Here is a 114075-nt window from a genome sequence, read left to right as displayed (position 1 = left end):
GGCGGATGGCGAGCGTCACGACCATGATGACGAAGGTCAGCACCACGCCATAGGTCGGGAAATAGACGAGGCCGATCTGCTCGGCGAGGCCGATCAGCAGCGCGCCGATCGCCGCGCCCGGGATCGAGCCCATGCCGCCGACGATCACGACGACCAGCGAGGCGAGCAGGTAGCGCACATCCTCGCCGGGCGCGATCGAGAGCGCCGAGCCGCCGACGACACCGGCAAAGCCCGCAAGGCCGGCGCCGATCGCGAACACGATGGCGAAGACCATATGCACATTGACGCCCGACGCCGACAGCATGGCGCGATCATCGACGCCGGCGCGGATCATCATGCCGACGCGGGTGCGGTTCAGCATCAGCCAGAGCGCGACGCCGATCACAATCGCGCCGGCGAGGACGACGAGGCGATAGAGCGGAAAGGTGAGGAACACGGCGGCGCCGTTCGAGCGCGTCGCGGTGATGATGGGCAGCGTCACGGCGCCGTCGAGCCATTCGGGCGTCGCGAGCTGATAGGTCTGGCCACCCCACACGGCGAGCATCAGGTCCGCCGCCACGATCGAGATGCCGATCGTCACCAGCGTCTGGCGGAGATCGTCCCCCTCCAGCCGCCGGAACACGATGACCTGCATGAGAATGCCGATGAGCGCCAGCGCCAGGAAGCCGGCGGCGACGCCGACCAGCCAGTAGCCGGTCCACTGCGTGACCGAATAGCCGATATAGGCGCCGAGCAGATAGAGCGAGCCATGCGCGAGATTGACGTTGCGCATCAGGCCGAAGACCAGCGTGAAGCCGCTCGCGACCAGGAAATAGAGACCGGCCAGCGTGATGCCGTTCATGATGGCGCTGACGAAGGCCTTCTTCGAGATGAGCACGGCATTCAGCCAGGCCGGCCAGGGCGCGAAGATCGGCAGCGCGACGAGCGCGGCGACCAGCAGCCACAGCAGCAGGAATCCCTGCCGCCGGCTGAGGCCGTTGCTCTCGATCGCGCTTTTCGGCTGATCGGCGAGGCTCACGATGGTCTCCCCGTCAGGCCGAGAGCCGGCGGCGCTGCTCGTTGAGCCGCGGTGCCTTGTGGAACTTGCCGTCCTTCATGATCGCGAGCAGGCGGTTCCGGTCCTGCAGGATGCGCACGTCGGAAATCGGGTCGCCGTCGACCAGGATGATATCGGCCAGATAGCCTTCCTTGATCAGGCCGAGCTCGTCGGCCATGTTCATGATGTGGCCGCCATATTTCGTCGCGGCCTGGATCGCCTCCATGGGCGAGAAGCCGAGCATGGTGACGAAGGTCTCGATGTCCTTGGCGTTGGTGCCCTGCGGCGTCCAGGCGAAGCCATAGTCGCCGCCGATGCAGATGCGGATGCCGCGGCGATGCATCTTCTTCATCGTCTCGATGCACATCTCGAGCTCGCGCTCATATTCGATCGTGACCCGCGAGCCGGGCTTGATGCCCCATTCGGCCGCATAGCGCGCCGTATTGATCAGCCAGGCGATGCCGGGCGCCACGATGTGGCGGTCCTTGGCCGCCTCAAGCATGTCGAGCGCTTCTTCGTCGGCAAAGGACGCGTGGTAGATGTTCTGGATGCCGTGACGGATGCACTGCTTCACCGAGCCGGAGGAGCGGGCATGGGCCGACAGCACCTTGTTGCGGCAGCGCGCCTCGCTGGCCGCCATGGCGACCTCTTCCTCCGACATCGGCGTCTCTTCGGCGCCCATGCCGGTCAGGGATTCGCCGGAGAGGTTGAGCTTGATCGAATCGACGCCGTATTTGATCAGCGTGCGGACCGTGCGGCGCACCTCCTCGGGCCCGGAGATGACGAGGCCGAGATTGAGCCCCTCATGCGGGATATGCGAGGGCGCGGCGTCGCCGAGGCCGCCGACCGTAGTGATCTCGGGCCCGGCCGCGAGATAGCGCGGACCCGGGAAGCGGCCCTGATTGATGAACTTCTTCGCGACCACGTCGAGACGCGGCTTGGCCGAGGCCGCCCCGCGGCCGCCCGTGAAGCCGGCATCGATGACGAGCTTCGCCATCTCCATGGTGACGAGCATGTGCTCCTCGACCTCCATCATCTGGATGGGGTCGATGCCGGGCGCATTGTTCCAGGAGAGATGCAGATGCGCATCGATCATGCCGGGCATGAGCGTCGCGCCCATGCCGTCGATGACGGTGGTGCCGCCATAGGTCGACGACGACGTCCCGAAGCGGGACGAGCCGCGCGTCACCTGCTTGATGCGGTTGCCCTGGACGAGCACTTCGCCGGTATAGGGATACTCTCCCGTCGCATCGAGGATGCGCACATTGGTGAAGAGCGTGCTCCCATTGCCGTTCCAGTCGTCTGCCATGCCTTCCTCCCGTTGGCATTCAGCGCGTTGGTCTCAGATCGTCATGAGGCTCCGACGCGGTGCAGAAAATCGGCCATCCTCCTGGCGACTTCCCGCGGGGCTTCAATGGTGGCCCAATGGCCGACCCGATCGATCGAGGCGAAGGACGCCCCCTTGATCGAATCCGCCAGGGCCTGGGCGACGCTCGGCGGATTGACCGCATCCGCGTCGCCGGTGAGAAGCAGGGCCGGCGCCGCGATCCGGCGCGGATCCACAGCCTGTGCTGCCGCCAGCGCCTCGCATGTCAGGGCATAGGATTCGGGATCCTGCCGCGTGATGCTCTCGCGCACGAAAGCGACGGCGGCCGGCGAATTCTCGCGGGTATGCGCCGAGATGGCGCCCGCGATGATCTGATCGCCGATATCCGAAATCCCGCCGCTCCGCGCGAGCCGCGCGCGGCCGGCAAGACCCTTGCGGGTCGCCTCGCCCGGCTCGGCCAGCGCGCCGAGCAGGATCAAGGATCCGACCAGCGCGGCATGGTTGGCGGCGATCCACTGGCAGGTGATCGTACCCATGGAATGACCGACGAAGTGCGCCCGCGTCACGCCGAGCGCACCGAGCGCCGTCACGACGGCGCGGCCGATGCCTTCCATGGAGAGAGGCTCCACCGGGCGCGGCGAGCGGCCGGAGCCGGGCATGTCGAGCCGGATCACGCGATGCCCGGCGAGCGCCTGCATCTGCGGCTGGAACATGTTGGACGTGCCGCCGAGCCCGTGGATCATCACGACGGCCGGGCCTTCGCCCTCGACCTCGGCAACGATCGGACCGACCTGCGCGGTGGTCATGCCGCACGCTCCGCAAAGCGGTTCTCGATCGCGCCGATGCCGTCGATCTCGACGCGGACCACATCGCCGGCCTTCAGATATTTCGGCGGATCGAAGCCGATGCCGACGCCGACCGGCGTGCCCGTGGCGATGATGTCGCCCGGTTTCAGCGTGATGCCCTGCGACAGGGTCGAGATGATGGTGGGGATGTCGAAGATCAGCATGGAGACCTTCGCGTTCTGGCGCATGTCGCCATTGACGAAGCAGCGCACCGCCGCCGTCTCGATGTCGAACGCGTCCTTCGTGACCGCCCAGGGTCCCATGGGACAGAATGTATCCTGCGACTTGCCGATCAGCCATTGGCTGTGACGGCCCTGCAGGTCGCGCGCCGTCACGTCGTTGACGATGGTGTAGCCCCAGACGTGATCATAGGCATCCTCCTTGGCGATGCCGCGGCCGCCCTTGCCGATGATCACGGCGAGCTCGGCCTCATAGTCGATCGCGGTGGAGACCGCGGGATCGATGACCACCGGCTCGCCGGTCGCGATCACCGATTCCGGAACCTTGGAGAAGATGATCGGGTGCTTGGGGACCGTTCCAGCCGCCGCGCTCGAATCGAAGCCGCTCTTGGCGAACTCGCTCGCATGCTCGAAATAATTCTTGCCGACGCAGAAGATGTTGCGGCTCGGCACCGGAATCGGCGCCTCCAGCGTCACCGCGCCAAGGGGGATCGGCGAAAGCGTGCGCGGCAGACCGGCGCCGTTGCGCTCGATCAGGGCGACGACGCCGCGGGCGGCTTCAGAGGCGCTGAGGTCGAACGGCGCAACCGTGCGCGCATCGGCGTCGACGACACCGACCCGGCGCTCCCCTGCGACCGAGAATGACGCGAGCTTCATGCATTCCCTCCGTGATCCAATTGTGAACCAATTGGCTTGATTTTGGATCACGCTAACAGCGATTGGTTCAGGGCGCAAGCGGTACAGATCGATGCGGCAGTGCGCAAAAATTGCTGCTCTGCGAGATAGTTGCGCCAATCCTGACAAGAGCGCCCACGCGGGCCCTGCTGGACGCCGTGCAGGACCGCTGTTACAAAAGGATCATTATTGGTACACGACTTCGCCGCAGGCCGCCCCATGCCCAAGCTGATGGCTGATGACATCGCGACCGCTCTCAAGCGACGGATCGCCGCCGGCGACTGGAGCCCCGAAGGACGCATTCCGCCCGAGCGCGATCTCGCGGTGGAATTCGGGGTGGCGCGCAACACGGTGCGCAAGGCCTTCGACGCGCTGGAACGCGACGGCACCATCGTGCGGCAGGTCGGGCGGGGAACCTTCATCACGGCGCGCGACGCCGATACGCTCGCCGCGACCGTGGCGCGCATGGAGGACACCAGCCCGGCCGACATGATGGAGATCCGCCTGCTGCTGGAGCCGGCGGCGGCCGCCTTCGCCGCGACCAATGCCAGCGCCTCGGAGCTCGCCGCGGTCCGCGAGGCGCACCAGGCGGCCGTCGAGGCCCGCGAGATGCCGGAATTCGAGCATCTCGACGCCGAGTTTCACCACCGCATCTTCGCCTGCTGCCGCAACGAGTTCCTGAAGGAGATCCACAATCTGATGCGGATCCTCCGCAACCAGGCACCGTGGTTCGACATGAAGCGGCGCTCCTTCTCCGAGGAGCGGCGCCATCTTTATTGCGACGAGCACCAGGCGATCGTCGACGCGCTGGTCGCGCGCGATCCCGATCGCGCCCGCAGCGCCATGGCGGCTCATCTGCGGACGGTCGAACGCAACCTGCTCGGGCGGAACGGCCCCGATCTATGACGGGATTTCGTGGATCCGCACGCCCGGATGAACCTGGCGCGCGAGATCGCAGAGATGCCGGTGGTGGGTGAGATAGATCACCTGGCCAGACCCGGCCATGCGTACGAACAGACGCAAGACCTCTTCCGATCGCGGCTCGTCGAAGGTTTCCATGATGTCGTCGGTGATGAACGGCACCGACGGCCGCACAGCCGCGAACTCCTCATAGCCCGCGACGCGGAGCGCGAGATAGAGCTGGAAGCGCGTGCCCTTCGACATGTCGGAAGCGAGCTTCGAGCCGCCGCCCTGCGCGAGGCCGATCAGCGTTTCGCGGTCCTTGTCCTGCCTTGTGGCGAGACCTGAATAGGCCCCCCGCGTGATCAGGCGAAAGGCCTCAGAGGCGCGATTCATCATCGCGCTCCGATGTCGTTCCCGATAAGCGCGGAGCGCCTGCGAGGCCATCAGCGCGCCTGTCTTGAGGCGCAAATAGGTGAGCGCGAGATCCTCGATGTCGAGCAGCAGCGTCCGCCGCTCCGCCTCGATGCGCGCCACAGCATCGTCGCCGCCGATTGCGATCAGCTTGTTTTCAGCGGTCGTGCGGGCGGCGAAGAGTTCCCGGGCCCGCTCGTCGAGATTCTCGATCCCGATGGCGCGTTCGTTGAGCTCGCGGCTCGCCGCGTCCCGGTCCAGCCCACCCAGCCGGCCGAGCGCCTCCTCGATCGATCCGGCCTGCATCTGGGCGGCGATGCGCGTTGCGAGCTTTCGCCGATCGGCCTCCAACCGGTCGCGCGTGACGCACTGGTCGAGAGCCTGACTGGCGGCGAGGAGATCGGGCACGTCGAGGAAGGTCAGGATCTCGACCTTCCGTGCCGCATGCAGCGCCCTCTCCTCGCCGAGCTTCCGGCGCTGTTCGACCAGCCCCTCGCGCTCGACCTCCTTGGCTTTCCGGCGCTCCCAATCCGCCATCGCCTGTCGGTAGCGCTGCGCCAGCGCCTCCGCGGTCGGCAGGACGGCGCCGGCGTCGAGCGTCTCGCCGAGCACGGCCAGGAGCGCGGCGAGCTCGTCCGCGAAGGCGCCGCGGTCACGCTCCATGGCCTCGGCCCGATGCCGCAACTCGGCCCGCTTATCAAGGACGGCGGCGAGTTCGCCGAGCGCGTCGAGAATGCCCCTGACGGCAGCGGGATCCTCCCGGCGATCGGCGAACCAGGTCCCGGCAAGCGCTGCCTCCCAGGATGCGCGCCAGGTATCGAGGTCGGCCCGCGCCCGTTCGGCCTTGTGCCGGCGCGTCGCCAGCTCGTCCGCGCGTTCGCGCAGCGCCGCCTCGGCGGCTTCCAGCGCCTTAATGCGTTCGGTGGCGCCCGCAAGCGCCGCGTCCGCCATCTCGACAAGCGCGTCCAAGGGCAGATCGTCGATCGCTACGCCGGGCGCCGACAGCAACTGCGCGAGGCGCGCCCGCTCCTGTGACACCTCCTGCCGGATAGTCGCTGCCTCATCCTGCGCCGCGCGGAGCCCCTCCTGCGCCGCCAAAGCCTTCTCGCGCAGCGCGCTCCAGCGCTCGATGCGGGCCAGCTGTCGGGCCAGCGGCACGTCGCCGAGAATAGCGAGCGTCGGCGGAACCGCATCGCGCACCGCCGTCTCCATCGCCTGCCATTGGGCCTCGGTCTGGGCAAGTTGCGCCTGCTGCCGCTCGATGGCCGACCGCGTCACGGAAAGCGTCGCCGCAAGGCCGCGCATTTCCGCCAGTTCGCTCGCCCGCGCCAGACGGAGACCGCCGAGCGCATCGTCGGCGCGCATCCTCGCCTCGAACGCCGCAGCGGTCTCCTTGTCCATCGCGGCGCGGTGTCGATCCCATGCGGCATCGCGTTCGGCACGGAGATCGCCCGCGCTCGCGTCGTCGATCCCGCCGGCCTCGCCGCGCAGCGCAGCGAGGCGCGCCGCCTGCTCGTGCTCCTGCTCGGCCAGTTCGCGCAGCCGCTGCGTTTCGGCGGCCTTGCGGCTTTCGAGCAGGGGCAGCGCACGGCGCCATTCCTCCAGCCGTGCCGCATCCGGCATGACGAGCGCCTTGAGGAGAGCCGCATCGCCCGTCCAGGGAGAAAGCGCTGCGAAAGCCTCATCGGCGGCGCGTTGCAGCCGCGGCAGTTCCCGCTCGGCGAGGCGCAGCCGGGCGGACAGATCGCCCTGACGAAGCCGACCGAGGATGGCGCGTAGTGATGCGAGGCGTGGTGCATCGTCCGACGACGCACGTCCGGCCAGCCGGTCGCGGTTCTCCCGCGCGCGCTCGAGCGCCATGGTGGCGGTGGCGAGTTCCTCGGACGCCGATGCATCCGAACCGACGATGCCGGAGCGGCGCTCGATCAGGTCGCGCAGCGAGCCGATCACGGCAGCGGGCACCAGCAGGCGCTCCGCCTCCGACTCGTCGGGGCGTCCGAGCGCCCGCAGCAGCACGCCGGTCCGCGCCTCGACGTCGTCAAGCGACGCGCGGCGCTTAGGCAGATCGTCCTCGGCGCCGCGATAGCGCCCCGCGGCATCGCCGAGCCGCTCGAGCCGATCGCCCAGCGACAGGATCGTCTCATCCACGGCGATCGCGGCGACGTCGGTGTCGAGCGCGTCGATCCGGCCGTCGAGATCCATCAGCCGGGTCTGCAGCCGCGTGTCGTCGGCCATGAGGTGTGGCAGGTCTGCGGCCCAGTGCGTCGGCGGGCGCGGCAGATCCTGCAATTGCGCCAGTTCCTCGTCGAGACCGGCATATTCATCGGCGAGCGGCGCGGCGTCGATCAGCCGGCCGATTTCGGCGTGACGCGCCTTCGCAGCGCCGAGCGCGGCCAGCGCCTCCTCATAGGCCGCTCCCGCTTGCCGGAGTTCAGCGACCAGCCGCGCATGCGCCGAGGCCTGGACGTCGATCCGCTCGCGCTCCGCCTTCTTTTCGTCAAGGCTGCGCTTGAGTTCCGCGATCCGCGTCTTGCTGGCGCGCTTGCGGAAGATCGCATCCGCCTGGGCGTCAATCGCTTCGAGCGTCCGGCTGAGATCCGCGAGGCCCGCGCTCGCCGAAAACAGCAATTCGCCGAGGTCGCCCTTGCTTTCGAGGATGGCCTCGCCGCCCTTTTCCAGCGTCTCGTCGTCGAGCGAGAACATCATGCGGTAGGCGTCGCGCGTGAGACCGGCGAGCGGCGTGCCCAGCAGCGCCTCGTTCACCGGCTGTCCCCCGGCATCCCGCAGCGCATTGGTGCGTTGCTTCACGCGCCGCAGCTCGTGCACGTCCCCGCCGAATTCGAGCGCAGCGCCGATTTCCATCGTCGCATAGGGGTGCAGGAAGCCATAGCGCGTCTGCTGCTCGATGCCGAAGAGCAGGTCGAGATAGGCCGAGAGCGCCGTCGTTTTGCCGGCTTCGTTCAGGCCATAGACGATGTGCAGGTCCGGCTGGCCTTCGATGCGGGCGCCAAAATCGATCGAATAATCGGTGAACTTGCCGTAGCGGATGAGGTCGAGACGGCTGATGCGCATCATGCGGCCTCGCCCTCGCCGGACTTCAGCCGCGCGACGACGTCCTCGCGGCCTTCGTCGATCAGCCGGTCGAGAAAGGCTTCGAAGCTCGCCACATCGTCGCCGCTGAAATGACGGGCATCGGCCGGCAGATCATCGCGCACCGTCTCGACCAGCTCGCGCAGGGCCTCGCGCGTGCCGTGACGGCCGGCAATCTCGGCGCGCATCAGCTCGTCGAGTTCGAGGACCGGGTCGGCGGAAGGCGCGTCACCGGCAGGCGCCTCGGCGCGCGTCGCCAGTTCGATCTTGTCGATCCAGGTCTGGCCGACGCGCTCGGCGCGCTGCTCGATTTCCGTGAGCAGGAGGTCGCGGTCGCGCCGGAGCCGGAAGGCGAGCGGCGTGGCGCCGACGAGGATCACCCGGCCGACCAGATGCGGCGCGGCGACCCGCGCGCGCTCCGCCATCAGCGCCTGCTCGATCGTGCCGACGGCCTCGCGCCAGCTCAAGGCCGAGGAGAGATCGACCGCGATGCGTTCGAACTGGGCGACGCTGGTCTGCCGTTCCTCGATCTCGATGCGCCGATCGTCGAAGACGGTGACCAGCGACACCGATTTCGGGCCGGATTCGTTGATGTCGCGGCCCTGCGGGATGCCGGGCATGATCACGGCGCGGGCGCCCGCATGCTCCGCGCGGGCATGGATATGGCCGAGCGCCCAATAATCGAAACCCCAGCCATGCAGGTCGGCGACGCTGCAGGGCGCATAGACGTCGTGGCCCGGCGCGCCGGCAAGGCTCGTATGCATGATGCCGATATTGACCGCGTCGGCCGTGGCCCGGCGGAACTTCGGCAGCAGGCTCTCGGGTGCCTGGGGCCGGGCGAAGCTCAGCCCGTGAAGGACGATATCGAGGCCGCCGCGGCGGATCTCGACGGCCTCGGCGCGCCCGCCGAACACCTTGACCGTATCGGGCAGGATCAATTCGTTGGTGATCTTCGACAGCGCGTCATGATTGCCGCGCACCACGAAGGTCGGGATGCCCGCCGCGTGCAGGCGTTCCATCTGCCCGGCGAGGAAACGGGCCGTCTTCATCGAGGTCTGGTCGCCGTCATAGAGGTCGCCGGCAATCACCAGCGCGTCGACCTGCTCCTCGAGGCAGAGATCCACCAGCGCCAGGAAGGCCGCCCGCGTCGCATCGCCGATCAGCTCGGCAAGCGCGGGATTGCGCAGCGCGAGTGAGCGCAGCGGCGAATCGAGATGGATGTCGGCGGTGTGGACGAAGCGGAACGGCATGGCCACACGCTATCCGATCAGAAAAGACGGCGCTGCCAAAAACGGCCCCGGCATCTTGGGACAGTTTCTCGTCGTCATCGCTCCGCACCGATCGAGCGCAGCAGCGTCTCGCGCGCCGTGGTCAGATGACGGATCGCCGCCGCCTGCGCGTTGGCGGCATCGCGTGAACGCAGCGCGGCGATATAGTCGAGATGCTCGTGGATCGCGGTCTCGTTGCGCGGCTTCTCGTCCTTCTTGTTCCATTGATAATGGTAGTTGAAGACGAGCGAGATGACGCTCTGGAACGAGCGGGCGAAGCGATTGCTCGCGACCTCGTTGATCGTCGCGTGGAAGCGCTCGTCGAGCTTCGAGAAGTCGTGGAACCTCGTGTCGATCTCCGCCAGCAGCGCGCGGTGGCCGGCCTCCATCTCGTCCAGTTGCGGCCAGATCGGATGAGCATCCGGGAGCGCGCAGAGCTTGCGCACCGCATCGAGCTCGAGCACGAGACGGAAATCCGACAATTCGCCGGCATAGTCGCGGTTGAAGCCGCGCGTGATCCAGCCGCGCGTGCCATGGCGCTCGATCAGGCCGAACTGCGCGACGGTTCTGAGCACATCCGTCATGCCGCTCGGGCTGACGGCAAAACGGCGGGCCAGGGCGCTGACATTGAGCGGGGTATCGGGCGGAACGTCGCTGCGCAGCATCCATTCGAAGAACTGGCCTTCGAGCCGCTCCGACATGGTCGACAATTCCGTCTCGTCGAAGCGATCCCAGCGCCCGGGCGCGCGCAGCACGATCTTGCGCCGGCCGCGCCAATCGACGATTTCCGCGCTCTTCAGCCGCGTCAGCACCGCGCGGACGGTGGTCCGGCTGGTGTCGAGGCGCGCGGCCAGGACGGGCTCGGACGGCAGCTCACGCCCCACGCCGATGGCGCGGCAGATCTCCAGCGCCTCGTTATAGGCCCGTTTGAAGCGGGAATTGTTCCTTGCCATATTCCGTACCGTTCGCGCCCTATGTGCTTGATCTTCATGACATCGGCGGACATTGTTCGGAACCGATAAAAAACAATTGACGGCGGCGTCCTGCAACCGGCTTAATTCATCATACGAAGCAGCCGACAAGCAGAACGTCGGATCACCGATCGCAGGGAGTGCAAGACGCCACCCGATGCTCGCTATCGTCGTCAACCAGCCTGGATCGATCGCGCTTGACGATCGGCCCGTGCCGCCCGAACCCGAGGCAGGATGGGTCGCCATCGACATTGCCTATGCGGGGCTGTGCGGCACCGACTATCACATCTACGAGGGCAAGCATCCGTATCTGCGCTATCCGCGCGTGATCGGACATGAACTCAGCGGCCTGGTCGCGGTCGACGCCGCCGGCTGGCGGCGCGGGCAGAGCGTCATCATCAATCCCTATATCGCCTGCGGCATTTGCCATGCCTGCCAGCGCGGCAAGCCCAATTGCTGCATGAATATCGGCGTGCTCGGCGTCCACCGCGACGGTGGATTGTGCGCGCGCATCAACGTGCCGGCTGCCAATCTGATCAGCGCGGAGGGGCTCGCGCAGGACGAGGCGGCCACGGTCGAGTTTCTCGCGATCGGCGCCCATGCGGTGCGCCGCGCCGCGCCGGGATCGTCCGACCGGGTGCTTGTCGTCGGCGCCGGTCCGATCGGGCTCGGCACGGCCTTGTTCGCGCGCCTCCGCGGCGCCGAGGTGCATCTGCTCGACGCCAGCGCCGAGCGGCTCGCCATGGTCGCCGACCGGTTCGGTTTCGAGCATGCCCATACCGTCGCCGAGGGAACGGCCGCCCTGATGGCAGCGACCGGCGGCGACGGTTTCGATGTCGTCCTCGACGCGACCGGCAGCCCGCGCGCCATGGCGGCGAGCTTCCGTCTCGTGGCGCATGGCGGCACGCTCGTCTTCGTCGGCGTGGTGCCGGACGACATCACCTTCAACGATGCCGAATTCCACAAGCGGGAAATGAGCCTGCTCGGCAGCCGCAACGCCACCAGCGAGGACTTCGCGACCGTCGTCGCGGCGCTGGCGAGCCGCAAGATCGATTATCAGAGCCTGATCACGCACCGGACCGGCATCGAGGGACTGCCGGACAAGATGGCCGAATGGGCCGCAGACCGGAGCCAGCTGATCAAGGCGATGGTGAGCGTGGGACACTGAACCGGCGCGCTGTTCGCAGCGGACGCAACAACGATCGGAACCGACGAGAGGCTCTACGACCCACTGAAAATCATAGCGCGTGAAAGCGACAGCCAACGAGGGAGGAGTTGTTGGCGTTACTCGAACTGCACAATGTCCGAAAGGATTTCGGCGCCATCCGTGCGCTGAATGACGTGTCATTCTCGATCGAGCCGGGAGAAATCGTCGGCCTGATGGGGGATAACGGCGCCGGCAAGTCGACGCTGGTCAAGATCATATCGGGGATCTACCAGCCGAGCGCCGGCGATGTCAGCTTCGGCGGCGAGGCGGCCCACATCCATTCGCCGGGCGAAGCACGGCGCCTCGGCATCGAGACCGTCTATCAGGACCTCGCTCTCGCCGACAATCTGACCGCTTCGGCCAACATCTTCCTCGGGCGCGAGCTCAAATATAACCTCGGGCCGCTCCGCCTGCTGCGGCACCGCGCCATGAATGCGCGCGCCGCCGAGCTCTTCGCCGAACTCAAATCCGAGACGCGCGCCGATGACCTCGTGCGGCTGATGTCGGGCGGCCAGCGCCAGGCGGTGGCGATCGCCCGCACCCGCCTTTCGGACGCAAGGCTGATCCTGATGGACGAGCCGACCGCGGCGATTTCCGTGCGTCAGGTCGCCGAGGTTCTCGGGCTGATCAACCGCCTCCGGGACGCCGGCATCGCCGTGATCCTGATCTCGCACCGCATGCCCGACGTGTTCGCCGTCTGCGAGCGCGTGATCGTCATGCGGCGCGGCACCAAGGTCGCGGACAAGCCGATCGCGAACACGTCGCCGGAAGAGGTGACGGCGCTCATCACCGGCGCGCTGGAGGTGGCATGATGGCCGAGACCGTGCAGAATTTCTCCAATGTGCGCCGCACCCGCTTCTGGCAGCGCGGCTTCCTGGCCAGCCAGACGGCCTATGTCGGCCTCGCGCTCATCGTGCTGATCGTTGTGATGAGCTTCGCCTCGCCCAATTTCCTTTCCGCGGGCAACATCTCGAACATCACCCGCAACTTCTCCTTCATCGCCATCGCGACGCTCGGCATTACGCTCGTCATCATCACCGGCGGCATCGACCTCTCGGTCGGCTCGACCATGGCGCTGACGGCGACGACGACGTCGCTGACCATGGTGACGCTGAACAATGCCGGGTTCTATCCCTTCCCCGGCTCGGCGCTGATCATCTCGCTTCTCGCCGGCCTTGCGACCGCGGGCATCATCGGCTTCGCCAATGGCTTCGCCATCGCCAAGCTGAAGCTGTCGCCCTTCGTGACGACGCTCGGCACGCTCTCGATCGTGCGCGGCCTGACCTATGTCGCCACCTTCGGCCGCGGCACCGCGCCGGCCGGGCCCGACAAGGAGCTGTTCCTCGCGCTCACCTCGGGCAAGCTCGCCGGCATGCCGATCAGCTTCGTCTATCTGATCATCGCCGCCTTCGCGATGTGGGTGGCGCTGAACCACACGGCCTGGGGTCGGCACGTCTATGCGATCGGCGGCAACGAGGCGGCCGGCAAGCTCACGGGCGTCGCCGTCGACCGGGTGAAGATCCAAGTCTACGTCATCTGCGCGCTCGCGGCCGGCTTCAACGGCATCATCATCTCCGGCTGGCTCGGCTCCGCGCCGGCCAACCTCGCCACCGCCTATGAGCTGACGATCATCGCGGCGGCCGTCATCGGTGGCGCGAACCTCGCCGGCGGCATAGGCGGCGCTTCGGGCGCCATCATCGGCTGCATCCTGATCGAAGTCATCCGCAACGGGCTCGTGCTCGCCCGCGTCGACCCTTACTGGCAGCAGACACTCGTCGGTTGCATCATCGTCGCAGCGGTCCTCGTCGACCGCTTCAGATCTCTCCGCAGCGGCTAGAAGACCGGCAAGCGGAGCGAGCGGGCGGCCGCCGGCCGCCCGGAGCAAGCGTGTCCGGACAACGATCCGGACGAAGACGAAACGTGGAGGAGAAACATGAAGATATTGAAGGTTCTGACCGTCGCCGCCCTGGCCTCGGTCGGCTTTGCCGGCGCCAGCCATGCCGCCGACAGCTACAAGTTCGCGGTCGTGCCGAAGGCGATGAACAATCCCTTCTTCGACCTCACGCGCGACGGCTGCATGGCCGAGGCGAAGAAGCTCGGCAATGTCACCTGCATCTATCAGGGACCGGTCGAGCATGAGCCGGCGACGCAGGCGCAGATCATCGACGACCTGATCACGCAGGGCGTCGACGGCCTCGCGATCTCCGTCTCCGACGCCGCCGCGGCCACGACGCTGATCAACAAGGCGGTGGATGCCGGCATTGCCGTCATCACCTTCGATTCCGACGCAGCGGATTCGAAGCGCGCCGCCTATGTCGGCACCAACAACAAGGAATTCGGCAAGGCGCTCGGCGAAGAGCTGCTGAAGCTGAAGCCCGAAGGCGGCACCTACGGCATGATCTCGGGCGGCGCCGCCGCGCCGAACCTTGCCGAGCGCGTCGACGGCGTGCGCGAGGCCCTCAAGGGCTCGAAGTGGACGGAAGTTCCCGGCTCGCCGACCTTCTGCAACGACGACGTGACGCTCGCCGTGCAGCAGGCCGGCGATCTCAAGACCGCCAATCCCGACATCGCGGCGATCGTGCCGGTCGGCGGCTGGCCGATGTTCGCGCCCGACGGCTGGAAGAACTTCGTCGAGCCGTTCAAGGCCGACGTCGAGTCGAAGAAGGTGGCGCTCGTCGTCGCCGACACGCTGCCGGTCCAGCTGCAGCTGCTGAAGGACGGCTACGCCAATGCGCTCGTGGGCCAGCGTCCCTACGAGATGGGCGAGGTCGCGATCCAGACCCTGCTCAAGCTGAAGAAGGGCGAGAAGGTCGAGAAGATCATCTATACGGGTCTCGACCGCGTCACGGCCGCCAATGTCGGTGAATTCCTGAAGTAATTCTCCCGCACGAAATACGGCGCCGCGCGGTTCTACCGGGCGGCGCCGTTTCTTTTGACTGCACGGGCTCCATCGTGTTGCGGCGCGGCGTGCAGTGGCGTCGAGGCCATGCTAGGCTTTTTCGAAGGTTCCGCGGTCCCGATCGGCCACGTGACGGCTGAAATTCGCGGTCGGCTCTCCGGGGGGAAGATGAGACCGTCGCGACGCGACTTCATCAAGCTGACGGCGGCAAGCGGCATCGCCCTCACCGTGGCGCCGCTCATGGCGGCAGAGCAGCCGCCGTTTCTGGCGCGCGAGACGCTGCCGGGACGCGGCGTCCGCCGGCCTCCGCTCGGCCGCGTCGACGGCGTCGCCAAGGTCACCGGGGCGAAGCTCTATGCGTCGGATTTCCGCGCGGCGGACCTGCCCGGCTGGCCGGCGGATACCGCCCACGCGCTGCTCGTGCGCACCCCGCATGCCGACCGGCTCTACGAGGGGCTGGACATCGACCGCCTGGCCTCGATTGCGAAGCCGGCCGTCGTGCTGACATCGGCCGGGATTGCCGCCGCCGGCATCCACGCACCGCCCTTCTATGCCGGCAACCTCTTCTCGCCCGTGGGGCAGACTCCCGCCTATCTCGGCGAGCCCGTCGCGCTGCTCGTCTTCGAGCACTTCGACGATTTCGACCGGGCGCGCCTCGCGCTCAGGGACGGCGATTTCCTGCGCTTCGGCGACAAGACCGGGCCGCTCCAGAAGCCGAACTACGGCGCCTTCCGCTTCACCCGCATCGCCGGCCCGACACCCGATTCGCCCGATGTCTATTCGCCCCTTCAGGAAGGCTGGATCAGTCCCGGATTCACCGACGATTCGGGACGGCCGATCTGGCGCCCGCTCCCGGTTCCCGAGGGCGGTCAATATGTGACGGGGGCGCAGCATGGCGAGGCCGTGCGGGCGCTGCTCGCCGGCAGCGATCCGGACCTGCTCGTGCTCGAGCGGGACTTCGAGACCCAATCGGTCGATCCGATGTTCCTCGAGCCGGAGGCCGGGCTGTCCTGGTTCGATCCCGCAAGCGGCCGGCTCAGTCTTGTCCTCGGCGTCCAATCGCCGCTCGAAGCCGCCGAAGCCATCGCCTTTCTGCTCAGCAAGGCCGATGTCCAGCACCGGCCGGCCGCCATCGACACGAACTTCGCCTATGTCGGCGGCGGGTTCGGCGGCCGCGATCACACGCCGTTTCCGCTCTATGTCGCGCTCGCGGCGATGTTCTTTCCCGGAAAGGCCGTCCGCCTCGCCCATGATCGCTTCCAGCAGTTCCAGGGCGGCATCAAGCGGCATCCCTTCAAGATGACGACCCGGATCGGCGTCGATCGGGCGAGCGGCCTGATGGCCGCGTTCGCCGCCGATCATGAACTCGATGGCGGCGGGCTCGCCAATTATTCGCCCAGCGTCGCGGTCGTCGGGGCAACCGGCGCGCTCGGCATCTATGACGTGCCGAAGGTGGACGTCACCACGGTCGCGCGGCATTCGCGCGGTGTCACGGCCGGCTCGATGCGCGGCTATGGCGCGCTGCAGACCATGACGGCGCTCGAGGTTCTGGTCGACGAACTGGCCGCGGCGCTGCCAATGGACCCGATCGAGCTGCGCCGCCGCAATGCGCTGAAGACCGGCGGGCGCACCATGACCGGCAATCCCTATTCGGTGTCGGTGCGCACGCCCGAAATCCTCGACAAGCTCGAACAGCACCCGATCTGGCGCCAGCGCGCCGCGGAGAAGGAAGCGGCACGCCCCGGCTTCCTGGTCGGGACCGGCGTCGCCTGCGCGACCAAGGATTTCGGCACCGGCGCCGATTGCGCGCTCGGGACGGTCGCGATCGACCCGGAGGGCCGTGTCTCGATCCATGCCGATGCGGTCGAGATGGGCAATGGCATCGGGACGGCCCTTGCCAACCGGGTCGCGATGCATGTCGGCCGCGTCGCCGACGAGGTCACCGTGGCGCAGGTCGACGTGTTCGATGCGCTCGCTCTGGTGACCTCCGGCGATCCCTACAGCATCACGCAGGCGGCGCAGGACGAGGCGGCGCGCGATCCGCGCTGGGTGCCGGAAATCAGTTCGGCGACGAGCGCCTCGATCGGCGCCCATGTCGGGACGCAGGCGAGTGCCGAGGCCGCGCGCGTGATCTTCCGCTTCGGCCTCTGGCCGGCCGCGCTCGACCTCTGGGGCATCGCGCCGTCCGATCCGCGCTCGAAACAATGGGCCGAGGCGTTCTGGCAGGACGAGCATCTGCTGATGTCCGGCCTTTCGCCGCTGCCGCTGCCCAAGATCGCCGCGCGGGCGCATGCGATGGGCGGCGTGACCGGCGCCATGACGCATGCCTTTTCGCGCTGGGCCTGGTCGCAGGCGAGCTTCGCCATCGACGGCAACGAATGGACCGCCGACATCGATGCGCTGGCGCTTCGCCGCGGCTCCGGCCCGTTCGAACGGCTCGAGCGGACGGCCGTCGCCTTCCCGCCGACGGATTATAACCGCATCGGAACGGCCTTCACCTCGCTCTGCGGCACGCTGGTTCGCATCGAGATCGAGCGCGCCACGGGAGCGCTGAGGATCGCGAAGGCCTATAGCGTGCTCGAATGCGGGCCGATGCTGGCGCCGGAGGTCGTGCTCGGCCAGGCGCATGGCGGCTTCGCCATGGGCGTCGGCTATGCGCTGCTGGAGACCCTGCCGCCTTATGAGGACGGGCCCGGCAACGGGCAATGGAATCTCGGCCGCTATGTGGTCGCCCGCGGATCGGATCTGCCGCTGCATGATTTCGACGTCGAGGTGCTGCCGCCGATCTCGCCGAAGGAAGCGCCGAAGGGCATGGCCGAGGTGGTGATGATCCCGGTCGTCCCCGCGCTCCTCAACGCGATCAGCGATGCCACCGGTCATCGCTTCCAGTCGCTGCCGGTGACGGCCGACATGCTGAAGGGCGTTCTCGCATGACGAAGCTCGCGGTCCGGATCAATGGTCACGACCACGGCCCGATGGACGTGCGCGACGACCTCACCATGAATGATTTCCTGCGCGAATATCTCGGCTTCACCGGCACCAAATTCGGCTGCGGCGCGGCGCAGTGCCTCAGCTGTGCGGTGATCATCGACCAGGCCGACGGGACCAGCCATACCAGCCCGACCTGCGTGGTACCGGCCGTGAATTTCGACGGCAAGGCGATCCGCACGGTCGAGGGGCATGCGCGGGACGGCGCGCTCTCGCCGCTCCAGACGAGCTTCGTCGAGCACTTCGCCTTCCAGTGCGGCTATTGCACCCCCGGCTTCCTGAATGAGGGACAGGTGCTGCTCGAAAGGCTGGAGCGCAGCAAGGTCGCCCGCGCCGATCTCGAACGCGTCATCACCGAGGCGCTCGACGGGCACCTGTGCCGCTGCACCGGCTATGTCAAATATCATCAGGCGGTCCGCGCGGTGATCCTCGCCGATCCCACGCGCTATCTCGATCCTGCGGACGCGACGGGAGATGCCGGATGAAGCCGATCCCGGGCATCGCGCTCGTCGCCGCGGCCGTTATTGCAACGAACGCGCTCGCTTTCGCCGCCACCGGCCTGGCGGTCTCGTCCGCGGCGCCCGGCGATCTCGCCGATCCCGCGAGCTTCGCCGCGATCGCGGATCCGCAGCAGCGTTCGGCCGCCTATTTCACCGAGCTCGGCAAGGTCCTGACCAATCCGCGCTGCGTCAACTGCCATCCCGCCGGCAATCGTCCGCGTCAGGGTGACGAGGGACGCCCGCACCAGCCGCCCGTCTTTCGCGGCGCCGACGGTTTCGGGCTCGAAAGCATGCGCTGCTCGACCTGCCATCAGGGCGCCAACTTCGAACCCGGACGCATTCCCGGCCACCCGGCCTGGCATCTGGCGCCGGCCTCGATGGCCTGGGAAGGCAAGTCGCTCCACGAGATCTGCGTCCAGATCAAGGATCCCGCGCGCAATGGCGGCCGTTCGCTCGACGATCTGATCGAGCATATCGGCGAGGATACGCTGGTCGGCTGGGCCTGGGCGCCCGGCTATGGCCGCACGCCCGCCCCCGGCACACAGAAGAAGGCCGGCGCGCTCGTCACCGCCTGGGCGCAATCGGGCGCCGCCTGCCCCTGAGGGATCAGGCCAGCTCCGGCAGACGGTAGACGCGCTGCGCATTGGCCGCGAACAACGCGTGCTGCTCGTCGGGCGTGAAATCGGCGACGATCGTGCGGAACGCGTCATAGATGTCGGCGAAGGACGCGTTCAGCGCCACGACGGGATAGTCGCTGGCGAACATGGCCCGCTCCGTCCCGAACGCCTCGATGCAGCCGAGCACGACGGGTCGCAGGCTCTCGACCGTCCAGTCCGCGTCATAGGCGACGGGGTCGGAGATCTTCACCGCGACATTGGGCGCCGCCGCCAGGGTGGAGAGCCCGTCTCGCCAGCGCGCGAGGCCCTCGACGTCGCGATCCATCGGGCTGCCGCAATGATTGAGGACGAACAGCGTATCCGGAAAATCGGCGGCGAGGCGGACGGCGAGATCGGCCTGCCAGGGCGTGATCATCAGGTCGAAGGAAAGACCTTCCGCCGCGAGACGGGCGAAGCCGCGGCGCCAGGCCGGATCCGCCATCCGGTCGCGCGTCTCGACGAAACGGCGGGCCCGGTCGGGATGCCAGCTCAGAATCTCGCGGATGCCGACCACGTCGGGGTGCGCGCCATAGCGCTCGAGCAGGGCCGGCACCGCCGGGTCCGCCAGCGCCGCACCGGCGACATAGCGCGCCGCCATGCCGCCGCTGCGATCGAGACCATCCAGCCAGGCGATCTCGCCATAGGGATCGCCGGCATCCCAGTTCGCCTCGACATGAACGGTCGCCACGACGTTCTGCCCCGCGGCAGCTTGCCAATAGTCCGCCGGCATCTGGTCGCGGACGAGCGGGGCTTCGCTAGCACCGTCCAGCCATGCGTGGCGCTTGAGCGCGCGATCCCACAGATGGATGTGCGGATCGACGATCGGCCCGTCATAGAGGCGCGCGGCCATCGTCAGGTGCCCATGTAGCGGCGGCGGGTGATGCGGTCGGCGAGGCTGAGCCAGCGCCGCGCGACATCGTCATCGCCCGAGCGCGCGCCCTCCAGCGCCTCGCCCGCCAGCGCCTTCAGCCGGGTCTCGGGCAGTTCGGCCTGGGCGTCCGTTTCCTCCGCGATCGCGATGAACCGATCGGCGGCAGCGCGCCCGCCCAGGAGCGGGGCGACATCCGCGTCGAGGAAGGTCTCCCAGTCGAGCGCGGGATCATAGCCGAAGCGGCCGAAGGCGAGATAGCTGAGCTCGGTCGGGGCATTATAGGGCGAGGCCTCGCCCCAGACGGTCAGGCCTTCGACGCCGGTCGCCGCCGCCTTCCGGCACATATCCGAGAACACCCGGCCGTTGAACGCATAGCGCTCGGTACGGCGGTCGCCGTTCCACTGGCTCGCAAACTGGCAGCGGAAGATGTTGGTTTTGGTCGGCAGCCGCGCGACATAGTCCCGCGACAGCGTGGCCTCGAGACGGTTCCAGTAGCTGCGGTTCAGCGTGTGCTGGTAGATGCCGCCCTCCGGCATGCCCGCCAGCGCGCCATGGGCGTTCGGATCGAGCAGATTGTCCCATTGCAGCTCGCAATAGAGCCAGAGATCGTCGCGCTTGGCGCGCGCGGCGTCCATGAGACGTGGGAAATTATCGGCCATGTCGGCATAGGACCAGGATTCGAGGTCGCCGGCGCGGCGGCTGCCATCCTCGCGCTCGCCGCGCCGCGCCCGGCAGCGGGCGCAGCCGCAGACGCCATAATCGCCGCTCTCGATATTAATGCCGCCGATCGCGAAGGTCTCGGCGAGCCAGGAGACGGCCTCCGTCATCCAGGCCATCGTCTCCGGCCGCGAGGGACAGGCGGCGACGGTATAGTCGGAGCGCGGGAAGGAGAGCGGGAAATCGAGATCGGCGATCTGGAAGCCGACGCCCTTCTCCAGCGCCGAGCCGATATCGGGATGGCCGCGCAGCCAGGTCGAGAGATTGTAGCGGTGCTCGCCTTCCCAATAGACGCCGCCATAGGCGCCGACGGCGATGCCCGGCATGATGCGCACGCCGCGCTCATTGGCGTAGTGGCAGAGCTCCTGCGCGGCAGCGATGCCGCCATGCGAATCGCGCAGGAAGCCATAGATGATGATCGCGGCGATGCGGTTGCGGCTCGCGAAATCGACGGCGCGCTTGTAGTCGGCCAGGAAGCCGGCGGGCGGCTTGCCATAGGGATTGAAAACGCCGATCTCCTGATGCCCGATCTGCGAGAGTTCCCAGTTCGTCGAATGATCCCAGGTCCACCAGGCGCGATAGGCAAGACCCGGCGATCCGGAGAGGGGCTCCGCGGGAACGGCAAGGCCGCCGGCCTGCCAGAGCCCCTTCGCCAGCAGTTCCTCCATGCCGTAGATGACGCCGGAGAACGGGCCGCCGCGAAGGCGGATCACAGGCGTGTCGCCCGGCTGGACCACGATGCCGAAGGCGCCCTCGGCGAGGGACGCATCTTCGCGAAGTTCGAGACGCGGCGTCTGCGCGGGCGCCTCGGAGGCGGCGATCACCACGAGGTTCGGAAAGGTCTCGCGAAGGCGGCGCAGCGCATGCGGGTGGCGTTCACCCCCAACGACCGCCAGCCGATCGCCGATCGACACGAAATCCTGACGCTGCATGCTCCCTCTCGCTCCCTGCTCGCGCGGCCTGACCGGACGAGGATGGGGGATGTTCTATCAAATATCAACGTTGACTTTTGTCAGTGATATATCTCCAATCCGGGCCGGACGCATCGGAACGGTGAAGGAGGCACGGATGTCGGCTGCTCAGATCGCGGAGGTGGGCGCCCTGCTGCAAAGCCTGCAGCAAAGCTGGCCCATGCCGAGCCGGCCGCGGCCGATCACGATCATCGGCGCCGGCGGCATCGTGCAGGACGCGCATCTGCCGGCTTATCGCAAGATCGGCCTGCCCGTCGCCGGCATCTTCGATATCGACGGCGGCAAGGCGCGCGAGGTGGCGGAGCGCTTCGGCGTGCCCGTCGTGCACGAAACGCTCGAGGCCGCCATTGCGGCGACGGGTCCGGACGGCATCTTCGATCTCGCTCTGCCGCCCGACGCGATCCTGCCCGCCGTCGCGCAGCTGCCCGAGCGCAGCGTCGCGCTGGTGCAGAAGCCGCTCGGCCGCGATCTGGCAGCGGCGCGGCAGATCGTGAGCGCCGTCGATGCGCGCTCGATCACGGCCGCCGTCAACTTCCAGCTCCGCTTCACGCCCTCCATGCTGGCGATCCGCGACGCGGTCCGGCGCGGCCTTCTCGGCGACATCGTCGAGCTCGAGGTACATCTCGCCGTCTACATGCCCTGGGAGCTGTGGGCATTCATTCCGCGCATGCATGCGGTCGAGATCCCACTGCACTCGATCCACTATCTCGACTGGATCCGCTCGGTCCTCGGCGAGCCGCAAAGCGCCTATGCCAAGGCGGTGCCGCATCCGCGCTATCCCGATCTCAAGGATGCCCGCTCCTCGATCATCCTCGATTATGGCGCGGCGGCGCGCTGCTGCCTGTCGCTCAACCACACCTATAATTACGGCCCGAAGCACGTCGAGGCGACGATCCGCGTCGAGGGGACGAAGGGCTGCGCGCGGCTCGAGCTCGGCTATCTCATCGATTATGTGAAGCCGCATCCCGAGAAGCTGGAAATGATCGTCGAGGGCGGCGACTGGACCACCGTACCGCTGGTCGGCGAGCGGGTGCCCGATGCCTTCGGCGCCGTGATGTCCAATCTCCAGCGCTTCGCCGCCGGTGAGGACGCCGTGCTCGACACCGACGTGCACGACTCCATCCGCACCATGGCGCTGGTGGATGCCTGCCTCGCCTCCAGCCGGCTCGGCGGCGTGGTGCCCGAGGCGATCTGAGTCTCCCATAAGAGAGCGCGGCGCGGCAGCGCCGCGCCGATCTTCCTTTCCTATCAGAAGCTTGAGCAACCGGACGCGTCACGCGGCCCGGCGTCGACGCTTGGCCATCTGCATGAGGGCCACCACAATTTCGTATTCGAAATTGTGCTTTTACACACGAAACTCTCATGCTAGCGTTCTCCCCGATCGCCAGGCCAAGACATCGTCAAGCCAAGCCGGCGACTGCGCAGCGGATCAGGGCCGCTGCGCCCAAAAGCAAAACGACGAACACCTTTCGAAAGGGACCACCCATGAACTCGAGTTCATCGCGGAAAGGCGGGATCGGCCGGCATCTCGCCGCGACGGCATTCAGCTTTCTCGGCGCGGCCGCCCTCGTCGCTCCGCTGGCACCCGCCGCCCATGCCGCGGACGTCACCACGATCAAGGTTCTGAACTGGGAGCCGGGCGGCGCCGAATACTGGAAGCAGCTCGTCGCGGCCTTCGAGAAGGCCAATCCGGACATCAAGGTCGAGTTGGAGACCGTGCCGTTCGACCGCTATCCGGAGGTGCAGGGTCCCTATATCGCGACCAAGAGCGGCCCGGACGTGATGGAGAACAATGCCGGGCTCGAGCTTTATGACCGGCGCAGCGCCTATGCCGAACTGCCGGCCGACGTGCTCGAAGCCGGCAAGGAGCTGATCACCTATTCGGGCGGCTGCCTGAACTTCGATACGTCCAAGAGCTGCTATGGCCTGCCCTTCGGCTATCAGGGCAACGTCATGTACTACAACAAGAAGGTCCTGGCCGAAGCAGGCCTCGACCCGGCCAATCCGCCCAAGACCTGGGATGAGATGGACGCGGCCTGCGCCAAGATCAAATCGGTCGGCAAGACCTGCCTGGCGCTCGGCCTCTCCGGCATCTTCCCGGCCTATTGGGACTTCCCGGAAGTCGCGCGCAATTACCTGACCGAAGACGACATGCGCGCCATGCTCACCGGCGACATGCCCTGGACCGACCCGAAGATGGTCAACATCCTGAAGGGCCTCGCCTCGATCACGCAGAAGGGCTGGGCCAATGCGAGCGCGCCCTCGATCACCATGCTCCCCGACGGCGCCGACCTCTTCCAGAGCGGCAATGCGGCCTTCGCCGGCACGATCATCTCCGACGCGGTGAACTGGGCGGCCTTTGACAAGGCGCTCGGCGCGGAGAATGTCGGCGCCATGCGCTGGCCGACCCTCGTCGCCGACGCACCGCTCGCCGGTTCGTTCTCCGGCATCGAGAGCTCGGTCTTCGGCGTCTCGTCCTGGAGCGACAAGAAGGATGCGGCCTTCCGCTTCGTGAAGTTCATGGCGGGGCCCGAGAATGCCGAACTCCTGACCAAGGTCGCCGGCGGCATCTCGCTCTACAAGAATGTCGATCCGTCCGCCCTGCCGAACTCGCCGGCCCTCAGCCAGATCCTCGAGATCATCAAGAAGCCGACGCTGCATGCCGGTGTGATCCTCTCGGGCCAGGAAGCGGACGCGCTCGCCCGCGGCTGGCAGGAAGTGACGCTCGGCCAGCTCTCGATCGAAGACTGGACCGCGCGCATGCAGAAGGCGCTCGAGCAGAGCCCGAGCAAGCGCAAGAAGTGATCGCACCGGGTGGGGAGGCCATGCCTCCCCACCGCCCTCACGCCCGGAAAGAACAGCCATGGCCGCAGCCCAACAGCTCGACCAAGCGAGGCCGCGCGCGCGCCCTCAGACCGAACGCCGGATGAAGCGCCGCGAACTTTGGCTCGCGCTCGCCTTCATCGTGCCGGGCATCGCGCTCGCCGTGCTCTTCAAGCTCGTGCCGCTGATCCGCGGCTTCCATCTGAGCCTTCTGGAGACGCAGGGCTTCGAAGAACCGAGCTTTGCCGGGCTCGAGAACTACCGGACCATGCTCGACGATCCGGTCTTCATCGGCTCGTTCCGCAATGCGGCGGTCGCCTTCGCGACGCTGCCGATTTGGGTCCTGCTGCCGCTCGTTCTCGCGGTGCTGATCTTCCAGCGCTCACCCGGGTGGAAGTTCTTCCGCGCCACCTTCTTCCTGCCCTACATGATCGCGCCGATCGTGGTCGGCATCATGTTCCGCCAGATCCTGGCGCCGGACGGCCCGCTCAATGCGTTGCTGCGCGCCATCGGCCTCGCGCCGCTGGCCATCGCATGGCTGAACGGACCGAACAGCGCGCTGCTCTCGCTCACCGCCGTCGCGCTCTGGAGCTTCTTCGGCCTCGGCGTCCTGACCTATCTCTCCGGCCTCGCCACGATCTCCGAGGACATCATCGAGGCCGCGCGCCTCGACGGGGCCGGGTTCTGGAGCCTGCTGCTGCGCATCGTCATGCCGCTCTTGAAGCCGGTGATCGGCTACTGGACGGTGCTGTGCACCTCCGGCATCCTGATCTGGATGTTCCCGCTCATCTACGCCCTGACCAAGGGCGGGCCGGGCAATGCCACGACGCTGCCGGAATATCTCGTCTTCACCACAACGTTCCAGTTCATGAATCGCGGCCTCGGCGCGGCGATCGGCATGGCGCTCTTCGTCTTCGTCGCCATCGTCTCCGCCTTTGTCGTCCGCCGCATGTATGCCGAGGGGAAAGCGTCGTGAGCCAGTCGCAAACGCTCCGCCGCGCCGGCAAGCGGACCGGCTCGGCCGCCGCGCCGGGCAGCCGCGGTATCGTCCGCCTCGTCGTCACGGCGGCGCTCGCCATGATCGCCGTGGTCGCGCTCTATCCGCTGCTGTTCACGATCCTGAACTCGTTCAAGACGCGCACCGGCTTCGCGAAGAACCCGCTCGGCCTCACCAGCGAACTCACCTTCGACAACTACATCGAGACGTTCAACCGCATGGCGGTGCCACGTCTCTTCCTGAACAGCGTCATCGCGACGGCCGGCGGCCTGGTGCTGTCGACCTTCGCGGCTCTGCTGCTCGCCTATGCGGTCACCAAGCTGCGCTTCCCCGGCAGCAACCTCGTCTTCCTGTTCATCATCGCCATGCTGGTGATCCCGAGCCAGGTCATCATCTATCCGCTCTACGAGACGATCCTCGACCTCGGCTTCGGCTCGACCTATCAGGGCCTGATCCTCGCCTATGCCGCCTTCGGCCTGCCGATCAGCACCTATCTGCTGGCCGCCTATTTCCGCGCGATCCCCGACCAGCTGATCGAGGCGGCGCGGCTCGACGGCGCGGGCGAGATGCGCATCCTGTTCTCGATCATGCTGCCGATCGCGACGCCGGCCATCGCGGCGCTCTCCATCCTCAACTTCGTGTGGATGTGGAACGACCTGCTGTTGCCGCTGGTGATCATGGGCGGATCGGACAAGAAGACCCTGATGGTCGGCGTCGCGCTGCTTTCGGGCCAGTACGACGTCTCGATCCCGCTGGTCTCGGCCGGCCTCGTCGTGGCGCTGCTGCCCGTGATGATCGTCTACCTGCTGTTCCAGCGCCAGATCCTCTCGGGCGCCGTGGCCGGAGCGGTGCGATGAGCGGACGCGACACGGTGCCGGGCGCACCGCTCCTCTATCTCTACCGTCTCAAGCCCGGCGCCGGCCCGGAGTATGACCACGCGCATGAGGCGGTCTGGCCGCAGATGCTGGCGCTGATCGACGAGGCCGGGATCGAGGATTACCGGATCTGGCGGCACGAGGAGATCGTGGTCTGCCGGCTGCGCATGCGGCAGGGCTTCGAGGCGACCGCCGCGATGCTCGCCGCAAGCGACATCCAGCAGCGCTGGACGGCCTCGCTCGCGCATCTCTTCGAACAGATCGCGACGGAGAGCGGCGAGCCGCTCTGGCTCGACGAGGTGTTCCGCTTCAAGGCGAGGGCCGACTCGTGACGCTCCTCGCCCTAGCCAGCGCCGCGGCCCCGCGCCATTGCCGCCTCGGAGCTCTCCAGCGGGAAACGCGGCGGGTCGAGCCGTCCGCCGAGATCGGCGCCGAGACGCTCCGCCGCCTCGAACAGCAGCCGCGACGCGTCGGCGATCGGCACGGTCTCGGCCGCGGTCGACAGGAACGGCATGGTCAGCACGGCCGGCGCGTATCCCTCGGCGTCGAGCACCGGGAAGGACACGTCGGTGATGCCCTTCAATTGCTCGCCCTCGATGATCTCGTAGCCATGCGCGTGCACGGCCTCGACGCGGGCCTTCAGCTTGGCGAGCGCCGCCTCGCCGCCCGCCTCGCGGATCGCCGCATAGACCCAGTCCTGCACGGCCGGGCGCTGATAGGCGATCAACAGACGGCCGGAAGCCGTGCGCGCGGCCGGGTTCTGCGTGCCGATGCGCAGGCGGAAGCCGAGCGGCGCCGGGCTGTCGACCTGCGCGATGACGCGGATCATCAGCCCGTCCAGCGTCGCGAGATGCACGGCCTGGTTCGCCTCGACGGCCAGGCGGATCATCACCGGCTGCGCCGCATCGACGAGGCGTCGCATCGGCGGATAGGCATAGGCGAGATCATGCAGCTTGGTGGAGAGCACGAGGCTCTCCTCGCCAAAGGCGCGGCGGATATAGCCGCGCCGCTCCAGCGCCATGACGACGCGATAGACCTCTTGCAGCGAGCGCCCGAGGCGCTGGGCGATCTGGCTCGGCGTGACGCCTTCGGAGAGGGTCGCGAGCAGTTCGAGCACGTCGAGCCCCTTCTCGAGCGCCGGCGCGCTATAGGCGGGCTTGTCGCCATCCTTGGCGGTCGCGTTCTTGGCGGGCGCGCCACGACGGGCCGCGGCGGCCCGCGGCAGCTTTCCCGGCTCACGAGTCGGCATGTCCCTCGCTCCTTTCCCGCTGACATCGGCCGGCTTCCATCCGGCCCCCGTCAAGCGCGGGACTATGAGCAAGAAACTTCCGCTAATCAACCAGATATTTCACTGATAAAAATGAGTGCCGACCGGCCGGGGTATCCGGGCCACAGCGCACCGAGCCAGCGAGCATAGAGCAGAACATGGGCTTGAACGCAAAGCAGATGGGCCATTGCACCGTCGACTTCGAGAAGAACGGCAAGCAGATCGGCTTCTTTAATCTTCCCCTGTCGGTGCATGACGATGCCTGGGGCGTCGTCCGCGTCCCGCTGGCGCAGATCAAGAACGGCGAAGGACCGACCGTCATCCTCGAAGGCGGCAATCATGGCGACGAATATGAGGGCCCGATCGCGCTCGGCGAGCTGATCCGCGATCTCGATCCCGGCCTCGTCTCGGGCCGGCTGATCTTCATCCCGGCGATCAACCAGCCGGCGGTCGTCGCGGCGCGGCGAACCTCACCGATCGACGATCTCAACATGAACCGTACCTTCCCCGGCAGCACGGTGGGCACGACGACGCAGCAGATCGCCGCTTTCGTCAACGACGTGCTCTTCCCGATGGGCGACGCGTTCCTGGACCTCCATTCCGGTGGCTCCTCGCTCGACATCATCCCGAGCTCGGTCATCGAGCCGGTCGACGATCCGGTGAAGCATGCGCAGAACATCGCCGCCGTCACCGCCTTCGACGCGCCGATGATCGTCGTCATCGACAATCGCGGCGATCCGCGCACCGCCACCGCCTCGGCGGCGCGCGCGGGCCTTACGGTCGTCGGGACCGAGATGGCGGGCGGCGGCACGGTCTCGCTCGACGCGGTCCGCATCTGCCGGCGCGGCGTGCGCAATGTCCTCGTCCATCTCGGCGCGCTGCCGCCCACCTTCGGCGCCCCGCTGGAGCACGAGCCGGAGCTCTATGACATTCCCGGCGCGGGCGCCTATGTCATCGCGCCGGACGATGGCGTGTTCGAGCCCTTCCACCGGAACGGCGAGAAGGTGTCGGCGGGTCAGCCGGCCGGACGCATCCATTTCCTCGCCGATCCCGGCCGCGCGCCCGTCGAACTCGCCTATGGTATTGACGGCATCGTCTACGCCCGCCGCCAGCCGGGCCGCGTACGCCCGGGCAATTGCTGCCTGGTCGTCGCCGCGCCCTATCGTTCGAGGCTTACATGATCACGCTCGAAGACGTCCGCGACGCCGCCCAGCGCATCGCGCCCTTCATCCGCCATACCCCGACCATCGCCGTGGATGCGACGAGCGAGCCGACCGGCGTCGACCGGCTCGGTCTCAAGCTCGAATGCCTGCAGCCGACCGGCTCGTTCAAGGTGCGCGGCGCGACCAACAAGCTGCTGACCACGCCGAAGGAGCAGCTCGCTGCCGGCGTCGTCACCGCATCGGGCGGCAATCATGGCCTCGCGGTCGCCCGCGCGGCCCGCATGGCCGGCGTGGCTGCCACGATCTTCGTGCCGAAATCGATCACGCCGCCCAAGGTCGCCAAGCTCAAGCTGCTCGGCGCCCGCGTCGAGATCATCGGCGAGATCTGGAACGACACCAATCGTCATGCGCTCGACTTCGCGAGCCGCGAGGGCGCCGCCTATTTCCACCCCTTTGCCGATCCGGCCGTCGTCGCCGGACAGGGTACCGTGGCGCTCGAGCTCCTCGCTGAGCGGCCCGACATCGACGTGGTGCTGGTCGCCATCGGCGGCGGCGGGCTGATCTCGGGCATGGGCGTCGCGCTCAAGGCGCTGAAGCCGTCCATCCGCCTGATCGGCATCGAGCCGGAAGGTTCGCCCACGCTCAAGGCCTCGCTCGATGCGGGCCATGTCGTGCGCCTGCCGGCCGTGACCAGCCGCGTCGCGACCATGTCCTGCGCCGAGACGGATCCGGCGGTGTTCGAGCTCGTGCGCGACCATGTCGACGAGGTCGTGCTGGTCTCCGACGAGGAAATGCTGGAGGCAAGCCGCTGGCTCTGGTTCGAATTCGGCATCGCGGCTGATCTCAGCGGCGCCGCCGGCATGGCGGCGCTCCGCACCCGCCACTTCGTGCCCGACGCCGCCGCATCGGTGGCGACGCTCGTCTGCGGCGCCGGCCCGGACGGCATCGGGTGACGCCGGGGCCTTCTGGACATATCGATGACATATCGCTCTGGTTAGATGGCTTTCCGTCCACCGCCGCCGAACTGAGGCGGCGGCTTGGTTCCTGACGCCATCCAGCCATCGGAGCGAGCCTTGCGCTTCCTGGAAACCTTCGCCCTCGGCCCGACGATCGACAGCGCCTTCAGCCTGTTCGTCGCCTTCATTCTCGGTACGCTGGTCGGCGCGGAGCGGGAATATCGCCAGCGCAGCGCCGGGCTCCGCACCAATACGCTGGTCGCCGTCGGCGCGGCGGCGTTTGTCGACCTCGCGCAGCGGATCGCGGGCGACGCGGAATCCGTGCGCGTGATCTCCTATGTCGTCTCCGGCATCGGCTTTCTCGGCGCCGGCGTGATCATGAAGGACGGCGCCAATGTGCGCGGCCTCAACACGGCCGCCACACTCTGGTGCTCGGCGGCGATCGGCGCCTGTGCCGGCTCCGACATGATGGCCGAGGCGGTGCTGGTGACGCTCTTCGTGCTCGCCGGAAACACGCTGCTGCGTCCGCTCGTCGCCCGCATCGAGCGCGCGCCGGTCGACGAGGCGACCATGGAAGCCCGCTTCGAACTGCGTGCCATGACGGATCCGGAGCACCTCGCCGCGGTCCGTCGTGCGCTGATCCTGCGCCTGAATGCGGCGAACTATCCCGTCGGCGACATCGAGGTCACCGAGCGGGGCGATGATGTGATGGAGGTGACCGCCGTCCTCGTCAGCACGGCCGTCGTGGTGGCCGAACTCGAGCGGGTGACGAGCGAAATCGCCGCGCTGCCGGGCGTCACCGACGCCTCATGGGAGCGCAGCACGCTCGAATAGGGCTCCCGCAACCGTGATCGGCGCAGCGGTTGACGGGCTCCGGATTTAGTTGCCCTAGTTAAGGGTCTCATCCCCGAGACGCAGAGTCCGACGCGCCGCTGGCGCGCCCTCTGACCGGGCGCCGCCATACTGCAGAACCCCCTGCCTCCGCGTCGCCGGACGGGTCGCAAGACCCGTGCGAAGGCATGCGGAAGGCTCGCCCGGCGAGCCTTCCGATCCCCTCAGGGAGCGGGAACGGGCAGCTTCTCCCATTCGAGTTCGTCGACATCGCCGATCGGATCGTCCTCGCCCCCGATCATCAGGACGAGGCGAAGCCCGTCGGTGATGTAGGGATCATCCGTCAGATTGGTGCGCGGATCCGCCGGAGGCGAGACGCCGACCCCTGCGGCATAGCCGAAATGCTCGACGGCGCCCGAAAGGAGCAAGTCCTGCAGCAGGTAGTCGCGGTCGAAATCGACCGAGGGGCTGATCCTGTGCGTGGTCAGGTACCAGGAATGGCGCGTCAGCTCGACGCCGATGTCGCGGCTGATCTGGCCGATCCAGACATCCTTGCCCTGGAAACGAAGCGGCGTCAGCCAGAAGCGAACATGATTGCGCTCGTCGATCGTCGAGCGCGCCTTTTGCAGCGCGAGATCCTGCGGCCGGCCGAACAGATAGAGCGGGCTGACCGGCGAGGTGTCATAGGTGGTGCCGAGCACGAAGGATTTCGCCGTGTCGACGGCGCTGTGGAGATCCAGCATTTCGGTCATGCGCCAGCCCCGATCGACAAAGGCGAACAGCGCGGCGAGATCGCCGACCACCACCACATTGAGCGGGTCGCCCTTCTTGCTGCCGTCCTTGTTGGTCGTGCAGCAGGGCATCGCCGCGATCGCCGCCCTGAGGCCGGGAAGATCGACGTCGCGGATCTCACCCGGCTTGTACATGGCGCTGAAGTCGAGGCGTTCGCCGAGATAGGCGGGTCCGGTGACGGGGACGATGAAGCGGAAGCCGATCTCGTCGCCGCCCTTCAGCATGCCGAAGGTCAGGAATTTGAGGCCGGTCTCCAGATGGGTGAAGACGAAACCCGAAACGCTGCCATGCGCGGGCACGGAGAGCGGCACGGCGAGGCGCGTCATCGCCGCGGCGGCTTCGGTGCCGGATTTCGGATCGATCGGATCGCGGAAACGCCAGGCGACCTCGAGCGGCGCGAAATAGGTCTCGTCGGTCGTGATCGGCATGTACCAAAGCGGCTCGTCGCCGCCATTCTCGATCTCGACATAGACCGGCTGCACGCCCTTCTCGATCACGCGAAAGCCGAAGATCGCCTCGATCTGCTTCGCGTCGGGAACAGCCGTCCGCACCGTCACGCCGTCCTGCACCTGCTGGTGAAGCGTGCCGAGCAGCGCAGGATCGAAGTCCGGCGCGGCCAGGGCTGGCGCGGCCATGGTCCCGACCCAGAACAATGCTGCTCCCACCACAGCCAGAAGACCGCGCATTCTCAACCCTCCCATGGTCATGCGCCGAGGGAGCCCTGTCCGGCGCCGGGCGTCAACTGCAATCCCGATGAAACCGCCAGCGGCCTGCCGGCGTTGGTCTTGCAGCCGGATATTTCGGCGCCAAGGCGGAGGAAAGCATGAGCGACCCCAAGAAGCCCGATCCTGACATGCCGCCGGAGACCCCGGATATCGATCACCGGGCCAACGAGGCCTTCCTCGACACGCTGTTCGACACAGATGGGCGGCCGAACCGCGAAGCCGAAGCGATCATCGAGATCGAGGGCTTTGACGAGGACGACGACCCGTAGCCTCTCATCCGCGCCTCTCTCCTGCGCGCGGCCGTGACCGGTCCTAAGCCTCGATCCGGGCGGCGACCGGCGGCCTCGGGCGTCGAGGACGGCCGACCCGATGCTGCAGAGAGAGCAGCAGCAGGCCGAAAAGCGGAATGCCGATATCGGTCCAGAAGATCACGCCGGCATTGCCGGGCGCGAAATTGCCGGTTGCGATCATCTGATAGACATGGCCGCCGGCTGCCCCGAGCAGAAAGGCCGATACGCCGACGATCGCGCCGAGACGAAGATCGAACGAACGGCGGAAGGCGAGGAAGCCGACCAGCGAAAAGCCGAGGCTGGCAAAACCCACCTCGGCCTGGAACGGGCTGTCTGCCCAGCCGATGAAGCGGGCAGCCATCGCACCGAAGAAGGTGTGCATCACGAAATTGTAGAAGAAGCTGAAGCCGATCGAAAAGAACAGAAACCAGCGCAGCAAGGCGTCAACCAGATAGGCGATCGAAAAGGACCGCCAGCCGAACAAGAGCTGGAGCAGCGACATCAAGAGGCCGAGGACGAGGAAGGTCAGCGTGAAGTTGGAGAGCGCAAAAGCGATCCACTGGTCCATGCCTGCTCTCCGTGCCGTCTTGCCCGACGGACGCAGAATAGCAGTGGGTGGCGAGCGGCGCGATGGCCGCCAGCTCCGCAATCAACAGATGAGGATGGCGCGGAAATCGTTCACGTTGGTGAGCGTGGGGCCGGTCACGATGAGCCGCTCCAATGCCGCGAAGAAGCCATAGCCGTCATTGTTGGCGAGATGCGCGGCCGGATCGATGCCGGCGGCACGGGCTGTGTCGAGAATGCGGTCGTCGAACCAGGCGCCGGCATTGTCCTCCGAGCCGTCGATGCCGTCGGTATCGCAGGCAAGCGCCGCGATGCCGGCCCGACCGCCGAGCGCGATCGCCAGCGCCAGCAGGAATTCGGCATTGCGGCCGCCCCGGCCCTTGCCGCGCACCGTGACCGTCGTCTCGCCGCCCGACAGGATCACGGCCGGCCGGGCAACCGGCTCGCCATGATCGGCGGCGTAATGCGCGATCGCAGCCAGCACACGGGCCACTTCGCGCGCCTCGCCTTCGATCGCATCGCCGAGGACGAGCGGCGAAAGGCCGAGTTCGCGTGCCTTGGCCGCCGCCGCGTCGAGCGCCATTTTCGGGGTCGCCAGCATCTCGACGCGCCCCGGCGCCGGAGCAGCAACGCGGTTGGCGCGAATGGCCTCCGCGACGCGCGGCTCGATGGTGATGCCATACTCCGAGAGGATCGCCAGCGCCGCTTCGGGATCGGACTCGTCAGGAATGGTCGGGCCCGAGCCGATGGCGCCCGGATCGTCGCCCGGAACGTCGGAGATCAGATAGGTCACGTGGCGGGCCGGCGCCGCGGCAGCCGCCAGCCTTCCGCCCTTGATGGCGGAGGCGGCCTTGCGGATACGGTTCATCGCGCCGATCGGCGCACCGCTCTTCAGGAGCGCGCGGTTCAGCGCCTGCTTGTCGGCGAGAGTCAGGCCGGGTGCCGGCAGCGCCAGCAGCGCCGAGGCGCCGCCCGACATCAGGAACACGACGAGATCGTCGGGACCGGCCGCGCGGGCGAGATCGAGGATGCGCTCGGCCGCCTGCATGCCGGCCGCGTCGGGCACCGGATGCGACGCCTCGACGACCTCGATCGACTGCGTCGCCATGGCGTGGCCGTAGCGCGTCACAACCAGGCCCTCAAGCGGGCCGTTACCAGCTTCCGACCAGGCCTTTTCGAACGCCGACGCCATCCGGGCCGCACCCTTGCCGGCACCGAGGACGATCGTGCGGCCGCGCGGCGGCTCGGGGAGGCGCCCGGCGAAACGGCCGTCCGGCAACGCGGCCGAGAGGGCGGCGTCGAACAGGGCGGCAAGGATGTCGCGGTCGGAGGCGGCCGGCATGGGCATCGGGGATGGTTCCGGTGTGTCGCGGCGGCGCGTCAGTCGCGCACGCCGAGCGTATAGTCCTGTTGCTGGTCGATGAGCGCGCCGGTCATCGGGATCGACGCGTCGCTCGCCAGGAAGATGGCGAGCCGCGCCACGTCCTCCGGCTTGATCAGCCGGCCCCAGGGCATGCCGGCCTCGGCCTTGGCAAGCCAGTCCTCGCCGAGCCCGAGCTTGTTCGCCTGCATGTCGCGCTCGCCGGGCGTATCGGCCCAGCCGAGCAGGATCCCGTTGCAGCGCACGCGATCGAAACGGTGCGTATAGGCCGCGTTCTTGGTCATGACGGCGAGGGCGGCTTTGCTGCCGGCATAGATGGCGAGCTCCGGCGTGCCGCCATGGACATTGACGGAGAGGATGTTCACCACCGCGCCCGGCGCCTCGCGCTCGCGCAGATGGCGGATGAGCTCCTGCATCAGCATCAGCGGCGCGCGCGTGTTGACGGCGAACATGCGATCGAAAAAGTCGGGGTCGACATCGATGACCGAGGCGCGATCGGTCAGCGCGGCGGCGTTGACCACGACATCGACACGGCCGAACCGGTCCAGCGTCGCCTGGAAGATCGCCGCAGGCGCCTCGGCATCCTCGAGCGCCGCCTCGACGAAGCCGGCCTCGGCGCCCAGCTCCTCGATCTCGGCGGCCGCCTCGGCGCCGCGGCGCGCATTGCGGCCGCTGATCATGACGCCGTCGGCGCCGGAGCGCGCCGCCTCCAGCGCGATCGCGCGGCCGACGCCCTGCGTGCCACCCGTCACCAGCAGGATCTTGCCGTCGACACCTACATCCATGGACCAGCCCTCCCTGATCGCCCGACTTGCTGCTATCAGCATGGACGGGCGGCAACGGCTTTAGCAAGCCGGCGCGCCGCGCGGAAGGCCGGAAATAGTTGCCGGCAATCCCGGGAGGATGGGATGGTGAACGGCAGGGTCGAGCACGAGGACGCGGCGGCGGCGACACTCGCGGCGGCACGTCTCGCGCGGGCGGCGGTTGCTGTTCTTCCGGAGGGACTGCGCGCGGCCGATCTCGATGCGGCCTATCGCATCCAGTCGCGGGTGCACGAGCGCCTGTCCGCCGATCGCTTCGGGCCGCGGATCGGCTGGAAGATCGGCTGCACCACGCCGGTGATGCAGGCCTATCTCGGCATTCCCGAACCCTGCGCCGCCGGGCTGTTCGCGGGAACCCGCCATCGTTCGGGCGTCCGCCTTCGCGCCGGGGATTTCCGCCGGATCGGGATCGAATGCGAGATCGGCGTGCGCTTCAAGGCGGCCGTGCCGACCGAGGCGGCGGGGGACCGGGACGCCATCGCAGCGGCGATCGGCGCCGTCTTCACCGCGATCGAGATCGTCGACGACCGCTATGAAGACTGGCGTTCGACCGACACGCCGACGCTGATCGCCGATGATTTCTTCGCCGCCGGCTGCGTGCTCGGCGCGGAGGTGCCGTTCGACGATATCGGTGACCTCGCCGCACTCGCCGGCGTCACGCGGATCAACGGCGCCGAGGCCGGCCGGGGCGTCGGCGCCGACGTGCTCGGCCATCCGCTGAACGCGCTCGCCTTCCTGGCCGGCAATCTCGGCGCGCGCGGTCGGCGCATCGAGGAAGGCGAGATCGTGCTGACGGGGAGCCTCGTCGAGACGCGCTGGCTGGCAGCGGGCGACCGGGCCGAGATCGAGATCACCGGGCTCGGCGCGGTCTCGCTTGTTGTCGATGCCTGAACGGCGCGCGCGCCGTCAGCGAAAATGTTTGGAGAGCTTCAGGCCCTGCGCCTGATAGTTCGAGCCGCGATCCGCGCCATAGAGCAGCGCGGGGCGCTTCGACATGCGCTCATAGACGAGGCGGCCGACGGTCTGCCCATGTTCGAGGATGAACGGCACTTCGTGGCTGCGCACTTCCAGTACGGCGCGGCTGCCGGCGCCGCCGGCCGCATCATGGCCGAAGCCGGGATCGAAGAAGCCCGCATAATGGACGCGAAACTCGCCGACCAGCGGATCGAACGCGACCATTTCGGCGGCATAATCCGGCGGGACATGCACCGCCTCGCGCGAGACGAGGATATAGAACTGGTCGGGATCGAGGATGATCTCGGCCTTGCCGCGCGGGCGGATCGGCTCCCAATAGTCGAGCACGTCGCAGGCCGCGCGCTTGTCGACATCGACGACGCCGGTATGCCGCTTGGCGCGATAGCCGATGATGTCGCCGGCGCCTTCGAGATCGATCGAGACGAGCAGGCCATTCGAAATCGACGGCGCGCCGTCGACGAGCGGCTCGCGCGCGTGGAGGGCCACAAGCTCGCTATCGGATAGCCGCGCATCGCCGCGGCGGAAGCGGATCTGGCTGAGGCGCGAACCGGTGCGCGCCACGATCGGGAAGGTGCGCGGCGAGACTTCGAGATAGAGCGGACCGGCATAGCCGGGCGGGACCGTATCGAAGGACTGCGCACGATCGGCTATGACGCGCGTGAAGATGTCGAGCCGGCCGGTCGATGATTTCGGATTGGTCGAGGCCTCGATATCCGCCGGCAGCGCCAGGCTTTCGAGCAGCGGCACGATATAGACGCAACCGGTCTCCAGCACCGCGCCAGCCTTCAGGTCGATCTCGTGCAGCTTGAGCTGGTCGATGCGCTCCTGGACGGTGAGCGCCTTGCCCGGCAGGAAGGACGCCCGCACGCGATAGGCGACATCGCCGAGGCGGAGATCAAGGCTCGCCGGCTGGACCTGATCGACATCGAGCGGGCGCGGCGCGCGGATCTGGCTAAGATCGAACGCCGCGCGGATCTCGCTGTCGGAAAGGATTCCGGTCTGAACTTCGCCCGCCACGTCGGCCCCCATATCGGTCGCCCTTCCTATCCGAACTCCCGATTGACGCCAAGGCGCAACAGGCCTATCAAAAACCTCAGTTCGTGGTCCTTTGAGCCGACCGGCTTGCCGCCACGTTAAACAAGGTTGCTAAAAGGTCGGTGGCGGTATCCTCCGTTCCCGATCTTTTGGCCCGACCCTTTGGTCGGGTTTTTCATGTCCGGGATGTTCGAGATGACCGAAGAGACTTCGCCGCGCCGCCGCCGCCCCGCCACGGAACTCGTGCATGGCGGTTCGCTCCGCTCGCAGTTCGGCGAGATGTCCGAGGCGATGTTCCTGACCCAGGGCTTTGCCTATGAGGACGCCGAGGCCGCGGAAGCGCGCTTCAAGGGCGAGGCGCCCGGCTTCATCTATTCGCGCTTCTCGAACCCTACCGTGTTCATGTTCGAGGAACGCATGCGCCTCCTCGAAGGCGCCGCGGCAGCGCGCGCGACGGCGAGCGGCATGGCCGCTGTCACGGCGTCGCTCGTGTCGATGCTGAAGGCCGGCGATCATGTCGTCGCCGCCAAGGCGCTGTTCTCGTCCTGTCTTTATGTCGTCGAGGAATTGCTGCCGCGCTTCGGCGTCGCCTCGACGCTGGTCGATGGCACGGATCTCGACCAGTGGCGTGATGCGGTGCGGCCCAACACCAAGGCTTTCTTCCTGGAAAGCCCGACAAATCCGACGCTGGAAGTGATCGACATCGCGGAAGTGGCGAAGATCGCGCATGAGGCCGGCGCCCGGCTGGTCGTCGATAATGTCTTCGCGACGCCGATCTGGCAGTCGCCGATCGCGCTCGGCGCCGATGTCGTGGTCTATTCCGCGACCAAGCATATTGACGGCCAGGGCCGCGTGCTCGGCGGCATCATCCTGTCCGCCGACGAGGCCTATGTCACCGACCACCTGCACAATTTCCTGCGCCAGACCGGTCCGAGCCTCTCGCCCTTCAATGCCTGGGTGCTGCTGAAGGGCCTGGAGACGCTGGAAGTGCGCGTCCGCCGCCAGACCGAGACGGCCGCCAAGCTCGCCGATTTGATCGCCGTTCATCCCAAGGTCTCGAAGCTGATCTATCCCGGACGCGCCGACCATCCGCAGGCGGCCGTCGTCGCCAAGCAGATGAAGGCGGGCTCGACGCTGATCGCCTTCGAATTGGAAGGCGGCAAGGACGCGGCCTTCCGCGTCGCCAACGCGCTGGAGATCGTCAAGATCTCCAACAATCTCGGCGACGCCAAGAGCCTCATCACCCATCCGTCGACATCGACGCATCAGCGCCTTTCGGAAGAAGCACGCCTCGGCTTCGGCATCACGCAGGGCCTGCTGCGACTCTCGGTCGGGCTCGAGGATCCGGAGGATCTGGCCGAGGATCTCCTAGCGGCGCTCGACGCGGCCTGAGCCGCGGCGCCCTGTTGCGGCCGCGCTACAACGCCCCGGCCCGTTTCGCGCTAGAACAGGCGCAGCGGGCGGGGGACTGAATGATGCGGCGGCGGACGGCATATCTGGCGATCGGCGCTCTCGCGGCGATGGCCTCGGCGGCCGCGGCCGCCGAACTCGGCACCGTCAAGCAGCCCGACGGGACGATCGCTCCGCCCACAGACTGGATCGGCCTCGAGGTCAGCCCGAGCTTCTTCGCGACGAGCACCGGCGGTCACGTCGCCGGCCATTACGACGACACCTCGGTCAAGCTGAACTATGCGCATCGCTTCGACGGCGCCTTCGCGCTCGGCGGCTCGCTGAAGGACGACATCAAGCAGGACGGCAAGCATCAGTTCTATGCCGAGACCAAGGGCGGCTACCGATTCGATTTCGGCCGCTTCTCGCTGACGCCGTCAGCGTCACTCGGCGTGACATGGAACGATACCGGCTTCGGCCCGTCGGGGGACGCGACGACCGCCTATTACGCCTTCTATCTCGCAGGCGATCTCGCACTGTCAGAGAAGCTCATCTGGACCATGTTCGACCTGCGCTATCGCGACGCATTCGACTATGTCTGGGTCACGCCGGAAGTGACGACCGGCCTCACCTACAAGATGACCGAAGCCGACCGGGTCTATGGCAATGCCAGCTATTCCTGGAAGGGAACCGGCGACGGGCTGCATGGCGATACCTACGGCTTCGCCCTCGGCGTGCAGCACGGCTTCTGACGTCTTCGCTCCTTGGAACGCTTCTTGATCCGCATCAAGGACGGCCTCGTGTGACCATGCGGTAAATTGCGCCATGGCGGGCTGCCTTCGACCATGGTTAGTGACGCAAAGTTGAAATCGCCCGGCGTGCCGGCGATTGGACAGTTCGGCTGTCCTTCGCTAGTTTGCAATCGTTCCAGTGAGCAGGCCGACTTCATGGATTATCAGTCGTTCTTCGTCGATGCGATCGAAGCTCTCCATTCCGAGAAGCGCTATCGCGTCTTCGCCGACCTCGAACGAATCGTCGGTCGCTTTCCGCATGCCGTCTGGCGCTCCGAGCGGGGCGCGCGCGAGATCACCGTCTGGTGCTCGAACGACTATCTCGGCATGGGCCAGCATCCGAACGTGATCGAGGCGATGGTCTCGACGGCGAGCGGCGCTGGCGCCGGTGCCGGCGGCACGCGCAACATCTCCGGCAACAACCATCCGCTGGTCGAGCTCGAGCAGGAGCTCGCCGATCTGCACGGCAAGGAAGCCGGTCTCGTCTTCACCTCGGGCTTCGTCTCGAACGAGGCGTCGATCTCGACGCTCGCCCGTCTCCTGCCCGACTGCGTGATCTTCTCCGACGAACTGAACCACGCCTCGATGATCGAGGGCGTGCGCCGCTCCGGCGCGCAGAAGAAGATCTTCCGCCACAACGACCTCGAGCATCTCGAAGAGCTGCTTCGGGAGACGGCGCCCGGTCGGGCCAAGCTGATCGTCTTCGAGAGTGTCTATTCGATGGACGGCGACGTTGCCCCGATCGCCGGCATCTGCGACCTCGCCGAGAAATACGGCGCGATGACCTATATCGACGAAGTGCATGCCGTCGGCATGTATGGCCCGCGTGGCGGCGGCATCGCCGAGCGCGACGGCGTGATGCACCGCATCGACGTCATCGAGGGTACGCTCGCCAAGGCGTTCGGCGCGCTTGGTGGCTATATCACCGCCTCGAAGGCCGTCGTCGACGCCGTCCGCTCCTATGCGCCCGGCTTCATCTTCACCACCGCCCTGCCCCCGGCCGTCGCCGCGGCGGCCACCGCCTCGATCCGGCATCTGAAGGCCTCGCAGGTCGAGCGCGACCTGCAGCAGCTCTATGCCCAGCGCACCAAGTCGGTGCTGATCCATGCGGGCCTGCCAGTGATGCCGTCCGAGACGCATATCGTGCCGCTGTTCGTCGGCAATCCGGACCTTTGCAAGAAGGCCTCGGACATGCTGCTCGAGGAGCATGGCATCTACATCCAGCCGATCAATTACCCGACCGTGCCGCGCGGCACGGAGCGGCTGCGCATCACGCCGACGCCGCTGCATGACGACGCGCTGATCGCCGGTCTTCGCGACGCGCTGGTCGATGTCTGGCACCGCCTCTGGCTGCCGCTCGGCCGTACGGCGCCGTTCAGTGCAGTCCCGGCGCATCTCGATGGCGTCGAGCGGCTCGCAGTTTCCAGCGCCGGCGGCTGACCCCGGCGTCCTGCGAGATAGAGACTTCAAAACGCCGTCCGGCCCAGCCGGACGGCGTTTTCGTTGCTGCGCTCAGTGGCGGCGGAGCCAGTCCGACAAGCGGGCCGTCGCCTCGATGAGATGGGCGGGGTCGCGCAGGAAGCACATGCGCATGAAGCCGGACCCGGCCGCACCGAAGGCATCGCCCGGCGCGAGCCCGACATTCGCCTCGTCGACGAGACGGAGGCCGAGCTTGCGGGTATCCGGTTCGCCATCGACGGAGAAGAACAGATAGAAGGCGCCCGGCGGACGGCCGAAGCGCACGCGCCCGGTCGCCTCCAGCCCGTCGCAGACGATGTTGCGCGCTTCGAGCGCCCGTTGCTTCTGGAAGGCGATGAAGTCCTCGCCCTCGTCGAATGCCGCGACGCCGCCGCGCTGCAGGAATTTCGGCGTGCCCGAGCTCGAATATTGCACGAGGTTCTCGATCACCTGGCCATAGGCCGGCGGCGCCGAGAGCCAGCCGAGGCGCCAGCCGGTCATCGCCCAGTTCTTGGACAGCGTATTGACGTAGAGGATGCGATCCTCCGGATCGGCGACGTCATAGAAGGACGGCGCGCGCTCGCCCTCATAGAAGAAGCGCGTGTAGACCTCGTCGGCGATGATCCACAGGCCCCGCTGCCGCGCGAAATCGCGGATCGCGACGAGTTCATCGCGCGTCGCGGTCCAGCCGGTCGGGTTGCAGGGCGAATTCAGGAACATCGCCTTGGTGCGTGCCGTGACGGCGCCGAAATAACGGTCGAGATCGAGGGTCCAGCCGTCATTGCCGAACTGCATCGGCACTTCGACCGCCTTGGCGCCGCCCACCTCGGTGGCCGCGGCAAGGTTCGGCCAGGCCGGCGTCGGCACGATGACCTCGTCGCCCGCGCCGGACACCATGCGCAGCGCGATCTGGATCGCCGGCATGCCGCCCGAGGTCACGAAGAAGCGCTCCGGATCGAACGGGCGGCTGTAGAGCCGCTGATGATAGCGGGCGATCGCCGCGCGCAGTTCGGGAATGCCGCGCTGATAGGTGTAGAAGGTCTCGCCGGCCGCCAGGCCGCGATTGGCCGCCTCGCCGATGAAGGACGGCGTCGGCAGGTCGCCCTCGCCGACCCACAAGGGGATCAGGCCCGGACGGTCACGGCCATAGTTGAAGACTTCGACGATGCCGCTCTCGGGCGCCTCGCTCGCTTCGGGACGAAGCCCGGCCAGGGATGGGTGAAGGGTCACGAATGGCTCGACCTTGCTGAGGAAGGCCGGAAGCTAGCCCATTCCCGCCCGCGACGCTCATCAAAATTCGTGAGCCGTCCCTTCAACCATTTTGAAGGGCGAGCGGCTGCGACGCGCGCCACAGCCGCACCATCCAGGCGCTTACTTCTTGGCGAGTTGGTCGCGGATCTCGCGCAGCAGCAGGATGTCCTCGGGCGTCGCGGCCGGCTCGGGCGACTTCGCCTGCTGGCGCTTCAGCGTGTTCATGCCCTTGACGATCATGAACAGGATCCAGGCGATGATGAGGAAATTGATCAGCAACGTCAGGAAGTTGCCATAGGCGATGGTCGCGCCTGCCTTGCGCGCGGCATCCAGCGTGGGCTGCGGGTCGCCGGCAAGCTGGATATATTTGTTGGTGAAGTCGATGCCGCCGGTGATGCGGCCGATGATCGGCATGATGATGTCATTGACGATCGACTGGACCAGCCCGCTGAAGGCGGCACCGATGATGATACCGATGGCGAGATCGACCATATTGCCCCGGAGGGCAAATTCCCGGAATTCCTTCAGCATTGTCGCGACTCCCTTGATTGTCCGCGCCGACCCCCGATTCGACTCTTCGCGACCTTAAATCAACCGAGCAGCTTCGCAATCCGCTCGCTGCGCCGACGGCGCGACGATCCGGGCCGTTGACGCTTGCGTACGCTTGGGATTAAGAGCCTGCCAAAGAGTGGGGTTTGCCAACGATGTACCGGTCCGTGACGCGCTCCATCCAGGTCACCGTCCAGCCGAGCTTCGTCGAGGACGAGTCCTCCCCCGGGGAAGGCCGCTATGTCTGGGCCTACACCATCGAGATCGTCAATCTGGGCCTTGAAGCCGTGCAGCTGCGCTCGCGCTGCTGGCGCATCACCGACGCGATCGGCCGGACCGAAGAGGTGCGTGGCGTCGGCGTCGTCGGCAAGGAACCGCTGCTGAAGCCGGGCGAGAGCTTCGAATATACCAGCGGCTGCCCGCTCTCGACCTCGTCGGGCATCATGGTCGGCACCTATCAGATGCAGACGGAGACGGGCGAGCTGTTCCTCGTCGACATCCCTGCCTTCTCGCTCGACGTGCCGAACACCGCGCGCGTCGTGCATTGACGGCAGATGCACGCGACGGCCCCGAAAACGCTCGTTTTGTCCCGGATTCGTGACGGCAATCGCATCGATCCTGGCCATCTCGACGCCGTGGACAAAATGGATTAAGAATTTGTCATGTTTGGTGATCCATGAGTGGGGTCACGCGTGATCGAATCAATGTGCGTATCCGCCTCGTGAACTGCATGCGAACGGACAAAAGGCATCGCCAAAGCAAGGCGAAGCGAAAGGGAGGCGTCCGATAGGCTCCATCGCGGACCGCGTGTCCCCCCTTCTTCTGGCGCTCATCCTTCTCATCCTGCCGGCACCGTCCTTCGCGGACGAAAAGATGCCACCGGATCAGGTCGAGCAGCTCGCCCGCCACTATGCCGCTCTCTATGGCCTGCCGCCCGGGATCGTGCTGCGCACGGTGAAGCGCGAGAGCCGGTTTGATCCGGAAGCGCGGAACGGACCCTATTGGGGCCTGATGCAGATCCGCTACGACACCGCCAAGGGTGTCGGCTACAAGGGCACCGCGCAGGGCCTGCTCGATCCGGCGACGAACCTCACCTATGGCGTCGCCTATCTCGCCAACGCCTATATGATCGCCGGCGGCAATGAGAGCCGCACCCATCGCCTTTACCGCTCCGGCTATTATTACGAAGCCAAGCGCAAGCGCATGCTGGCCAAGCTGATCAAGGCACCGGCGATCGGCGAACAGCCGGTGATGGTCGCCGCATTGACGCCGCCCCATCCGAATGCCGCGGTCGATGTGCCGCTGCCCGCAGCCCGGCCAGACGACGTCGCGGAAGCCGACGCTCCGGCCAGCAAGACGCAGGGCGCGGCGAAGCTCGTCGTCGCCGACGCCACGCCGGATGAACCCGCGCCGGCCGCCAATGTGCCGCTGCCGATCGCCAAGCCGAAGATCGCTGTCCAGTCGCCGCCGCCGGCCGACGCGCCGATCGTCGCCAAGCCCAAGGTCGTTCTCGCCTCCGTGCTGCCGGAGCCCCGGCTCTCGCTGGGCTTCGGCCGTGAGACCGCTCCCGCTTCAGCCGCAGCCATGGCGATCGCCGAAGAGGCCGCGCCGGACAATGCCGCCGAGGCACAGGCGGAGGGTGCGCCCCTGCCCAAGCCGAAGCCGACCCTGACCGCCGCCGCGGAACCGCAGACGGCCGAGGCGACTGGCCCGGACTTCTCGGCGTCCTATTTCGACATCGCGGTGAAGATCCTGCCGCCGATGCCCGTGCCCCGTCCGCGCCCGACAGTGCTGGCGGACGCGACGACCGCGCCGACGCTGCTCGCTTCCGTCGCAGCCCCGCGGCCCAAGCCGCGCCCGGTCGAGTAAGACGGCGCGTCGCGCTGCGACGCCCTTTGACGTACGCCCCTCAGATCCGGGTTTCTCTTCCGCCCGCCATGGCTTAGAAAGAGCGCGGGCCGACCGTCCTGCGGTCTGGCGAAGCAATGACCGGAGGAGGAAACGGCAATGACCACGGGCGCAATCTATCCGAGCCTCAAGGGGCGTACTGTTCTGGTGACCGGCGGCGGCAGCGGCATCGGCGAATCCATCGTCCGCCATTTCGTCGCGCAAGGCTCGAAGGTCGGCTTTCTCGATATTGCCGTGGAGCCGTCGGAGAAGCTCGTCGCGGAGCTCAGCCAGACCGGCGAGGTGCATTTCGAGCCCTGCGATCTGAGGGACATCGCGGCGCTACGCCAGGCGATCGCCAATATTCGCGCTAAATTCGGCCCGATCACCATCCTCGTCAACAACGCCGCCCACGACCAGCGTCACAAAATAGAGGACGTGACGCCCGAGTATTGGGACGAGCGCATGAACGTCAACCTGCGGCACCAGTTCTTCGCCGTGCAGGCGGTCATGGACGACATGAAGGCGGCGGGTGGCGGCGCGATCATCAATATGGGATCGGTGACCTGGCTGATCGGCCAGGGCGGCATGCCCGGCTATTCGGCCGCCAAATCGGCGGTTCTCGGCCTTACCCGCAGCCTCGCGCGCGATCTCGGCCCGTTCAATATCCGCGTTTGTTCGGTCGTTCCCGGCTGGATCATGACGCAGCGTCAGATCGATCTCTGGCTGACGCCGGAGGCCGAAGCCGAGCTCATGCAGAAGCAGTGCCTGAAGCGGAAGCTCTATCCGGACGACATCGCCCGCGTCGTGCAGTTCTTCGCCTCGGACGAGGCCTCGGGCTGCACCAACCAGGCCTATATCGTCGACGGCGGCTGGGTCTGAGGTACGCCCGTCAGCGTGACGGGAACGACCCCGACAACACGCGACGCGATCCGCCCGGACCGCGTCGCAATCTTCGAAAGGCTCAGGCGCGCGCCTCTTCGAGGCCGAAGCTTGCCGGCAGCAATTCGGCCATCGAGAAGCGCTGGCCCTTTCCGGTCGGATCGATGCATTCGATCACCGTCTTCGCCGTCGCGAACTCCTTGAGGCGCTGGCGACAGCCGCCACAGGGCGTACAGACGATTCCGCCGTCGACGCGGTCCGCGACCACCACTACGGCGGCGATGCGCCGCCCGGCCGCATCGGCCGCGGCCGAGATCATCTGGCCGATCGCCGAGGTCTCGGCGCACCAGCCCTCGGGAAAGGACGCGTTCTCGACATTGGCGCCGGTAAAGACCTGGCCATCCTCGGTGCGGATCGCTGCGCCGACAGCAAAGCGCGAATAGGGCGCATAGGCGCGCTGCCGCACGGCAAGAGCGCGCTCGTAGAGCTCCGAGTCCATCGGGTCGATCCTTCCGAAAACCACTCCGTCACCGCGATCAAGCCCCGCCCTGCGCGGGCGGTCAAGCCGCAGAAAACGCGCCAGACTGCACGCAGAGCATGCAAACGACCGGCAAAGCGGCACTATTGCGCCGCCGCGGCGCATGAATATGCACTTTCGGCTTTTCTCCGGACCCCGATCTTTCTATCACTCTTGGGCTGCGGTCGATTGTCGACCGCGGAGCGGAGAGGGAGCGGCCCTTGCGAGCGACTTTGGCGCTGGTTGCGCATGACCAGAAGAAGGCCGACATGGTCGCCTTCGCCATTCGGCATGGCGCGCGCCTCGCTGCCTTCGATCTCGTCGCGACGGGCACCACCGGCGGCCAGATCGCCGAGGCGGTGCCGGAGCTTCCCGTCGTCCGCCTGAAGAGCGGTCCGCTCGGCGGCGACCAGCAGATCGGCGCGCTGATCGCCGAAGGACGGGTCGCCGGCCTGATCTTCTTCGTCGATCCGCTGACGCCGATGCCGCACGACGTCGACGTCAAGGCGCTGACCCGCCTCGCTGAGCTCTACGACATTCCGATGGCGCTCAACCGCGCCACGGCTGAGTTGCTCATTACGCATCCGACCGCCTTTCAGCCATCCCATTGACCGCACGAGAGCAGGACTGCGATCCCGGCCCATGAGCGCCCCAGCCTCCGAAAGAAACACCGTCGCCTTCCCGGTCCTGATCGGGGATATCGGCGGCACCAATGCCCGCTTCGCGCTGGTGCGCGGCGGCGACGCCCCGGTCGAGCGCTTTCCGGACGCCAAGACGGCGGACTTCGCGACGATCGACGACGCGATCGCCTCGGTGGTGCCGGCCGACGCGAAGCCGCGCTCGGCGGTCCTGGCGCTCGCCGGCCCCGTGCAGGGCGACAAGGTGCCGCTCACCAACTGCCCCTGGGTGGTCGAGCCGAAACGGATGATCGAGCGCTTCGGCCTCGACGAAGTCATCCTGCTCAATGATTTCGAGGCGCTGTCGCTCTCGCTTCCGGCACTCGGAAATGGCGATCTCGTGCGGATCGGTGGCGGCCGCGCGGTCGAGAGCGGCGCGCAGGTCGTGGTCGGGCCCGGTACGGGCCTCGGCGCGGCCGCGCTGATCCATGCCCGCGGCACCTGGTTCCCGGTGCCCGGCGAGGGCGGCCATGTCGATCTCGCGCCGGTGACGGCGCGCGATTTCGCCATCTGGCCGCATATCGAGGAGCCGTTCGGCACCGGTCCGTTCAGGCGCATCGCGGGCGAGACGCTGCTTTGCGGCTCAGGCCTCGTGCGGCTCTACCGCGCGATCGTCGCCGCGGACGGGCTTACGCCGCGCTTCGACGATCCGTCCGCCATCACCGCCGCCGCGATCGAGGGCAGCGATGCCGCGGCGCGCGAGGCACTGTCGCTGTTCTGCGTACATCTCGGCCGTCTCGCCGGCAATCTCGCGCTCGCCTTCATGGCGCGCGGCGGCGTCTTCCTGGCCGGCGGCATCGCCGCCAAGATCGCGCACTTCATCGAAGGCAGCGATTTCCGCGCGGCGTTCATCGACAAGGCGCCGCATCAGGCGATGATGGACCGCATGCCGACCTCGGTGATCGTCCATCCCGAGCCGGCGCTGGCCGGCATCGCGGCCTATGCGCGCCGGCCGGAGAATTTCGGCGTGGTGACCACGGGCCGCCATTGGCGGCGCTGATCAGCGCGTCCGCAGCAGGCTCGCCACCTCGATCTCCTCATCGAGATCGGGCCAGCTGAGCCGGGCACCCTCGTCGAGGATGGCGCAATTGGCGCGCGCCGCCTCGCTGCCGGCAAGCAGCTTCGCCGACCAGGCCAGCGGGACGGACAGCTCGCGCCCGTCCGCGAAGCCGACGAGCAGCATGTCCTCGGTGACGAAGACGTCGATCGCCCGGGGATCGGGCGTGACGGCCGTTTGGGGCATGGCGCTCTCCCTCCTTGGAAGTTCGTTGTCGCATCCGGGCCCTGGCCGGCCGCGTGTCAGGATGCCGGGCCTCTCGGCTTGGCACGGTTGGTCGGCGCCGCGGCGACCGGATCCTCCGGCCAGACATGCCGCGGATAGCGGCCCCGCATGTCGCTGCGCACGTCCCGCCACGAACCGCGCCAGAAGCTCGGCAGGTCGCGCGTGATCTGGATCGGCCGATGCGCCGGCGAAAGCAGCGAGACGACCAGCGGCATGCTCCCGTCCGCCACCGAGGGATGGCGATCAAGACCGAACAGTTCCTGCACCCGGATGGCGAGAATGGGGCCGGCGGGATCGGAATAGTCGATCGGGATGCGGGAGCCGGTCGGCGCGTCGAAATGGCTGGGCGCGAGACGATCCAGCGCCTCGCGCCGATCCCAGGGCACGAGTGACATCAGCGCTTCCCGCACGAGCCCTGCATCGACGCCGTCGAGGCGGCGCTTTCCGGCCAGATGGGGCCCGAGCCAGTCCTCGAGCGAGTGCTCCAGCGCGGCATCCGAGACATCCGGCCATGCATCGCCGAAACGGGCATGGAGAAAGGCGAGGCGCTTGCGGAAGGCGTCGGCACTGCCGAGATCGAGGCTGGAAAGGCCACGCCGGCGGATCTCGGCCAGAAGCGCGGCCGTCACCCCCGGCTCGGGCAGATCGGCAAGAGGCTTGTCGCTGAGCACCAGCCGGCCGAGCCGCCGCTGCAGCCGCCCGCGGACCGAGCCGGTCGTCTGGTCGAAGGCAATCTTCCGCTCATCGGTGATCCCGGCGGCGAAATGGATCTCGATCTCGGCGCGATCGATCGGCGCGGCGGTCAGGATGCGCGCATTCTCGGCCGCCCCTTGCAACGCCGCGACGACGAGATGCGGCGCGCGCGCCAGCGATTCGGCCGGATCGAGCACGCCGCCGCGGCCATTGGCGAGCACGAAGGCGCCGGGCGCGCCACGGGCCATCGCGATGCGATCGGGAAAGGCGAAACCCGCGATGAGGCCCGCTTCCTCTATCTGGCCACGCCCGGTCTCCGGATCGGCGCCGACATCGCGGGCGAAGCGGGCAGCGAGCGCCAGCGCATCGCGGCTGCGCGGATCGCGGGCAACGAGCAGGCGGCGCAGACGTTCGCGGAGGTCCGGATCATTGCCGCCGAGTCCCGGCTCCTCCAGCAGCACGGCGACCACGCCGGCGAGACCGCCGAGCCCGAGCGCCGCGGCACGGCGCATCATGTGGCCGAGGCGCGGCGGCAGACCGAGCCGGCCGAGCGCCCGCCCCTCATCCGTCAGCCGGCGATCGGCATCCAGCGCCTCCAGCCGGGTGAGCAGCGCCACGGCCTCTTCCCAGGCGGGACGGGGCGGCGGATCGAGGAAGGAGAGAGCCGCGGGATCGGAAACGCCCCAGCCGGCGAGATCGAGCACCAGCGGGGCGAGGTCGGCTTCCAGTATCTCGGGCCGGTCGAAGGGCGCCAGCGCATTGGTCTGGCCCTCGTCCCAGAGGCGGTAGCAGACGCCCGGCTCGGTTCGCCCGGCACGGCCGCGGCGCTGGTCGGCGCTCGCGCGCGATACGCGCCGCGTTTCCAGACGCGTCAGCCCGGTCGCCGGCTCGTAATGCGGCGTCCGCGCGAGGCCGGAATCGATCACGACCCGCACGCCCTCGATGGTCAGCGACGTCTCGGCGATCGACGTGGCGAGCACGACCTTGCGCCGGCCCTCGGCCGCGGGCCGGATGGCGCGATCCTGCGCGGCGAAATCGAGCGCGCCATAGAGCGGCGCCAGCTCGACGCCCGCCGGCAATCGCCCGTCGAGCCGTTCGGCGACGCGGCGAATCTCCGCCTGTCCGGGCAGGAACACGAGGAGGCTACCGGGCTGCTCGGCGAGTGCGCGCCGGACCGCCGCGGCGACGGCATCCTCCATGCGCTCGGCGCCATCGCGGGGCAGATGATGCGTCTCGACGGGGAACATGCGGCCGAGGCTCTCGACCACCGGTGCGTCCCCGAGCAGCCGCGCGACGCGGGCGCCGTCGATCGTCGCCGACATGACGAGAATGCGGAGATCGTCGCGGAGACCGGCCTGCGCATCAAGGGCGAGGGCGAGGCCGAGATCGCCGTCGAGGCTGCGCTCATGAAACTCGTCGAAGAGCACCGCCGCGACGCCGTCGAGCGACGGATCGTCCTGGATCATGCGCGTGAAGACGCCTTCGGTGACGATCTCGACCCGCGTCCGCGCCGAGATGCGGCTTTCCATGCGGACGCGATATCCGACGGTGCCGCCGGCCGTCTCGCCGAGCGTCTCGGCCATGCGTCGCGCGGCGGCGCGGGCTGCGAGGCGCCTCGGCTCGAGCACGAGGATGCGTCCGTCGCCCCGCCAGGGCGCGTCGAGGAGGGCCAAGGGAACGCGGGTCGTCTTGCCGGCACCGGGCGGCGCCACGAGCACCGCATTCGGGCCCGCGGCCAGGGCGCGCATCAGGTCCGGGATGACGTCGTCGACGGGAAACAATTGCGTCCTCCCCGCTGCCGCGGAGACGCTTATTCCGCCGCTTCGGGGCTGGCCTCGGCGCGCGCTTCCTGGGCCTTCAGCTCGTCCAGACGCGGCATCGAGATGATGTTGTAGCCGGAATCGACGAAATGGATCTCGCCGGTCACGCCCGAGCCGAGATCGGACAGGAGATAGGTCGCCGTGCCGCCGATCTCTTCGATCGACACGGTGCGGCGGAGCGGCGAGTTGCGCTTCTGGAAGCTGTACATCAGCCGAGCATCCGACACGCCCGAGCCGGCCAACGTGCGGACCGGACCGGCGGAGATCGCGTTGACGCGGACGCCCTCGCCGCCGAAATCCATGGCGAGGTAGCGCACGGAGGATTCGAGCGCCGCCTTGGCGACGCCCATGACGTTGTAGTTCGGCATGACGCGGGTCGAGCCGCCATAGGTCAGCGTCAGGATCGAGCCGCCCTTGGTCATCAGCGCCGCGGCGCGCTTGGCGATCTCCGTGAAGGAGAAGCAGGAGATGAGCATGGTGCGCGCGAAATTATCGCGCGTCGTGTCCGCATAGCGGCCCTTGAGCTCGTTCTTGTCGGAAAAGGCGATGGCGTGGACGAGGAAGTCGATCGAGCCCCATTCGGCCTTGAGCGTCTCGAAGACGCCGTCCACCGAGGCGAGGTCTTCGACGTCACAGGGGAGCAGCAGCTTGCCGCCGACCGAATCGGCCAGCGGCCGGACACGGCGGCCGAACGCCTCGCCCTGATAGGTGAAGGCCAGCTCGGCGCCGTGCGACGCCAGCGTCCTGGCGATGCCCCAGGCGATGGAATGGTCGTTCGCGACGCCCATGACGAGGCCGCGTTTGCCGCTCATCAGGCTGCTGATCGTTCCCGTCATTCCGTCGCCCCTTTGTCGGCCTTAGGCCGTGTAGCGCTGGAAGACCAGCGATGCGTTGGTGCCGCCGAAGCCGAAGCTGTTGGAAAGCACGGTGTCGATCTTCGCGTCGTCGATGCGCTTCCTGACGATCGGCATGTCGGCGAAGGCCGGATCCAGCTCCTCGATATGCGCCGATTCGGCGATGAAGCGGTTGTTGAGCATCAACAGCGAATAGATCGACTCGTGCACGCCGGTCGCGCCCTGCGAGTGGCCGGTCAGCGACTTGGTCGCCGAGATCGGCGGGCAGTCGTCGCCCGAGCCGAACACCTCGCGGATCGCTTCCATCTCCTTCAGATCGCCGATCGGCGTCGAGGTGGCGTGCGGGTTGATGTAGTCGATCTTGTCGCGAACATTGGCGATCGCCTGGCGCATGCAGCGCGCGGCGCCTTCGCCCGACGGAGCGACCATGTCGGCGCCGTCGGATGTCGCGCCATAGCCGACGATCTCGCCATAGATGCGCGCGCCGCGCGCCTTGGCGATTTCGAGATCCTCGAGCACCAGAACACCGGCGCCGCCGGAGATCACGAAGCCGTCGCGATTGGCGTCATAGGCGCGCGAGGCAATGGCAGGCTTGTCATTGTACTTCGACGACAGCGCGCCCATCGCGTCGAACAGCACGGAGAGCGTCCAGTCGAGCTCCTCGCAGCCGCCGGCGAACATGCGGTCCTGCTTGCCCCAGAGGATCGACTCATACGCATTGCCGATGCAGTGGTTCGACGTCGCGCAGGCCGAGGAGATCGAATAGTTGACGCCCTTGATCTTGAACCAGGTCGAGAGCGTCGCGGAGGGCGAGGACGACATCGCCTTCGGCACAGCGAGCGGGCCGACCTTCTTGGACGAGCCGGAAGCGAGCGCCTTCTGCGCCGATTCGACGATGGTGCGCGTCGAGGGGCCGCCGGAACCCATGATGATGCCGGTGCGCTCGTTGGAGATCTCGTGCTCCTCGAGCCCGGCATCGCGGATCGCCTGGTCCATCGCGACATGGTTCCAGGCGGTGCCGCCGCCATGGAAGCGCATCGCCCGGCGATCGACGATCTCGGCCGGATCGAGCGTCGGCGCGCCGGCGACATGGCTGCGGAAGCCGTGCGCGGCGTAGTCCTCGGCGAACGAAATGCCGCTCTTGGCCTCGTGAAGGCTCGCCAGCACTTCCTGGGTGTTGTTGCCGATGGAGGAGACGATCCCCATCCCCGTCACGACGACCCGCTTCATTGCAATCTGTCCTTAAGCTTGGAGCGCGAACCGCTCGGTTGCGACCTGCCGGCCCCGATCGGGCCCGGCCTGCCGCTCAACCGACGGCAGGCTGCGCATCGCCCTGGAAGAGGCCGACCCGGAGGTCCTTGGCCCGATAGATGGTCACGCCATCCGCCTTAAGCCAGCCGTCACCGATGCCGAGCACCAGTTTCGAGCGCAGGACGCGCTTCAGATCGACGCCGTATTCCACGAGCTTGACCGACGGCAGCACCATGCCGGAGAACTTGAGCTCGCCCGTCGACAGCGCGCGGCCGCGGCCCGGCGCGCCGAGCCAGCCGAGGAAGAAGCCGAGCATCTGCCACATGGCGTCCAGTCCCAGGCAGCCCGGCATCACCGGATCACCCTTGAAATGGCACTGGAAGAACCAGAGGTCCGGATTGACGTCGAGTTCGGCGCGGATGTGGCCCTTGCCATATTCGCCGCCCTCCTCGGAGATCGAGGTGATCCGATCGAACATCAGCATGGGCGGAAGCGGTAGCTGGGCGTTGCCCTCACCGAACAATTCGCCTCGCCCGCAGGCGAGAAGAGCTTCATAGTCAAAGCTCGACGGGCGATCTTCCATGCCGTCTGTCCACCTCTTCCCGGTTGCCGAACTGGCGCTTCAGCCCGAACGGCCCCATATTGATTTCATGCGCGTATCGTTGCACCCCCGCGCGGGTCGTGGCCTTCCTAACATAGGCCGATTCCGTTCGAAAGCCCGCGAAGCAGCCGGATTCCGTCGCCCTGCCCTGCGCGGAGTGGGTGACGGAGCGCTATGGCGGCTCAGCATCGCCGCCGCCGGTGTGGCGATAGGGCGGATGATGATGGCAGCTTTCCTCGTCCTCGCGGCCCCGCTCGGCGCAAGCGCCGACAGCCTTTTCAGCAATCCCGGCCTCGGCATGGCCCCGGTTCAGGTACCGCGCGTCGTGCCGAAGACCGTGACGCCCGGCGTCCCGCCGCTCAACGCGAACCAGTGCCTGCTGATGGCCGGCAGCTGTCCCACGGGCCGGCTGCAGCGCTCGGGCAATCTCTGCTTCTGCGTGAGCGGCAACGGCACGGTTCGGCAAGGCACGACCAGGGTCAAGCCGCAGGGCGCACGACCGGCCATCGAATCCGATCCATAGCGCCGCATCGACCGGTGGCAGCCGGCATGCCATGCTGGCGGCCGCGCAATTGCGGAGCCATCCGTGCCGGCCTTCGACGTCATCATCATCGGCGGTGCCGTTCACGGCGCCTCCGCGGCCTATCACCTCGCGGCCGATCCCGGCTTTTCGGGCCGCATTCTCCTGATCGAGAAGGATCCGAGCTTTGCCACGGCGGCCAGCGCGCTCTCCGCCGCCTCGATCCGCCAGCAATTCTCCGATCCGACCAATATCGCCATCTCGCTCTACGGCATCCGCTTCCTGCGCGAAATCGGCGACCGCCTGGCCGTCGAAGGTTCGAGGCCGGCGGTCAGCCTGGTCGAGGGCGGCTATCTGTTTCTCGCCAGCGCGGCCGGACGGGGCGTTCTCGAAGCCAATCACGCGCTCCAGACGTCGCTCGGGGCCGATGTGGCGCTGCTCGATCCCGAAGCGCTGGCCGCGCGCTTCCCCTTCCTCGCGCTCGACGACATCGCCGCCGGCAGCTACGGGCTCACCGGCGAGGGCTGGTTCGACGGCTGGGGGCTGATGCAGGCCTTCCGCGCCAAGGCGCGCTCGCTCGGCGTCGAGGTCGAGACCGCGACGGTCGAATCGATCGTGGAAGAGGGTGGGCGCGTGACGGGCGTGCGTCTCGCCGATGGCGGGTTTCGCGCGGCGGGCCATGTCATCGTCGCGGCGGGGACGGGCGCGACCGCGCTGCTGGCGCCGCTCGGCATCGCGTTGCCCGTGGAAGCGCGCAAGCGCTGCATCTTCACCTTCGCCTGCCGTGAGAAGCTGCCGGGCTTTCCCATGCTGATCGACCCGTCGGGCACCTATTGCCGGCCCGAAGGCGAGCTCTTCCTGTGCGGCGCGGCACCCGACCCGGATGACGATCCGACTGCAACGGATTTCGAGGTCGATTACGCGCTGTTCGAGGAGCGGATCTGGCCTGTTCTCGCCGCCCGCGTTCCCGCCTTCGAGGCGATCCGGCCGGGACGGGCCTGGGCCGGGCACTACGACATGAATCTCTTCGACTACAACGCCATCGTCGGGCCGGTGCCCGGCTTCGCCAATCTGCTCGTCGCCAACGGCTTTTCCGGCCATGGGCTGCAGCAGGCACCGGCGGTCGGGCGCGGCCTCGCCGAACTCGTCGCGCGCGGCGCCTATGAAACGCTCGACCTGTCACCGCTCGGCTTCGAACGAATCCTCGCGGGACGGCCGCTTCTGGAAAAGAATATCGTCTGAAACCGCGATCAGGCGCGCTCGGGGAAGAGCGCCAGCATCCCGTCGCGGCTCGCCTTGGCGACGCCACGCTCGGTGACGAGCCCGGTCAGCAGGCGGGCGGGCGTCACATCGAAGGCCGGATTGGCGGCGCGTGTGCCCTTCGGCGTCAGCCGAACCTTGACGATCGTGCCGTCGCCGGCGACGCCCGCAATATGTGTGACCTCGTCGCTGGCGCGCTCCTCGATCTCGATCTCCTTGACGCCATCGCCGATGCGCCAGTCGATCGTCGAGCTCGGCATGACGACATAGAAGGGCACGTTGTTGTCGCGGGCGGCGAGCGCCTTGAGATAGGTGCCGATCTTGTTGCAGGCATCGCCATGCGCGGTGACGCGGTCGGCGCCGACGAGGCAGATATCGACCGCGCCATGCTGCATCAGATGGCCGCCGGCATTGTCGGCGATCAGCGTGTGCGGCACGCCGTGCGAGCCGAGTTCCCACGTCGTCAGGCTGGCGCCCTGGTTGCGCGGGCGCGTCTCGTCGACCCAGACATGGACGGGAATGCCGCTGTCATGGGCGTGATAGACGACGCCGAGCGCCGTGCCCCAGTCGACGCAGGCGATCCAGCCGGTATTGCAGTGGGTCAGGATATTGACCGGTCGCGAGCGGCCATTGGCCTCCCAGATCTCGCGGATGAGCCGCGCACCATGGGCCGCCATGGTGCCGTTGGTGGCGATGTCTTCGGCATGCAGGCGATCCGCTGTCGCGAAAGCCGCGGCGGCGCGCGCGCCGGGCGGCACCGCAGCCACCGCATCGCGCACGATTTCCAGCGCCCAGCGGAGATTCACCGCCGTGGGACGGGCGGCGTTCAGCGCGGCGAAGGCTGCGGCGAGATTGTCGTCGGAGGGGTCGTCGTGGAGCGCCATGGCGAGGCCATAGGCGCCGGTGACGCCGATCAACGGCGCGCCGCGCACCACCATGCGCTTGATCGCGTCGATCGCATCGGCCACGTTTTCGAGCCGCAGCGTCTCGAATCGATGCGGCAGCAGCGTCTGATCGACGACGACGACGGAAGCGGCTTCCCCCTCGCGCCAGATGGACCGATAGGCGACGCCGTCGACTTTCATGGCAGACCCCGCTGCTGGAGCGTTCGAAATGGATGACCGTCCTCACGTAATCGAGTAGACGCGGAACCGCCAGCCCCTCCTGAGCGCCGTCCGCGCCGGAGGGGGCCCGAAGAACACGACGAGGAGCGATCCATGGCCATGCCGAAGCAGCCGATCCGTGCGGTCCTGACCGACATCGAGGGCACGACCTCCTCGATCTCCTTCGTCAAGGATGTGCTGTTTCCCTTCGCCCGTGCCCGCCTCGCCGGCTTCGTCGCCGAGCACGCGGACGAACCGGCCGTCGCCGAAGCGCTCGATGCGGCGCGCGCGCTGGCCGGCGACGCCACGCTCGACCGCGACGCCACGGTGGCGCTGCTGATTGCCTGGATCGACGAGGACCGCAAGGCGACGCCGCTCAAGGCGCTGCAGGGCATGATCTGGGAGGATGGCTATCGTTCGGGCCAGCTCGTCGGCGACATCTATCCCGACGCGGCCGAACAGCTGGCGCGCTGGCGCAATGAAGGTCTCGTGCTCTACGTCTATTCGTCCGGCTCGGTGCTGGCGCAGAAGCTCATCTTCGGCCACACCGCCGCCGGCGACCTGACGCCGCTCTTTTCGGGCTATTTCGATACGACGGTCGGCCTGAAGACGGACCACGCCTCCTATGCCGCGATTGCCGAGGTGATCGGCCTGCCGCCGCAGGCGATCCTCTTCCTCTCCGACAATATCCGCGAACTCGACGCGGCGGCGGAAATCGGCATGGCGACAATCGCGCTCGACCGGGGCGAGGTGGTGATGCCGCCGGGCCAGCCCCACCCGGTGGCCAAGACCTTCGACGCGATCGACGCGCCGGCCGGCCGATTGAAGGCCAGCGCATCGTGAGAACGGCGTCCGGCAAGGCGACGGCGGTCGGCGCGGCCGCGATCCTGCTCTGGTCGACGCTGGCCGTCGGAACCACGCTGACCAAGGTCATTCCAACCTTCGAGGCGCTCGCCATCACCTTCGCGATCGGCGCCGCGACGGTGCTCGTCGGCTTTCTCGCCATCTCCGGCCCGTCGCGGATCGTGACCGGCTTCCGCGCCTGGCCGGCCAAGGCCTGGATCATCTCGATCGCCGGCATCTTCCTCTATCACGCGCTCTATTTCCTCGCCTTCCGCCTGGCGCCGGCCGGGCCGGTGACGATCGTCAACTATCTCTGGCCGCTGCTCATCGTGCTCTTCGCCGGCATCCTGCCGGGCGGGACGTCGCGGCTCGGCTGGCCGCAGATCGTCGGCGGCGTGGTCGGTTTCGGGGCGACGATCCTCCTCATCGGCGGCAGCGGCGACGCTGTCGCGCTCGGCGGCGGAGCCATGGCCGGCTATCTGGCCGCGCTCGCCTGCGCCTTCACCTGGAGCCTTTATTCGGTGATCAACAACCGCATCGGCGCGCCGGGGAGCGAGCCGATGATTCTCGTCTGCGCCGCCGTCGCCCTGCTCGGCGCGCTCGGCCATGTCCTCGCCGGCGAGACCTTCGTCACGCCGGATCTGCCGACCGCGATCGGCCTCGCCGTGCTCGGCGCGGGACCGGTGGGCGCGGCCTTCGTCGCCTGGGACCACGCGACCAAGCGCGGCAACATCACCGTGCTCGGCGCGCTCTCCTATGCGACGCCGCCGCTCTCGATGATCCTGCTCGTCCTGTTCGGCCAGGCGCCGGCCAGCTGGCGCCTTGGCCTCGCAACGATCCTGGTCGTCGCAGGCGCGGCGCTCGCGGCCATGCCGGGGCGCAGGGCAGCGACAAAGGCGGCTGCCGACGCCAAATCCTGATAGGGTTGCGCGCGTCGAACCGGCCGGGCCCAGCCATCGGCCAGGCCGGTTCGCCCGACAACCGGGGGAGCCATGGCCGACGAGATCGAGGATCTGAAGGCGCTCTTCACCGCCAAGCCGCGGCCGACGAGCTGGGCCGAGCGACGGCAGCGGATGGACGAGATCTGCGCGATCGATCCGCCGCCAGACGATATCGTCTTCTCGCCCGCGACGATCGGCGCGATGCAGGCGGAATGGTCGCTGGGGCCCGGCAGCGACGCGCGCCGCGTGCTGCTCTATTTCCACGGCGGCGGCTATTGCTCGGGATCGATCACCAGTCATCGCGGCATGGTCGGCCGCGTGGGCCGGGACGCAGCCATCCGCACGCTCGCCATCGCCTATCGCCTCGCGCCGGAAGCCCCCTATCCCGCGGCGCTGGAGGATGCGCTGGCCGCATGGCGCTTCCTGCGCGATCAGGGCTATGCGCCGGGTTCGATCGCCATCGGTGGCGACAGCGCGGGTGGCAATCTCACCCTGGCCCTGATGCTCAGACTGCGCGCCATGGGCGAGGCTCTGCCGGCGGCCGCCTGGCTCGTCTCGCCATGGCTCGACCTGCGCATGACGGGCAAGACGCTGGATTCGAAGGCGGCCATCGATCCGCTGATCAGCCGGGACTATCTGACCGGCCTCGCCGCGGCCTTTCTCGCCGGGCACGATCCGGGGGATCCGGTCGTGTCTCCCCTCTATGCCGACCTCGCCGGCCTGCCGCCGGTGCTGATCCAGGTCGGCTCCAGCGAGACGCTGCTGGACGATGCCGTGCGCGGGGCGGCCGCGCTCGGCGCGGCGGAGGTTCGCACGACGCTCGAGATCTGGCCGCGCATGATCCACGCCTGGATGCTGTGGTCGGAACGGCTGACGGCGGGACGCGCCGCCAGCGATCATGCCGCGCGCTGGCTGCGCGCCGCGTTCGGCGAGGCGCGCGGTTAGCCGAGCGTCTCCTCGAAGAAGGTCAGCAGCCGCTTCCAGTGGCGCTCGGCGCCGGCCGCGTCGAAGGAGAGATTGTCCGGCACGGTCCAGCCATGGTTCATGCCGACATAGTTCTCGATCACATGATCGACGCCGCCTTCGCGCAGCGCCGTCGCGAGACGGGCCGATTGCTCCGGCGGGAAGCTCTGGTCGACGCCGGCGTTGCCGACATAGACCCGCGCCTTGATCGAGGCGGCCAGGCGGTGCGGACTGTCCGGCGCCTCGCTGGCGATATTGCCGCCATGAAGGCTCGCAGCCGCCGCGATCGCGTCGGGATAGGTGCCGGCGGCCGCGAGCGCCCGTCCGCCGCCGAAGCAATAGCCGACCGTCCCGATGCGCCCGCTTGCTCCATTGGCCCGCAGCGCCTCGATGAAGGCACCGCTATCGGCAGCGGTCATCGCCTGCGTCGTGCTGCCGAGCAGCGTCATGATCGCCTTGCGCGAATCCTCGTTCCCAAAGGCCGATGTGTCGAAGGGGCCATAGGGGATGGAGCGGTAGAAGAGATCGGGGACCAGGACGAAATAGCCGGCATCCGCGAGGCGGTTGGCCATGCCGTCGAGTGCGGGCCGGAGCCCGAAGGCGTCCATATAGAGGATGACGCCGGCTGCGGCGCGGCGGGCCGGATCGGACGGCGCGAAGAAGTGCGCGGCTGCCGTGCCGTCGGCGGCCTGGATCTTCAGATCGGTTTTCATCGGGCGGTATCCGTGGAAGGACGTGGGGAGGGAATGACCTTGCTGAAGTATGGCGATTCCGGCCTTTCTCAATCCCCCTCGCGGCCGAAATGTCGGATCAGCACCGCCGCGATGATGATCGCGCCTGTCATGACGTCCTGCAGAAAGCTCGGCACGCCGAGAATGGTGAGGCCGTTCGAGATCACGGCGATGATCGCCGCGCCGAGCAGCGTTCCGGGAATGCTCGGCTCGCCCTCGCGAAAGGCGGTCATGCCGAGGAAGACGGCGGCATAGGCCTGCAGCAGATAGCCGCCGCCGCCGGTCGGATGGGCGCTGCCGAGCCGCGCCGTCAGCAATAGCCCGGCGAGCGCCGCGAGCAGGGCGCAAAGCGCGAAGGCGACCACCATGTCGCGCCGGACCGGCAGGCCGACGAGCCGCGCGGCCTCGCGATTGCCGCCGATGGCATAGAGGCGGCGGCCGAACTCGGTCTGGTCGAGCACCAGCCAGAAGACAAGTGCGACGCCGGCGAGCCAGAGCGTCGGCACGGGCACGCCGAGGATCGCCCCGCGACCCAGCGCACGGAAGACGGGCGGGATGCCGGAGAAGAGCGTCGCGCCATTCGAGACCCAGAAGGTCAAGCCGCCGATCACCGTGCCGAGCGCCAGCGTCGCGATGAAGCTCGGCAGGGCGAAGCGGGCGACCAGGACGCCGGAGACGACGCCCATGACAAGGGCGGAGAGCAGGACCAGCGGGAAGACGAGGGCCAGCGGCCAGCCGGCGCCGAAGAGGGCGACGGACGCGATGCCCGCCCAGGACACGACCGCCGAGACGGAGAGATCGAACTCGCCGAGCACCATCACCAGCGTCGCGCCGATCGCGACGATGGCAAGCAGCGACATCTGCTGCGTGATGTTGACGAGGTTGGCCACCGAACCGAAGGCGCCCGGCGAGGCGATCGCGAAGATCGCGACGATGACGACGAGCGCGACGAGGGTGCCGTAACGGCGAAGCAGGATCATCAGGCGGCTTTCGGAGGAACGTCGGTCACGGCATGGCCGAAGGCCGCCGCGACGATGCGGCCGCGGTCGATCGCATCCGCGGCGAGATCGGCGGTGATGCGGCCGGCGCAGAGGACGACGACGCGGGTCGAGAGGGCGATCAGCTCCTCGATATCGCTGGTCGCGACGATGACGGCGGCGCCGTCGGCGGCGATACGGCGGAGTTCGGCGTGGATCTCGGCCTTGGCGCCGACATCGACGCCGCGCGTCGGCTCGTCGACCAGCATCACGCGGGTCCTGCGGCCGAGCCAGCGGCCGAAGACCAGCTTCTGCTGGTTGCCGCCGGAGAGCGTCATCGGCGAGGCCTGCAGCGAGGCCGCGGCGAGGCGAAGACGGCGCGCGACATCCTGCGCGAAACGGCGGATGGCGGGACGGGAGGATACCGGCAGCGACCGCGCCGCGCGAAAATCAGAGAGATGCGGCAGAGCAAGGCTCGCCTCGATCGACAGCGGAGCGGCCAGCGCCTCGCGGCGGCGATCCTCCGGCACATAGGCGAGGCCGCGCGCGACGCGCGATGCGATGCCGCCCTTGAGTGGCGCCCCGTCGACGGAGATACGACCCCGCGCCGGCTTCGCGCCCCAGATGAGCTTGAGCAGGCTGGAGCGGCCTGAGCCGACCAGGCCGTAGAGGCCGACGATCTCGCCCGCCGCCGCCTCGAACGCGATCCCTTCGCCCGCGGGCCCGAACGCAATCTCGGCGCTGAGGCGAGGAGCGGCCGAGCCATCCGCGACAGCGACCGGCGCCGCATACTTGGCACCACCGCTCGCGGAATCCTGACGTCTGTCCGAACCGCCGGACATCAGCGCCACCAGCCCGTCGCGGTTCGTGTCGGCGATCCGGCCGGAACCGACCGTGCGGCCATTGCGCAGGACCGTATAGTCCGCGCAGAGCGCGGTCACCTCGTCGAGGCGGTGTGAAATGAACAGGACGGCGGTGCCCTCGGCGGCGAGCTGGCGCACGACCGCGTGCAACCGCTCAGCCTCGCCCTCGGACAGGCTCGATGTTGGCTCGTCCATCACGACGAGGCGGGCCGGCTCCATCAAGGCGCGCACGATCTCCGCCATCTGGCGCTGGCCGGGCGTCAGGCGCTTGGCCGGCCGGTCGAGCGGCAGATCGGGCGCGATGCGGGCGGCGACCTCGGCCACCCGCGCCCGCATGGCGCGCTGGTCGATGAAGGGGCCGCGGCGCGGATGCCGGCGCCCGATCCAGCCATTCGCCACCGCATCGAAATGCGGGACGAGGTTGAGTTCCTGATGGATGAAGCGAAGCCCCATCGCCTCGGCGGCGCGCGGCGAGGCGATCGCGGCCTCGCGCCCGTCCAGGCGGATCATGCCCGCCTCCGGCGCATGCACGCCGGAGAGGATCTTGATCAGGGTCGACTTGCCGGCGCCGTTCTCGCCGAGCAGCGCATGCACCGAACCGGCGGCGATGCGCAGCGCGGCGCCGTCCAGCGCCAGCGTGGCGCCGAAGCGCTTCGTGACCCCGGTCAGCGCCAGGAACGGCGCGTCTTCGGGATTCACGGGCAGGTGACGCCGAGCGTCTCGGGCGTGATCAGCTTGGCCGGGGCATAGAGCTCGGCCTTCTCGGGCTTCTCGCCGGCGAGGATCTTGGTGAGCCCGTCGGCGGCGAGGCCGGCCATGGCGTCGAAGTCCTGGCTGACCGTGCCCTTGATGTGGCTGCACGCCTTGATCATCTCAACGGCCTGCGGGTTACCGTCGATGCCGGCGATGATGATCTTCGAATCCGGCTTGTCGGCCTCGATCGCGAGTTCGGCGCCGATGGCCGGCTCGTCCCAGGCGGCCCAGATCGCGTCGATCTCGTCGCCCTTGGCCTTGAGCAGGTCTTCGGTCACCTTGCGGGCATCGTCGATCGGGCCCGGCACGACCATGTAGTGCTCGGCGACGACCTTGATATCCGGGTTGTTCTTCAGCGCCGCGTCGAGCGCCAGCTCGCGCTGGTGCACGCCGGGATGCGCCGAATAATAGAACTTGGCGATGTTGCCCTTGCCGCCGAGCTTGCCGAACAGGAATTCGGACAGCTTGGAGCCGAGCTCGAAATTGTCGGAGGTCACGTTGAGCACGACGCCCGGTGCCGTCGCGCCGTCGATCGCGATCACCGGGATGCCAGCCGCCGCGGCGGCGTTCACCTGGTCCTGAAGCTGCTTGGGATCGACCGAGACGAGCACGATGGCGCCGACCTTGGCGGCGACCACATCCTCGATGCGGCTCGCGAGCTGGCCGACATCGCCGCGCGTATCGATGACCGAGGCGTTCCAGCCGGCCGCCTTCGCCTTGTCCTCGAAGACGGTGATCATCTGGTTGGTGGCGACCGAGCTCTGATAGGGCGTCATGACCGCAACGTCGACCGCGTGGGCGAGCGGCGCGACGAGCGCGGAGCCGGCGAGCGCCAGCGCGAAGATTGCGGAACGCATTGTGAGTGAACTCCCCGTGAATTTGGTCCTGATTGATATCGCCTGCGCCCTTGGCGAAGCAAGCGGCGCCGCCCGCTATGTCTCGGCGAGCAGAGCGGCGAGCGCGCGGGCGTCGGCCGTCGCCTTGCGATAGGCGAGGAAGCGGCGCGCGGCCCGCTCCGCCCGCTCCGGCCGCGGCGCGACGATGACATGGCCGTCATCGGCATGGCCTTGCAATCCGAGCACCGGCGCGAGCAGGCGATAGGCGCCATAGGCGGTGACCAGTCGGCTTTCCGGCGGCACGGTCACCGTGGCGCCCGTCACATCCGCGATCAGGCGGGCGACGGTGAGGCTGGCGACGACGCCGCCGGCGAGCGCGATTTCGCGCGGGCGGACCGGGAGCGCGTCGAGATTGTCGCGAATCGCGAAGGCGAGCCCCTCGAGCACCGCATAGGCCAGCGCGGCCGCATCATGCGACCTGTCGAGCCCCAGAAAGGCGCCGCGCACGTCGCGATCGGAGAAGGGACCGCGCTCGCCGATCAGGAAGGGCAGGAAGAGCGCGTTCGGCGGCGCGGCGTCCTTGGCCGCGGCCTCGGCATAGAGCGCGCTGACCGGACGGCTCGCCAGCGCGGCGAACCAGTCGGCCGCCAGCCCGGCCGCGAGGAAGGGCGCGATGACCACGACATCGGTGCCCACGGGGGCGGCGAGCGAATAGGCGCTGGTCGGTGCCCCGGAGAGGGCGAGCGGCATGGTCGCCGCGATCCAGCCCGTCGTGCCGAGATAGGCATGCGGGCGATCATGCGCCTCGCTCGACGTTCCCCAGGCCGTCGCGCCGCCGTCGCCCGCACCGACATGCACCGGGATCCCGGCAGCGAGGCCGAGTTCGGCGGCGGCCTCGGGCAGGAGCGGGCCGGCGAGCGCATCGGCATCGAGAATGTCGGGCAGCAGGGCCGGCGAGATGCCGGCCGCGCCGAGAATCTCCGGATCCCATTGGCGCGTCGCGATATTCATCAGTCCGCTGGTGGTCGCGCAGCTCGGATCGACCACCGCGCGGCCGGTCATGCGATGGATCACCGCGTCCTTGGCGCCGAACAGGACGCGCCGCGTCGCCGCCATCGCTTCGGGCTCGTGCTCATAGAGCCAGTGCAGGCGGAAGAGGCACAGAGCCGGCTCGGCGAGATTCCCGACGCGCGTCTCGAAATCGGCCTGCAGCGCGGCGCGCTGGGCGGCGACCTGGCTCCGCGTCACGCGCGCATCGCTATAGAGGATCGCCGGCCGCAGATACTCGCCGCTGCCGCCGAGCAGCAGCACGTTCTGCATCGAGCCAGTCAGCGTGATCGCGGCGGGCGGCGCGGCGATCGCGAGCGCGCGGACCGCGGCTACCGTAGCGTCCCACCAGGCCTGCGCCGATTGCTCGGCCCAGCCGGGCTGCGCCGAAAGCGTTGTGAGCGGATGGTCGGCGGCGGCGAGCGTGCGCCCCTCGGCGTCGAACAGCACCGCCTTCACCGAGGACGTGCCGACATCGATGATCAGGATGGTCGCGTTCACCGGCAGCCTCTTCGCTCGTCCTCGGGAGGCGCAATCTAGAGGCATGTGCGCCGGATGGGTAGACGCCGTTCAGGCCGCCTCGATCGCATGCGGCAGGACGAAGGGCCGGTCCGCGGGGGCCGAGCCGACACGCAGCGAGACGCCGAAGACGGATCGGAGCATCGCGTCGGTGAGCACCTGCTGCGACGGTCCTTCGGCGGCGACGCTGCCCTTGGCGATGACGACGAGATGGTCACCATAGAGCGCAGCGAGGTTGAGATCGTGCAGGATCGCCACGACGCCGCCGCCGGCACGGGCGAAGCGGCGCGCCTCGTCGAGGATGAGGATCTGGTGGCGGAGGTCGAGCGAGGCCGTGGGCTCGTCGAGGAAGAGATAGTTCGGCAGCCCGTCCTCCACCGGCTGCCAGACCTGGCACAGCACGCGCGCCAGATGGACACGCTGCTGCTCGCCGCCGGAGAGCTCCTGGAAGAAGCGGGCGCCGAAGCCGCCGAGGTCGACGCGGCCGAGCGCCGCCGCGACGCGCTCGCGCACGGCTGCGGGATCGCGGAGCCGCGAGACGCCGAGCCGCACCACCTCGTGCACGGTGAAGGGGAAGGAGAGCGAGGAGGCCTGCGGCAGCACGGCACGCCGCTCCGCGAGCCGGCCGGCGCCGATGCGCTGGATGACCTCGCCGTCGAGACGCACCTGCCCGGCGGCGGGGCGGATCTCGCCCGTCACCGTCTTCATCAGCGTCGACTTGCCGGCGCCGTTCGGGCCGATGATCACCGTAAGGCGACCCGGCCGGACGGCGACGGAGACGTCCGAGAGCAATTGCCGCGTGCCGGCCCGAACCGTGATGTGCTGTGCCTCGATCATGATGCCCCCAATCGGATCACGGTTTGACTAAAGGTCGATGACGCTCCGCCGGCGCAGCAGGATCGACAGGAACACCGGCGCGCCGAGCACGGCGGTCACGATGCCGATCGGCAGCTCCGCGGGTGCCACGATCGTGCGGCAGACGATGTCGGCGCCGATGAGCAGGGCGGCCCCGAGGAGCGCGCTGCCCGGCAGGAGCGTGCGATGCTCGGGCCCGATGGCGAGGCGCAGCACATGCGGCACGATGATGCCGACGAAGCCGATGACGCCGCAGAAGGCGACGGCGGCGCCGACGGCGAGCGCGACGGCGAAGATCACCAGCGTCTTCAGCCGCTCGACATCGATGCCGAGATGCCGCGCCTCGGATTCACCCAGCACGAGCGCGTCGAGCCCGCGCGCGATGAAGGGGGAGAGCGCCAGCACCAGAAGGACCGGGGGCGCGGCGATCGCGATCTTGAGCCAGGTGGCGCCGCCGAGGCTGCCCATCGACCAGAAGGAGAGCTCGCGAAGCTGCAGGTCGTCGGAGCGGAAGACCATGTAGGAGGTGACGGCGCCGGCCAGAGCGCCGATCGCGATGCCGGCGAGCAGCATCGTCCCGACCGAGGTGCGGCCCTGGCGGGTGGCGATGGCATAGAGCACGAGGGTGGTGACGAAGCCGCCGAAGAAGGCGGCGACCGGCAGCGCGCCGATGCGCAGGGCGCCGACGATCGGCGTGATCAGCGCCGAGCCGAGCACGATCACCAGCACCGCGCCGAGCGCCGCGCCGGAAGAGACGCCGACGAGGCCGGGATCGGCCAGCGGATTGCGGAAGAGGCCCTGCAGCATGGCCCCGGCCACGGCCAGCGCGGCCCCCGCCAGCGCGCCGAGAACGGTGCGCGGCAGGCGGATGTCGAACAGGATGACGTGGCTCGTGCTGCCGATCGCGTCGAAGCGCCCGGCCGCGGCATCGCCGAGCAGGCTCCAGACCTCGCTCGTCGACAGGCCGGAGGGCCCGATCGACACCGAGAGCAGCACGGTCACCACAAGCGCCACGCCGAGCAGCGCGAGGACCACCCGCGCGCGGCCGCGTCGATCCCCGGCGCTGGCCGCCGTCGTCATCGTGAGCGCCATTATTGTGCTGCCGACGCTTCCGGAAGCGCGAGACCGGGATAGAGCGCATGCGCCAGATCGCGGGCCGCATCGGCCGTGCGCGGCCCGAAGCCGAGCAGATAGAGGCCATCCATGACGACGAGCGATTTGGATGCGGCGGCGGGCGTGGTCGAGAGCGCGGGAACGGCGAAGACCTTGTCGGGCGACGGCGCATCGGCGCCATGCCGGTTCATCATCACCACGGCGGCCGGAGCGGCGGCGGCCAGAGCCTCGTCCGAGGCCGGCTTGTAGCCAGGGATATCGGCCATCGGGTTGGTCGCGCCGGCCAGGTGGATGATCGCGTCGGCGGCGGTCTTCGAGCCGGCGGCGAGCGGCTTGCCATCGGCGATGCTCATCAGGAACACGGCCTTCTTGCGATCCGCCTCGGGCAGCTTGGCGAGGGCCGACGAGAGCGCGGCGAACTTCGCCTCGATGTCGCCAGCGAGCGCGGCGCCGCGATCATCCTCGCCCAGCACCGCGGCGATCAGCTTCACCTTCTCGACAATGCCCTCGGCGCTGTAGTGCTCGGGCACCATGACCATCGGCACGGATGCCGATTCGAGGATCTCCACCACTTCCTTCGGGCCGGAGCCTTCGACGGCGATGATCAAATCCGGCTTCATCGACAGGACGCCCTCGGCCGAGAGCGCGCGCATATAGCCGACATCGGGCTTTTCCAGTGCGGCGGACGGATAGGAGCTGGTCGAATCCCGCGCGACGACGCGGTCGGCGGCACCGAGCGCATAGACGATCTCGGTCACCGCGCCGCCAATGGTCACGATTCGCTTGGCGTCACCAATGACGACGTCGCGTCCCGTCGCGTCGCGCACGGTCCGCTCGGCCGCGACGCTCTGGAGGATGGCGCAGCAGGTGATCGCGACCGCCGCCGCCAGACCAAGGGCCAGCCGCGGCAGGCGATGGCGGAACGGGCCGCGCAACGCGCTGCCGGGATGCGCCAGGATTGCGGTGGTAAGCACGGGTCCGATCTCCTTACTTGTTCAGGATGAGCTTGCCGGCCCGCGTCAGCCGGAGCCGATAGTCCTCGCTGCCGTGCCGGATGATGATCTCGCGCGCGCCCATCAAGAGGTCCTCGCTCGGCACCACGCGGGGGCTGTCTGAGGTCGTCTGCTGGGCACGGGCCGCACTCGACTGCGGGCCCGACTGGTCTTCCGTCATCGGCTTTCACCATTCGCCGCGGCACGGCGTTCTTGGATCAGTTCTAAGTTGCGAACCATTCGCAACAAATTAGTTGACTGACGTACTCACCTTTTCCTATCACCGCAAGCGAAACATCCACGCAGATGTCGACACCCGTGCCCTTCAAAGGCTCGGGCCCATGCCGAGCACGCCGGTTCCCCCGCGCCTTCCCCGCGGATGCGACAGCCAGCCAGGCCATCCCGAACTCGCCAACTGGGGGCTCGAATGAGCGTCGCTCCACTTAGGACCTTGCTGATGGCCGGAACGGCCGTCCTCCTGATCTCTCCATTCGCGGCATCGGCGGCGAAGGCCCAATCGGCGGCGAAAAGCACGACCGAATCCGCGGCAGGCACGGAGACCGAATCGGGTGCCGTCCTGCCGAAGATCGTCGTGACGAGCGGCAGCGCGAGCGCCAGCACCTCCCCGGCCGTCACGGCCAAGGAGGGGACGGCGATGGCGACGACGACCACGGCCGAGCAGATCAACGACCGCTTCATCGATTCCTGGCAGGACTTCTCGTCGCGCGCCGAGCCGGGCGTGAATTTCTCCACGACGACCAACAGCATCAATGTGCGCGGCCTCGATCAGGGCAATGTGCTGACGACGATCGACGGCATCCGCATTCCCTACCTCGGTGAGGGCGGCGCGCGCACGGGCTCGAACGGCGGTCTCTCGACGTTCGACTTCGGCGCGCTTTCGACGATCGACATCGTGCGCGGCGCCGATTCCAGCATCGCCGGCTCGGGCGCGATGGGTGGCATCGTCGCGCTGACGACCCTCTCGGCCGACGACATCATCCGCGATGGCCGCAACTTCGGCTTCCTCACGAAGAACACCTATTCGAGCGCGAACCAGAGCTTCGTCACCTCGAACGCGATCGCGGGCCGGATCAACGACACCTCGGTGCTCGTCCAGGGCTCCTACACGAACGGCCACGAGACCGAGACCATGGGCACGGTGGGCGGCTACGGCACGACCCGTACCGAAGCCAACCCCATGGATTACGACCAGTACAGCGTGCTCGGAAAGCTGTCGCAGCGCTTCGAGGGCGGCCACGAGCTGACGCTGACGGGCGAGGTGTTCAAGTACGATTCGACCACGGACGTGATGACGAGCCAGTCGCTGACCGGCAATTACCGTCCGGGCAACTATGACGGCAGCGAGGTCGCGGAGCGCCAGCGCGTGTCGCTGACCTATGACTACAAGCCCGAGGAGGGCGGCGGCTTCCTCGATGGCGGCCAGGTGATGGCCTACTGGCAGAACCTCCAGCAGGACAACGGCACCGACGCCTATCGCTCGACCTCGGTCATCGGGCCCTATATCCGCAACAACTCGAACGAGATCGAGGAATATGGGATCAAGGGCTGGGGCAACAAGAAGTTCGACGTCGGCGGCTACCAGAACAGCCTGACCTTCGGCGGCGAGGTCTATCTGACCGATACGACGCAGTATTCCTACGGCGTCGACAACTGCCCGCCCAATCCGGCGCGCGGCTCGACCTGCTCGCAGCTGCACACGAACCAGGCCGACTCGCCCGACGCGAATGGCACGAGCTTCGCCGCCTGGATCCGCGACGACATCGCGGTGACCGACCAGCTGACCATCACGCCCGGCCTGCGCTACGACTGGTTCGAGCAGGTCCCGCAGGCCTCGGCCGGTTTCAGCCAGAACAACGCCTATAATGGCCTGCCGCCGGAATCGAGCGGCTCCAAGCTGTCGCCGAGCCTGCTCGGCACCTGGCAGGCGACGAAGGACGTGTCGTTCTACGCCCAGTGGGCGCAGTCCTTCACCGCCCCGACGCCCGCCCAGCTCTACCTGACCTATGGCGGACCCGGCGCCTATGTCGCGCTCGGCAATCCCGACCTGAAGCCGCAGGAAGGCTCGGGCTACGAGACGGGCGTGAAGTTCGGCGACCGCGAACTCGGCGGCGGCGTCTCGCTCTTCAGCAATTTCTACAAGAACTTCATCGACGCCAAGTCGCTGACGGCCGCCGAGGCCGCGGCCGCAGGCTATCCGCTGGCCAATTACCCCTATGGCGTGACGCGCTACGTCAATCTCGAGAGCGTCAACATCTATGGCGTCGAGGCGCGCGGCAACTGGCAGTTCGCCGAGAACTGGAAGACCTGGGGCTCGGTCGCCTGGATGGTCGGACAGGACCTCGCCAACGGCACCTGGCTCGACTCGGTGCCGCCAGTGAAGGGCATCATCGGCCTCGGCTACTTCACGGAAGACTGGGGTTCCGACCTGCTCCTCACGGCTGCCGCGCTCGACGCCCAGACCTCCGCCGCCTACAACGCGCCGGCCTATGCCGTCGTCGACTGGACGGTGTGGTGGCAGCCCAAGCAGGTCGAGGGCCTTCGCCTGCAGGCCGGCGTCTTCAACCTCTTCGACGAGAAGTACTGGAACGCGCTCGACGTGCCGACGACGGTCACCGCGAGCAGTTCCAACCTCGACTACTACACCGAGCCGGGACGCAACTACCGCGTCAACCTCACCTACCAGTTCTGAGGCCGGCCGGATCGGAACGGCAGGCCGGGTGGTGTGGTGACGCCCGGCCCGCACGGGGGAGGAAAGACGCAAAACGTCTTTCCTCCCCATCTCTTAGGGGCATGCCCGCGAGGGCGGCCCTACGCACCCGACAGGCACGCAACGACAATCGCCAAAGGAACCGCAATGTACATCGCCATGAACCGCTTCCGCGTCATCAAGGGCTCCGAAGCCGAATTCGAGGAAGTCTGGCGCTCGCGCGACCGCCATCTCGACGAGATGGAGGGCTATGTCGACTTCCACCTGCTGAAGGGACCGGAAGCCGAGGACCACACGCTCTACTCCTCGCACACGATCTGGAAGACCAAGGACGATTTCGTCGCCTGGACCAAGTCGGAGCAGTTCCGCCAGGCGCACAAGGGCGCCGGCGACCGCAAGCCGATGTTCCTCGGCCATCCGCAGTTCGAAGGCTTCGAGACCGTCGAGGGCGTCTGATCAAGGCGCCGCGCGGCGCCGAACGGCCCCACCCCGGCCGATCCGGGCTCCCCGTGCCATGCCGGCGCGGGGAGCCCGTTTCATTTGGGGGCCGTGCCGCGCGGAGATGGGGCGAGGCACGACGTTGAGATAGGCGCCGGCCATGGCAGGAGATTGCCAGAAACTCCCGTTGCATATAATAAGGCGTCATTATTATCTCGGGATTGGCCGGCGCGGCGCGCACGGGTGTGTGCACTGCGCCGGATCTTGCGGCTCGGCGGAAGTTCACCATGGTCCACAGACACCACAAGAGCCTCGGGCCCCACTACAAGTGGCTCGTGCTCTCCAATACGACGCTCGGCATGCTCGCCGCGTCGATCAACGGCTCGATCCTGCTGATCAGCCTGCCGGCCGTGTTTCGCGGCATCGGGCTGAAGCCGCTGGAGCCGTCCAACGTCAACATTCTCCTGTGGTCGATCATGGGCTACATGGTCGCGACCTCGGTGCTGGTCGTCGCCTTCGGCCGGCTCGGCGACAGCCTCGGCCGCGCCAAGAGCTACAATGCCGGCTTCCTGATCTTCACGCTCGCCGCCGTCGCCTTGAGCCTCATGCCCGGCGACGGGCCGGGCGCGGCCTGGTACCTGATCGTCGTGCGGATCATCCAGGGCATTGGCGGCGCCATGCTGATGGCGAACTCGACCGCGCTGCTCACCGACGCCTTCCCGACGCATCAGCGCGGGCTGGCGCTCGGCATCAATACGATCGCGGCCATCGGCGGCTCCTTCATCGGCCTCGTTATCGGCGGCCTGCTCGCGGATATCGACTGGCGGCTCGTCTTCTGGATCAATGTTCCCATCGGCGTCATCGGCACGGCCTGGGCCTATTGGCGGCTCCGCGACCGGATCCCGCCGCGCCACCGCCCCGTCGACTGGCTCGGCAACGCCACCTTCGGCATCGGCCTGATCCTGGTGCTCGTCGCCATCACCGAGGGCATCCAGCCCTATGGCACCCATGCCATGGCCTGGACGAGCCCGAAGGTCGTCACGCTGCTGGCCCTCGGCATCGCGCTGCTCGTCGCCTTCCTGTTCGTCGAGCGGATGGTCGCCTTCCCGATGTTCGACCTCGCTCTGTTCCGCATCCGCGCCTTCTCGGCCGGCAATCTGGCGAGCCTCCTCGCCGCCATCGGCCGCGGCGGGCTGCAGTTCATGCTGATCATCTGGCTGCAGGGCATCTGGCTGCCGCTGCACGGCTACTCCTTCGAGGAGACGCCGCTCTGGGCCGGCATCTTCATGCTGCCGCTGACACTCGGATTCCTGGTCGCGACACCCGTCTCCGGCTATCTCTCCGACCATCACGGTGCCAGGCCCTTCGCCGTCGGCGGCATGATCATCGGCGCGATCTCCTTCGCCGCTCTGATGGAGCTGCCGCCCGATTTCTCCTATCCGCTCTTCGCGTTCCTGCTGTTCTTGAACGGCCTCGGCTCGGGCCTCTTCATCGCCCCGAACTCGACCGCAATCATGAATTCGGTCCCCGCCGCCGAGCGCGGCCAGGCCGCGGGCATGCGGGCGACGACGCTCAATTCCGGACAGGTGCTGTCGATCGGCATCTTCTTCAGCCTGATGATCGCCGGCATGACGCAGATGCTGCCCCAGGCGATGGAAACGGCGCTGCTCGCGCAGAATGTCCCGGCGGACATCGCCCGGCACGCGGCGTCGGAACCGGCCGTGGCGAGCCTCTTCGCCGCCTTCCTCGGTTACAACCCAATGGGCGAACTGGTGCCGGCCGCGGCGCTGGCGACCCTCCCGCCCGACGCCGCGGCGACGATCACCGGCAAGACCTTCTTCCCACATCTCCTGGCCGCGCCCTTCATGCACGGGCTCGTCTTCGCCTTCTCGTTCTCGATGATCCTGAATCTCCTCGCCGCCCTCGCCTCCTGGTTCGCGGGCGGGCGCTATGTGCATGACGAGGAGCCGGCCCACACCCGGGGCCGCGCGGCGGTCGCCGCGGCGGATTGAGCACCAAGGCTTGCCCGATCGATCTTTCGATAGTATCTTACGTTATATCTTATGATCTATCGGAGGCCGAATGGCCATGGACACACCGAACCCTGAGCGCCACGCGGTCCGCCGCGTGCGCCACGAGATCCGGCGGCGGCAACTGACGGTGCAGGCGATCGAGGACGTAACGCCGCGCATGCGGCGCATCACCTTCACCGCCGACACGATGGAGGGCTTCGCCAGCCTCGCGCCGGACGACCACATCAAGCTGTTCTTCGCCGACGAAAGCGGGCCGCAGATGCGCGATTTCACGCCGCGCCGCTTCGATGTCGCCGCCGGCACGCTGGTGATCGATTTCGCGCTGCACGAGGCCGGCCCCGCCACCGCCTTCGCTGCCGGCGCCCGCATCGGCGACACGCTCGATATCGGCGGGCCGCGCGGCTCGGCCGTCGTCGCCGACGATTTCGACTGGCTCTGGCTGATCGGCGACGAGACGGCGCTCCCGGCCATCGGCCGCTGGCTCGAGGAGACCCGCCCCGGCCTGCCGGTCCTGACCGCGGCCGTGGTCGCCGATGCCGGCGAGCGCCAGACGATCGAGACGAAGGCGGACTGGACGGCGCTGTGGAGCTTGCGCAGCGAATCCGGCCCCGACGATGCGGCGGCGCTGATCGCCCTCCTCGCCGGACAGTACTTCCCGCCCGGCGACGGATTCATCTTCGTAGCGGCCGAGAGCAGCGTGGCGCGGGCGATCCGCCGCTACCTCACCGAGGAGCGCGGCCATCCCAAGGCGTGGATGAAGGCGGCCGGCTACTGGAAGCGCGGCGAAGCGGACGCACATGAGCGGATCGAGGACTGACGCAGGGAAAATCCGCTCAGCCGCCTTTCAAGCCGAGACAGATCGGATCCGTCTCGACGAGACGGAGCGAACGGACCATGCCTGCGGTCAAAGTCTTATATTTGAGAAAGTGCGGCGTCGTCAGGTGGGCCTCATAGGCCTGCCGGTCCGCATAGATCTCAAGGATGCGGATGTGTGCAGGCAGTCCCTTTATCGACACGGCGAGAAGGGAGAGAACGCCGGCCTCCAGCCGAACCGACGCCTCTATCTCCTCCGCGAGCAGCGCCTTGTAGTCGTCGAGGCAGTCCGGATCGATCTCGATTTCAGCGATCCTGACGATACGTCCATCGTCTTCGCCCTGCGCCGCTCGCCCGTTCGACATCTGCCGACGCCCGGCCTCAGCCCTTGAGGCGCGTGCCGTAGTCCGCGACGAGGAGATGCATCGGCTCCTCGTCCTCCTCGATCTGCGCGAAGCGCCCGATCGGCTCGGCGAAGACATTGTCGGTCAGGTCGTCATTGACCGTCGAGACCTCGCCGATCAGCACGTCGGCGCCCTCGCCCCAGAAGGCGTGCCAGACGCCCGGCAGCAGCGTCACGCTCTCGCCGGGATCGAGCTTGAGCAGGCCTCCGGCGGGCAGGCGGCGCAACACGCCGTCGGTCGGCACGGTGACCTCGGCCTCGCGGTCGATATTGCCCTCGGCATCCGGCATGAACAGTTCGAGCACCAGCGAGCCGCCGCCGCGATTGATGATGTCTTCCGCCTTGATGTTGTGGCGGTGCATCGGCGAGAGCTGGTCCTTGCGCGAGATCATGATCTTCTCGGCATAGAGCATGCCCCGCCCGGTCGAGAGGTCGGCGGCGCGGCCGTTGCGGACGGTGAAGAGAAAGAGCCCGAGTTCGTCGAACTTCTCCTTGCCGTAATCCGTGATGTCCCAGCCGAGGCGGGCCTCGACGATGCCGCCGGCTTCGGCGCGGCGGCGCTGGAATTCCTCCGGCGTCCAATAGGCAAAGGGCGGCAGCAGGAAACCGAAGGAACGGATGAAGGAATCCGCCTCCTGCATGATCTCGTTCACGCGCGAGCGCTTCATCGTCTTTCCTCCACAACGCGGCCGGTATCATGGCCAGACGGGGGACACTAAGCGCAAGCCGCGCGCGCGGGAAGAGGCCGTCCGTTCAACGCGGCGGGAAGATCCGCCAGCGCTCCGGGCGGAAGGCGATGCGGCCGCCCTCGGGGCGCGGCGCGCCGACTTCGACGTCGATCTCGGCGCGGTGGTGCTCGCGGCCGACCTCCAGCTCCAGCCGGCGGCGGGCGCCGTGGCGCCGCTCCGCGATGATGCGGCCGCGCAGCGCGGGACCGTCGTCCTCGACCAGCACCACGTCATGCGGGCGGAAGCCGAGCGTCGCGGGTCCAGCCGCCGCGCCGGGCGCCGAAAGCCCCGTGGGCACGCCGTCGAGCACGGCGGCTCCGTCCGCGACCGTCACCGGCAGCAGCGAGGATTCGCCAATGAAGCCGAAGACGAAGGGGCTCGCGGGCGAATCATAGATGTCGTCGGCCGAGCCGACCTGCTCGATCCGCCCCTTCGACATCACGACGACGCGGTCGGCAAGCTCCAGCGCTTCTTCCTGATCATGAGTCACGAAGAAGGTCGTGTGGCCGGTGCGGTCATGGATCTCGCGCAGCCAGCGACGGAGATCCTTGCGCACCTGAGCATCGAGCGCGCCGAAGGGCTCGTCGAGTAGCAGCACGCGCGGCTCGATGGCAAGCGCACGGGCGAGCGCCACGCGCTGGCGCTGGCCGCCCGAAAGCTGGGTGGGATAGCGCTTGTCGAGGCCGTTGAGCTGCACCAGGTCGATCAGGCCGAGCACGCGGCGGCGGATATCGGCCTTGGACGGGCGCTGCGCGCGCGGGCGCACCGTCAGCCCGAAGGCGATGTTGTCGAACACCGTCATGTGGCGGAACAGCGCGTAATGCTGGAACACGAAGCCGATATTGCGGTCCTGCACGGCGAGACCGAGCGCGTCCTCGCCGCCGAACAGCACGCGCCCCGCGGTCGGCGCGTCGAGCCCGGCGAGGATGCGCAGCAGCGTGGTCTTGCCCGAGCCGGAGGGGCCGAGCAGCGCGACGAGTTCGCCCGCCTTGACGTCGAGCGAGACGCCGTGCAGGGCCGGCGTGTCGTCGAAGGCCTTCACCACATTTTCGATCGTGACGTCGACCGGCTCGCCGAGCGCGACGGAGCCTTCGCTGTCGATGGAGGCGAGCGCGTTCATCTCGTGGACCTCAATGGCGGCGGGTCGCGGCGATCTCGTCGGCATAACGCCATTCCAAGACCGACTTGACGATGAGTGTAAAGAGGGCGAGCAGGGCGAGCAGCGACGCGACCGCGAATGCGGCGCCGTAGTTGTACTCGTTGTAGAGGATCTCGACCTGCAGCGGCATGGTGTTGGTCTTGCCGCGAATATGGCCGGAAACGACCGACACGGCGCCGAATTCGCCCATCGCGCGGGCGTTGCAGAGGAGCACGCCGTAGAGCAGCGCCCATTTCACATTGGGCAGCGCGACGCGGAAGAAGGTCTTGAGACCGCTGGCGCCGAGCGACAGCGCCGCCTCCTCGTCCTGCGACCCCTGCGCCTGCATGATCGGGATCAGCTCGCGCGCGATGAACGGAAACGTCACGAAGATCGTGGCCAGCACGATGCCCGGCACGGCGAAGATGATCTTGATACCGTGATCGGCGAGGACCGGTCCGATATAGCCCTGCGCGCCGAACATCAGCACATAGATGAGACCGGAGGTGACCGGCGAGATCGAGAAGGGCAGGTCGATCAGCGTGATCAGCAGGCTCTTGCCCTTGAATTCGTATTTGGCGATCGCCCAGGCCGCGGCGACGCCGAAGACGAGGTTCGCCGGCACGGAGAAGGCCGCAACCAGCAGCGTCAGGCGGATCGCCGACGCCGTCTCGCGCTCGGTCACCGCGCGGAGGAACGCCGAAAAGCCGGCCCGGAACGCCTCGTAGAAGACCGAGATCAGCGGCAGAAACAGGAAGATCGCCAGGAAGGCGATCGCGACCAGCACGAGCACGATGCGGACGACACGCCGTTCCGTCGCCGGCGAGACGAAGGCGCGCGGCGCGGCGACCGGCGCTCCATGCGTCACGTCAGTCATGACCGAGCCTCCTTCGGCTCCAGGCCTGCAGCAGGTTGATCGCGAGCAGGATGACGAAGGACAGCGCCAGCATTACCGTCGCGATCGCCGTTGCAGCGGCATAATTGAACTCGGTCAGGCGGATGACGATCAGCAGCGGCGCGATCTCCGAGACATAGGGGATGTTGCCCGCGATGAAGATCACGGAGCCGTATTCGCCGACGGCGCGGGCGAAGGCGAGGGCGAACCCCGTCAGGAGAGCCGGCGCCAGCGTCGGCAGCACGATGCGGACGACCGTCTGCAGACGGTTCGCGCCGAGCGTTGCCGCCATTTCCTCGACCTCGCGGTCCATATCCTCCAGCACGGGCTGCACGGTGCGCACGATGAAGGGCAGGCCGATGAAGACGAGCGCGATGAAGATGCCGATCGGCGTATAGGCGATCTTGACCCCCGCCTCGGCGGCATAGCGGCCGATCCAGCCATTCGGCGCATAGATCGCCGTCAGAGCGATGCCGGCCACCGCCGTCGGGAGCGCGAAGGGCAGGTCGACCATGGCGTCGATGATGCGCTTGCCGGGAAATTCGTAGCGCACGAGCACCCAGGCGACGAGGAGGCCAAAGACGGCGTTCATCGCCGCAGCCGCCGCCGACGCGCCGAAGGAGAGGCGGAGCGCCGCCAGGGTGCGCGGATCGGTGGCGAGGCTCCAGAATTCCGGCCAGCCCATGCTCGCCGTCTTGACGACCAGACCGGCCAGCGGAACGAGGACGATCAGCGACAGATAGGCCACGGCAAAGCCGAGCGTCAGCCCGAACCCGGGGAGAACGCTCGGCTTGCGGAAGGCGAAGGCGGTGGCGCGCGCCATCTCGTCCTATTTCGCCGGCTTGTAGATCTGGTCGAACACGCCGCCATCAGCGAAGTGCGCGGGCTGCGCCTTGGCCCAGCCGCCGAACTGCGGATCGTCGATCGTCACCAGCTTCACATCCGCGAACTGCTTGAGATCCGCCGGATCGGCCGCGGCCGGGTTGGTCGGACGGTAGCCATTATGCGCGATGATCTTCTGCGCGGGGTCGCTGTAGAGATATTCGAGATAGGCCTCGGCGACCTTGGTGGTGCCCTTCTTCTCGGTATTGCCCGAGACGAGCGCGACGGGCGGCTCGGCCTTGATCGAGATCGACGGCACGACGATCTCGAACTGATCGGGTCCGAGCTCCTTCAGCGCCAGGAAGGCCTCGTTCTCCCAGGAGAGGAGCACGTCGCCAATGCCGCGCTGGACGAAGGTCGTGGTCGAACCGCGGGCACCCGAATCGAGCACCGGAACGTGCTGGAACAGCGTGCCGACGAACTCGCGCACCTTGGCCTCGTCGCCGCCGAACTTCTCGTTCGCATAGGCCCAAGCGGCGAGATAGTTCCAGCGGGCACCGCCCGAGGTCTTGGGATTGGGGGTGATGACCTCGACGCCGTCCTTAATCAGGTCGCCCCAGTCCTTGATACCCTTGGGATTGCCCTTGCGGACCAGGAAGACGATCGTCGACGTGTAGGGCGTCGCATTGTCGGGGAGCTTCTTCGCCCAGTCGGCGGGGATTTTGCCGCTCTTCTTGGCGATGGCGTCGATGTCGCTGGCGAGCGCCAGCGTGACCACGTCCGCCTCGAGGCCGTCGATCACGGCGCGCGCCTGCGCACCGGAGCCGCCATGCGACTGCTCGATCGTCACGTCCTCGCCGGTCTTCTCTTTCCAATAGGCCGCGAAGGCCTCGTCATAGGCCTTGTAGAGCTCGCGGGTCGGATCGTAGCTCACATTGAGGATCGTCGTATCGGCGAAAGCCGGGACCGAACCGGCCGCTACGGCCAGCATCATCGCTGCGGCGATACTGCCGCGACGCAACCAGGACGTCCTTATCGTGACCATGCGCTGCCTCCTCGAGCCGAAACTCCATCTATCTCGACATGAGCAGTCGACAAATTCAAACTACGGAGCGCCGTATCGACCCCTATAGGCTAGAAAATCCTTCCTGCGCAGCGCTCGTTCCTGAAATGTCATCGTGATCGAGCGCATCCGCAAGGGTCGTCGCATCGAACAGCAGCAGCTGCGCGGCATAGGTCCCGGCGAACATGCGCCGCACGCCGCAATTCGCCTCGTCAGGACAATCGGCGCAGGGCTGGTAGGCGGTGCGCGAGATGCAGGAGAGCGGCGCGATCGGGCCGTCGATCGCCCGGAGCACCTGGCCGATCGTGATTTCCTCCGGCGGCTTGATCAGGACATAGCCGCCGAGACGGCCGCGCCGGCTGGCGATCAGGCCGCGATGCTTCAGCTCCAGCAGGATGTGTTCGAGGAACTTGCGCGGGACGCCAGCCTCGCGCGCGATCCCGTCGATCTGCACCGTCGCGCCCCGTGGCTGCGCGGCCAGATGGATGAGCGCCTTGAACGCATATTTGGCCTTCTGCGAGATCATCGGCGGTCCGGTCGGCTGCGGGGCAGGCGGTCCAGCATTTCACAGCGGCTCGGCGCGCGGCAAGGGAAACCGCCACGGCATGGCCATGAGCCCGCCTTGGCGGTTGACGGACAAGCCGTTTCCCGGTCCCATCCGCCTCGCATGGCGGTCGCCCCGATCGCCCCAGGGAGAGCGGCGCATGGCCGCCGGAGGAAACACTCATGCTGCGCGGTATCGATCCGATCCTCGGTCCGGATCTCCTGTTCACGCTCCGGGCGATGGGCCATGGCGACGAGATCGTCGTGGTCGACGCCAATTTCCCGGCCCTCGCCATGGCGAAGCGGCTGGTGCGGCTCGACGGGCACGACGCCGTCCGCGTCACCGACGCCATCCTGTCGCTGATGCCGCTCGACCGCTTCGCGCCGCATGAGACCGCGATCCGCATGCAGGTGGTCGACGATCCCCATGCCGAGCCGCCGGTCTGTGCGCTGTTCCAGGAGGTCATGGACCGGCGCGACCCCGGCTACAAGCTCGCCAAGCTCGAGCGCTTCGCCTTCTACGAGCGCGCGAAAGCCGCCTTCGCCATCGTGGCGACGGGCGAGCGGCGGCTCTACGGCAATGTGATCCTCAAGAAGGGCGTGATCGATCCCTGATCGCGACCGCTCATGGGGATGGCGCGGCGCTCGCCGGCGCATCGCTTGGCGGTACGTCGGCTGGCGGCGCATCGGCTGGCGGCTCGTCGCCGAGCGCGCGCAATGACTTGGCCTGGCAGGTCAGGAACGAATCGCGCAGCGTCGCCATCTGGATCGGGGTCAGGCTGTTCGTCAGATAGGCGGGCATCAGCCCTTCGGTCTTGATCGTGTCGAAGGCACAGCCGCAATAGGCGGTGCACTCGCCGGCATCAAAGCCCTGCGCCATGCAGCTGTCGCGGCAATCGGCCCGCTCCGCCATCTCCGCCGTGTCCGGCAGGACGACATGGGCGATGAGGAAGAAGAAGCCGAACAGGATCGGCTGGTGCACGAGATAGACGAGAAGGCTGTGCCGGCCGCCGAGCGCCAGCACGCGGCCGGGCCAATGGCGCGGCGTCCAAGCGGCGAGGCGCCGGTCGAGTCCGAACTGGAGGCCGAGGCGCCCGGCGAGGACGCCGGCCAGCACGATCCCGAACCAGGGAAACACCGGCACATAGTCGAAGGAGGGCGGCGGCAGCGGCGCGAGGCCGACCCACCACAGCGCCGGCGTCGCGAAGATCTCGGCGCGGAAGAGGTGCGGCAGCACCAGGAAGAACGCCGAGGCCGCGGCGATTGCGAGCGCAGGCGCGCGGAGGAACGGCAGCGCCAGCACGCCGGCGAGTGCGATCTGATGCAGGATGCCGAAGAACACCCAGCCCTGCGGCATCACGAACCAGGTGGCCGCCGATACCAGCACCGCGGCAGCCGCGACCAACGCGAGGCGGCGGAAATAGGCTTTGAGCCGGATTCCGTTCCGCGTCGCGAGCACCAGGCTGATGCCGGAGACGGCGAGGAAGGTTCCCGCGATCAGGCGCGCGAACAGCGTCCAGCCGAATGATTCGCCGGGATCGAAGCGCACGAGGCGCAGGAACGACACGTCCCAGGCGCCGTGAAAGATGGCCATCGCGACCAGCGCGACGCCCCGGACAGCGTCGAGAAGGGCGATGCGCCGCGGCGCTTCTGCCTCGTTCATGTGCACGCCCTGAAGATTGGCAGTTCCCATCCGCGCGCCGTCCCCATAGTCTTCATCGCGACTGCCAGCCAAGAGACGGTGCCTTCATGTCGATCATACCGATCATCGATCTTTCCGACAGCCGCGGCGACGCAGCGGTCGGTGAAGCGATCGGTCGTACCTGCCGCGAGACCGGCTTCTTCCTCATCACGGGACATGGCGCCGACCAGGGCGTCGTCGACACCGGCTGGCGCGCCACCCGCGCCTTCTTCGACCGCCCCGTCGAGGAGAAGCTGACGGCGGTCATGCCCTATCCGGGCTATCCCTATGGCTACAGTCCGGTCAAGGGGGAGACGCTGGCCGCCTCGCTCGGCGAGGTGAAGCCGGCCGATCTCAAGGAGACCTTCTCCTTCGGCCCGTCCGCCTTCCAGCGCCTCGACCACAAGCCCGCAGACGACGCCGAGGCCTTCGTGTTCTCGGCCAATCCCTGGCCGATCGGCGGCGACGATTTCCGCCTCGCCGTCATGGCCTATTGGCGGGAGATGTCGCAGCTGGCAGGCCGGATCATGCGCTTCTTCGCCCTCGCGCTCGACCTGCCGCCGGATCATTTCGCCCGCTTCATCGACCATGAGGCGAGTGCGCTGCGCCTTTTGAACTATCCCGACGTGGTCGAGGAGCCGCTGCCGGGACAGCTCCGCGCCGGCGAGCATTCCGACTATGGCTCGCTGACGATCCTCTGCCAGGAGGATTCGCCCGGCGGCCTCGAAGTGAAGGGCCTCGACGGCGCCTGGCATCCCGTTCCGGCCGTGCCGGGCAGCTTCGTGATCAATATCGGCGATCTGATGCAGCGCTGGACCAACGACCAGTGGAAATCGACGCTGCATCGCGTCGTCGTACCGCCGAAGGGCCTTTCCCGCAGCGCCCGCCGCCAGTCCATCGCCTTCTTCCACCAGCCGAACTGGGACGCCGAGATCGCCTGCATCCCGACCTGCCTCGCGCCCGGCGAGAGCGCCAAATATCCCCCGGTCGGCTCGGGCGAATATCTCGCCTCGAAGTTCCGCTCGACGGTGGTGAAGGCATGACGGCGCCGGGCTTTGCGTGCCCCCGCACGAACGTTACCGTGAATTGCCATCGGTCGCCCGAAGACGGCCGCTACTTTCTGGAGTCGTGAGAGCTGATGTCGATCCTCGCCGCGCTACGCCACGTCACCAGCTATCGCTACGACAAGCCCGTGGCGCTCGGGCCGCAGGTCATCCGCCTGCGGCCGGCGCCGCATTGCCGCACGAAGGTTCCGAGCTACTCGCTCAAGGTCAAGCCGGAGAACCACTTCGTCAACTGGCAGCAGGACCCGCACGGCAACTGGCAGGCACGCTTCGTCTTCCCGGAGCCGACGCTCGAATTCTCGATCGAGGTCGACCTGCTCGCCGAGCTTGAGGTCTATAATCCGTTCGACTTCTTCATCGAGCCCTATGCCGAGCAGTTCCCGTTCACCTATGAGCCGGCGCTGGCCGAGGAACTCGCCGCCTATCTGGCGCCCGAGCCGGCGGGTCCGCTGCTCGAGGCCTTCGTCGCCTCGATCCCGCGCGAGCCGCTGCAGACCGTGGATTTCCTCGTCGCGATCAACCAGCGCCTCCAGGGCGACATCAGCTATCTGATCCGCATGGAGCCGGGCGTGCAGACGCCCGAGGAGACGCTCGCCAATGCGTCGGGCTCGTGCCGCGATACGGGCTGGCTGCTGGTGCAGGCGCTGCGCCATCTCGGCCTCGCCGCGCGCTTCGTGTCGGGCTATCTGATCCAGCTGAAACCCGACATCGCCGCGCTCGACGGTCCGTCCGGAACGGATGTCGACTTCACCGACCTGCACGCCTGGGCCGAGGTCTATATTCCCGGCGCCGGCTGGGTCGGCCTCGATCCGACGTCGGGCCTCTTCACCGGCGAGGGTCACCTTCCCCTCTCCGCCACGCCGCATTATCGCTCCGCCGCGCCGATTTCCGGCGCCTTCACGGCCCAGCCCGGCACGGAGACCGCCTTCGCGTTCGAGATGCGGGTCGACCGCGTCGCCGAGCGGCCGCGCGTCACGCTGCCCTTCTCCGACGAGAGCTGGGCGGCCCTCGATGCGCTCGGCCAGAAGGTCGATGCCGAGATGGCGGCCAACGACGTGCGCCTCACCATGGGCGGCGAGCCGACCTTCGTCTCGATCGACGACTACCAGTCGGCCGAATGGAACACGGCCGCGGTCGGGCCGACCAAGCGCCAGCGTGCGGACGAACTGATCCGGCGCCTCCGCGATCGCTTCGCGCCCGGCGGCTTCCTGCATTACGGGCAGGGCAAATGGTATCCGGGCGAAAGCCTGCCGCGCTGGACCTTCGCGCTCTACTGGCGCAAGGACGGCAAGCCGATCTGGAGCGATCCGGAGCTGATCGCCCGCGAGGCGCAGCCGCAGGGCGCGACCGCCGAGCAGGCCGGCGCGCTGCTGACCGACCTCACCGCCCGCCTCGGCATCCCGGAAGATTATGTCGTTCCCGCCTTCGAGGATCCCGCGCACTGGATCCTCAAGGAGGCCGAGCTTCCCGAGAACGTGACGACCAGCGATTCGAAGCTCGACGATGCCGAGGCGCGGGCCCGCATCGCCCGGGTGTTCGAGCGCGGGCTCGGTAATCCGTCCGGCTATATCCTGCCGGTCCAGCGCTGGCAGGCGCGGGCCGCCCGGCGCTGGGCGTCCGAGAAATGGCCGCTGCGCCGGGGCAAGATGTTCCTCGTGCCGGGCGACAGCCCGATTGGCTTCCGCCTGCCGCTGGCCTCGCTGCCCTATGTGCCGGCGACGTCCTATCCCTTCATCATCCAAGCCGATCCCGGCTCGATCAACGCGCCGCTGCCCGATCCCGACGCGCTCGCGCAAGCCGTCGCGCGGCGGGACGCCGAGGCGCTCGATGCCGACCGCGAGGCGCTGGTCCAGCAATATTTCACCGGTGGCCGGGCGGTGCGCACGGCGATCGCGATCGAGCCGCGCGACGGGCGGCTCTGCGTGTTCATGCCCCCGACCGAGCGGCTCGAGGATTATCTCGAGCTGATCGCCTCGGTCGAGGCGAGCGCCAAGGCGCTCGGCCTTCGTGTGCATATCGAGGGCTATCCGCCGCCGATCGATCCGCGGCTCGACGTGATCAAGGTGACGCCGGATCCCGGCGTCATCGAGGTCAACATCCATCCCTCGGCCGACTGGACGCAGTGCGTCGCCACCACGCGCGATCTCTATGAGGAAGCGCGGCTCTCGCGGCTCGGCACCGAGAAATTCATGACCGACGGGCGCCACACCGGCACCGGCGGCGGCAATCATGTGGTGGTCGGCGGCGCGCATCCGTCCGACAGCCCGTTCCTGCGCCGCCCGGACCTCCTGAAGAGCCTCGTGCTCTACTGGCAGCGCCATCCCTCGCTGTCCTACCTGTTCTCCGGCCTGTTCATCGGACCGACGAGCCAGGCGCCGCGGATCGACGAGGCGCGGCACGATTCGCTCTATGAGCTCGAGATCGCGATGGCGAAGGTGTCGCCGCCCGGCTGGGGCGCGCCGCCGCCGCCCTGGCTGGTCGACCGCCTGTTCCGCAATCTGCTCGTTGACGTCACCGGCAACACACACCGCGCCGAGATCTGCATCGACAAGCTCTATTCGCCCGACGGGCCGACGGGCCGGCTCGGCCTCGTCGAGTTCCGCTCCTTCGAGATGCCGCCGGATTATCGCATGAGCCTTGCACAGCAATTGCTGCTGCGGGCGCTGATCTCATGGTTCTGGAAGGCGCCGCAGCAGGGTTCGCTGATGCGCTGGGGCACGCAGCTGCATGACCGCTTCATGCTGCCGCATTTCGTCTGGGCCGATTTCCTCGACGTGCTCGGCGACCTTCGCGCCGCCGGCTATGATTTCGACCCGCTTTGGTTCGAGGCGCAGCGCGAGTTCCGCTTCCCCTTCTTCGGTGCCATCGAGCACCAGGGCGTGCGGATGGAACTGCGCCAGGCGCTGGAGCCCTGGCATGTGCTGGGCGAGGAAGGCGCGGTCGGCGGCACGGTGCGCTATGTCGATTCCTCCGTCGAACGGATCGAGGCGAAGGCGATCGGCTTCGATCCGCGCCGCCACGTCATTTCGTGCAATGGACGCCGCCTGCCGCTGACCTCGACGGGAACCGTCGGCAGCTATGTCGCCGGCGTGCGCTTCAAGGCCTGGCAGCCGGCCTCGGGGCTCCATCCCACGATCCCGGTGCATGCGCCGCTCACCTTCGACATCGTCGATGCGTGGTCCAGCCGGTCGATCGGCGGCTGCGTCTACCATGTCGCGCATCCGGGCGGGCGGAACTACGAGACCTTCCCGGTCAATTCCTACGAGGCGGAGGCACGCCGCCTCGCCCGCTTCGAGGCGATGGGCCATACCGGCGGCAGCTTCCTGCCGCCGGCCGAGACGCCCTCGGCGGAGTTGCCGATGACGCTCGACCTCCGCCGTCCGGCAGGGCTCTAGGAATGACACCGTGACCCGCAGGGAACCCGCGCGCAGCCGCCGCACCGCCGCCGAACGGGCGATGCGGCTGGTCGCGAACTATCGCCCCATCCCCGGGGCGGCGGATGAGCTCATCGGCAATGACGGCAAGATGCGGCCGCACTGGGTCCGCTTCGTCGAGACCATGGCGGAGCTCGGCCCGCGCGAGGTGGCGCATCGCTTCCATCTCGCCGATCGGCATCTGGCCGATTCCGGCGTGGTGCTGCGCGTCTATGGCGACGACAATGGCGACGAGCGCGCCTGGCCGCTGTCCCATATCCCCTTCCTGATCGCGGCAGAGGAGTGGAAGAAGCTCGAGGCGGGGCTGATCCAGCGCGCGCGCCTGCTCGACGCGGTGCTGGCGGACGCCTATGGCGAGGGGCATCTCGCCCGCGACGGCGCGCTCCCCGCCGCCATCATCGCGGGAAGCCCCGAATTCCTGCGCCCGCTGGTCGGCTCCAAGCCGGTCGGCGACCATCATCTGCGGATCTATGCCGTCGATGTCGGCCGCGGGCCCGACGGGCGCTGGTGGGTGCTGTCCGATCGCACGCAGGCGCCCTCCGGCGCCGGCTATGCGCTCGAAAACCGTATCGCGCTGTCGCAGGCCCTGCCCGACGTCTATCGCGCCTTCAATGTCGAGCGGCTTGCCGGCTTCTTCCAGGCGTTCCGCGCCGGGCTCAACGCGCTCAACCGGCACGAGGAGACGCGCGTCGCGCTGCTGACGCCGGGCCCGCTCAACGAGACCTATTTCGAGCACGCCTATCTCGCGCGTTATCTCGGCTTCGTGCTGGTCGAGGGCGGTGATCTGACCGTGCGCGACGACACCGTCTATATGCGGACCATATCCGGGCTGAAGCGCGCCGACGTGCTGCTGCGGCGCCTCGATTCCGACTTCGCCGACCCACTCGAATTCAATCCCGCCTCGCGGCTCGGCGTGCCTGGCCTCGCCGGGGCGGTGCGCCAGCGCAATGTCGCCATCGCCAATGCGCTCGGATCGGGCGTCGTGGAAGCGCGCGCCATGCTCGGCTTCCTGCCGGGCCTTGCGCGCCGCGTGCTCGGCGAGGAGCTGCTCCTGCCCAATGTCGCCACCTGGTGGTGCGGCCAGACGATGGAGCGCGACCATGTCATCGAGAATTTCGACCGCATGGTGATCGCGCCGGCGCTGGGCGCCACGCTGCCCGGCATTCTGGCGCGCGGCCCGGTGCTCGGCAGCGCGCTCTCGCCCGAGGAGCGCAGCGAGCTGATCCATGCCATCGGCCGGCGCGGCTCCGACTATGTCGGCCAGGAAGTCGTGCGCCTTTCGACGACGCCGGTCTGGCGCGGCGAGGGCGAAAACGCGCATCTCGAACCCCGGCCGTCGATCCTGCGGCTCTATGTCGCTCGCAGCGCCGAAGGCTGGACCGTCATGCCCGGCGGCTTCTGCCGCATCTCGGATCGTCCCGACGCGCGCGCGGTGACGCTGCAGCAGGGCGGCGTCTCGGCCGATGTCTGGGTGCTCTCCGATCGGCCGGTCGCGGAGACGACGCTGCTCTCCTCGCCGGACAGCGTGGCGCTGCGCCGCACGACGCTGACCCTGCCAAGCCGGGCCGGCGAGAACCTCTTCTGGCTCGGGCGCTATCTGGAGCGCACAGAGGCGGCGCTTCGCATCGTCCGCGCGATCGCCGGCCGGCTGGTCGAGGCCGAGGGCAACGGCTCCTCTGTCATGACGCGGCTCGTCGGCACGCTCGTCGCCTCGGGCGCGGCCGTCGCCGAACGCGGTCCGACGCAGCCGGCGGGGCTCGCCTTCGCCGCGCTCACCGATCGCACGAGCTTCAATACGGTTCCCCGCCTCGCCGAGGCCTCGCGCCGCGCCGCCTCGGTGATTCGCGACCGCCTGTCGCCAGATGCCTGGCGCGCCGTCGCCGATCTCGAAACCTTCACGCAGCGCCCGCTGCATGGGCGGACCGGCAGCGACATGCTGGAACGCGCCAATGAGGCGCTGCGGCTGATCGCGGCCTTCTCCGGCCTCGCGCAGGAGAACATGGTACGCCAGCATGGCTGGCGGTTCATGGAGCTCGGCCGCCGCATCGATCGTGGCCTCGCGATCGCCCGCGCGGCGCGCATGTGCGGCTTCGACGCCCGGCCCGGCGACCTCGACGCCCTGCTGGAACTCGCCGACAGCCAGATCACCTACCGCATCCGCTATGTGATGCAGGCGGTGCGCGTTCCCGTGCTCGACCTCGTGCTGCTCGACAGCTCCAATCCGCGCGCCCTCGCCTTCCAGGCCGACCGGATCCGCAGGGCGCTCTCCGAACTGCCGGCCCATGCGCCGGCCGGCATGCTGGCGCCGGCGGACCGCCTCGCCTCGCGCCTCTTCGCCGAACTGGAGACCGGCGACGCCGCCACGCTGACGACCAATGCGATCTTTGCGCATGAGCAGACGCTGATGCGTATTTCCGACGAAATCGCCCTCGCTTATTTCACGCACCGCGCGCCACCCGGCGAAGCGAGCGGGGACTGATCTTGCTCTACGACATCCGTCAGGTGACGACATACAGCTACGCGATCCCCGTGCCGTTCGCGCGGCAGGCCCTGCGCCTGCTGCCCGTGGACCGGCCTGGCCAGCGCGTCGTGGCCGCTGATCTCTCGATCCGGCCAGGACCGACCGAGCGCACCGATTCGCTCGATTTCTTCGGCAACCGGATCACCACGGTCGCCTTCTCCTTCCCCCATGACGAGCTGACGCTGGAGACGCGGGCGCGCGTTCTCGTGGAAACCGACCCGCTGCCGGATCCGGATAGGACGCCGCCCTTCGAGCAGATCCGCCGCCTGGCGCTCGCCGTGGCCGATCTCTCCGCGCGCTCGCCGGTCCAGTTCCTGTTTCCGAGCCGGCTCGTCGCGATCGACGATGCGATCGGCGACTATGTCGCCGAGAGCTTTCCCGAGGGCACGCCGATCCTCGAGGGCGCGTTCGAGCTGACCAAGCGCATCAAGGCGGATTTCCGCTACGATTCCGCGGCCACCGACGTGACGACGCTGCCGGCGACCGCCTTCGCCCAGAAGGCGGGGGTCTGCCAGGACTTCGCCCATGTCATGATCGCCGGACTCCGTACCATCGGCCTGCCGGCGGCCTATGTCAGCGGCTTCCTGCGGACCGAGCCGCCGCCGGGACAGCCGCGGCTGGAGGGCGCCGATGCGACGCATGCCTGGGTCGCCGTGTGGTGCGGACGCGAAGCCGGCTGGATCGGCCTCGACCCCACGAACGGCGTTGCGGCGCGTGATGATCATGTTGTGCTGGCGATCGGACGGGACTATGCAGACGCAGCGCCAGTCGATGGCGTGATTGTCACATCCGGCGATCATTCGCTCGATGTGGCGGTCGATGTCGTCCCGGTCGAATCGTAGCAGCCGGGCAGGCTGGTATTTCGAACGACTACACGTTATCAGGACGGTGGTCGTTTACGCATTCCCGGTGAGTCCCCGGCCGGAACGGCGGGGTCGCTCCCGATGGGCGCCCTCCCGGCGCCGCCATTCGACAACCGGTTCAAGATAGGATTACGGGATCGTCATGTCTTCCACGTTCGACATCGTTGCTGATGTAATCTCCGAAACCAGCGAGATCCCGCGGGACAAGATCACTCCGGAGATGCACGCGATCGACGATCTCGGCATCGACAGCCTCGATTTCCTCGACATCGTGTTCGCGCTCGACAAGAAGTTCGGGATCAAGATCCCGCTCGAGCAGTGGACGCAGGAGGTCAACGCCGGCAAGGCCACGGTCGAGGAGTACTTCGTGCTCAAGAACCTGTGCGCCCATATCGACGAGTTGATCGCCAAGAAGAACGCGTGACGAACGCTTCCTGAGGCGGCAATGCGGCTCGAATATTTCCAGATGATCGACAGCGTCGTGTCCTTCGACGCGTCGAGCGGTGAGATCCACGCCAAGGCGCAGGTCCCGCTGACCAGTCCCGTCTTCGAGGGCCATTTCCCGGGATATCCGATCCTTCCCGGGGTGCTGCTCATCGAGACGATGGCGCAGGCCTCCGGCTATCTGATCCTCGGCATGAACGGCCTCTCGCGCATGCCGTTCTTCGCCGGCGTCAAGAAGGCGAAGTTCCGCAAGTTCATCGAGCCCGGCACCGAACTCGACGTGTTCGCGAAGATCGTGCACGACGGCTCGGGCTACAGCGTGACCGAGGCGCGGATCGAGCAGAACGGCCCGGTCTGCGACGCGGAGCTCACGCTGCGCATCATGGATTTCCCCGCCCCCGAGCTCGAAGGCATGATTCGCGAGCGCGCCGAGGCGATCGGCCTTGCCGCGAATGTGGAGACGAAATGAGCACGGCACCGGCCGACGAGATCTGGATCACGGGCATCGGGCTCATCTCCTCGCTCGGCGAAGGGCTGGACGCGCATTGGCAGGTCATGGCGGAGGGCGCCGATCGCGCCGCGCCGATCGATACGACCCGCTTCGCGCCGTTCCCCGTCTATCCGATGGCGCCGCTGGAACTCGACAAGCAGATCCCGCGCCGCGCCGACCAGCGCCAGATGGAAACCTGGCAGCGCCTCGGCACCTATGCCGCGGGCCTCGCGCTCGATGATTCCGGCCTGAAGGGCGACCTCGACCGTCTGTCGCGGATGGACATGATCGTGGCGGCCGGCGGCGGCGAGCGCGATCTCGAAGTCGACGGCCAGATCCTCGCCGGTCTGGCGCAGGGCGCGGACGAGACGTTTCTGAACGAGCGCCTCATCAACGATCTGCGGCCGACGCTCTTCCTGGCCCAGCTCTCCAACCTGCTCGCCGGCAACATCGCCATCGTGCACAAGGTCACGGGCTCCTCGCGCACCTTCATGGGCGAGGAATCGGCAGGCATCAGCGCGGTCGAGATCGCCGCGCGGCGCATTCGCGCCGGCCAGGGCGAGGTGTTCCTCGTCGGCGGTGCCTATAATGCCGAGCGCAAGGACATGCTGCTGAGCCTCGCGCTCGGCCACATGCTGTGGCAGGGCGGCGACGTGCCCGTCTGGGCGCGCGCGGCTTCCGGCAATGGCGGCGTCGTCACCGGCTCGGTCGGCGCCTTCCTCGTGATCGAATCGCGCGCCCATGCCGAGGCACGCGGCAAGCGGCCGCATGCGCGGCTCGCCTCGGTGCTTTCCGGCCGCAGTCGGCGCAAGCCGGGCGAGGCCAGGGCCGTCGCCGAGCGCCAGCTCGCCGAGCTCGCGCCGCTACTCGGCTCGGAACCGCTCGCCGTCGTCTCGGGCGCCAGCGGTCTCGCCGCGCCGACGCTCGAAGAGCGCGCCTTCCATGAAGGCCTGATCGCGGACGGCCGCGTCGCCGCCGTGCGGGCGCCGCAGAGCTGGATCGGCAACAGCCTCGAAACGACATTCCCCGCGCAGGTCGGCCTCGCCGCACTGGCCGTCTCGCGGCAGGGTTTCTATCTACCGAAGGGCGACGCCGCCATCGAACGTCCCTTCGACGGCGCCCCGCGGCAGGTCCTCACCACCTCCTGGGGATTCTGGCGCGGAGAGGGCATGGCGCTCGTCGAAGCGGTCGACTGAAAGGAACGGCAAATGGGTGTCACGCGCGATCATCTCGGACGGCCCGTCGTCGCCATCACCGGCATGGGCGTCGTCTCCTCGCTCGGCCAGGGCATTGACGACAATTGGGCGGCGCTGACCGCCGGCCGGTCCGGCATCCACCGCATCACCCGTTTCCCCACCGAGCATCTGCGCACCACCATCGCCGGCACCGTCGATTTCATCTTCCCCGAGGAGGTGCGTTCGCCCGTGCTGTCGGAGCGGCTGGCCCATCTGGCCGCCGATGAAGCCGTTGCGCAGGCCGGGATCGGCTCGCCGGGCGACTTTCCCGGCATGCTGTTCATGGCCGTGCCGCCGGTCGAGCTCGAATGGCCGGCCCGGCGCGATCTCTTCGCCGCCGCCAGCTCCGCCGAGGGCGACGCCTATGACCGCATGATCGTGCGGGCGCTGCAGGAAAACGATGTCGATGCCTATGAGTTCGCGCTCTATGGCTGCGTCGCGGACCGCATCGCCGACTCGTTCGGCACGCGCGGCTCGCCGGTGTCGCTGTCCACGGCCTGCGCCTCGGGTGCATCCGCGATCCAGCTCGGCGTCGAGGCGATCCGCCGCGGCGATACCGACGCCGCGCTCGTCATCGGCACCGATGGCTCGATCCACATCGAAGGCCTGATCCGTTTCCAGCTGCTCTCGGCGCTGTCGACCAACAATGAGGATCCGACCGCGGCCTCGCGCCCCTTCTCGAAGAACCGCGACGGTTTCGTCATGGCCGAGGGTGCCGGCGCGCTGGTGCTCGAAGACTATGACGCGGCCCGCGCCCGCGGCGCCAAGATCCTCGGCATCATGCGCGGCATCGCCGAGAAGCAGGACGATTTCCACCGCACCCGCTCGACGCCGGACGGCTCGCCCGTGATCGCCGCGATCCGCCAGACGCTGGACGATGCCGGCGCCGGCCTCGACGAGGTCAACTACATCAACGCGCACGGCACGAGCACACCCGAGAACGACAAGATGGAGGCGCTCTCGCTCGCCGCCGTCTTCGGCGAGCACATCGCCGGCATTCCGATCTCGTCGAACAAGTCGATGATCGGCCACACGCTCACCGCCGCCGGCGCGATCGAGGCCGTGTTCTCGGTGAAGACCATCCTCGAAGGCGTGATCCCGCCGACCATCAACCACGACGTCCCGGATCCCTCGATCCCGCTCGACGTGGTGCCGAATGTCGCGCGCGCCGCCCCGGTCTCGCTGGTCCTGTCGAACTCGTTCGGCTTCGGCGGACAGAACGCCTGCCTGCTGATCGGCGCCGAGCCGGCCTGAGATCGCCGCGGGTCTGGCATCTTTGCACGCGAACGGCTAATCAAGGCGCCGGTTTCGACGGAAGGACATCTGAACACATGCGCGCCCTGCAGCTGCTCGCCGACCGCACCCTTTCGCTCGTCGACGTGCCGCCCGCCCCGCCGCCCGGCGAGGGCGAGGTCCGCGTCGCGATCGGCGCCGTCGCGCTCAATCACATCGACGTCTGGGGCTGGCGCGGCATGGCCTTCGCCAAGCGCAAGCTGCCGCTGACCATCGGCGCCGAAGCTGCCGGCACGATCGAGTCGATCGGCCCGGGCGTCGAAGGGCTCGCCCCGGGTCAGGTCGTCGCCATCTATGGCGCCGAGACCTGCGGCACCTGCCCGGCCTGCCATGCGGGCCGCGACAATCTCTGCGAGAACGTCGCGGGCGTGCGCGGCTTCCACATCGACGGCCTCGCCTGCGAATATGTGACGCTGAAGGCCCGCCACGTCGTGCCGGCGCCCGAGGGCGTCTCGGTCCGCGATGCGGCCTGCACGCCGATCACCTATGGCACGGTCGAGCATATGCTGTTCGACAATGCCCATCTCGAAGCCGGCCAGACCATCCTGATCCAGGCCGGCGGCAGCGGCATCGGCACGGCGGCGATCCAGCTCGCCAAGGCGGCGGGCGCCACGATCATCACCACGGTCGGCAGCCCCGACAAGGCGCAGAAGGCGCTCGATCTCGGCGCGCATCACGTGATCAACTATCGCGAGGAGCGCTTCGAGGGCGTGGTGCGCAAGATCACCAAGAAGCGCGGCGTCGACGTCGTGTTCGAGCATGTCGGCGTCGACACCTGGGCCGGCAGCATGTTCTCGCTGCGCCGCGGCGGCACGCTCGTCACCTGCGGCTCGACCACGGGCATCTCGACCGAGATCAATCTGTTCCAGCTCTATCAGCAGCAATTGCGCCTGATCGGCTCCTTCGGCTGCCGGATCGAGAACATCGCGCATGCGCTCGGCAAGATCGCGTCCGGCATCGTCACGCCCGTCATCGACACGGTCATCGCGATCGAGGACATCGACGTCGCGCTCGCACGTATCGAGCAGCGCCAGGTGTTCGGCAAGATCGTCGTGACGCTGTGATGACCGCGGCGCGGCATCCGGGGATCGAAGGCGAAGCGTGAAGACATTCATCCGCCGCATGATGCGCAGCCGGCCCGCCAAGGCGGCGATTGCGTCTTCCGTGCGGAACACGGTTGCCGTGGTGCGCTGGCTCGGGCTGGAGCGAGCGAGCCGCATCGCCGTGCGGGTGACCCGCCTCATCGCGCCGTTCGTCCCCGAATCGAAGCTCGCTCTGACCAATCTGCGCGCCGCCTTCCCGGAGAAGAGCGACGCGGAGCTGAAGGCGATCCTCGCCGGCGTCTGGGCCGGCCTCGGCCGCACGGCGGTCGAATATGTCTTCCTCGACCAGCTCGCGGAATTCGATCCGCATCGCCCCGGCGAAGGCCGCGTCGATGTCGTCGGCATCGAATATTTCGATTCGCTGCGCGACGACGGCAAGCCGGCCATCATCTTCTCGGCGCATCTGGCGAACTGGGAAATCCTCGCCGTCGCCGCCGCGCGCTTCGGCCTGCCCGTCATTTCGCTGTTCCGCGCGCCACGCAACAGCCAGCTGGCGCAGGATCTGATGAGCGAGCGCGAGCGCCTCATGGGACGGCTCGTCGCCTCCGGTCGCGGCGCGACCTTCGAGGTCGGGGCGGCGCTCGATCGCGGCGAGCATCTCGGCATGCTGACGGACCAGCACCACACGCACGGCCCCCGCGTCCCCTTCTTCGGCCGGCCCGTGTCGGCGAACCCGCTCGTCGCCCGCCTCGCCCGTCACTATGACTGCCCAGTCCATGGCGCGCGCTCGATCCGCCTGCCGGATGGACGCCTGCGCGTCGAACTGACGCCGCCGATCGACCTGCCGCGCGATGCCGAGGGCCTCATCGACGTGGACGCGGGCACGGCCACCGTGATGTCCGTCATCGAAGGCTGGGTGCGCGAGCATCCGGAGCAATGGCTCTGGCTGCATAATCGCTGGCGCTGAGCGGAGACCCCGCTTTGCAGCGTCCCGCGCCCGTGGCATGATCCGTTCATGGTTTACCCCCTTTCCACCTCCCCGACGCTGCCGCGCGACGGGCGGCAATCCGACACTGCGCTCTTCCTGCAGCGCGGCGTCTCGCGTCTCTTTCGGGCGCGCGGCTATGCGGTGGTGAGCGAACTGGTGCTGGCGACGGGGCGGCGGGCCGATATTGTCGCGCTCGGACCGGGCGGCGAGATCGCGATCGTCGAGATCAAGTCGTCGATCGAGGATTTCCGCGCCGACGGCAAGTGGATCGACTACGGGCCGTTCTGCGACCGCTTCTATTTCGCGAGCCACAATGGCGTGCCGGCCGCGATCTTCCCCGAAGCCACCGGCCTGATCATGGCGGACGGCTATGGCGGCGAGATCCTGCGCGAGCCGCCGCTCGCCCCGTTGCCGGCGGCGCGGCGCAAGGCCATGACGATCCGCTTCGGCCAGGCGGCGGCGCACCGGCTGCACCGTCTGTTCGATCCGGAGGCAGGCTTCGAGACGCTCTGACGGCGCTCAGCGCGGCGCGCGCTTCGCCAGGATCCGCTGCAGCGTGCGGCGGTGCATGTTGAGGCGGCGGGCGGTCTCCGAGACGTTGCGCTCGCACAGCTCATAGACGCGCTGGATATGCTCCCAGCGGACGCGGTCGGCCGACATCGGATTGTCGGGCGGCACGGCCTTCTCGGTCGGATCGCGGGTGAGCGCGAGGAAGACCTCGTCGGCATCGGCGGGCTTGGCGAGGTAATCGACGGCGCCGAGCTTCACGGCCGTCACCGCGGTCGCGATGTTGCCATAGCCCGTGAGCACGACCATGCGCGATTCCGGCCGGCGGCTGCGGATCGCCTCGATCACATCGAGCCCGTTGCCGTCCTCGAGCCGCATGTCGACCACGGCGAAGGCCGGCGGCAGCTGCTCGACCTTGCGCATGCCTTCGGCGACGCTGTCGGCGGTCTCGACGATGAAGCCGCGCGACTCCATCGCGCGGGCCAGCCGCTGGAGGAACGCCTTGTCGTCATCGACGATGAGGAGCGAGGTATCGGCGCCGGAAAGCCCGGCCGCATCAATGTCCGTCATCGGATCTTGCCTCCGCCCTCCCTTGATTTTCTTGTTCCATCCCACGCGGGTTATAGGAAGACGGCGTTGTTCCGCCAAGCCCGACTCGTCCCTCAGGACCGAAAAAGGGCCGATCCGGCAGGCTTTTGCGTCTCCGTCCGGCCCCGAGCGGCCGATTCGGCACCCGCCGTGCCACCGCGCACCCCATCCATCGCCTCGCGCGGCCAGGCGATGCGCACGACGGCGCCATGTTCGGGCGCGGCGCGATTGGACATCTCGACCCGCGCCTGCGAGCGTTCCAGCAGCGTCTTGGCGATGAAGAAGCCGAGGCCGAGCCCGCCCGCCTCGTGATCCTCGGCGGCCTCGGCGACGCGGCTGCGCGTCGTCACATAGGGCTCGCCAATATGGTCCATCACGTCCGGCGCGAAGCCGGGCCCGTCATCGGCGATGACGATCGAGACGCCGGCCTCGTCCCAGGCTGCGCGCACATCGACGCGCGAATGCGCGAAATCGACGGCGTTCTCAAGGAGATTGCCGACGCCGTAGAGCACGGCCGGATTGCGCCGTCCGACCGGCTCGGGGCCCTTGCCGGCCATCTGCACGTCGATCGTGACGCCCGTGCCCTGATGCGGCTCGACCACCTCGGCGAGGAGATGGCTGATCGGGAAGCGGTCCAGCATCTGGTCGGTCTGGGTGGAGAGCGAGGTGAGCTTGCCGAGAATGTCGCGGCAGCGCTGCGACTGGCTGCGCAGCAGCGCGACGTCGTCGGCATGCGGGCTGTCCTTCGGCAGTTCGCGCTCCAGCTCCTTCGCCACCAGGGCGATGGTGGCGAGCGGCGTGCCGAGCTCATGCGCCGCCGCCGCCGCGAGCCCGTCGAGGGCCGACAGGTGCTGCTCGCGCGCCAGCACCAGCTCCGTCGCGGCGAGCGCATCGGCGAGCTGGCGCGATTCCTCGGCGACGCGGAAGGCATAGGTGCCCATGAACAGGACGGCGGAGACGAGCGCCATCCACACGCCGCCGACATAGAGCAGCGGCAGCGAGATCGGCGCCTCGGCGTGCCAGGGCAGCGGCAGGTGCCAGACGGCGAGCAGCGAGACCGCGGCGATGGCGAGGCCGCCGAGCGCCACGGTCAGGCGCGGCGCGAGCGCCGTCGCGGAGACCATGACGGGCACCAGCACCAGGATCGAGAACGGGTTCTGCAGCCCGCCGGTCAGGAAGAGCAGCGCCGCCAGCTGGACGAGGTCATAGGCGAGCAGCAGCGCCGCGGTCCAGCCGCGCAGGCGCAGGCTGGAAGGATAGCGGACCTTGAGAAAGAGGTTCAGCCAGGCCGACAGCGCGATCGCGGCGAGGCAGAGGCCGATCGGCATCTGGAAGCCGAGCCAGAAGCGCACGACCACGACGGCGATGGTCTGGCCGGCGACGGCGAGCCAGCGCAGGCGCACCAGCGTATCGAGCTTGAGACGCGGCGCGTCGGGCCGGTGGGTTGGTTGCGCGCCCTGCGGCACTCGGCAGCTCCCGCTTCGCGCCGGACCGAAGCCGGCTCAACGATGGTCCGCGTAATCGCGCGCGGCGCCACCGGGAGTATAGATGTCTTTGGCAGCTTGCATCGTGGATAAATTCGTCCTTACATATTGCGATGCAAAAGGTCGGCGACCCTCGCCGCAGGCCGGGCACAGGCGTCTCAAGGCCTCTCCGGCCAAGAAGGGCGGTCAGATGGGTCCTCTTTCCTACTACCAGCTTTACGAGCTCAATCACGCCGCGCTGTCGCCGATGCGCGCCGCGGCCGACGCGATGCGCCTCGCGCTGCGCAACCCGTTCAACCCGATCGGGCAGACGCCGTTCGGCAAGAACTGGTCGGCCGGGCTCGAACTGTTCGAGCGCGTGACGCGGCGCTATGGCAAGCCGGTCTTCGGCCTGCCGACGACGCTGGTCGGCGGCACGCGCGTGCCGGTGACCGAACGCGTCGTCTGGCAGCGGCCGTTCTGCGGCCTGATCCATTTCGAACGCGGCCTCGACCGGCCGCGCAACGACCCGAAGATGCTGATCGTCGCGCCGATGTCCGGCCATTATGCGACGCTGCTGCGCGGCACCGTCGAGGCGATGCTGCCGAAGCACGAGGTCTACATCACCGACTGGGCCGATGCGCGCACCGTGCCGCTCGCCGACGGGCCGTTCGATCTCGACGACTATATCGACTACGTCATCTCGATGCTGCATTTCCTGGGCGGCGACACCCATGTGGTCGCCGTCTGCCAGCCGGCCGTGCCGGTGCTGGCAGCGGCGGCCGTGATGGAGACGCGGGGCGACCCCTATATTCCCCGCTCGATGACGCTGATGGGCGGGCCGATCGATACGCGCGTCAACCCGACCGCGGTCAACAAGCTCGCCGAGGGCAAGTCGATCGACTGGTTCCAGAAGAACGTCATCATGCAGGTGCCCTTCCCGCATCAGGGCTTCATGCGCGACGTCTATCCCGGATTCCTGCAGCTGTCGGGCTTCATGGGCATGAACCTCGATCGCCACGTCTCGGCGCACAAGCAGTATTTCAAGCATCTGGTCGAAGGCGACGGCGACTCGCAGACCAAGCACACCGAGTTCTACGACGAGTATCTCGCCGTCATGGACCTGACGGCGGAGTTCTACCTCCAGACCGTCGACACGGTCTTCATCCGCCATGCGCTGCCCAAGGGCGAGATGATGCACCGGGGCATGCCGGTCGACCTCACGGCGATCCGCAACATCGCCCTGCTCACGGTCGAGGGCGAGAACGACGACATCTCCGGTGTCGGCCAGACCAAGGCGGCGCAGGATCTTTGCGTCAACCTGCCGGACGAGAAGCGGGCGCATTACGTGCAGCCCAAGGTCGGGCATTACGGTGTTTTCAACGGCTCGCGCTTCCGCTCGGAGATCGCGCCGCGCATCGGCGATTTCGTGCTGACGCATAATCGGCCCGAGATGATCGCGAAGCCCGTGCGCCCTGCCGCGCCACCCGCGCCCGTCGTGGAAGCTTCTCCCGCGCCGGCGGAAGCCGAGGGCGCGCCGGTTGCCGAGATCACGCCGAAGCGCGCACGCCCCCGCGCGCGCAAGAACGGGCTCGCCGCGATCCTGCTCGCCGCGCCCTCGGGCGTCGCGGATGATCTCAAGCTGATCTCGGGCGTCGGCCCGAAGCTCGAATCGACGCTGAATGCGATCGGCATCTTCCATTTCTGGCAGCTCGCCGGCCTGACTGCGGCGCAGCTCGCCGAGCTCGACGACCGCCTCGCCTTCAAGGGCCGCGCGGCGCGCGACAAATGGGTCGAGCAGGCCGCAGCGCTCGCCGGCGAGACCGCGCCGGCCGATCAGAAGGTCGGCTGAGGCGTCCGCTTCATGACGCCGGCCTCAGGGCGCCGGCGCGGCGACGGGCTCTGCAGCGGGCAGATGGCTTTTCGCCGTCTTCGCCGCGAGGTCGTGGCTGAGCACGCCGCGTATGCCGATCTCGATGCGCCCGTCGCGCGCCATCAGCTGGCGTAGTTCGCCGACCGGCCAGGCGAGGGCCTCCGCGCCTTCGGCCAGGAAGACGTCGGCCGTGGCCGTCCCGCCCGAGAGAAAGGCGATCTCGCCGAGAAAGACGCCGGGCGCGAGCGCGAGGCGACGGCCGTCCTTCACCACTTCGGCCTCGCCCTTCACCAGATAGAACAATTCGTCCGGCGCGACGCCCTGGCTCAGGATCTGGACCGGGCCGCTGCGGCGCGCCGCGACCTTCGCCAGCCGGCGGAACTGGCCGGGGCTGAGCACCTTGATCGCCTCGAACAGCGGACGCAGATCCGCCTCGATGTCGTAGCCGAACCGGTCGCGCATGATGAGCACGATCATGACGAGGTTGAGCAGGATCGTCAGGATCTTCCAGAGCAGCGGATCGAACAGCGGGCCGCCGGGCAGCCAGGTGTAATAGAGCGCCTGCAGCGCCATGGACAGGATCATGACGGCGCGGAGCTGGATCTGGTCGCGGAAGAGGAAGGCGATCAGCGTGATCGCATTGCCGACGTGAAAGAGGATTTCGAGGGCCATCGGGAGCCGCGCGGGCGAGAGACGACAGGAGCGCCGGCAAAGCGCCGGCCGCGCACAGCCCTTTCACAATGGCCTGTCACATAAAACACAAATCTCGGTCGGCCGCGGCGCCGCGGTCCCGCCGGAGATTATGTCGCGCCCGACCGAAGCAGGCGCGAGGCCGTCCGACGCCCCATGGAGGCGCCGAACGGGCTCATCTCAAGGTCGCGTCCTCGGCGCGCGAACCGGTGTCCGCCGCGCCCGCAGGCGCTCCGCCTCAGGCCGGAACGAGCTGGTCGACCGCCTGCATGACGCCGCGCAGCTCGGCGAGGCCCTTCAGGCGGCCGATGCAGGAATAGCCCGGATTGACGCGCAGCCCCTTCTCGACCTTGTCGATGTCGTCGACCAGGAGATGGCCATGATCGGGGCGCATCGGGATCTCCCAATCCGTCCGTCCCTCGGCCTTGCGGCGCCGCTCCTCGCGCGTCAGCGCGATGATGAGGTCGACCATGTTGGTGCCGCCGGCGAGGTGATCATCCTCGAAGAACGAGCCGTCGGCCTCGCGCGTCACATTGCGCAGATGGACGAAATGGACCCGTGCGCCGAATTCGCTCGCCATGGCCGGCAGGTCGTTGTCGGGCCGCGCGCCATAGGAGCCCGAGCACAGCGTCAGGCCGTTCGCCTGAACATCCACCGCGGAGAGGATGTGGCGGGCGTCGGCGGCCGTCGAGACCACGCGTGGCAGGCCGAAGAGCGAGAAGGGCGGATCGTCGGCATGAATGCCGAGCCGCACGCCGAGCTCCTCGGCGAGCGGGGCGACCTCCTTCAGGAACTCGACCAGATGCTCGCGCATCTCCTTGTCGCCGAGCCCGTCGAAGCGGGCGATCTGCCGGGCGATGCCTTCGCGCGTATAGGAATCCTCGCCGCCGGGGAGGCCGGCGATGATGTTCTTCTCGAGCCGGTTCTCGTCGTCGGCGCTCATCGCCGCGACGCGGCGGCCGGCCTCGGCGAGCAACTCGTCCGAATAGGACGCCGCCGCATTCGGCCGCTTCAGGATATGGACGTCATAGGCGACGAAATCGGCCATGTCGAAGCGCAGCGCATAGCCGCCCGAGGGGCGCTTCCACATGAGATTGGTGCGCGTCCAATCGACCACCGGCATGAAATTGTAGCAGATCGTCTGGATGCCGCCCCGCGCCAGGCTGGTCATGCTGGTCTTCCAGGCGTCGATCCTGTCGCGATAGGCGCCGTTGCGGAGCTTGATCTCCGACGGGACGGGGATCGATTCGCAGACGCTCCAGCGCAGCCCCGCCTGCTCGATGATGCCCTTGCGGGTGAGCACGTCGTCGATCGTCCACGCCCTGCCGTCATAGATATGGTGCAGGGCCGTGACGATGCCGGTGGCGCCGGCCTGCTTCACATGGTCGAGGGTGACCGGATCTTCCGGGCCGAACCAGCGCCAGCACTGCTCCATGGACTTTTTCTCCGCGATGTCTATCGATCGGCGGATAGGCATAGACCGAGCGGCGCGCCCATCCAACGGGAATTTTAGCGCGCCTGAAACGATTATAATCATTGGGGGAGCGCTTGATGGAACTGGATCCGGCCCTCGCCGCGTGGCTCGTCCGTGCGGGCCTCGCGTCGGACGCCGCTTCGATTTCGGCCGAGCCGCTGACCGGCGGCGTCGCATCGGACATCTGGCGGGTCGAGACCGGCGGGCGCCGCTTCGCCGTCAAGCGGGCGCTCGCCAAGCTCCGCGTCGCCCGCGACTGGCGGGCGCCGGTCTCGCGCAATGCCAATGAGGTCGAATGGCTGGCGGCGGCCGGCGCGCTCGTCCCCGGCGCGGTGCCGCGCATCCTCGCGCATGACGCGGAGATCGGCGCCTTCGCCATGGAGTTACTCGCGCCCGAGGACCATCCCGTCTGGAAGGCGGAACTGAAGGCCGGTCGCGCGGACCCGGCCTTCGCCGCGGCGGTCGGCTGCCGGCTCGCCGCGATCCATGCCGGCACGGCGAACCGGCCGGAGATCGCCGGCCGCTTCGGCGACGACGCCACCTTCTCGGCGCTCCGCCTCGATCCCTATCTCGCCGCCGCGGCCGAGGCGCATCCCGGCCTCGCCCCGGCGCTGAATGCGCTGATCGCGGCGACCCTCGCCAACCGCAAGGCGCTCGTCCATGGCGACATCTCGCCCAAGAACATCCTGGTCGGGCCCGATGGGCCGGTCTTCCTCGATGCCGAATGCGCCTGGTATGGCGATCCGGCCTTCGACATCGCCTTCTGCCTCAACCATCTGCTGCTGAAATGCCTCTGGGTGCCGCCGGCGCGCGGGGCGTTTCTCGCCGCCTATGACGCGCTCGCCGCCGCCTATCTCGAGGCTGTGCGGTTCGAAGATGCTGACGCGCTCGAAGGGCGCGCGGCGCGGCTGCTGCCGGGGCTCTTCCTCGCGCGGGTCGACGGCAAGTCGCCGGTCGAATATGTGACGGCGGAGGCCGATCGCGACCATGTCCGGCGCGTCGCCGCCCGCCTTCTCATCGATCCGCCGGAGCGCCTCGACGCGGTCCGCGTAGCCTGGAACAGGGAGCTTTCCGCATGAGCACGGAGATCATCGGGGTCATCGGCCGGCGGGTCTGGGATTCGCGCGGCCGGCCGACCGTGGAGGCCGAGATCCGTCTTTCCGGCGGCGCGATCGGGCGGGCCATCGCCCCGGCCGGCGCCTCGACGGGCAGCGGCGAGGCGGTGGACCTCCGCGATGGCGGCGACGCCTTTGGCGGCTATGACGTGACCCGCGCGGTCGCGTCGGTGAATGGCGAGATCGCGACGCTGCTCAAGGGCCGCGACGCCGCCGACCAGGCCGGGATCGACGCGGCGCTGATCGCGCTCGACGGCACGGCGAACAAGGGCCGCCTCGGTGGCAATGCGCTGATCGCCACATCCATGGCGCTCGCCCATGCCGCGGCCGCCGCGGCCGGCGTGCCGCTCTGGCGCCACCTCGCGCAGGGGCGCCCGGTGCGCATCCCCGTGCCGGAAATCCAAATCTTCGGTGGCGGCGCGCATGCGGCGCGGCGCGTCGACATTCAGGACTTCATGCTGATGGCGCCCGGCGCCGCTTCCTTCGCCGAGGCACTCGACTGGACCGCCGAGGTCTATCGCGCCACCGGCCTGCGCATGAAGCGGGCCGGCAAGCTGCAGGGCGTCGCCGACGAGGGCGGCTATTGGCCGGCCTTCGCCACCAATGAGGAGGCGCTGGACGAACTCACTGCGGCCATCCTCGATGCCGGCTTCACGCCGGGGCCCGATATCGGCATCTCGCTCGACGTGGCCGCCTCGGAATTCGGTCGGGGCGGGCGCTATCGCCTCGCCCTCGACGACAGCGCGCTGGATACGGAGGGGATGATCGAGCTGCTCGGCCGCTGGCTCACCGCCTATCCGATCCTCTCGATCGAGGACCCGCTCGCCGAGGACGACGAGGCCGGCTTCATCGCCTTCACCAGCCGTTTCGGCAGGACTTGCCAGGTTATTGGCGACGATTTCCTCGTGACCAATGCCGCCCGCGTCGAGGCCGCCGCTGCGGCGCATTCCGCCAATGCCGTGCTGGTCAAGCCGAATCAGGCCGGCACGCTGACCGAGACGCGCGCCGCGCTCGACGCCGGCAAGGCCGCTGGCTTCGGGACGATCGTCTCGGCACGGTCCGGCGAAAGCGAAGACGTCACGATCTGCCATCTCGCCGTCGGCTGGGACGCCGGCCAGTTCAAGGTCGGCTCGTTTTCGCGCTCCGAGCGCATGGCGAAATGGAACGAGATGCTGCGGATCGAGGAAGAACTCGGCCGCGACGCCGTCTTCGCCGGGCACGCGGCGCTCGGCCGCTCCGCCTGAGGCCGGCGGCCTATTCCTCTTCGCCGAAGCGATCGGCGACGAGGCGCTCGATCGCGGCCAGAGCCGCCTCGGCTTCGGGTCCCTCGGCGGTCACGCGGATCGACGAGCCGATGCCGGCGGCCAGCATCATCAGACCCATGATCGAGGTGCCGCCGACCACGTTCTGGTCCTTGGCCACGGTGATCGTCGCGTTGAATCCGTCCGCGCACTGGACGAACTTCGCCGATGCGCGCGCGTGCAGGCCGCGGCGATTGACGATGACGAGATCGCGGGAGAAATCGTTTCCGCTCAAGCCCGCTCCGTCTACTGGCCCGCGAGGACCTGGCTCGCGACATTGATATATTTGCGGCCCGCTTCCTGCGCGCCCTGGATCGCCGCCTGGAGCGGCTTCTCCGCGCGCACCGATGCGAGCTTGATCAGCATCGGCAGGTTGACGCCGGCGATCACCTCGACGCGCCCCGCCTCCATGACGGAGATGGCGAGGTTCGACGGCGTGCCGCCGAACATGTCGGTGAGGAGAATCACGCCGCTGCCGTCATCGACGTGCTGCACCGCCTCGACGATGTCCTGGCGGCGCCGCTCCATGTCGTCCTCCGGCCCGATCGCGATGGTCTCGATCTGGCTCTGGGGGCCGACGACGTGCTCCAAGGCGGCGCGAAACTCGGTGGCGAGTTGGCCGTGGGTGACAAGGACGAGCCCGATCATGCCCTTTGGTTACCTGCTATTCGCGTTACTCGACGCCCTGCGGGTCGATTGGCTCTGTGGAGCCGGCTTCTCCCGGCCGCGGGGCGGATGGCAGCCCGCCGAACGGCTCCGCATCTTGACCGAACGATTCCGCAACGCAAGAAGAATTCAGAACTGGGGGACATGGTTCTTCAGCTACCCTTAAATCGCAGCCGGCGCAAACAGCACGGCCGCCATGACCCGCATCCAGCCATCGGCCTGGCCGATCGGCAGGCGGATCCGCCGGACGCGGACGCCCGCCAGCTCGACGAAAGCCGACTCGGCCTCCGGCATGCGCGGGCATTCGGCCGCGGGTTCGAGATCGACGACCAGCGCGATTTCCGCGGACGGGACGTGGTCCTGGCGCAGGATGCCCTGCCCGCGCACCTCGATCAGCCCGGCGAGCTCCGCCGGCGGCGCGGCCAGGAGACGGCCGGCGGCGACCGCGAGCACGACCCGATCGTCGGCGACGAGGCGGTTGCCGGTGCGGTCGGCGAGGAGCAATGCGAGGAGCAGCGAGGACTTGCCGCTGCCGCTCGGGCCCCGCACCAGCACGCCCTGCCCCGCGACCTGAACGGCGGAGGCATGGATCGTCGGCGGCAGCTCATTGCGCGGATGGGCAGGAATCGGGGCGGCGGCTTCGCTCATCTCGAACCTCAGGCGCCAACCGTGGCGGCCGGCAGGCGGACCGTGAAGCGCGCACCATGCACATCCTTGCCGGCGCCGGGGCGCGCGGACCGGTTCTCGGCCCAGATGCGGCCGCGATGCGCCTCGACGATCTGCTTGGAGATGGAGAGGCCGAGGCCGGAATTCTGGCCGAACGCCTCCTGTTCCGGACGATCGGTATAGAAGCGCTCGAAGATGCGCTCGACCTGCTCGGCGCGAATGCCCGGCCCGTCATCCTCGACGACCACATCGACGGAAGCGCCGCTGCGCTTGATCGAGACGCGGACCGTGCCCTCCTTCGGCGTGAAGGAGCGGGCATTGTCGAGCAGATTGGTGAGGACCTGGCCGAGGCGGCCGTCATGGCCGAGCACGACATAGGCGTCGGGAATGTCCGAACGCGCGATCTCGAGCTTGATCTGCGGCCCTTCGGGCGCGGCGATCTCGCGGGCGATGGCGACCACCGTCTCCGCGATCTTGGCGACATCGACGGGCAGCGCGTCCTGCCGCGCCAGCTCCGCATCGAGGCGGGAGGCGTCGGAAATGTCGCTGATCAGCCGGTTGAGGCGCTGGACGTCGTGCTGGATGATCTCGGTCAGCCGCGCCTTGGATGCCGCGGTCTTGGCGAGCGGCAGCGTCTCCACCGCACTCCGGAGCGAGGTCAGCGGGTTCTTGAGCTCGTGGCTGACATCGGCGGCGAAGCTCTCGATCGCCTCGATCCGGTTGAACAGCGACTGCGTCATCTCGCGCAGCGCCACAGAGAGATGGCCGATCTCGTCCTGGCGGCTCGAATAGTCCGGGATCTGCGGGCGCGAGGAGACGCCGCGGCGCACGCGGTCCGCCGCATCGGCGAGGCGGCGCAGCGGCGCGGCGATCGTGCCGGCGAGCAGGATCGACAGCACCACCACGACGGCGGCCGAGACGAGGAAGACGCGCACGATCGCCATGCGCTCGGCATGCACGATCTGGTCGATGTCGCCGCCCTGCGTCGAGAGGAGCAGCACGCCGAGCACCGAGCGATAGCGCTGGATCGGCACCGCGACGGAGACGATCAGCTCGCCGCGCTCGGTGATGCGCACGATCGAGGAGGGATTGCCGTCGAGCGCGGCCGCCACCTCGGGATAGCCCTTGCCATTGAGGCCCGACAGCTCGTGATAGATCGGCAGGTCGTCGCGCTGGAGGTGGATCTTGACCCATTCCCAGATGCGATCGAACAGCGCCGGCTCGTCCTCGGGATTGGTCGGCAGCTCGAAACGCAGCACCTGCCCGCGCGAATAGAGATGCGAGGAATCGAGGATCATGCTGCCGTCGCGATCATAGATCCGCGCCCGGGTTCGGGTCGGGGAGATCAGGCGGCGCAGCACCGGCGCGACGCGCTCGGGATTGATCGGAAAATCGAGACCCTCGATCTGGCCGAGGCCGGGTGACAGGCTCTCGCCGGCCTGCTGCTCCAGCAGCTTGTCGGGATCGATCGTGATGTTGTTGGTCTCGACGCTCGCCGAGGCGGCGACGGCGCCGGCGATGATCTCGCCCTGCGTCAGCAGGCTCTCCAGCCGCGCATCGATCAGGCCGGCGCGGAACTGGTTGAGATAGAGAATGCCCGAGACGAGGACGATCAGCGCCGCAAGGTTGAGGACGACGATGCGGCGCGTCAGGCTCGAGAACAGATGCGGGCCGATGGCGCGCAGCATGCGCGTGCCGACGCGGCGCCACACCCGGGGCCGCCAACGCCTGGTTGGGCGCGCCGGAAGCTGCTCGTCGAGACTGACCGTCATGCCTCCCACCCGGTGGCGGATCGCAATCCTCAGGTTTCCTTGCCTCAGGCTTCCTTGAAGCGATAGCCGACGCCGTAGAGCGTTTCGATCATGTCGAAATCGTCGTCGACCGCCTTGAACTTCTTGCGCAGCCGCTTGATGTGGCTGTCGATGGTGCGGTCGTCGACATAGACCTGGTCGTCATAGGCCGCATCCATCAGCGCATTGCGGCTCTTCACGACGCCGGGACGCTGGGCGAGCGCATAGAGAATCAGGAATTCGGTCACGGTCAGCGTCACCGGCTGGCCGTTCCAGGTGCAGGTGTGCCGCTCCTGGTCCATCGACAGCGCGCCGCGATCGAGATTCTTGGCCGCATCCGGCACCTTGCCGGGCGTCGGCGCCGCATCGCGCGGCTGGAAGCGACGCAGCACGGCCTTGACGCGCTCAACCAGAAGACGCTGCGAGAACGGCTTCTTGATGAAGTCGTCCGCACCCATCTTGAGCCCGAACAGCTCGTCGATCTCGTCATCCTTGGAGGTCAGGAAGATGACCGGCAGGTCGGTGCGCTGGCGCAGGCGGCGCAGCAGCTCCATCCCGTCCATGCGCGGCATCTTGATGTCGAGGATCGCGAGATCGGGCAAGGTCTGCTGGAAACCGTCCAGCGCCGAAGCGCCGTCGGTATAGGTCTGGACCCGATAGCCTTCCGATTCCAACGCAATGGAAACGGAGGCGAGAATGTTGCGATCGTCATCGACGAGGGCAATCGTCGGCATGAAGTGACATCTCCAGGACGGTTTGTCCGCTTGTACTGTCCTTTTCCCTTCCGATCGGACATTCCCGACCGGTCGAGCCGGCAACCGCGTTAAGGTCGCAGGAATACGCGGAAAATATGGCGTCCAACCTACAGGATATCCACCGCCGACGCCAACTGGCCGCTGGACCGGCCCCGCAAAATCATGATTATCGTACTCATCTTTAAGCGATCGAACGACCAGAAAGGCCCGATCGGACATGAGCGCAGAGACCCCGTTCGACCCCGTCGCCACTGCCCGCAGCATCATCCGCAGCGCCGGCGCGGCCAGCTTCGGCACGCTGGACGAGACGGGCGGACCCTTCGTCTCGCTCGTCACCTTCGCGACGCTGCCGGACGGGCGCCCGGTGCTGTCGCTTTCCGATCTCGCGGTCCATTCGAAGAACCTGAAGCGCGACCCGCGCGCCTCGCTGCTCTTCGTCGCCCCCGGCGGCGAGGGCGGCAACCCGCTGGCCGGCGCGCGGCTGACCGTGACCGGCCGGCTCGCGCAGAGCACCGATACGCATGCGGCCTGGCGCTACCGGCAGATGCATGGCGACGGCGCATCGAGCTTCGCGGATTTCCACATCTACGTCTTCGAGATCGAAGCGTCGCATCTGGTCGCCGGCTTCGGCCGCATCGTTCCGGTCGCTCCCGCCGATCTCCTCACCGACCTCGGGGGGTGCGATGATCTTCGCGCCGGGGAGGTCATGGTCGTCGAGCATATGAACGACGACCATTCCGACGCCATCGCGCTCTATGCGCAGAAGCTGCTCGGCCTGCCGCATTCGAACTGGCGCATGACCGGCTGCGATCCGGAGGGGATCGATCTCGCCTCCGCCGCCGGCCGGGCGCGGCTCGGCTTCCCCGAGCGGGCGGCCACGGTGGCCGAAGCCGGGGGCTATCTGAAGAGTTTCGCCAAGGAGGCGCGCCAGCGCCCTTGAAGGCCCGCAAAAATGGCCTCGAACCGGCTCCGCAATATTCGGAGCCGGATCAACATCCCCTTGCTTTTATTCGGAAACCTAAGAATTCCAAGCATTAACCGCGTTGCTTCGTCGCACCATCCTAAATCGATTTTATCTACTGCAGCGCAGCGTAAGCCGATCCTTCTGCTTGCGAAAAAAACAGCGGGAACCCTAGGGTCCTGCGCCGGCGTGACGAAACGTCGGCTCGAGCGGGCCTGACCCATCTGGCCCGGCGATCTTCCTTATCGACTGCAATTGTAGCGAGGACCCGCAGCGCGGCGTCCTTATCGAGGAGATCCACTGTGACCGAGAACGGCATTTTCAATCCTTCCTTCGGCGCCGACAGCTTCGGCCTGAAGTGGCTTGCCGGTCTCTATTGGAACTATGGCGCGCCAGAGCTCTATGAGCAGGCCCTGCGCCGCGGCGAGGGCCTCTTGACCGCCGACGGCGCGCTGAGCGTCGAGACCGGCGTCCATACCGGCCGCTCGCCGCAGGACAAGTTCATCGTGCGCGACGCGCTGACCGAGAACTCGGTCTGGTGGGACAACAACAAGCCGCTCTCGCAGGCGCATTTCGACACGCTCTATGCCGACATGGTGGCGCATGCCGCCAATCGCGAATTGTTCGCGCAGGACCTCTATGGCGGCGCCGATCCGGCGGAGCGCGTCAATGTCCGCGTCTTCACCGAGAAGGCCTGGCATTCGCTGTTCATCCGCAACCTGCTGATCCGCCCGGACGTCGCGGCGCTCAAGACCTTCGTGCCGAAGCTCACGATCCTCGATCTGCCGAGCTTCCGCGCCAGCACCGAGCGGCATGGCGCGCGGACGGAGACGATGATCGCCTGCGATTTCTCCCGCGGCATCGTGCTGATCGCCGGCACGTCCTATGCGGGCGAGATGAAGAAGGCCGTCTTCACCTATCTGAACTTCACGCTCCCCGCGAAGGGCGTGATGCCGATGCACTGCTCGGCCAATATCGGCCCCGAGGGCGACACCGCCGTCTTCTTCGGCCTGTCCGGCACCGGCAAGACGACGCTCTCGGCCGATCCGGCCCGCACGCTTATCGGCGACGACGAGCATGGCTGGGGCCCGCATGGCATCTTCAACTTCGAGGGTGGCTGCTACGCCAAGACGATCCGCCTCTCCGCCGAGGCCGAGCCGGAGATCTTCGCGACGACGAAACGCTTCGGCACGGTGATCGAGAACGTCGTTCTCGATCCGGTGACGCGCATCCCCGATTTCGACGATGATTCGAAGACGGAGAACACCCGCGCCGCCTACCCGCTCGACTTCATCCCGAATGCGAGCGACACGGGCCGCGGCGGTCATCCCAAGGCGATCATCATGCTGACCGCCGACGCCTTCGGCGTGATGCCGCCGATCGCCAAGCTGACGCCGGCGCAGGCCATGTACCACTTCCTCTCCGGCTATACGGCGAAGGTCGCGGGTACCGAGAAGGGCGTGAAGGAGCCGCAAGCGACGTTCTCGACCTGCTTCGGCGCGCCCTTCATGCCGCGCCACCCGGCCGAATACGGCAATCTGCTGCGCACGCTCATCGCCGAGCACGGCGTTTCCTGCTGGCTGGTCAACACCGGCTGGACGGGCGGGGCCTATGGCGTCGGCCGCCGCATGCCGATCAAGGCGACGCGCACGCTGCTCACGGCGGCCCTCACCGGCTCGCTCGACCAGGGTCGCTTCTATCTGGACCGGACCTTCGGCTTCCAGGTGCCGACCGACGTCGTCGGCGTCGAGCCGCACCTGCTGCATCCGCGCAAGACCTGGCAGGACAAGGCCGGCTACGACGCGCAGGCCGCCCGCCTCGTCGGCATGTTCCTCAAGAACTTCGAGAAGTTCTCGACCCATGTCGACGACGAGGTGGTGAACGCCGCGCCCGGCATGACCGCCTGACACACGGTCGGTGACATCATCGATACGCCGCGCCGCAAGGCGCGGCGTATTGCATTTCGGGGCCTGCCTCGGGCCCCCGCGACAGGGCGTTCCGCCCTCGCCTGCGACATCGCACGCGACACCAGAGCGCAGCTGTGGCATGAAGAAAGAGCAGGGCGCGACCGAAATCAACCGATCGTGGCCCGATACTTATACACATACTATATATAGTTATTCTTGCTTAACGACTGATTAACCATGCAGGGCCGACAATCGTTCGGCGGGCGATCAGCGGGCGGTCGGGCCGTTTCTCCCCAGGATCGACTTTTCAGGGGATTCCCCAAACCGCTACATTAGGGTGATTCGCGCGTTGCCATAGTAGCTCGTCGGCGTCGGAGGCGGGTTGATCTCAATGTTCCAAAGGGCGGAAGGGCCTGTCGCATGCCTTGGCATCGCAGGAAATCGAGAGGGATTCGGGCGGCGCTTTGCGCCACCGCCGTCGCCGCTCCGGTTCTCCTCTCCGCTCGACATCCGGCGTTCGCGGGCCCGCTGCCGGTAGAATTCGCCGCGCTGCCCGGACCGGCCGGCGTCGTCGCCCTGTCGGCCAGCGTCGGTGTCATCCTCTTCTCCGTCCTTTCCGTCGCCGTGCTGCTGCGCGGACGCCGCCGCGCCGAGCGCGAGAATGCCGCGCTGCGGCTGCGCCTCGCGGATCTGCGCGCTGCGGCCGACCGCGCCGAGGCACTCGTCGACGTGGACGACCAGCGCCTCGTCGCCTGGAGCGGCGCCGGCGAGACGCCGCTGGTGATGGGCCGCCTGCCGGCCCTCAGCGGTGCGCCGGACGAACGCTCGCATTTCCTCGCCTTCGGCACCTGGCTGACGCCCGGCGCCGCGTCCCGGCTCGAGGCGGCGATCGAGCGGCTGCGCCGCAGCGGCGAATCCTTCGTGCTCGCCCTCGAGACGCAGGCCGGCCGCCTGATCGAGGCGAGCGGGCGCACTGCGGCCGGACGGGCGGTGGCGCGGTTCCGCGATCTCTCCGGCGACCGCCTGGCGCTCGCCGAGCTTGAGGGGCGGCATCGCCGCGTCGTCCAGGAGATCGCCGCGATGCGCGCGCTCTTCGAGGCGTCGGCCATGCCCGCCTGGATCCGCGGCCGCGACGGCCGGCTCGAATGGGTGAACGAGGCCTTTGCGCGCGCGGCCGAGGCGGCGAGCCCCGAGGATGCGGTGGCGCGCGGTGTCGAGCTGATCGACACGCCCGGCCGCCAGACGGTCATCCGCGCCCATGCGGCGGCGCCCTATTTCTCCGGCCGCCTGCCGATCGTCGTTGCCGGCGAGCGGCGCATGTTCGACGTGATCGATGTGGTCTCCGAGGCGGGCAGCGCCGGCATCGCCGCCGATATCAGCGAGCTCGATACGCTGCAGACCCAGATGCGCCGCATGATCGAGTTCCATGCGCGCACGCTCGACCAGCTCGCCACCGCCGTCGCGATCTTCGGACCGGATCGGCGGCTGCGCTCCTACAATGCCGCCTTCCGCGCGCTGTTCGGCCTCGACGAGGCGTTCCTCGCCGGCATGCCGAGCGAGAGCGCCGTGCTGGACGCCATGCGCGCGGCGCGGCGGATCCCCGAGCAGGCCGACTTCAAGAGCTGGCGCAACGAGGTTCTCGCCGCCTATCAGTCGCTCGATTCGCGCGAATATTGGTGGCACCTGCCCGACGGGCAGACGCTGCGCGTCATCGCCAATCCGCACCCCCAGGGCGGCATGACGTGGATCTACGAGAACGTGACCGAACGGCTCGATCTCGAGAGCCGCTATAACGCGCTGATCCAGGTGCAGGGCGAGACGCTCGATCATCTCGCCGAGGGCGTCGCCGTGTTCGGCTCGGACGGGCGGCTGCGGCTCGACAATCCCGCCTTCGCCGAGATCTGGCAGATCGACCGCGATCTTCTCGCCGGACGGCCGCATGTCGGCGAGATCGTGCGCGCCTGCCGCCGCCTGCACGACAAGGCGGAGGAATGGGCCGCACTTTCGGGCGCCGTCATCGGCCTCGGCGAGCGGCGTGCGCCGAAGAGCGGACGCATGGAGCGGCGCGATGGCCGCGTCATCGATTATTCGACCATTCCGCTGCCGAACGGGCAGACCATGGTCACCTTTGTCGACGTGTCGGATTCGGTCCGCGTCGCCCGCGCGCTGGGCGAGCGCAACGAGGCGCTGGAAGCCGCGGACGGGCTCAAGAACGCCTTCATCCAGCACGTCTCCTATGAACTCCGCTCGCCGCTGACCAACATCATCGGCTTCGCGCAGCTGCTCTCGGATGTGACGATCGGGCCGCTGAACGACAAGCAGCGCGACTATACCGGCTACATCCTCTCCTCCAGCAACACGCTGCTCGCCATCGTGAACGACATCCTCGACCTCGCCACGGTCGACGCCGGCATCATCACGCTGGAGCTGGCCGATGTCGACGTAGCGGCGACCGTCGCGGCGGCGAGCGAGGGCGTGCGCGACCGCCTCGCCGAATCGCGCATCCGCCTGGAAACGACGATCGCGCCGGATATCGGCAGCTTCGTCGGCGACGAGAAGCGCATCCGCCAGATCCTCTACAATCTCCTCTCCAACGCCGTCGGCTTCTCGCCGGCCGGCAGCCGCGTCAGCCTCACCGCGAAGCGGGCGGGCGAATTCGTCGAGTTCGCCGTGGCGGACGAGGGCCCCGGCATTTCGGCCGAGTTCATCAGCCAGGTCTTCGACCGCTTCGAGAGCCGCGCCTCGGGCGCGGCGCGCGGCGGCGCCGGGCTCGGCCTCGCCATCGTGCGCAGCTTCGTCGAACTGCATGGCGGCAAGGTCGCGATCGCCTCGGAGGAGGGCCGCGGCACGACCGTGACGGTGCGCCTGCCGATCCGCCCGAGCGCGATGGCCGAAGCGGCGGAATGAGCGCGGCGACGGTCTCGCTGCTGCTGCCCGACGAGGCGGCGACGCGCCGGCTCGGCGAGGATATCGCCGCGATCCTGAAGGCTGGCGATCTCGTCCTGCTCGAAGGCGGCCTCGGTGCCGGCAAGTCGACCCTCGCCCGGGCGCTGATCCGCGCGATCGCCGACGATGACGCGCTGGAGGTGCCGAGCCCGACCTTCACGCTGGTGCAGTCCTATCCGCTGCGCCTCGCCATCGCCCATCTCGACCTCTACCGCCTCGGCGATCCGTCGGAATTGCTGGAGCTCGGCCTCGACGAGGCGCTTTTGAGCGGCGCGGCGCTGGTCGAGTGGCCGGAACGCGGCGGCGATTTCATTCAGGGTGACGCGCTCGCGATCCGTCTCGACGATGAGGGCCATGGCCGGCGCGCGATCCTCACCATGCCCGATGCCTGGGCGGGCCGCATCGCCCGCACGCTCGCCATCCGCGCCTTCCTCGACCGATCGGCCTGGCCGGGCGCCACGCGGCGGCATCTCCAGGGCGATGCCTCGACGCGGGCCTATGAGCGCGTAACGCTGAGCGAGGACGCCGGCGGACACGGATCGAGCGCCGTGCTGATGAATGCGCCGGCGCGCCAGCCCGGACCGCCCTTGCCCGGCGGCGGCACCTATGACGAGGTCGCCCATCGCGCGACCGATGTCGTTCCCTTCGTCGCCATGGACCTCGCGATCCGCGCCGCCGGCTTCTCCGCCCCCGCGCTCCTCGCCACCGACATCGAGGACGGGCTGCTGCTGCTCGAAGATCTCGGCAGCGAGGGCATCATCCGCCATGGCGAACCGGATTTCGAGCGCTATGCGCTGGCGGCCGAGGTGCTGGCCGAACTGCATGCCACGCGTCGGCCGAGCGCCCTGCCACTGCCGGATGGCGGCACCTATCGCGTGCCGCCCTTCGACGCGGCCGCCTTCGCGATCGAGGTCGATCTGCTGCCGCGCTGGTACGCGCCGCTTGTCGGCGTCACGCTTGCGGCCGACGCCGAGGCCGCCTTCGCCGCGATCTGGCGCTCACTCTTCGCCCGCTTCGACAAGGCCGAGAAGAGCTGGCTGCTGCGCGACTATCATTCGCCCAATCTCATCTATCTGCCGCACCGGCAGGGCACGGCGCGGATCGGTATCCTCGATCATCAGGACGCGATGATCGGCGCCTCGGCCTACGACGTCGCCTCGCTCGGCCAGGACGTGCGCATCGACATCGCGCCCGGCTTCGAGAGTGCGCTGAAGGCGCGCTATATCGCCCGCCGCCAGGCGCTCGGCCCATTCGATGCGGAGGCCTTCGCCGCGGCCTATGCGATTTCCGGCGCGCAGCGCGCGACCAAGGTGCTCGGCGGCTTCGCCCGCCTTGCCTCCTTCGGCAAGCCCCAATATCTCCGTCACATTCCCCGTGTATGGGGCTATCTTCGGCGCAATTTCGAGCACGCGGTTCTGTCGGACCTCGCGCTCTGGTATGAATCGCATGTGCCCTATGACGAAGCTGCGGCTCCATCCGGGAGCCC

At 68.0% G+C, this 114075-nt stretch carries 104 protein-coding genes and 1 riboswitch (2 of these 105 running past the window's edge); of the genes, 54 read left to right on the top strand and 50 right to left on the bottom strand.

Annotated features, from left to right (window positions below; genetic code table 11):
* The 4 genes in view from GGR25_RS11895 to GGR25_RS11880 are tightly spaced (at most 41 nt apart) and all read right to left on the bottom strand, a layout consistent with a single transcriptional unit that may run on beyond the window.
* Positions 1-1018 carry the 5' portion of a branched-chain amino acid ABC transporter permease gene (locus GGR25_RS11895; protein ID WP_183399001.1) on the bottom strand. The gene continues 26 nt to the left of window position 1, outside the view, so only the first 1018 of its 1044 coding nucleotides appear in the window; it begins with the start codon at positions 1016-1018; its stop codon lies off the left edge, out of view.
* 13 nt (positions 1019-1031) lie between these two features.
* Positions 1032-2345, bottom strand: a complete 1314-nt coding sequence (locus tag GGR25_RS11890) for a metal-dependent hydrolase family protein (RefSeq protein WP_183399000.1) — start codon at positions 2343-2345, stop codon at positions 1032-1034.
* Positions 2346-2386: 41 nt separating this feature from the next.
* Complete coding sequence (locus tag GGR25_RS11885; RefSeq protein ID WP_183398999.1) at positions 2387-3169, bottom strand: alpha/beta fold hydrolase; 783 nt, start codon at positions 3167-3169, stop codon at positions 2387-2389.
* Positions 3166-4044 (bottom strand): fumarylacetoacetate hydrolase family protein, encoded by an 879-nt coding sequence (locus tag GGR25_RS11880; RefSeq protein WP_183398998.1) that lies wholly within the window; start codon positions 4042-4044, stop codon positions 3166-3168. The genes GGR25_RS11885 and GGR25_RS11880 overlap by 4 nt, the downstream gene beginning before the upstream one ends.
* A gap of 237 nt (positions 4045-4281) precedes the next feature.
* On the opposite strand from GGR25_RS11880, the gene GGR25_RS11875 reads away from it, so the two are divergent.
* Positions 4282-4968, top strand: coding sequence for a FadR/GntR family transcriptional regulator (locus GGR25_RS11875; protein WP_183399564.1), 687 nt, complete (start codon positions 4282-4284; stop codon positions 4966-4968).
* Here GGR25_RS11875 and GGR25_RS11870 read toward each other — a convergent pair.
* From GGR25_RS11870 to GGR25_RS11860, 3 genes are all read right to left on the bottom strand, one after another.
* Entirely contained in the window at positions 4963-8451 is a 3489-nt protein-coding gene (locus GGR25_RS11870; RefSeq protein ID WP_183398997.1) for an ATP-binding protein, read from the bottom strand. The genes GGR25_RS11875 and GGR25_RS11870 overlap by 6 nt on opposite strands.
* On the bottom strand, positions 8448-9716 hold the full coding sequence (locus tag GGR25_RS11865; protein ID WP_183399563.1) for a metallophosphoesterase family protein: 1269 nt from the start codon (positions 9714-9716) through the stop codon (positions 8448-8450). The genes GGR25_RS11870 and GGR25_RS11865 overlap by 4 nt, the downstream gene beginning before the upstream one ends.
* Positions 9717-9790: 74 nt before the next feature.
* Positions 9791-10687 (bottom strand): GntR family transcriptional regulator, encoded by an 897-nt coding sequence (locus GGR25_RS11860; protein ID WP_183398996.1) that lies wholly within the window; start codon positions 10685-10687, stop codon positions 9791-9793.
* Between the two features lie 175 nt (positions 10688-10862).
* Here GGR25_RS11860 and GGR25_RS11855 point away from each other — a divergent pair, with 175 nt between their 5' ends.
* From GGR25_RS11855 to GGR25_RS11825, 7 genes are all read left to right on the top strand, one after another.
* A complete protein-coding gene (locus GGR25_RS11855; RefSeq protein WP_183398995.1) occupies positions 10863-11873 on the top strand; it encodes a zinc-binding alcohol dehydrogenase family protein in 1011 nt (336 codons plus the stop codon).
* 110 nt (positions 11874-11983) lie between these two features.
* Positions 11984-12724: an ATP-binding cassette domain-containing protein gene (locus tag GGR25_RS11850; RefSeq protein WP_183398994.1), complete on the top strand. Its 741-nt coding sequence runs from the start codon at positions 11984-11986 to the stop codon at positions 12722-12724.
* On the top strand, positions 12721-13749 hold the full coding sequence (locus GGR25_RS11845) for an ABC transporter permease (protein WP_183398993.1): 1029 nt from the start codon (positions 12721-12723) through the stop codon (positions 13747-13749). Before GGR25_RS11850 ends, GGR25_RS11845 begins: the two co-directional genes overlap by 4 nt.
* Positions 13750-13845: 96 nt before the next feature.
* On the top strand, positions 13846-14790 hold the full coding sequence (locus GGR25_RS11840) for a sugar-binding protein (protein ID WP_183398992.1): 945 nt from the start codon (positions 13846-13848) through the stop codon (positions 14788-14790).
* 189 nt (positions 14791-14979) lie between these two features.
* A complete protein-coding gene (locus GGR25_RS11835) occupies positions 14980-17745 on the top strand; it encodes a xanthine dehydrogenase family protein molybdopterin-binding subunit (RefSeq protein ID WP_183398991.1) in 2766 nt (921 codons plus the stop codon).
* Entirely contained in the window at positions 17742-18284 is a 543-nt protein-coding gene (locus GGR25_RS11830; protein ID WP_183398990.1) for a (2Fe-2S)-binding protein, read from the top strand. The genes GGR25_RS11835 and GGR25_RS11830 overlap by 4 nt, the downstream gene beginning before the upstream one ends.
* Positions 18281-18901, top strand: coding sequence for an Isoquinoline 1-oxidoreductase subunit (locus GGR25_RS11825; protein WP_183398989.1), 621 nt, complete (start codon positions 18281-18283; stop codon positions 18899-18901). The genes GGR25_RS11830 and GGR25_RS11825 overlap by 4 nt, the downstream gene beginning before the upstream one ends.
* 4 nt (positions 18902-18905) lie before the next feature.
* Here the strand turns inward: GGR25_RS11825 and GGR25_RS11820 are convergent, their stop codons facing one another.
* Positions 18906-19805, bottom strand: coding sequence for an amidohydrolase family protein (locus GGR25_RS11820; protein ID WP_183398988.1), 900 nt, complete (start codon positions 19803-19805; stop codon positions 18906-18908).
* 2 nt (positions 19806-19807) lie between these two features.
* Complete coding sequence (locus tag GGR25_RS11815) at positions 19808-21475, bottom strand: hypothetical protein (RefSeq protein WP_183398987.1); 1668 nt, start codon at positions 21473-21475, stop codon at positions 19808-19810.
* Between the two features lie 136 nt (positions 21476-21611).
* On the opposite strand from GGR25_RS11815, the gene GGR25_RS11810 reads away from it, so the two are divergent.
* The 5 genes from GGR25_RS11810 (at position 21612) to GGR25_RS11790 (ending at position 26541) form a co-directional block, all read left to right on the top strand.
* Positions 21612-22709 carry a Gfo/Idh/MocA family protein gene (locus GGR25_RS11810; protein WP_183398986.1) on the top strand — a complete coding sequence of 366 codons (1098 nt, stop codon included), beginning with the start codon at positions 21612-21614 and terminating at the stop codon, positions 22707-22709.
* 290 nt (positions 22710-22999) lie between these two features.
* On the top strand, positions 23000-24319 hold the full coding sequence (locus GGR25_RS11805) for an ABC transporter substrate-binding protein (RefSeq protein WP_183398985.1): 1320 nt from the start codon (positions 23000-23002) through the stop codon (positions 24317-24319).
* A gap of 121 nt (positions 24320-24440) precedes the next feature.
* A complete protein-coding gene (locus GGR25_RS11800) occupies positions 24441-25313 on the top strand; it encodes a carbohydrate ABC transporter permease (RefSeq protein ID WP_210299914.1) in 873 nt (290 codons plus the stop codon).
* Positions 25310-26191: a carbohydrate ABC transporter permease gene (locus GGR25_RS11795; RefSeq protein ID WP_343068045.1), complete on the top strand. Its 882-nt coding sequence runs from the start codon at positions 25310-25312 to the stop codon at positions 26189-26191. Before GGR25_RS11800 ends, GGR25_RS11795 begins: the two co-directional genes overlap by 4 nt.
* Positions 26188-26541 carry an L-rhamnose mutarotase gene (locus tag GGR25_RS11790; protein WP_183398983.1) on the top strand — a complete coding sequence of 118 codons (354 nt, stop codon included), beginning with the start codon at positions 26188-26190 and terminating at the stop codon, positions 26539-26541. The genes GGR25_RS11795 and GGR25_RS11790 overlap by 4 nt, the downstream gene beginning before the upstream one ends.
* 11 nt (positions 26542-26552) lie before the next feature.
* Here the strand turns inward: GGR25_RS11790 and GGR25_RS11785 are convergent, their stop codons facing one another.
* Positions 26553-27458: an IclR family transcriptional regulator gene (locus tag GGR25_RS11785; RefSeq protein ID WP_183398982.1), complete on the bottom strand. Its 906-nt coding sequence runs from the start codon at positions 27456-27458 to the stop codon at positions 26553-26555.
* A gap of 176 nt (positions 27459-27634) precedes the next feature.
* Here GGR25_RS11785 and GGR25_RS11780 point away from each other — a divergent pair, with 176 nt between their 5' ends.
* The 3 genes from GGR25_RS11780 (at position 27635) to GGR25_RS11770 (ending at position 30429) form a co-directional block, all read left to right on the top strand.
* Positions 27635-28657, top strand: coding sequence for a succinylglutamate desuccinylase/aspartoacylase family protein (locus GGR25_RS11780; protein WP_183398981.1), 1023 nt, complete (start codon positions 27635-27637; stop codon positions 28655-28657).
* Positions 28654-29592, top strand: a complete 939-nt coding sequence (locus GGR25_RS11775) for a threonine ammonia-lyase (RefSeq protein ID WP_183398980.1) — start codon at positions 28654-28656, stop codon at positions 29590-29592. Before GGR25_RS11780 ends, GGR25_RS11775 begins: the two co-directional genes overlap by 4 nt.
* 120 nt (positions 29593-29712) lie before the next feature.
* The gene (locus GGR25_RS11770) at positions 29713-30429 is read left to right on the top strand and encodes an MgtC/SapB family protein (protein WP_183398979.1); all 717 of its coding nucleotides are present in this window, start codon (positions 29713-29715) and stop codon (positions 30427-30429) included.
* Positions 30430-30650: 221 nt separating this feature from the next.
* Here the strand turns inward: GGR25_RS11770 and GGR25_RS11765 are convergent, their stop codons facing one another.
* On the bottom strand, positions 30651-31904 hold the full coding sequence (locus tag GGR25_RS11765) for an LssY C-terminal domain-containing protein (protein ID WP_183398978.1): 1254 nt from the start codon (positions 31902-31904) through the stop codon (positions 30651-30653).
* A 137-nt stretch (positions 31905-32041) separates the two neighbouring features.
* On the opposite strand from GGR25_RS11765, the gene GGR25_RS11760 reads away from it, so the two are divergent.
* A complete protein-coding gene (locus tag GGR25_RS11760) occupies positions 32042-32212 on the top strand; it encodes a hypothetical protein (RefSeq protein WP_183398977.1) in 171 nt (56 codons plus the stop codon).
* Positions 32213-32255: 43 nt separating this feature from the next.
* Here GGR25_RS11760 and GGR25_RS11755 read toward each other — a convergent pair whose 3' ends face one another.
* From GGR25_RS11755 to GGR25_RS11745, 3 genes are all read right to left on the bottom strand, one after another.
* Positions 32256-32801, bottom strand: coding sequence for a DUF6790 family protein (locus GGR25_RS11755; protein ID WP_183398976.1), 546 nt, complete (start codon positions 32799-32801; stop codon positions 32256-32258).
* Between the two features lie 81 nt (positions 32802-32882).
* Positions 32883-34145 carry a glycerate kinase type-2 family protein gene (locus GGR25_RS11750; RefSeq protein ID WP_380146666.1) on the bottom strand — a complete coding sequence of 421 codons (1263 nt, stop codon included), beginning with the start codon at positions 34143-34145 and terminating at the stop codon, positions 32883-32885.
* 32 nt (positions 34146-34177) lie between these two features.
* Positions 34178-34963: an SDR family oxidoreductase gene (locus tag GGR25_RS11745; RefSeq protein WP_183398975.1), complete on the bottom strand. Its 786-nt coding sequence runs from the start codon at positions 34961-34963 to the stop codon at positions 34178-34180.
* Between the two features lie 123 nt (positions 34964-35086).
* Between GGR25_RS11745 and GGR25_RS11740 the strand changes: the two genes are divergently transcribed.
* Positions 35087-35890: a 2-keto-4-pentenoate hydratase gene (locus GGR25_RS11740; protein WP_183398974.1), complete on the top strand. Its 804-nt coding sequence runs from the start codon at positions 35087-35089 to the stop codon at positions 35888-35890.
* A gap of 15 nt (positions 35891-35905) precedes the next feature.
* On the opposite strand, the gene GGR25_RS11735 is transcribed toward GGR25_RS11740, so the two are convergent.
* Positions 35906-37003: a 2'-deoxycytidine 5'-triphosphate deaminase gene (locus GGR25_RS11735; protein ID WP_183398973.1), complete on the bottom strand. Its 1098-nt coding sequence runs from the start codon at positions 37001-37003 to the stop codon at positions 35906-35908.
* A gap of 61 nt (positions 37004-37064) precedes the next feature.
* Positions 37065-37144: riboswitch (SAM riboswitch) on the top strand.
* 60 nt (positions 37145-37204) lie between these two features.
* Here GGR25_RS11735 and GGR25_RS11730 point away from each other — a divergent pair.
* From GGR25_RS11730 to hemA, 3 genes are all read left to right on the top strand, one after another.
* A complete protein-coding gene (locus tag GGR25_RS11730; protein WP_183398972.1) occupies positions 37205-38401 on the top strand; it encodes an O-succinylhomoserine sulfhydrylase in 1197 nt (398 codons plus the stop codon).
* Between the two features lie 80 nt (positions 38402-38481).
* Complete coding sequence (locus tag GGR25_RS11725; RefSeq protein ID WP_183398971.1) at positions 38482-39150, top strand: hypothetical protein; 669 nt, start codon at positions 38482-38484, stop codon at positions 39148-39150.
* Positions 39151-39345: 195 nt separating this feature from the next.
* Complete coding sequence (hemA, locus tag GGR25_RS11720; RefSeq protein WP_183398970.1) at positions 39346-40629, top strand: 5-aminolevulinate synthase; 1284 nt, start codon at positions 39346-39348, stop codon at positions 40627-40629.
* A 72-nt stretch (positions 40630-40701) separates the two neighbouring features.
* Here the strand turns inward: hemA and GGR25_RS11715 are convergent, their stop codons facing one another.
* Positions 40702-41877: a pyridoxal phosphate-dependent aminotransferase gene (locus GGR25_RS11715; protein ID WP_343068041.1), complete on the bottom strand. Its 1176-nt coding sequence runs from the start codon at positions 41875-41877 to the stop codon at positions 40702-40704.
* A gap of 141 nt (positions 41878-42018) precedes the next feature.
* Positions 42019-42429, bottom strand: a complete 411-nt coding sequence (mscL, locus tag GGR25_RS11710; RefSeq protein WP_183398969.1) for a large conductance mechanosensitive channel protein MscL — start codon at positions 42427-42429, stop codon at positions 42019-42021.
* Positions 42430-42602: 173 nt separating this feature from the next.
* Between mscL and apaG the strand changes: the two genes are divergently transcribed.
* The 3 genes from apaG to GGR25_RS11695 all read left to right on the top strand — a co-directional run bounded on the left by apaG (position 42603) and on the right by GGR25_RS11695 (position 45216).
* A complete protein-coding gene (apaG, locus tag GGR25_RS11705; RefSeq protein WP_183398968.1) occupies positions 42603-42995 on the top strand; it encodes a Co2+/Mg2+ efflux protein ApaG in 393 nt (130 codons plus the stop codon).
* 259 nt (positions 42996-43254) lie between these two features.
* Entirely contained in the window at positions 43255-44316 is a 1062-nt protein-coding gene (locus GGR25_RS11700) for a transglycosylase SLT domain-containing protein (protein WP_343068039.1), read from the top strand.
* A 138-nt stretch (positions 44317-44454) separates the two neighbouring features.
* Positions 44455-45216, top strand: coding sequence for an SDR family NAD(P)-dependent oxidoreductase (locus GGR25_RS11695; protein WP_183398967.1), 762 nt, complete (start codon positions 44455-44457; stop codon positions 45214-45216).
* Between the two features lie 82 nt (positions 45217-45298).
* On the opposite strand, the gene cdd is transcribed toward GGR25_RS11695, so the two are convergent.
* Positions 45299-45715, bottom strand: coding sequence for a cytidine deaminase (gene cdd, locus GGR25_RS11690; RefSeq protein ID WP_183398966.1), 417 nt, complete (start codon positions 45713-45715; stop codon positions 45299-45301).
* 239 nt (positions 45716-45954) lie between these two features.
* Here cdd and GGR25_RS11685 point away from each other — a divergent pair, with 239 nt between their 5' ends.
* Both GGR25_RS11685 and glk read left to right on the top strand, forming a co-directional pair.
* On the top strand, positions 45955-46344 hold the full coding sequence (locus GGR25_RS11685) for a methylglyoxal synthase (protein WP_281378603.1): 390 nt from the start codon (positions 45955-45957) through the stop codon (positions 46342-46344).
* Positions 46345-46375: 31 nt separating this feature from the next.
* Positions 46376-47410: a glucokinase gene (glk, locus tag GGR25_RS11680; RefSeq protein WP_183398965.1), complete on the top strand. Its 1035-nt coding sequence runs from the start codon at positions 46376-46378 to the stop codon at positions 47408-47410.
* Here the strand turns inward: glk and GGR25_RS11675 are convergent, their stop codons facing one another.
* From GGR25_RS11675 to fabA, 5 genes are all read right to left on the bottom strand, one after another.
* Positions 47411-47653, bottom strand: a complete 243-nt coding sequence (locus GGR25_RS11675; protein WP_183398964.1) for a DUF2442 domain-containing protein — start codon at positions 47651-47653, stop codon at positions 47411-47413.
* A 56-nt stretch (positions 47654-47709) separates the two neighbouring features.
* Positions 47710-50166, bottom strand: coding sequence for an ATP-dependent helicase HrpB (gene hrpB / locus GGR25_RS11670; protein WP_281378602.1), 2457 nt, complete (start codon positions 50164-50166; stop codon positions 47710-47712).
* Positions 50167-50195: 29 nt separating this feature from the next.
* Positions 50196-51041, bottom strand: coding sequence for an enoyl-ACP reductase FabI (gene fabI / locus GGR25_RS11665; protein ID WP_183398963.1), 846 nt, complete (start codon positions 51039-51041; stop codon positions 50196-50198).
* Positions 51042-51062: 21 nt separating this feature from the next.
* Positions 51063-52289, bottom strand: a complete 1227-nt coding sequence (gene fabB, locus GGR25_RS11660) for a beta-ketoacyl-ACP synthase I (RefSeq protein ID WP_183398962.1) — start codon at positions 52287-52289, stop codon at positions 51063-51065.
* Positions 52290-52365: 76 nt separating this feature from the next.
* Positions 52366-52893 (bottom strand): 3-hydroxyacyl-[acyl-carrier-protein] dehydratase FabA, encoded by a 528-nt coding sequence (gene fabA, locus GGR25_RS11655; protein ID WP_183398961.1) that lies wholly within the window; start codon positions 52891-52893, stop codon positions 52366-52368.
* Positions 52894-53128: 235 nt separating this feature from the next.
* Between fabA and GGR25_RS11650 the strand changes: the two genes are divergently transcribed.
* Together GGR25_RS11650 and GGR25_RS11645 are read left to right on the top strand one after the other, a co-directional pair.
* Positions 53129-53434 (top strand): hypothetical protein, encoded by a 306-nt coding sequence (locus GGR25_RS11650; RefSeq protein WP_183398960.1) that lies wholly within the window; start codon positions 53129-53131, stop codon positions 53432-53434.
* 63 nt (positions 53435-53497) lie between these two features.
* The gene (locus GGR25_RS11645; protein ID WP_183398959.1) at positions 53498-54673 is read left to right on the top strand and encodes an FAD-dependent oxidoreductase; all 1176 of its coding nucleotides are present in this window, start codon (positions 53498-53500) and stop codon (positions 54671-54673) included.
* 8 nt (positions 54674-54681) lie between these two features.
* On the opposite strand, the gene mtnA is transcribed toward GGR25_RS11645, so the two are convergent.
* Positions 54682-55776 carry an S-methyl-5-thioribose-1-phosphate isomerase gene (gene mtnA, locus GGR25_RS11640; RefSeq protein WP_183398958.1) on the bottom strand — a complete coding sequence of 365 codons (1095 nt, stop codon included), beginning with the start codon at positions 55774-55776 and terminating at the stop codon, positions 54682-54684.
* 132 nt (positions 55777-55908) lie between these two features.
* On the opposite strand from mtnA, the gene mtnC reads away from it, so the two are divergent.
* The 3 genes from mtnC (at position 55909) to GGR25_RS11625 (ending at position 58523) form a co-directional block, all read left to right on the top strand.
* Positions 55909-56637 carry an acireductone synthase gene (gene mtnC / locus GGR25_RS11635; RefSeq protein WP_246409583.1) on the top strand — a complete coding sequence of 243 codons (729 nt, stop codon included), beginning with the start codon at positions 55909-55911 and terminating at the stop codon, positions 56635-56637.
* On the top strand, positions 56634-57557 hold the full coding sequence (locus GGR25_RS25010; RefSeq protein ID WP_183398957.1) for an EamA family transporter: 924 nt from the start codon (positions 56634-56636) through the stop codon (positions 57555-57557). The genes mtnC and GGR25_RS25010 overlap by 4 nt, the downstream gene beginning before the upstream one ends.
* 72 nt (positions 57558-57629) lie before the next feature.
* Positions 57630-58523 (top strand): alpha/beta hydrolase, encoded by an 894-nt coding sequence (locus tag GGR25_RS11625; RefSeq protein ID WP_183398956.1) that lies wholly within the window; start codon positions 57630-57632, stop codon positions 58521-58523.
* Here the strand turns inward: GGR25_RS11625 and GGR25_RS11620 are convergent.
* From GGR25_RS11620 to hemP, 9 genes are all read right to left on the bottom strand, one after another.
* Positions 58520-59254 carry a dienelactone hydrolase family protein gene (locus tag GGR25_RS11620; RefSeq protein ID WP_183398955.1) on the bottom strand — a complete coding sequence of 245 codons (735 nt, stop codon included), beginning with the start codon at positions 59252-59254 and terminating at the stop codon, positions 58520-58522. The genes GGR25_RS11625 and GGR25_RS11620 overlap by 4 nt on opposite strands.
* Before the next feature lie 68 nt (positions 59255-59322).
* Positions 59323-60252: an ABC transporter permease gene (locus GGR25_RS11615; RefSeq protein WP_183398954.1), complete on the bottom strand. Its 930-nt coding sequence runs from the start codon at positions 60250-60252 to the stop codon at positions 59323-59325.
* The gene (locus GGR25_RS11610) at positions 60252-61811 is read right to left on the bottom strand and encodes an ATP-binding cassette domain-containing protein (protein WP_183398953.1); all 1560 of its coding nucleotides are present in this window, start codon (positions 61809-61811) and stop codon (positions 60252-60254) included. The genes GGR25_RS11615 and GGR25_RS11610 overlap by 1 nt, the downstream gene beginning before the upstream one ends.
* Positions 61808-62722, bottom strand: coding sequence for a sugar ABC transporter substrate-binding protein (locus tag GGR25_RS11605; RefSeq protein ID WP_183398952.1), 915 nt, complete (start codon positions 62720-62722; stop codon positions 61808-61810). Before GGR25_RS11605 ends, GGR25_RS11610 begins: the two co-directional genes overlap by 4 nt.
* 75 nt (positions 62723-62797) lie before the next feature.
* On the bottom strand, positions 62798-64249 hold the full coding sequence (locus tag GGR25_RS11600; protein ID WP_183398951.1) for an FGGY family carbohydrate kinase: 1452 nt from the start codon (positions 64247-64249) through the stop codon (positions 62798-62800).
* Between the two features lie 69 nt (positions 64250-64318).
* A complete protein-coding gene (locus tag GGR25_RS11595; RefSeq protein ID WP_183398950.1) occupies positions 64319-65104 on the bottom strand; it encodes a heme ABC transporter ATP-binding protein in 786 nt (261 codons plus the stop codon).
* A gap of 27 nt (positions 65105-65131) precedes the next feature.
* Positions 65132-66214 (bottom strand): FecCD family ABC transporter permease, encoded by a 1083-nt coding sequence (locus tag GGR25_RS11590; RefSeq protein ID WP_183398949.1) that lies wholly within the window; start codon positions 66212-66214, stop codon positions 65132-65134.
* A complete protein-coding gene (locus GGR25_RS11585) occupies positions 66214-67146 on the bottom strand; it encodes a heme/hemin ABC transporter substrate-binding protein (RefSeq protein WP_425486151.1) in 933 nt (310 codons plus the stop codon). The genes GGR25_RS11590 and GGR25_RS11585 overlap by 1 nt, the downstream gene beginning before the upstream one ends.
* 76 nt (positions 67147-67222) lie before the next feature.
* The gene (gene hemP, locus GGR25_RS11580; protein ID WP_183398947.1) at positions 67223-67408 is read right to left on the bottom strand and encodes a hemin uptake protein HemP; all 186 of its coding nucleotides are present in this window, start codon (positions 67406-67408) and stop codon (positions 67223-67225) included.
* Between the two features lie 276 nt (positions 67409-67684).
* Here hemP and GGR25_RS11575 point away from each other — a divergent pair, with 276 nt between their 5' ends.
* The 4 genes from GGR25_RS11575 to GGR25_RS11560 all read left to right on the top strand — a co-directional run bounded on the left by GGR25_RS11575 (position 67685) and on the right by GGR25_RS11560 (position 73243).
* Positions 67685-69937 carry a TonB-dependent hemoglobin/transferrin/lactoferrin family receptor gene (locus tag GGR25_RS11575; protein WP_183398946.1) on the top strand — a complete coding sequence of 751 codons (2253 nt, stop codon included), beginning with the start codon at positions 67685-67687 and terminating at the stop codon, positions 69935-69937.
* A gap of 165 nt (positions 69938-70102) precedes the next feature.
* On the top strand, positions 70103-70411 hold the full coding sequence (hmuQ, locus tag GGR25_RS11570) for a heme-degrading protein HmuQ (RefSeq protein WP_183398945.1): 309 nt from the start codon (positions 70103-70105) through the stop codon (positions 70409-70411).
* 269 nt (positions 70412-70680) lie between these two features.
* The gene (locus GGR25_RS11565; RefSeq protein ID WP_183398944.1) at positions 70681-72405 is read left to right on the top strand and encodes an MFS transporter; all 1725 of its coding nucleotides are present in this window, start codon (positions 70681-70683) and stop codon (positions 72403-72405) included.
* A 76-nt stretch (positions 72406-72481) separates the two neighbouring features.
* Positions 72482-73243, top strand: coding sequence for a siderophore-interacting protein (locus GGR25_RS11560; protein WP_183399555.1), 762 nt, complete (start codon positions 72482-72484; stop codon positions 73241-73243).
* Between the two features lie 16 nt (positions 73244-73259).
* Here the strand turns inward: GGR25_RS11560 and GGR25_RS11555 are convergent, their stop codons facing one another.
* From GGR25_RS11555 to GGR25_RS11525, 7 genes are all read right to left on the bottom strand, one after another.
* Positions 73260-73604 carry a putative quinol monooxygenase gene (locus GGR25_RS11555; RefSeq protein WP_183398943.1) on the bottom strand — a complete coding sequence of 115 codons (345 nt, stop codon included), beginning with the start codon at positions 73602-73604 and terminating at the stop codon, positions 73260-73262.
* Positions 73605-73620: 16 nt separating this feature from the next.
* Positions 73621-74310 (bottom strand): D-lyxose/D-mannose family sugar isomerase, encoded by a 690-nt coding sequence (locus GGR25_RS11550; RefSeq protein WP_183398942.1) that lies wholly within the window; start codon positions 74308-74310, stop codon positions 73621-73623.
* A gap of 85 nt (positions 74311-74395) precedes the next feature.
* Positions 74396-75490: a sulfate/molybdate ABC transporter ATP-binding protein gene (locus GGR25_RS11545; protein ID WP_183399554.1), complete on the bottom strand. Its 1095-nt coding sequence runs from the start codon at positions 75488-75490 to the stop codon at positions 74396-74398.
* A 10-nt stretch (positions 75491-75500) separates the two neighbouring features.
* Positions 75501-76385, bottom strand: coding sequence for a sulfate ABC transporter permease subunit CysW (gene cysW, locus GGR25_RS11540; protein WP_183398941.1), 885 nt, complete (start codon positions 76383-76385; stop codon positions 75501-75503).
* Positions 76378-77226, bottom strand: a complete 849-nt coding sequence (gene cysT / locus GGR25_RS11535; RefSeq protein WP_183398940.1) for a sulfate ABC transporter permease subunit CysT — start codon at positions 77224-77226, stop codon at positions 76378-76380. Before cysT ends, cysW begins: the two co-directional genes overlap by 8 nt.
* A 6-nt stretch (positions 77227-77232) precedes the next feature.
* Positions 77233-78270, bottom strand: a complete 1038-nt coding sequence (locus GGR25_RS11530) for a sulfate ABC transporter substrate-binding protein (protein ID WP_183398939.1) — start codon at positions 78268-78270, stop codon at positions 77233-77235.
* 82 nt (positions 78271-78352) lie between these two features.
* Positions 78353-78814, bottom strand: coding sequence for an RrF2 family transcriptional regulator (locus tag GGR25_RS11525; RefSeq protein ID WP_183398938.1), 462 nt, complete (start codon positions 78812-78814; stop codon positions 78353-78355).
* A gap of 200 nt (positions 78815-79014) precedes the next feature.
* On the opposite strand from GGR25_RS11525, the gene GGR25_RS11520 reads away from it, so the two are divergent.
* The gene (locus tag GGR25_RS11520) at positions 79015-79446 is read left to right on the top strand and encodes an RbsD/FucU family protein (RefSeq protein ID WP_183398937.1); all 432 of its coding nucleotides are present in this window, start codon (positions 79015-79017) and stop codon (positions 79444-79446) included.
* Between the two features lie 10 nt (positions 79447-79456).
* On the opposite strand, the gene GGR25_RS11515 is transcribed toward GGR25_RS11520, so the two are convergent.
* On the bottom strand, positions 79457-80494 hold the full coding sequence (locus GGR25_RS11515; protein ID WP_183398936.1) for an acetyltransferase domain-containing protein: 1038 nt from the start codon (positions 80492-80494) through the stop codon (positions 79457-79459).
* A gap of 86 nt (positions 80495-80580) precedes the next feature.
* Between GGR25_RS11515 and GGR25_RS11510 the strand changes: the two genes are divergently transcribed.
* From GGR25_RS11510 to GGR25_RS11460, 11 genes are all read left to right on the top strand, one after another.
* Positions 80581-81555, top strand: a complete 975-nt coding sequence (locus tag GGR25_RS11510) for an isopenicillin N synthase family dioxygenase (RefSeq protein ID WP_183398935.1) — start codon at positions 80581-80583, stop codon at positions 81553-81555.
* A gap of 95 nt (positions 81556-81650) precedes the next feature.
* Positions 81651-84971 (top strand): transglutaminase family protein, encoded by a 3321-nt coding sequence (locus tag GGR25_RS11505; RefSeq protein WP_183398934.1) that lies wholly within the window; start codon positions 81651-81653, stop codon positions 84969-84971.
* 61 nt (positions 84972-85032) lie between these two features.
* On the top strand, positions 85033-87489 hold the full coding sequence (locus GGR25_RS11500) for a circularly permuted type 2 ATP-grasp protein (protein ID WP_183399553.1): 2457 nt from the start codon (positions 85033-85035) through the stop codon (positions 87487-87489).
* A gap of 2 nt (positions 87490-87491) precedes the next feature.
* Positions 87492-88373, top strand: coding sequence for a transglutaminase family protein (locus GGR25_RS11495; RefSeq protein WP_183398933.1), 882 nt, complete (start codon positions 87492-87494; stop codon positions 88371-88373).
* 163 nt (positions 88374-88536) lie between these two features.
* Positions 88537-88818, top strand: coding sequence for an acyl carrier protein (locus tag GGR25_RS11490; protein ID WP_183398932.1), 282 nt, complete (start codon positions 88537-88539; stop codon positions 88816-88818).
* Between the two features lie 21 nt (positions 88819-88839).
* Positions 88840-89307 (top strand): 3-hydroxyacyl-ACP dehydratase FabZ family protein, encoded by a 468-nt coding sequence (locus GGR25_RS11485; RefSeq protein WP_183398931.1) that lies wholly within the window; start codon positions 88840-88842, stop codon positions 89305-89307.
* Positions 89304-90524, top strand: coding sequence for a beta-ketoacyl-ACP synthase (locus GGR25_RS11480; RefSeq protein ID WP_183398930.1), 1221 nt, complete (start codon positions 89304-89306; stop codon positions 90522-90524). The genes GGR25_RS11485 and GGR25_RS11480 overlap by 4 nt, the downstream gene beginning before the upstream one ends.
* Positions 90525-90536: 12 nt before the next feature.
* Complete coding sequence (locus GGR25_RS11475; protein WP_183398929.1) at positions 90537-91817, top strand: beta-ketoacyl-ACP synthase; 1281 nt, start codon at positions 90537-90539, stop codon at positions 91815-91817.
* Between the two features lie 77 nt (positions 91818-91894).
* Complete coding sequence (locus tag GGR25_RS11470; RefSeq protein ID WP_183398928.1) at positions 91895-92920, top strand: zinc-binding dehydrogenase; 1026 nt, start codon at positions 91895-91897, stop codon at positions 92918-92920.
* A gap of 37 nt (positions 92921-92957) precedes the next feature.
* Positions 92958-93866 (top strand): lipid A biosynthesis lauroyl acyltransferase, encoded by a 909-nt coding sequence (locus tag GGR25_RS11465; RefSeq protein ID WP_343068033.1) that lies wholly within the window; start codon positions 92958-92960, stop codon positions 93864-93866.
* Between the two features lie 48 nt (positions 93867-93914).
* Positions 93915-94400 carry an MmcB family DNA repair protein gene (locus tag GGR25_RS11460; protein WP_183398927.1) on the top strand — a complete coding sequence of 162 codons (486 nt, stop codon included), beginning with the start codon at positions 93915-93917 and terminating at the stop codon, positions 94398-94400.
* Between the two features lie 6 nt (positions 94401-94406).
* Here the strand turns inward: GGR25_RS11460 and GGR25_RS11455 are convergent, their stop codons facing one another.
* Positions 94407-94964 (bottom strand): ActR/PrrA/RegA family redox response regulator transcription factor, encoded by a 558-nt coding sequence (locus GGR25_RS11455; protein ID WP_183398926.1) that lies wholly within the window; start codon positions 94962-94964, stop codon positions 94407-94409.
* Positions 94965-95056: 92 nt separating this feature from the next.
* Positions 95057-96448 (bottom strand): ActS/PrrB/RegB family redox-sensitive histidine kinase, encoded by a 1392-nt coding sequence (locus GGR25_RS11450; protein WP_183398925.1) that lies wholly within the window; start codon positions 96446-96448, stop codon positions 95057-95059.
* A gap of 208 nt (positions 96449-96656) precedes the next feature.
* Between GGR25_RS11450 and phaZ the strand changes: the two genes are divergently transcribed.
* Positions 96657-98297: a polyhydroxyalkanoate depolymerase gene (gene phaZ / locus GGR25_RS11445; protein ID WP_183398924.1), complete on the top strand. Its 1641-nt coding sequence runs from the start codon at positions 96657-96659 to the stop codon at positions 98295-98297.
* A 24-nt stretch (positions 98298-98321) separates the two neighbouring features.
* Here the strand turns inward: phaZ and GGR25_RS11440 are convergent, their stop codons facing one another.
* Positions 98322-98990 carry a cyclic nucleotide-binding domain-containing protein gene (locus GGR25_RS11440; RefSeq protein ID WP_183398923.1) on the bottom strand — a complete coding sequence of 223 codons (669 nt, stop codon included), beginning with the start codon at positions 98988-98990 and terminating at the stop codon, positions 98322-98324.
* A 256-nt stretch (positions 98991-99246) separates the two neighbouring features.
* Positions 99247-100443, bottom strand: coding sequence for a mannonate dehydratase (uxuA, locus tag GGR25_RS11435; protein WP_183398922.1), 1197 nt, complete (start codon positions 100441-100443; stop codon positions 99247-99249).
* 116 nt (positions 100444-100559) lie between these two features.
* Between uxuA and GGR25_RS11430 the strand changes: the two genes are divergently transcribed.
* Complete coding sequence (locus GGR25_RS11430) at positions 100560-101561, top strand: phosphotransferase (RefSeq protein ID WP_183398921.1); 1002 nt, start codon at positions 100560-100562, stop codon at positions 101559-101561.
* Positions 101558-102841: a phosphopyruvate hydratase gene (eno, locus tag GGR25_RS11425; RefSeq protein ID WP_183398920.1), complete on the top strand. Its 1284-nt coding sequence runs from the start codon at positions 101558-101560 to the stop codon at positions 102839-102841. Before GGR25_RS11430 ends, eno begins: the two co-directional genes overlap by 4 nt.
* Before the next feature lie 10 nt (positions 102842-102851).
* On the opposite strand, the gene GGR25_RS11420 is transcribed toward eno, so the two are convergent.
* The 5 genes from GGR25_RS11420 to GGR25_RS11400 form a co-directional block, all read right to left on the bottom strand.
* Positions 102852-103133: an HPr family phosphocarrier protein gene (locus GGR25_RS11420; RefSeq protein ID WP_183398919.1), complete on the bottom strand. Its 282-nt coding sequence runs from the start codon at positions 103131-103133 to the stop codon at positions 102852-102854.
* An 11-nt stretch (positions 103134-103144) separates the two neighbouring features.
* Positions 103145-103546 (bottom strand): PTS sugar transporter subunit IIA, encoded by a 402-nt coding sequence (locus tag GGR25_RS11415; RefSeq protein WP_183398918.1) that lies wholly within the window; start codon positions 103544-103546, stop codon positions 103145-103147.
* Positions 103547-103726: 180 nt separating this feature from the next.
* Complete coding sequence (locus GGR25_RS11410; protein ID WP_183398917.1) at positions 103727-104212, bottom strand: HPr kinase/phosphorylase; 486 nt, start codon at positions 104210-104212, stop codon at positions 103727-103729.
* Between the two features lie 8 nt (positions 104213-104220).
* Positions 104221-106002, bottom strand: coding sequence for a stimulus-sensing domain-containing protein (locus GGR25_RS11405; protein WP_183398916.1), 1782 nt, complete (start codon positions 106000-106002; stop codon positions 104221-104223).
* 44 nt (positions 106003-106046) lie between these two features.
* Positions 106047-106754, bottom strand: coding sequence for a response regulator transcription factor (locus tag GGR25_RS11400; protein ID WP_183398915.1), 708 nt, complete (start codon positions 106752-106754; stop codon positions 106047-106049).
* A 238-nt stretch (positions 106755-106992) separates the two neighbouring features.
* On the opposite strand from GGR25_RS11400, the gene GGR25_RS11395 reads away from it, so the two are divergent.
* The 4 genes from GGR25_RS11395 to tsaE form a co-directional block, all read left to right on the top strand.
* Positions 106993-107715, top strand: a complete 723-nt coding sequence (locus GGR25_RS11395) for a HugZ family pyridoxamine 5'-phosphate oxidase (protein WP_183398914.1) — start codon at positions 106993-106995, stop codon at positions 107713-107715.
* A 323-nt stretch (positions 107716-108038) separates the two neighbouring features.
* Complete coding sequence (locus GGR25_RS11390) at positions 108039-109643, top strand: phosphoenolpyruvate carboxykinase (RefSeq protein ID WP_183398913.1); 1605 nt, start codon at positions 108039-108041, stop codon at positions 109641-109643.
* Between the two features lie 420 nt (positions 109644-110063).
* Positions 110064-112550 carry a sensor histidine kinase gene (locus tag GGR25_RS11385; protein WP_183398912.1) on the top strand — a complete coding sequence of 829 codons (2487 nt, stop codon included), beginning with the start codon at positions 110064-110066 and terminating at the stop codon, positions 112548-112550.
* Positions 112547-114075: the 5' portion of a tRNA (adenosine(37)-N6)-threonylcarbamoyltransferase complex ATPase subunit type 1 TsaE gene (tsaE, locus tag GGR25_RS11380; RefSeq protein ID WP_183398911.1), read on the top strand. Its footprint extends 4 nt past the window's final position; only the first 1529 of its 1533 coding nucleotides appear in the window; the start codon lies at positions 112547-112549; its stop codon lies off the right edge, out of view. The genes GGR25_RS11385 and tsaE overlap by 4 nt, the downstream gene beginning before the upstream one ends.

The sequence above is a fragment of the Kaistia hirudinis genome (genome assembly GCF_014196455.1).
GTDB classification, from domain to species: domain Bacteria; phylum Pseudomonadota; class Alphaproteobacteria; order Rhizobiales; family Kaistiaceae; genus Kaistia; species Kaistia hirudinis.
Note: the sequence above shows the minus strand (reverse complement) of the source record. Positions and strands in the feature narration are given on the sequence as shown.

Coding starts and splice junctions, on each gene's coding strand:
- GGR25_RS11890 (WP_183399000.1), bottom strand. CDS start 2,345: ATGGCAGACGACTGGAACGGCAATGGGAGCACGCTCTTCACCAATGTG.
- GGR25_RS11885 (WP_183398999.1), bottom strand. CDS start 3,169: ATGACCACCGCGCAGGTCGGTCCGATCGTTGCCGAGGTCGAGGGCGAA.
- GGR25_RS11880 (WP_183398998.1), bottom strand. CDS start 4,044: ATGAAGCTCGCGTCATTCTCGGTCGCAGGGGAGCGCCGGGTCGGTGTC.
- GGR25_RS11875 (WP_183399564.1), top strand. CDS start 4,282: ATGCCCAAGCTGATGGCTGATGACATCGCGACCGCTCTCAAGCGACGG.
- GGR25_RS11870 (WP_183398997.1), bottom strand. CDS start 8,451: ATGATGCGCATCAGCCGTCTCGACCTCATCCGCTACGGCAAGTTCACC.
- GGR25_RS11865 (WP_183399563.1), bottom strand. CDS start 9,716: ATGCCGTTCCGCTTCGTCCACACCGCCGACATCCATCTCGATTCGCCG.
- GGR25_RS11860 (WP_183398996.1), bottom strand. CDS start 10,687: ATGGCAAGGAACAATTCCCGCTTCAAACGGGCCTATAACGAGGCGCTG.
- GGR25_RS11855 (WP_183398995.1), top strand. CDS start 10,863: ATGCTCGCTATCGTCGTCAACCAGCCTGGATCGATCGCGCTTGACGAT.
- GGR25_RS11845 (WP_183398993.1), top strand. CDS start 12,721: ATGATGGCCGAGACCGTGCAGAATTTCTCCAATGTGCGCCGCACCCGC.
- GGR25_RS11840 (WP_183398992.1), top strand. CDS start 13,846: ATGAAGATATTGAAGGTTCTGACCGTCGCCGCCCTGGCCTCGGTCGGC.
- GGR25_RS11835 (WP_183398991.1), top strand. CDS start 14,980: ATGAGACCGTCGCGACGCGACTTCATCAAGCTGACGGCGGCAAGCGGC.
- GGR25_RS11830 (WP_183398990.1), top strand. CDS start 17,742: ATGACGAAGCTCGCGGTCCGGATCAATGGTCACGACCACGGCCCGATG.
- GGR25_RS11825 (WP_183398989.1), top strand. CDS start 18,281: ATGAAGCCGATCCCGGGCATCGCGCTCGTCGCCGCGGCCGTTATTGCA.
- GGR25_RS11820 (WP_183398988.1), bottom strand. CDS start 19,805: ATGGCCGCGCGCCTCTATGACGGGCCGATCGTCGATCCGCACATCCAT.
- GGR25_RS11815 (WP_183398987.1), bottom strand. CDS start 21,475: ATGCAGCGTCAGGATTTCGTGTCGATCGGCGATCGGCTGGCGGTCGTT.
- GGR25_RS11810 (WP_183398986.1), top strand. CDS start 21,612: ATGTCGGCTGCTCAGATCGCGGAGGTGGGCGCCCTGCTGCAAAGCCTG.
- GGR25_RS11805 (WP_183398985.1), top strand. CDS start 23,000: ATGAACTCGAGTTCATCGCGGAAAGGCGGGATCGGCCGGCATCTCGCC.
- GGR25_RS11800 (WP_210299914.1), top strand. CDS start 24,441: ATGAAGCGCCGCGAACTTTGGCTCGCGCTCGCCTTCATCGTGCCGGGC.
- GGR25_RS11790 (WP_183398983.1), top strand. CDS start 26,188: ATGAGCGGACGCGACACGGTGCCGGGCGCACCGCTCCTCTATCTCTAC.
- GGR25_RS11785 (WP_183398982.1), bottom strand. CDS start 27,458: ATGCCGACTCGTGAGCCGGGAAAGCTGCCGCGGGCCGCCGCGGCCCGT.
- GGR25_RS11780 (WP_183398981.1), top strand. CDS start 27,635: ATGGGCTTGAACGCAAAGCAGATGGGCCATTGCACCGTCGACTTCGAG.
- GGR25_RS11775 (WP_183398980.1), top strand. CDS start 28,654: ATGATCACGCTCGAAGACGTCCGCGACGCCGCCCAGCGCATCGCGCCC.
- GGR25_RS11765 (WP_183398978.1), bottom strand. CDS start 31,904: ATGCGCGGTCTTCTGGCTGTGGTGGGAGCAGCATTGTTCTGGGTCGGG.
- GGR25_RS11760 (WP_183398977.1), top strand. CDS start 32,042: ATGAGCGACCCCAAGAAGCCCGATCCTGACATGCCGCCGGAGACCCCG.
- GGR25_RS11755 (WP_183398976.1), bottom strand. CDS start 32,801: ATGGACCAGTGGATCGCTTTTGCGCTCTCCAACTTCACGCTGACCTTC.
- GGR25_RS11750 (WP_380146666.1), bottom strand. CDS start 34,145: ATGCCCATGCCGGCCGCCTCCGACCGCGACATCCTTGCCGCCCTGTTC.
- GGR25_RS11745 (WP_183398975.1), bottom strand. CDS start 34,963: ATGGATGTAGGTGTCGACGGCAAGATCCTGCTGGTGACGGGTGGCACG.
- GGR25_RS11740 (WP_183398974.1), top strand. CDS start 35,087: ATGGTGAACGGCAGGGTCGAGCACGAGGACGCGGCGGCGGCGACACTC.
- GGR25_RS11735 (WP_183398973.1), bottom strand. CDS start 37,003: ATGGGGGCCGACGTGGCGGGCGAAGTTCAGACCGGAATCCTTTCCGAC.
- GGR25_RS11730 (WP_183398972.1), top strand. CDS start 37,205: ATGACCGAAGAGACTTCGCCGCGCCGCCGCCGCCCCGCCACGGAACTC.
- GGR25_RS11725 (WP_183398971.1), top strand. CDS start 38,482: ATGATGCGGCGGCGGACGGCATATCTGGCGATCGGCGCTCTCGCGGCG.
- hemA (WP_183398970.1), top strand. CDS start 39,346: ATGGATTATCAGTCGTTCTTCGTCGATGCGATCGAAGCTCTCCATTCC.
- mscL (WP_183398969.1), bottom strand. CDS start 42,429: ATGCTGAAGGAATTCCGGGAATTTGCCCTCCGGGGCAATATGGTCGAT.
- apaG (WP_183398968.1), top strand. CDS start 42,603: ATGTACCGGTCCGTGACGCGCTCCATCCAGGTCACCGTCCAGCCGAGC.
- GGR25_RS11695 (WP_183398967.1), top strand. CDS start 44,455: ATGACCACGGGCGCAATCTATCCGAGCCTCAAGGGGCGTACTGTTCTG.
- cdd (WP_183398966.1), bottom strand. CDS start 45,715: ATGGACTCGGAGCTCTACGAGCGCGCTCTTGCCGTGCGGCAGCGCGCC.
- glk (WP_183398965.1), top strand. CDS start 46,376: ATGAGCGCCCCAGCCTCCGAAAGAAACACCGTCGCCTTCCCGGTCCTG.
- GGR25_RS11675 (WP_183398964.1), bottom strand. CDS start 47,653: ATGCCCCAAACGGCCGTCACGCCCGATCCCCGGGCGATCGACGTCTTC.
- fabI (WP_183398963.1), bottom strand. CDS start 51,041: ATGACGGGAACGATCAGCAGCCTGATGAGCGGCAAACGCGGCCTCGTC.
- fabB (WP_183398962.1), bottom strand. CDS start 52,289: ATGAAGCGGGTCGTCGTGACGGGGATGGGGATCGTCTCCTCCATCGGC.
- fabA (WP_183398961.1), bottom strand. CDS start 52,893: ATGGAAGATCGCCCGTCGAGCTTTGACTATGAAGCTCTTCTCGCCTGC.
- GGR25_RS11650 (WP_183398960.1), top strand. CDS start 53,129: ATGATGATGGCAGCTTTCCTCGTCCTCGCGGCCCCGCTCGGCGCAAGC.
- mtnA (WP_183398958.1), bottom strand. CDS start 55,776: ATGAAAGTCGACGGCGTCGCCTATCGGTCCATCTGGCGCGAGGGGGAA.
- mtnC (WP_246409583.1), top strand. CDS start 55,909: ATGGCCATGCCGAAGCAGCCGATCCGTGCGGTCCTGACCGACATCGAG.
- GGR25_RS11625 (WP_183398956.1), top strand. CDS start 57,630: ATGGCCGACGAGATCGAGGATCTGAAGGCGCTCTTCACCGCCAAGCCG.
- GGR25_RS11620 (WP_183398955.1), bottom strand. CDS start 59,254: ATGAAAACCGATCTGAAGATCCAGGCCGCCGACGGCACGGCAGCCGCG.
- GGR25_RS11615 (WP_183398954.1), bottom strand. CDS start 60,252: ATGATCCTGCTTCGCCGTTACGGCACCCTCGTCGCGCTCGTCGTCATC.
- GGR25_RS11605 (WP_183398952.1), bottom strand. CDS start 62,722: ATGCGTTCCGCAATCTTCGCGCTGGCGCTCGCCGGCTCCGCGCTCGTC.
- GGR25_RS11595 (WP_183398950.1), bottom strand. CDS start 65,104: ATGATCGAGGCACAGCACATCACGGTTCGGGCCGGCACGCGGCAATTG.
- GGR25_RS11590 (WP_183398949.1), bottom strand. CDS start 66,214: ATGGCGCTCACGATGACGACGGCGGCCAGCGCCGGGGATCGACGCGGC.
- hemP (WP_183398947.1), bottom strand. CDS start 67,408: ATGACGGAAGACCAGTCGGGCCCGCAGTCGAGTGCGGCCCGTGCCCAG.
- GGR25_RS11575 (WP_183398946.1), top strand. CDS start 67,685: ATGGCCGGAACGGCCGTCCTCCTGATCTCTCCATTCGCGGCATCGGCG.
- hmuQ (WP_183398945.1), top strand. CDS start 70,103: ATGTACATCGCCATGAACCGCTTCCGCGTCATCAAGGGCTCCGAAGCC.
- GGR25_RS11565 (WP_183398944.1), top strand. CDS start 70,681: ATGGTCCACAGACACCACAAGAGCCTCGGGCCCCACTACAAGTGGCTC.
- GGR25_RS11560 (WP_183399555.1), top strand. CDS start 72,482: ATGGACACACCGAACCCTGAGCGCCACGCGGTCCGCCGCGTGCGCCAC.
- GGR25_RS11555 (WP_183398943.1), bottom strand. CDS start 73,604: ATGTCGAACGGGCGAGCGGCGCAGGGCGAAGACGATGGACGTATCGTC.
- GGR25_RS11550 (WP_183398942.1), bottom strand. CDS start 74,310: ATGAAGCGCTCGCGCGTGAACGAGATCATGCAGGAGGCGGATTCCTTC.
- GGR25_RS11545 (WP_183399554.1), bottom strand. CDS start 75,490: ATGAACGCGCTCGCCTCCATCGACAGCGAAGGCTCCGTCGCGCTCGGC.
- cysW (WP_183398941.1), bottom strand. CDS start 76,385: ATGACTGACGTGACGCATGGAGCGCCGGTCGCCGCGCCGCGCGCCTTC.
- cysT (WP_183398940.1), bottom strand. CDS start 77,226: ATGGCGCGCGCCACCGCCTTCGCCTTCCGCAAGCCGAGCGTTCTCCCC.
- GGR25_RS11530 (WP_183398939.1), bottom strand. CDS start 78,270: ATGGTCACGATAAGGACGTCCTGGTTGCGTCGCGGCAGTATCGCCGCA.
- GGR25_RS11525 (WP_183398938.1), bottom strand. CDS start 78,814: ATGATCTCGCAGAAGGCCAAATATGCGTTCAAGGCGCTCATCCATCTG.
- GGR25_RS11520 (WP_183398937.1), top strand. CDS start 79,015: ATGCTGCGCGGTATCGATCCGATCCTCGGTCCGGATCTCCTGTTCACG.
- GGR25_RS11515 (WP_183398936.1), bottom strand. CDS start 80,494: ATGAACGAGGCAGAAGCGCCGCGGCGCATCGCCCTTCTCGACGCTGTC.
- GGR25_RS11510 (WP_183398935.1), top strand. CDS start 80,581: ATGTCGATCATACCGATCATCGATCTTTCCGACAGCCGCGGCGACGCA.
- GGR25_RS11505 (WP_183398934.1), top strand. CDS start 81,651: ATGTCGATCCTCGCCGCGCTACGCCACGTCACCAGCTATCGCTACGAC.
- GGR25_RS11500 (WP_183399553.1), top strand. CDS start 85,033: ATGCGGCTGGTCGCGAACTATCGCCCCATCCCCGGGGCGGCGGATGAG.
- GGR25_RS11490 (WP_183398932.1), top strand. CDS start 88,537: ATGTCTTCCACGTTCGACATCGTTGCTGATGTAATCTCCGAAACCAGC.
- GGR25_RS11485 (WP_183398931.1), top strand. CDS start 88,840: ATGCGGCTCGAATATTTCCAGATGATCGACAGCGTCGTGTCCTTCGAC.
- GGR25_RS11480 (WP_183398930.1), top strand. CDS start 89,304: ATGAGCACGGCACCGGCCGACGAGATCTGGATCACGGGCATCGGGCTC.
- GGR25_RS11475 (WP_183398929.1), top strand. CDS start 90,537: ATGGGTGTCACGCGCGATCATCTCGGACGGCCCGTCGTCGCCATCACC.
- GGR25_RS11470 (WP_183398928.1), top strand. CDS start 91,895: ATGCGCGCCCTGCAGCTGCTCGCCGACCGCACCCTTTCGCTCGTCGAC.
- GGR25_RS11460 (WP_183398927.1), top strand. CDS start 93,915: ATGGTTTACCCCCTTTCCACCTCCCCGACGCTGCCGCGCGACGGGCGG.
- GGR25_RS11455 (WP_183398926.1), bottom strand. CDS start 94,964: ATGACGGACATTGATGCGGCCGGGCTTTCCGGCGCCGATACCTCGCTC.
- phaZ (WP_183398924.1), top strand. CDS start 96,657: ATGGGTCCTCTTTCCTACTACCAGCTTTACGAGCTCAATCACGCCGCG.
- GGR25_RS11440 (WP_183398923.1), bottom strand. CDS start 98,990: ATGGCCCTCGAAATCCTCTTTCACGTCGGCAATGCGATCACGCTGATC.
- uxuA (WP_183398922.1), bottom strand. CDS start 100,443: ATGGAGCAGTGCTGGCGCTGGTTCGGCCCGGAAGATCCGGTCACCCTC.
- GGR25_RS11430 (WP_183398921.1), top strand. CDS start 100,560: ATGGAACTGGATCCGGCCCTCGCCGCGTGGCTCGTCCGTGCGGGCCTC.
- eno (WP_183398920.1), top strand. CDS start 101,558: ATGAGCACGGAGATCATCGGGGTCATCGGCCGGCGGGTCTGGGATTCG.
- GGR25_RS11415 (WP_183398918.1), bottom strand. CDS start 103,546: ATGATCGGGCTCGTCCTTGTCACCCACGGCCAACTCGCCACCGAGTTT.
- GGR25_RS11410 (WP_183398917.1), bottom strand. CDS start 104,212: ATGAGCGAAGCCGCCGCCCCGATTCCTGCCCATCCGCGCAATGAGCTG.
- GGR25_RS11405 (WP_183398916.1), bottom strand. CDS start 106,002: ATGACGGTCAGTCTCGACGAGCAGCTTCCGGCGCGCCCAACCAGGCGT.
- GGR25_RS11400 (WP_183398915.1), bottom strand. CDS start 106,754: ATGCCGACGATTGCCCTCGTCGATGACGATCGCAACATTCTCGCCTCC.
- GGR25_RS11395 (WP_183398914.1), top strand. CDS start 106,993: ATGAGCGCAGAGACCCCGTTCGACCCCGTCGCCACTGCCCGCAGCATC.
- GGR25_RS11385 (WP_183398912.1), top strand. CDS start 110,064: ATGCCTTGGCATCGCAGGAAATCGAGAGGGATTCGGGCGGCGCTTTGC.